The sequence below is a fragment of the Kitasatospora herbaricolor genome (assembly GCF_030813695.1).
In the GTDB taxonomy this organism is placed as follows: Bacteria; Actinomycetota; Actinomycetes; order Streptomycetales; family Streptomycetaceae; genus Kitasatospora; species Kitasatospora herbaricolor.
In genome coordinates this window covers 57,672-173,014 of sequence record NZ_JAUSVA010000003.1, presented here as the reverse complement: position 1 = coordinate 173,014, position 115,343 = coordinate 57,672, and the positions used below count along the sequence as shown (strand labels likewise).

Here is a 115,343-nt window from a genome sequence, read left to right as displayed (position 1 = left end):
TCCTGGACAAGCTGAACCCCAACGGACGGTTCGTGGCCGTCGGCGTGGTGGGCGGCCGGCCGCCGGCGGACTTCGGCATGCGCCTCATGGACGCCTTCCGCAAGTCGCTCTCGTTCGCCACCTTCAGCTCCGACACCGTGCCCGCCCCCGACCGGCAGGCCGTGCGGTCCTCCCAGTTCGCCGACGCCGCGCGGGGGGACCTGCGCACGGTCGTCCACGAGGTGCTGCCCCTGGACCAGGCTGCGCTTGCCCACCGACGGATGGACGCGGGGGAGGTGTTCGGCAGGGTCGTGCTGGCGCCCTGACCCGGCGTGGCGGCACCGGACCAGGGCGTGGACGCCTGGGTCGCCCAGGGCATTGCCGGCGCGTCGGACGGCAGGTCGGTCCGGGACTCCGTCCCGGTCACCCCCGGCGGCAGCGGGCCGGTGGCGGGTTCGGGACCAGCCTCCACCGGGTTGTCGATCGACCGGCAGAGGTGCGGACGAGAAGGTATGACCGGGTGGGTGGGTGTCACTCCAGCGCGGCCGCCTTCCGCAGGAGCACGGACCGTTCGCGGGTGTTGCGGCACAGCCGGGCGGCGAGTTCCAGCTCGGCGCGGGCCTGGGCGGTCCGGCCGAGCCGGATCAGCAGTTCGCCGCGCACGCTCGGGAGCAGGTGCGAGCCCGACAGGCGGCCGGAGGCGGCCAGTTCGTCGACCATGGACAGTGCCTGCTGCGGTCCGCCCGCCATGGCGACGGCCACGGCCCGGTTGAGCTCGACGACGGGGGAGGGGGCCACCCGGCCGAGCGCCTCGTAGAGGAGCACGACACGCTCCCAGTCGGTCTCCTGCACCGAGGGCGCGGTCGCGTGGCAGGCGGCGATCGCGGCCTGCAGACCGTACGGGCCGAGGCCGCGCCCGAGGGCCGTGGCCCGGCCGATCGCGGCCAGGCCACGGCGGATCGCCGACCGGTCCCACAGTCGCCGGTCCTGGTCCTCCAGGAGCACCGCCTCCCCGTCGGGCCCGGTACGTGCCGCAAAGCGCGCGGCGGTGAGTTCGAACAGGGCGAGCAGCCCGAACACCTCCGGCTCGGCGGGCAGCAGGGCGGCCAGCATCCGGGCCAACCGAACGGCCTCGTACGCGAGATCGGGGCGCAGCAGGTGGTCGCCGGTCGTCGCGGTCGAGCCCTCGGTGAAGATGACGTACAGGACGCTCAGGACCCCGCCGAGCCGCCCTGGCCGCTCCTCGGCCGGCGGCAGCTCGAAGGGCACGTGCGCTGCGGCGAGCGTCTTCTTCGCCCGGGTGATCCGGGCCTGGACGGTGGGTACGGGTACGAGGAACGCCCGGGCGATCTCCTCGCTGGACAGGCCGCCCACCACGCGCAGGGTGAGTGCCACCCGGGCCTCGGGCGCGAGTACCGGATGGCAGGCGGTGAACATGAGCGCGAGGACGTCGTCGTCGACCCGGTCGGGGTCCCACGGCAGGTCGTCGGGCCGGCCGGGTGCGTCCGCCGCGCCGGAGCTGAACTCGCCCTCGGTCAGCTGGCCGGCGAGCATGGCGTACCGCTCGTCGAGCGCCGACTTGCGACGGAAGCCGTCGATGGCCCGGCGCCGTGCGGTCGCCAGCAGCCAGCCCACCGGGCTGGCCGGCGCGCCGTCGCGCGACCAGGTGACCAGCGCCTCCGCCAGGGCCTCCTGCGCGACGTCCTCGGCGAGCGCGAAGTCTCCGGTGTAGCGGGTCAGCGCACCGACGATCCGTGCGGACTCGATCCGCCAGACGGCCTCGGCGGCCCGCCGCGCCGCCTCGGCGCTCGGCGGGCCGCCGGCGGCCCCGGACGTCAGATCTGGCCGGTCTGCTCGCGCCACGCCCGCTCCTTGACGATCCACTCGTTGTCCTGGGGGAACTCCTCGATGCCCGGCACGCGACGGACCTCGCACTTCGAGCCGGCGACGGCCGGCAGGCGCTTGGCCCACTCGACGGCTTCCTCCTTCGAGGCGACATCGATCAGGTAGAAGCCGCCGAACAGCTCCTTCGTCTCGCCGTAGGGGCCGTCGGTGACCACCGGGGTCTCCCCGCTGAAGTCCACCACCACGCCCTGGGACGCGTCGTCCAGGCCCTCGGCGGCGACGAGCACGCCCGCCCGGATCAGCTCCTCGTTGAACCGGCCCACCGTCTCGAGCATCTCCTCGAAGGGCGTCTCCATCATCTTCGCGACGGACTCGTCGGTGCCTCGCATGATCAACATGTACTTCGCCATCATCGTTCTCCTTGCTCGGGGGTCGCTTCCCGACCCTCTCTACACCAAGGTCGAACGGCGCAGCCGCGGATCGACACGACAGACGAAGCACTTTTTCGACGGCCGCCTTCGCCTCACGCCAGGGGTGAGGAGCCCCTCGATCACGGCCGGAAGCCGCGCGCCCTCGGGGCCGGCCGCACCGTCCGGACCCGGCGGCGCGGCAGGCGGGAGGAAGAGGCGCGCAGGGCGGGGGATCGAGGCGAGCAAGGCCTGTCCGTCCCCGAGAGCGCGTTTGAGGTCTGCCGCCTGGCACCTCCCGACGGGCTCGGGCAGCAGCGTCAGGTCGTAGCCAGCCATGCCGAGTACCAGTCGCGGAAGTCCGGCCCCGGGGTCAGGCCACCCCAGTCGGGGTCGTCGAGCCAGACCTGGCCGGCGTTACTCCCCGTGATGACCAGGCGGTGGAACATGCCGCAGCCCACCTCCGCAATGACCAGACTCCCTTCGACCGGGTAGTCGGCGTTGCCTTCCCTTCCCGGTCCGGGCCACTCGCTCGTGTGCGGGAACGGCGTGGACAGGAAACCCACACGTCGATCCTCTTCTCGTAGGTCGTGCAGAGCCTCCTCGTCGTCCACTTCCTCCATCAGGCCCACGAGCCCGTAGAGCGGGCCCGCTCCTCCGTCGGCGACCTCCCTGAGGAAGCCGCGATAGGAGGCAGGGAGCCGCACACCGTGTTGCCGCTCGAACAACCGGATCGCTTCCGCGGCCAGAGGGGGCCGGAGCCGGTATCCATGGTGGGCGGCCCCGAAGCGCTGACGCTCAGGATCTTCCCGGGCCATGGCTGCGACACGGGCACGGACCCACGCACCGTCCCAGGGCCCGCTTCGGTCGGCAATGTCACGGGTCACAGCGGCACAGTACTGGCATCCGGGCGCGTCACCGCGGGCGGACCAGCGGTTTGGCGCCAGGCCGACCGGCGGGTCGCCCCCGGGCACGGCCGCTTCGCGCCGTCGCGACGACGTGGACGGCCAGGAGCAGGCGGAGGGTGTCGGTGACGGTGAGCCTCTTGCGGCCCTTCACCTTCTTGCCCGCACGGAAGCCGCTGGAGGCGGTGGGGACCGTGAAGTACCGGTACACCGTCGGCCGAGGAGCGAGTCCTTCGCAGCTGCCGCCAAGCACACCCCGTTCGCGCCACGGAGAAGACCGCTTCCACGATCCGCCGCGGATGCTTCTCCCGCCGACCACCCTTCGGACCCACCCGCGCCGGCGCAAGCAACGGCTCCACCAGCGCCACTGCTCATCCGTCAGGGTGGCGTCGGCGCTGCCGGAGCCCGCGTAACGAGGGCTGACTACAGGTCCAACAGGCACTGAGCCTTCGATTAATAGGTAGTTGCAGGGAGGATGGGGTAATTAGAAGCCGCCTGGCGCGTTCTGGTGTAGAATTCGAAGAAGAGGGGGCCTCCGGGGTCGGCATCACCGGGATGTCGGCGGACTGTCCGTCACCACGGGGGAGAACACCATGACCTATCAGATCGAAGAGCTGCGAGCGACGATGGACGAGCGCCTGCGAGAGGCCAGGGAATACCGCCTCGCACGCGCGATCCGGCTCAAGAACCGCGCCGAGCGCGCCAGTCTGCGCGCCCGCCGGGCCCTGACCAGCCTCGCCGCATGACCACCCTGCTGCAACGGGCCGTCACCTGCACCCGGTGACGGCCCGTTCCGTTTCCCGGCCGCAGCTGCCACCGTCACCCTGATTGGCGCCGGACCCCGCCGCCCGCCGGGCACAGTGCCCTCGGGCGTCACCCGGGGGTGCTCGCGGAACACGGCGCGCCGGTGTTCTGCGCTGCGCTGCCTGGTGGGTACTGAGGCCGGCCCCGCCGTGCGGGTGGCCCGTCGGCAGAACGGTCACTGGACGCACGAGAACACGGGCGGCCTCTCCGCTGGGGACGATGTGCGGATCAGCCTGAGCTTCGACTCGGGCAACGTCCCGTACGTCGCCTACCGGGACGCCCGGAGCGGCAACGCGATGTTCGGCACCAGGGTCGACGGCAGTTGGATTCTCCAGGCGATCCCCACCCAGGCCGGGCTCATCGTGCACTCCGCGTCCGACATCTCCATGCAGATCGAGCCGGACCTGAACGACCCGCCCTTCGCCGACACCTTGACCGTCGGGTACCGCGACGGGTTCCAGGGCGACTCCGTGGCGGTTGCGCGGAGGAGGAAGACCGGCGAATCCTGGAAGATCAGCGTCGTCGACGCACCGGGTGACGCGAGGACGGGCCTGTCGCCGGCCTTCGACAGCAGCGCCGGGCTCAGGCTCGCCTACTTCCAGGGCTTCGACTTCGGGGCGCCCCAGGTCTCGCAACCGCTGAAGCCGGCGCAGGAACAGGTCGGCGGCGCCGAGGACCCCGAGCCGCCCGAGACCCGAGTGAGCACCCGCTACCGGCCAACCGGTGAACCCGACGCCGACAGCTTCGGCTACACCCGCGACGGCTTGTAGGACGACGACCAGGAACATGGCCTCCTCCGCAACATCCGTACCCGGGTCCGGCACCCGGGTCCGGCGCTGGTCGGACGCCATCGACCACGCCCCGGCCGGCCCGGAACAATGTCCCAGGCGGCGACCGGGCAGCCGCGCGACTCGTACTGCCCGTGGACCGCCTGAGGGTGGGACGTCCGCGGCGGAGACAGGGCCGCTACCGACAGGCGACGCGCCGGTCCAACTGCTCCCCGCCATTACCACGTGCGGTGCCAGCGTCGCAGGACGCTTCCACCACCGAGTGGCCTGTGGTAGGAAGTCCCTGAAGTGCTCGATGTGTTGGCCAGGGGGGCCTGATGGACGCACAGGTAGTGAACGAGCTGGTTCCGGTGTTCGCCTGGATCGCCGCCGGCGCCGCCAACGAGGTGGGCCGGGACGCCGCCCAGTCGTCCGCGTCCCGTTTGCGGCAGCTGATGCGCCGCCGCCGCGAGCGCGGGAACGTCGAGGGCGAGCAGCCGGCTCCGTCGCCGCAGGCGCAGCAGGAGGCGCGGGAGCTGATCCGGGCGGCGCTGGTCGAGGAACCGGCGGTGGCGGCGGAGCTCGACCACTTCCACGCCGAGGAGTCCAGGTCGCCGATCATCTTCCACGTCCACCAGGGCGCCGCGTTCGGCGACAACCACGGGACGGTCACCCTGAACTTCAACGGGGCCGTCGAGTGACCGAGGGTTCGTTGATACAACGGATCATCGGGGCGTTCGTCGACCGGAACTACGGCACGATCGTCATCAACTTCATCGTCAGGACGCCCGTCTGGCTGCAGATCCTGGTGGCGGTCAGCGTGCTGGCCGGCGGGACGGTCTGGTACCAGCAGTACCAGCAGGCCCACCACGGCGAGGTCCGGCTGACCGGCGGCGCGCGCTGGTCGGACCCCGGCCCCGTGACGCCCGGTCAGAGCCTCGACCTCGCCTTCGACACCACCAAGTCGCGCAGGTACCTGGCGCTGACCCTGAGTCTGGTGAGCACACGCTCCGACGACGCGGTCTGCCAGCTGCACGCGACCGCCGCCGTCGCCCTGACCTCCGGGGCGGAACCCTCGACGAGCCTCCACCACAACGAGTCGGCGTACCTCCGGCTCCCCGGCGGCACGCCCGGGCCGTTCAGGGTGACCCTGAGCGGCGACACCGGCTGCGAGATGAAGATGGCCGTCGTCGACGCGGTCCTCACCGACGAGCCCGTCGCCACACACTGACCGAAGGAGTCCCGGTGCGGGGCGCAAACCGAGCCTGCCTTGCCGGCATCCTGTCCGGGACGCTGCTGCTGTCCGGCTGCGGCGGTACGCCGTCGATTTTCGACCAGGACTCGGTCCGGATCGGCACCAAGAACAACCAGCCCGGGACCAGCATGGAGACCGCCAACCACGGGTGGTCCGGCTTCGACGTGAGCGTCGGGGAGGCGCTGGTCCGGAGCAAGGGCAACGCCGGTTCCGTCCCGCACTTCGGCGACGTGGCCTCCGACCAGCGCGAGGCGGTGCTGGTCAAGGGCGGCGAGGACCTGGTGATCGCCACCTACTCCATCACCCCCGAACGCACGGACCTGGTCTACTTCGCCGGCCCGTACGCGAGCACCTATCAGGGCTTCATGGTCCACACCGGCGACTCCTGGCTCAACAGCCTGGACGACCTCAGGGGGCGGTCGGTGTGCAGCTGGGGCGGTACCACCTCGGAGAAGGAACTGCTGAAGCAGGCCCCGATCAAGGGGTTCACGGTGGTGGACAAGATCGACGCGGAGGCCTGTCGGCTGGAGCTGGAGCACAGACGCGTCGACGCGGTCTCCACCGACCAGCTGCTGCTCCACGGCCTGACGCACGCCTTTCCCGAGCTGATGGTCGTCCCCGACGTGACGATCGGGGTCCCCAACGTCTACGGCGTGGGGATCAAGAAGGAACGGTACGAGGACTGCATCCGGATCCGCGACTTCCTCAAGGACTACGTGTTCAGCACCGCGTGGATCCAGGACTTCCGGACCTCGCTGCCCGACGCCGGCAACCCGGAGAGCTACCGCCCCCAGCGGGCCGACATCGACGCGCTGTCCTGCAAGGCACTGCCCCATCAGAACCAGTAGCCTGCCACCCTCGCCCCTGGTCGAAGCCCTCCTCGCGAAGCACGATCCCGAGCGAGGCCTGCACCTCCTGCCACGCAAGCTGCACGCAGGCAAGGCGTACGACAACGCTGAGCTGCGGAAATGGCTCCCCCGGCAGCAGATCCTGCCCCGGATCGCCCGACGTCACGAACGCGACCACCGCCACCACCTGGCCTTCTGCGACCTCGCCGCCGTCATCACATGCCACAAACGCCTGTCCAAGACCACCACGTAGGACACGGTCTCAGCGCCTCGGGTGTCCGCGGGCGTGTCGGTGCCGGCGGACATAATCCGAGTCGTGGACCTGAGACCGGAGCGCCTGGTGCCGCCTGCCCGAGGCGCAACCGTCGGCGCCTCGGTTCGTGTGACCAGTTCCGGTGGGCGACAACCGAGTTGTGCGCCGTCCACCGCGACGGGCGCCGCAGTTCCACGGATGCAAGGCTGTACCCGGACGGACAGCCTGGGGGCCGGCTGCGGCCGGCGAGGGGGCGAGGGGAGCGCGTGGTTCAGACGGGGTTTCACCGGCGGGATGAGCCGGAGGAGCAGGACAGGCTTGTCGCCTGGGCGGAGGACGTCGGCCTGCTGCGCATGCGGGAGCGGCGCCGCGGACCGGCGCCTGGCCGTCACACCGGCAGCGGCGTCGTGCGCGGCGGCTACGAGCCCTGTCTGCTGGCCCTGCTCCGAGTGGCCGTGTCCGAAGACCCCGGTCGCGGGTTCCCCGGTCGTGGATTCCCCACATGGCTCCTGGAGTCGCTGGCCCGGACCGGCCACCTTGCCCAGGCGGCGGAGCTGGCATACGCGACCGGTGGCAGAACCGGGCCGGGCGACACCCTCCTGGCGCTGGTGGAGGCCGCGGCCCACGCCGGCGACCTGCGGGGAGCCCAGGCGCTGGCCGAGTCGATCCCCGAGCGCGACGCACATGATCGGGCTCTCGTCGCCCTCGTGCCGGCGTGGGCGCGTAGCGGCGAGCGTGGCAGGGCCGTGGCCCTGGCGGAGAGGGTCCGTTATCCGCACCACTGGGGAAGGGCCTGGGCGACGCTGGCGAAGGCGGAGGCGGACCGTGGCGACATGGCGGCCGCGCTTGAATGTGCTGCTCGTGCGGACGAGTCGGCCTCGATGGCCGGTGGGGTGGCGTCACCGGACGTGCTTGCTCTGCTCGTGGAGGTGGCCGTCGTCGCCGGCGACGCGGCCTGGGCCGCCGAACTCGCCGACCGCATGCAGTCGCCGGCCGCGCCCATCGGCTACGACAGGCGCGGGGGCGGGCTTCACCCCTTGGCGAGGGTGCTCGCCTGCGAGGCCCTCCAGGGCGACCTGCGCCGGATCGACGCCCTCCTGACGTCGCCTGAAGAAAGCGCGGACGCGGACGTGGACCTGCCCCGGACCGACGGTCCGGATCCGGCCCGCGAGGATCCCGAACCGGATCCGGACCGATTCACCCACCTCCTGCCCGACCCGAGCAGCGGCCCTCTTGTTGACGCGCGGGTCATGGCGGACCTCGTCCATGCGGTCGCCGAGAGCGCCGACCACGATCTGGCTCTGGCCCTTGCGGACCGGGCGGAGGGACTGCTCGACACCGGCGCCGCCCGCCATTCCCACGATCTGCTGGAGGCCGTGATCCTCCTGCTGGCCGGGCGAGGGCATCATCTGCGGGCCATGGCGCTGGCGGACCGGTTCGACGAGCCCTCCCTCCGCTCCGCGCGCCAGGCGCGGATCGTCCGGGAGGTGGCCCGCCACGGCGACGTGGACCGGGCGGAGTACCTGGCCCGTGCGATCAGCGACCGGCCGGCCGCAGTGGTGGCCCTGCTCGGCGTGGTCCACGAGCTGGCTCGGCGCGGCCTGCTCGACCGGGCGCAGGAGCTGGCCGGGTCCTTCACCGACGCCTGGGACCGGGACGAGGCGCTGACCGCCGTCGTCCACGGATTGGCCCGGCAGGGCAGCATGAGCCGGGCCGAGAGCCTTGCCTCGTCGATCGTCCACCGTGCGGCGAGGGCACGGGCGCTGGCCTCACTCGTGGAACTGTCACCGCCGCCCAGGGCCCGCAGGCTTGCCGCGCAGGCCGTGGTCCTGGACGGCTGGGCCGCCGTCCTGGACGTCCTGGAGCCGATCGTGCCGCGCGCGGCGGCGACCGTGGCCGACCAACTGGGCCGCCGAGCACCCGAGCACGTTTCCTGCTGATCCTCATCGTCGATTGTGAGCTCACTGCGTGATGGCGAAACTGCCCTTGGACAGCCCCCGTTGGCGCGACCTCGACGGCGTGTCGGTCGAGGAGCTGAAGGAGGTTCTGGAGGCGATGGCAACCACGGGCGCCGCCGGCGCAGGGGAGGACTGGAAGGAGCCGTGGAGCCGCGTCCTCGACGGCCTGCTCCAGCAGGAGACCCTCTACAGCGGAGCCTTCGCGGTCCTGCCGCACCTCGTCGAGGTCGCTGCGGCGTCGCCCGGCCGGTACGTGGGCCTGTGGGTGGACCTGGGACTCATGGTGACCGCGGAGCCCGCGAAGCCGGTTCCCGCCGACCTCGAAGCAGGGTTCACGGCCGCTGTTCGACTGGCCGCGCAGGCAGCGGTGCGCGGGTACCTCACGGCCGGAGCGTCCGCCGCGCAGTGCGCGTACCTCGCGCTCTCCTGCGCGGCTCTCGCCGGCCACCGCATCGGAGAGGTGCTGTGGCAGTCACTAGAACTCGAAGAGGGCAGCATCGTGCTGTCCTGCCCCGGCTGCGAGTCCGAGACCGAGATCGCCGACTTCTTCGTGGACCCGGTACGTCCGCTCTTCGAGGCACCGGGGCTGCCGGATCCCGCGGCGGCGCCCCCGGACGGGCCCGTCTGGGGTGAGGTCGCCGCGGCGCTGGCGGACGGGGTGCTCGGGCAGGAGTGGGAGCCCTTCCTGCGGGTGGCCCGCGCGGTCGCGGCGGCCGGTGTGCCCGCCGGGACCCCGGGGCCGGCCGTCCTGTGCCTGGTCGCCGCCATGGTGGCGGTCAAGGGCACCCCGGACTGGGCCGGGAAGGAGTGGGCCCGCAAGCTCATGCTGCTGACGGGAGACTTCCGGTGCCCGGATTGCGAGCAGACCTGGGCGATCGCCGACTGCCTGGTGGAGGACCCCGACGGCGCCCGCCCCCACGACGCACGCGGGCGGGTGCGGACGGAGGACGGCTGGTCGGGCCCGTCGAGGGCATCGGCCCCGCAAGCGGGCCGCACCGGCGAGCCGGGGGCAGGGCTTCGGCCGGAGGGCGGCGTGCTGCTCGCGGCCGACCGCACGCCCCGGGGCCGGGTGAGGGTCCTCTCCGGCTCCGCGTCCGCGCCCGGTTCCGGCGAGGGCGTCAACGCGCTCGCGGTCGTGTCCTCGCCCGCCGGGCCGACGCTGGTGGCGGCGGCCGGGGACACCGGCACGGTGTTCCTGCGGGACGTGGCCGACGGTCGGCTCGTCCACGCGCCGCTTGCGGCACATCCCAACCCTGTCCGGTCGCTGACGGCCCTTCGGCTGCCCGACGGCCCCCTCGTCCTGGCGAGCGGGCACGCGGACGGCACGCTCGTCCTGTGGGACCCGGGCACCGGGCAGCCGTTGTGCGAGCCCCTCGCCAACTGGCTCGGCTCCGTGGAAGGCATGTGCGCCGTGGCCGTCCCGGACGGCCGGACCCTTCTCGTCACCGCTACTCCGCGCGGGGCGGTCCGGTTGCGGGACCCGCGGACCGGCGAGCCCCTCGCGCGTCTCAACCCCACCGGCCGGGCGATCGAATCGATCGCCGCCGTGCCGATCTCGCCCGGGCATACGCTGGTCGCGGCCTCGGACGCCCAGGGTGACGTCCACCTGTGGGATCCGGCCGTCGACGATGCCTGGGAGCCCGGGGCCGCGACACCGCCGAGCAAGCGGGTACGGGAGGACCACCGCCACCGGGTGGCTCTGGTGGCGACCGTAGCCGCTCACGACCGTCACCTGGTGGCCACCGGGGACCGCCGCGGCGTGGTCATGCTGTGGGACCCCACCACCGGCACCCCGGTCGGCGACGGGCTGCCCACGGACGCTCCGGGCAGTCTCCTGACGGCCATGACCGCCACCACGCTCCCCGGCGGGCGTACCGTCCTGGTCACCGGCAGCAACTCCGGCCGGAGCCTGCGGGTTTGGGAACCGGGGACCGGCACGGTGCAGCACCTGGCCCTGGACGTGGCGGTCACCTGCCTGGCCGCCGCCGGCCCCGACCTGGTCGTCGGACACGACGGCGGAGTGCTCACGCTCCGGCTCACCTGATGACACGTCCGGCGGCTCACCGTAGTTGGCGTCGCGGGTGTAGAGCTGGGTGTTCCCGTTGACGGCGTGGACGTGCGCGGTGTTGCCGGTGGCCGGTGCCGGCGATGGCCTTCAGGTTGGTGCTGTCCATCGTGCTCCAGGTCGTCCAGCCGTTGACGGCGTGGTCGGCGTGGTCGGCGTCCTGGTCCGTACATGCCGTCGGCGCCGGTGACCTGCACGTGGACCTTGGGCCTACCGGTCACACCGGCGGTGATCGCCCTGGCACCTGTCAGGCCCCCGGGGATCTCCGTCCAGGCGCCCCAGAAGCCGCCGGTGACGCCGTCACGGGAGTCGACGTGGAGTCGACGTGGCCGTCCGTGCCCACGCGGTGAGGCGCACAGCCGGTGCTCTGTCCCCATGGCTCAGAACCGCCCGTTCCAGTCCCCGGCGTGCTTCCACAGTGGAGCGTCCTTGATGCGGGTCAGGATGTCCCCCGCCAGGTCGTAGGCGCCCGTGATCACGTCGGCGAGGAAGTCCGTCGTCGTGGCGTCGACCACGTCCCACCGGAGGTCGTCCTGGATCCACACCACCACCGGCCAGGCGTCGGGGTCCATGCCGATCATGTGCCAGAAACAGTAGTCACCCTTGGTGTTGTTCGCCCAGGCGAGGAGGCCTTCCGGAACCGCGCGGACTTCGAAGGGAATCTCCTCCTCCCGGTCCTCGTAGGCGAGCAGGACGTCCTCCTCGGCGAACCTGGTCTCCCGCACGAACCTTGTGAAGCCCTGCGGGTCGAACTGCACCATCGGGGTCCACACCAGGAGGTCGTTGCAGATCCGGACGGACCCGTAGCGGTCCACGAAGGCCCGGTAGTCCCGTGGTAGGACGATGCCGGCCTCGGCGGCCGAACGGTTCCACGGAGGCGGCACGACCGCCCGTACGGGATCGCCGAAAATCTCCTCGATGCGCCGCAGAGACCGGCTCATGACCACTTCCTCACGGGTTTCCGTCCCACTGGTCGGCACACCTCTGCTTCTCGTCGAGCGCATGAGCACGCATGGGCGGGCTCGTTCATGGCCAGGGCCCCATTGTTGTATGTTCCGACGCCCTGGTGCAGGCCTCCGGCGCGGGGCCGAGGGCTCACACGCAGGCCGCACGGCGTTCGGCCCAGGTCAGTTCCACCGGGAGCGGTTCTGGTCGCCCCGCAGCGCGTGCGGTGGCGCGGGGGCGGTGGTCGTCGGGCGAGGTACGTCTTCGAGTGCCTGGGGTGCGGCGTCCACCACCGGCCGCCGGAGGGCATGGTCTACTCGGACGGTCCGGCGAGCCCGCTCTGGTGCACCGTCTGTCAGGGCCTGGTGCGCGGGCGCGGGATCCCGGAGCCGGCGGCCGCCACGGCGAAGGCGGGCCTTGCCGCCCGCACCCCGCAGGCCGAGGAAGCCACCCGCCCGGACGTCCGCCACCCGACCGGCACGCACCCGCCGAGCCCGGTCCGGCCCCGCCAGCGCGCGCAGCAAGCCGGGCTGACGCCCCCGGGGCGGGCCTGCGCGCCCGCAGCCCCCAGCCCGCAACTCCACCGACTCCACCGACTCCACCGACTCCACGGGCCTACGGAGGCCGAGCGGGCGCTGTTCGATCTGCTGCCATCATGCTGGGATGGCCCACGACATAGTGTTCTTCCTCGCGCCCGACGACGAGACTGCCGCTGCGACGCGACTGCGCGGGCCTGGTCCTGCCCTTGAGTCCGTGTCCTGCCGGTTCGTCGACCCGGGCTCGGCCATCGTCGAGTGGGACGCGTACTTCGAGCAGCCCTTCGCCCAGCCGCCCTCCCGCGAGCAACTCTACGGCTGGGCATGGCCGGAGCTGGTGACCACGCTGCTCAACGACGGCATCATGGTGCTCGCGCTACCTCGGCGGCTGACCCGGGCCCTGGCGGGTGCCAGCTCTGGCGAGCTGGAGGAGCTGGCGGACCGGTGGACCGCACGGCTCAGGGAGGACGACGGAGACGACATGACCGACGACGACCTACTGGCGGTCCTACGGGGCGTGGCCCGGCTCGCGGCGTCCGCGGTGACCACGGGCGGCGGTCTCTACAGCTGGAGCATCTGACCGCCCGACAGAGCGGTGGGCTGGTCCAGCGGCGCCCCGGCCCAGGCCGCCAGGAGCGGCCCCCGCCGTCCCCGCCCCGGCCGCCGCCGGGGGCCTGGAGGAGCAGGCCGGCTGGACCATGCCGGGCTTCCCGTTCCTGGGCGATCGACGCCCGCCCGGGGCCTGTCCGGGCTGGTCCGGCCGTATCCCCGATCAGTCGAAGCGGTGCGCGAACGGGCGGTCCGGGCAGCTCCGGCACTCGAAGAGGTACACGCCGCCCAGGTCGCCGAGGCTCAGGTCGGCACCCTCGAAGCCGCGGTCGCGGTCCTCGGCGGGGGTCCACGCCCACCGGGGGTCGCTCTCCTCGGTGCTCTCCACCGTCAGCAGGTGGTCCATCGGCCGCCGGCAGCCCGGGCAGCACGGCCACCGGGGATCCTGACCCCAGCCCGGCCAGCCGCCGAGCTTGGTTCCGGGCGCGGTGGACAGGTGGTCCTGGTAGTCCCAGCCCGTCTCCCGTTGCACCCGGTCGATGCGGTCCTCCAACTCGTCCCAGAGTTCCTGCGGGAGGTCCCAACTTGCGTACTCCGTCACCAGTTCGGGGTGCAGGACGCACGGCCGTGGCACGTTGCCGTACCCCGCCTGCGCGGGCGCCGGCGGGGCCTGCCGCACCGGCCCGACGGCCGCCGCCGACCGCCAGTGCACCGCGGGTACCACCCAGCGGTCCCCGTGGTACAGCGGGCACCAGAGCACCTGGAGCAGGTCGCACCCGGTGGGGAACGGCACAAGGTCCGGTACGTCGGCGCGGTGGATCTGGACGACCGCGACCATGGGCGACGGCGAGTGCTCGGGGCACGACGGCCATGGTTCCGCGGCGGGCCACAGCAGCGGCCCGCCGAGCGAACTGCCGCCGGGCGCCGGCTCGCCCCGTCGGGGGTGCAGTCGCACGGTCTCCCGGCGGAACGGGACCACTTCGGGGAAGAGCTCCTCGACGGGCAGCGGGCGCGGGGGCGTTCGACGGGTCACCGCTGGACCGTACCCGCCGCACCCGGCCGGGCGCACGGGGGATTTCGCCGCCGGCAGGCTCATCAGCAGGTCCCGGAGGTCGCGAAACGGGACAGCAGGTGGTGCCCGTGTCTGCTTGGTGGTGGCCGGTTCGGTCGAGCGGGCTTCGGGCGGACAGAGACCATGATCCGCCGGGCGACGACCGGCATCGTGCTCCGGCGACTCGCTCGCGGCGGGCCGGCGTCATGGCCCGGCCCACAGCCTCTGGCGCGGGCCGCGGAATGAGGTGCAGCAGTGCGGTGTCAGTCCGCGGCGGCGTCGTCGAAGAGCGCGGCTTCGATGTCGAGCAGGTCCTGGCGCCCGAGTCGCGGCACAGTCCAACCTCGGCTCCGCGCATGGGCGACGAACCGGGGGTCGAGAGCGACATGATGGTGCTCGACGTAGTGGGCAAGGTCGGAGTACCAAAGCCATCGCCCATCGGTCAGCAGGGAGAGCCCACCGATGACGGTCCTGCCGGGGCTGAGGACGTCATGCGTGAATCCAGCCGTTGCGGCCAGAACCACACCGTCGTGAAGGTACTGGATCAGCTCACGAGCATGGGCCGGCTCCCCGACGCCCGCGGCCGCCCGAAGCGACGGCCCGTCCGGCCTGCCGTGCCCGAGTTCTCTGAAGTCGCCGACCATCGGGATCATCGCTCATCCGCCGAGTGTGGAGGACCCTGCGGGGCCCCGCGATGGAGCCGCTCAGGGCCCCATCAGCGTAGACGTGCGGCAACACCGAGGACACCGAGCCAACAGCCCGTTGCCCACGGGGCCGGCACGGCAGGTCCGAACGGCCCGACAGGACTGCCCCTGCGCGGCGCGGGTTGTGTGCGAATCGCCCTTCATGTCGCGGCCACGCCACGGTAGGCAGGAGTGACCCGTCCCTCGACGAAGGATCAGCCTCTCGTGCACAACAACGTTCCCGGCACCGCTCCCGGCCGCGAGGCCCCCGCCCGCCCGGCGCGCCGCCCCACCGCGTCCGCAGGCCCCGACGAATCCTTCGGTCCGATGTCGCTCCTCTCGCTGCAGCGCAGCGTCGGGAACGCGGCGCTCGTGCAGATGCTCCGCCAGGCCGGACACATACCGCCGGCCGTGCAGCGGCACGAGCACGACGCCGGATGCGGACACCGGTCGGGTCAGCAGGTTTCGACCGGCGAGGCCCCGGTGCAACGCTCCGCCGTCCCCGAGGTCCTGCGCTCCACCGGCCACCCCCTGGACACCGCCACCCGCACGGACATGGAGGCCCGCCTGGGCGCGGACTTCACGAACGTCCGCATCCACGACGACACCGTCGCCCAGCGCTCCGCCAGCGAGATCGGCGCCCGCGCCTACACCTCCGGCCACCACGTCGTCATCGGCCCGGGCGGGAGTGACAAGCACACCCTGGCCCACGAACTCACCCACGTCGTCCAGCAACGCCAAGGGGCCGTCGCCGGCGCCGACAACGGAGCGGGCCTCAAGGTGTCCGACCCCTCCGACCGGTTCGAGCGCGAGGCCGAGGCCAACGCGACCCGCGTCATGCGCTCGCCCGCGCCCCGCGATACGAGCATCGACAGGGATCGAACAGCGTCTGCGGCGGGGGTCGGGTCGCTGCAACTGGCTCCCACCGTGCGCGAGACCAGGTTGATCGGTCAGGTCGGCCCGTCGTGCTGGTTGTACGTGCTGGAAGCCATGGCCAACGCCTACGGTCTGCCGACCACCGGACTCAACGCGGCGATGCGGGCGTTCCCCACCAGCACCGAACGCAACGCCCGGGCGGCGCAGACGGGCGGTGAGAGGCGCGCGACCGGCGTGCAGATGATGCGGGAGAATCTGGAGAGCATGAGGACGATGGTCCAGGGCCTGCCGGGTGACACGGTCTCGTTCCAACAACTGCAGAACACGATCGGCACGGTGGTCGCGGTGGAGGGCCAGCGGGATGCCTTCGCCCGCTCGATCTCCCCTCTCCAGCAGGACCTCCGGAAACCGGACGTGATCGCGCTGTTCGACCTGGCGATCGCCAAATCCGCCCTGCTCCTGACCCTGGTGTCGGCCGACGGTGACGAGGTGAACACGATCCTCAACTCCGGCCAGCAAGTGATCTCCCCGCCGAACGGGACATCGCAGGACCGGGCCTTGGACAGGCAGGACGCCAAGACGGCCATGGCCCAAGTGCAGCAACTTCCGCAGTACATGACCGTGCGCAAGCGGTTCACCAGCCAAACGGTCACCGCTCAGGACCGCCAGACGATCCGCGATTTCCGGGCCGTTCCCGCCAACGCGGGCAGGGCCGCGCTCCTGGACTGGACACAACGGGCGGGCCTGAGCGCAACGGCCCATGCCGTCCTGCTCACCAACTACGATGCCGTCGCAGAGTTGGTCTACTACAAGGACCCGAACGTCCCGGCCGCCGAAATCATGATCACTTTCGACCAGTTCCTGGAGATGGCCGGCGCGCCACCAACTCCGGCAGCTCCCAGTACCGACCGGTTGACGCTCCGCCCGTTCATCCCAGGTACGAACGGGCGCATGTCGAACCTGGAACGATTGGCTGACTGACCCACCCGGCAGAGTGGCTGCCACCGACGGAAGCGGCCGGCCTCCACCTCTGCCCGGACATCGCCGGCGCCCTCGACCAGGCCGCCCGACCCGACACCGCCGCCGGCCCGGCCCGGCCCGGCCCGGCCCGGCCCGACCCGACACCGTCGCCGGCGGCCCGCTGCTCCTTCCAGCGATGACCAGCACCTCCTACCAGTGGCGCTGACCGGACGCCGATTCCTTCAAGGCCGCCCTCAGGACGGCCTGGCCCACCTGGACGCCCTGGCCGCCGCCCGCGGCGGCCAGGGGGCATGGGACCTGTTTGGACGCCGTCGCCGCCCAGGTCCGCGCCCGGTCCGGGACAGCGAGCATCGGTCCCGCCTGTGCAGTGCGGCGTAGCGCTCGCACCGGCCCCGTCGAGCGCCGCGCTCATCGTCGCCGCGGCCCACTTCGCCCAATCCCAAGGGCGCGATCGACGGGCCCTGCTACCATGGTCGGCAACGGAGCACTCCACTCCCTCCCGCGAACTCGTCGCGGTCGAGAAAACGGCAGACGCACTTCCTGCCGACGGAGACCGCACCGCAGATCACGGCGACACCGGCTTTCGGCGTCGCACCATGCGCAGGCCCAGGTCGCGTGCCGCAACCGCGCCCACCATGCCGCAGCCGGCCCTGCCGGGACACCACCGCGTTCCGGCGCGCCTGGAACTGCACGGCCCACCTGGCACTGCCGCCCTTCGACACCACCTCCAGGGGGAGGACCCTCTCATGAGCACCGCAACCGAACCATCAACCACATCCCGAACCGCCCTGCGGGGACCGGTCGCCGGCCACCCCGCGCTGGACGGCCTGCTGCGCGCCGAACTCCACCGACTCGCCTCCACCCTCGGCGTCCCGGGCGCCGCGCGGCTTCGCAAGGGCGAGCTCGTCGAAGCGATCACCGCCAAACGCGCCACCGCCCGTACGGCCACGAACCCCCGACCCGCCGGCGCCCCCGGTCCCCGCACCTCACCGGACGTACCGTCACAGCGGACACCAGCCGGCCGCCGCCCGCACCAGGCCACATCCACCCCGAAGAGCGACCTCGTTGCGGCCGCCGGCATCCTGGACATCCGCAACGACCACGCCTTCCTGCGCACCTCCGGCTACCAGGCCGGGCCGGACGACCTGTACGTCTCCTTGGCCCAGGTGCGCACCTTCGCCCTGCGACCCGGCGACGTACTGACCGGAGCGACCCGCGCCCCGGGCAACGGTGACCGCCGCCCCGCCCTGGCCCACATCGACACCGTCAACGGCCGAGCCGCCGACCAGGCCCACGACCGCCCCGAGTTCACCAAGCTGACGCCGCTCCACCCGCAGCAGCGGCTGCGCCTGGAAACCGACCCGGGGCAGCTGAACGGCCGGATCATCGACCTGATCGCCCCGATCGGCAAGGGCCAACGCGCTCTGATCGTCGCCCCGCCGAAGACCGGCAAGACAATGATCATGCAGGCCGTCGCGGACGCGATCACCCGCAACCACCCCGAGGCCCACCTGATGGTCGTCCTCGTCGACGAGCGCCCGGAGGAGGTCACCGACATGCAGCGCTCGGTCAAGGGCGAGGTCATCGCCTCGACCTTCGACCGGCCCGCCCGCGACCACATCACCGTCGCCGAACTCGCCATCGAGCGCGCCAAACGCCTGGTGGAACTCGGCCACGACGTGGTCGTGCTGCTCGACTCGATCACCCGGCTCGCCCGCGCCTACAACACCGCAGCCCCCGCCTCCGGCCGCACCCTCACCGGCGGCCTCGACTCCGCGGCGATCTACCGGCCGAAGACGTTCTTCGGCGCCGCCCGCAACATCGAGAACGGCGGCTCCCTCACCATCGTGGCCACCGCCCTCGTCGACACCGGCTCCCGCATGGACGACCTGATCTTCGAAGAGTTCAAGAGCACCGGCAACATGGAGCTGCGCCTGGACCGCAGGCTCGCGGACAAGCGCATCTTCCCCGCCGTCGACGTCCAGGCCTCCGGCACCCGCCGCGAGGAACTCCTCCTCGGCCCCGTCCGCACCTCCGCAACCTGGACACTGCGCCGCGTGCTCAACGGCCTGGACACCCAGCAGGCGATGGAACTGCTCCAGGACCGGCTGAGGAAGACCATGAGCAACACCGAGTTCCTCCGCCAGGTCACCGCGACCCGGCCCAACACCGGCTGACCGCTTCAGGTCGCTCCACCCACGTGCTGGCGCCGCCGGATCCGCCGACGAGCGCGCCAGGACGGCGGGGAGGAAGACGGCATACCAGGCTCATCAGGGGAGGACGGTTCGCCCGGCACGCGGGAACGGCGAGCGCCTGGCCGCCGCCGACACCCCCGCCCAGGCCGTCCTGAGCGCCCTCGCCCGCGCCGGCCTCCACGACCTCCACGGCGAGGACCACCAGGCCGTCCAGCACCTCGCCCGCCTCGACGACGCCCCCTGCACCGGATCGCCGACTGGCTGGAGCGCACCCGCACCCGCACCACCGCGCCGCGTGCGGTCCCGCGGCGGCCGGCCCACCGTGTCGGCGTACACGGGTTGGGTAAGTGATCAGCGGCGTAGCGCTGAACGTGCTCGCCTGTCCGGTCCGGCGGGAGCCTTCTCCCACCGTGTGGTTGCCCGGCGGTGAGTGGCGCGGATCAGTACGGTGACCAGAGCCGCCAGGCCGAGGGCGCCGTCCGGGTCGTCCGCGTAGCGGGTGGTCCGCAGCGGCCCCACTTCGTCCAGGCGTACTCCTTCCACCTCCAGGACGTGGGCGAGAACCAGCAGCGCCAGGCGGGCGTTGCCGTCCGGGTAGGGGCGGAAGAAGGCGATGTCGAGGTACGTCCTGGCCCACCTTTCACCGGGATTGTGTCCGTCGTGGAGGGCGGCTGCGCGACCGAACAGGGCAACGCAGCCGCCGCCGGCTGGCGCGGGCCTTCCAAACTCGGCACCTCGCGGGGGACGAACCCGACCGTGGGTGACGCGGGCTCGGGTGTTAGATCCGGTGCGATGCAGACATAGACAGGGTGAGACAGCCTAGTTGAGGGGGGACGGTGGGGGAGCGGCAAGAGTTCCGGGAGGTCTACCGCGAGCACTACGGCGCGGTGTACCGCTACATGCTCCGACGGGTCGGGGCCGCCGACGCGGCGGACCTGGCCGCGGAGGTCTTCACGGTCGCGTGGCGCCGCTTCGACGCGCTTCCCGCCCAGGCGCCGCTGCCGTGGCTCTACACGGTGGCCCGCAATGCGGTGGCCAACCACCGGCGCAAGGAGGGCCGCGCCGAGGACGCGCACCGGGGCATGGCGGTCACGGCCGCCGCCAACGCCCGGGACATCGGCGAGACGGTCACGGAGCGGGCGGCGGTGCACCGGGCTTGGTCGACGCTCCGCCCGGCTGACCAGGAGGTGCTGGCCCTGATCGGCTGGGAGGGACTGACGGTCCGCGAGGCGGCCCGCGTCCTGGACTGCTCGGCGCCGACGTGCTCGGTGCGTCTGATGCGGGCCCGGACACGACTGGCCCGGGCCATGGCCCAGGTAGGCGGCGCGGACGGACGAGCGGACTTGATCGGAAGAGCGAGCAGGACGAGTGCGGAGGGAGCACGGTGAACACGGCAAAGAGCGTCAGGGACCTGATGGGGCCGGCCGACCCGGCAGCGGACATCGCAGGGGACACGGCACTGGCCGAAGCCGGCCTGGAGCGGATCCTCCGCGACGAAGCGGCGGCACAGAACCTCCGCCACCCACGGCCGCGCGCACGAATCCGGCTGCGCCTGGCAGTGGCCGGGGTGGCGGTGAGTGCCGTGATGGCGGGGACGGTGCTGGTGTGGCCGGGGGCAACGCCCGCGGCCTTCGCGGCGACGCCGCCCGCGCTGACCTACCACCTGACGGCCGGGGACGGTTCGGGGGCGGCGGCGCAGCTGGAGGAGATCGCGCGCCGCGTCGAAGGCCTGCCGGATGGCGCGGCCGGGGGGCAGTCGCATCTGCGGTGGCGCCAGTGGGCGCTGTGGACGAGGACGGACGCCGGCGGTACGTCCTCGAAGGTCATGCCGGAGGAGCTCGACCTGGTCCGGTCACCTGGGGGCGCGAAGCTGACGCGCTTCCTGGTGGACGAGGGCCCGGCCTCGGCGACGGAGCAGGTGCCGCAGGAGACCTTGCGGGGCGAGGTGCCGCAGAGCGCGGACGCCCTGCGAGCCTGGCTGCGCAGTCGCACACCGGGGATCGACGGTCCGGCGGGTGCTGCCGAGGCGGTTCACGACCTGGTCACCGAACGGGTTCTGTCGCCCGGGCAGCGGGCGGCGGTCCTGCGGCTGCTGGCCGCTCTGCCGGGCATGGCGGTCAGTGGTGAGGTTGTCGACCGGGCCGGCCGGCCGGGCGTCGCGTTCTCCGCGGACTCGGCGGCCGGCGGTCTGCCGACGCGCTACACGTTCATCGTGGACCCGGTGTCCGGGCAGCTGCTCGGACAGGAGAAGACCCTTACCGAGTCGGCCGGCAAGCTGAACGTGCCGGTGCCCTCGGTGATCGGGTACGACGCCTACCTGGTGGCGCAGCAGGCACCGTAGACGCGGGTGTGGCGGCGGCCGCCGGCCGCCGCCACACCATGTCGGGTCAGGCCGGGGTTCTGGGTGGTGTTGGACCAGCCGGAGGCCTTGTCGCGGAAGCCGTAGTCACCGAAGTAGCTCGGGCCGTTGTTGCAGTGGGGGTCGATCCACTGCAGTCGGCGCCCGCCCCAGTTGGAGTCCTCGTAGAAGCAGTACCAGCGGTTGTCCGCCTGGCCGGCCGGGCAGCCGTGCCAGTCGGCAGCCGAGACCGCCGACGGGCTCTGCGCCGCCTCGACCTGGGCCTCGGTCGCCCCCTGCTCCCGCAGGGCCGCCGCGCTGCTGACCGGCGCGGCGTTCTGCCCCGGCAGCGGCTCTGCTGAGAATGGTGAAACTTCGCTGAGACGGGTCACTGTGCCCGCCCGGCCGACGCGCATGCTGCTGCTGTCCCGGGGCGACGGCCGGCTGCTCGGCGGGCCGGTCGGCACGGGTGCTGCGCCGTTCGGGGTCCTTGTGCGTAGGGTGGGTTGACCTGTTCACGCTTCGATACGTCCCGTCATGGGGCATGATCGCAGCGTGAGTTCGTGGTGGATGGTACGCAGGGACGACTTACTGGCCGAGCTGGCAGCCGCGCTGGTCTTCTTCGGCGCGGATCCGGTCGAGGACCCCGGCGCCGGCGAGCTCGCCGACACCGCGCAAGCCCTCGCGGGGGAGTACCGGGCCAGTACCCGCGGCCACGCCATCCGAAAGGCCGGCGACCTCCTCGACCAGGCCGCCGCCGAGCTGCGGGCGGCCGACCGCTTCCGCGGCACCTTCCTCCCGCAGGTGACCCGTCACCTGCGCCGCGTCCGGGGCCTGTTGTTGAGGGCCGGTGCCTGCCTGGAAGCCGGCCCGGGTCCGGCTGCCGCCCGGCAGGGCTCGCGCACCGGCGTGGCCAGGTAGGGATCCCGGCCACCCGACCGCCCGGCCCGCTCCGCGGCAGCGGGATCCCGGCCAGGGGGCAGCACCAGGTGCTGGCAGCGCCATGAAGTCGGTTAACGGAGAATCACCCGCTTTGCCAGGTAGCCGGATGGCTGGCCTGGGGAAGAGGCTTCACCAGTGACCGGCGTGACGACTGACACCGTGGATGCTTCTGCCGTCGGGGCGGTGGACGACCAGCTGATCGGGATGCTCGCGGACCAGGCTCGCGTCGGCGGTCCGCAGATCTGCCCTCAAGTTGACACACCCGGTCAGGAAGGTGTGGGGGAGGGCGATGCCGGTGGTACCAGGCAGGGGGTGACGACGCTGAGGTACATACGGTCCTGGCCGCCGGAGGTGGAGGCGGTGAGGGAGTAGTCGCTTGGGTGTTCGGCATTGACGAAGGCCTCGGGTTTGCCGTCGGCGCTCTCCCGGTAGCCGGTGATGGTGAGGCCTTCCTTCTGAGCCATGTCGCGGATCTTGCGGACGGCCTCCGGATGCTGGTCGAGCGGCACGGTGCTCTTCACGCTGTACATGAGGGTGTACCGGTCGTCGGGGGCGCTCTCGCCGTTCCTGCCGACGCAGCCGGTGAAGAGCGGCCTGATGCTGGCCGGGTCGATCTGGAGGCCGGCGCTCTGGGCCATGTGCTCGGTCATCTGCTGGGCCCAGGCCTGGGCGTCCTTCTTGTCCTTGACGGGCAGGGGGTCGTCCTTGCCGGTGCCGGGGGCGGACATGCACGCTCCAAGAGTGATGGTCAGGATCACGGCGGCGAGGACGCGCCGCCCGGCCCTGGCGAACGGGGTCGTCGACCGGCTGCTGTGCGAAGCCATGGCTGGGGTTGTCCTCGGGTAGGCGGGCGGCGGCATCAGTACGCGAGCTTCGGGGAGATGATCGGCGGCCTTCCGACGATGATCTTCCCCTGGTTGCGGAGGCTCACGCTGTCGTCCTTCCAGTAGCCGCCGTGGCCGCTGGTGTCGACCTCGATCCGCTGTCCGCCGAAGTTCCCGTCCAGAGGCTGCTTCCCCAGGGCCGTGTCGACCTCCTGGATGGTGTCGTTGCGGGCCGTGCCGACCCAGACATGGCCGGGATCGATGTTGAGTTCGGAGGCGTTGTCGACGCCCATCCCGGGGCTGGCGAGGGAGACGATGTCGTCCACGTGCAGGCCGCCCTCCCCGCGGGCGGCCGACCCCACCGCGTAGGTGCCGTAACTGTGACCGATGACGGTCAGGTGGCCGCACAGGTTGTCGCTCTGCGCGACCCGGACACCGTTGGTGAAGCGACGCATGTCCTCGGCACCGGCATCCCCCCGCGCTGCGCTCGCGACGCTGCCGTCCGTCCAGTCGGGAGTCTCGTACCCGAGCCAGGACACCACCGCGACCTTCTCCCCGTCCGCGGCCTCGTCGTTCGCCATGTTCTGCAGTTTCCTGATGTGGTCCATCTGTCCGGGCACGCCGGCCAGGACAGTGCCGGTGCCGGGGACGAACACAGCGGTGTGCTGGGAATTGTCGGGGTTCCCGGTTGCGACGATCGCCCGGCCGTTGTGCTTGTCGGGTTCGATGCCCAGGAGGAACATCCTGTGCGGCTCGTCGTTGCCGTCACTCTCCTCAAGCTTGCGCCGGATCTCCTCCAACGCGGCCCGGCGGCTGCGGTACTCCTCGTCGCTCAGCCCGAGGGACGAGGGTGTGCCCGACTGCATCTCCGAGATCCGCTGGCCCAGGACAAGGCGGTTGGCCTCGTCACGCACCGTCGTCGGCAGCCCGTCCAGGCGACCTATCTCCCCCGGGTGAAGCGCGAGGTAGGTGTCCCGCTGCTCGGGCGTCAGCGACTTCCACCAGTCGGCCGACCGCTGGGGATCCTTCCCGTCAGGGAGCGAGGCATCCGTCAGCCCGAGGTCCTTGAACACCGCCCGGACGTCCTTGCCGGCCTCACTCGTCGCCCCGGCCGTCCGGGCCTGGCCGAAGATGCCGGAATCCAGGCGGCCCAGTGCCGCGTTCCCCTGGTCACTGGCCTCCTGCGCGGCCCTCAGCGCGGCATCGATCCGAAGCTGCAGCTCGCCCTTGAGGCCCGCCAGCACACGCCGGGCATTCTGCGCGTCAGGATCGTGCCGATCGGCGGCGTCCTCCGCAGGCATGTCGACGGTGCCGTCGGCGCCCACCCGCATGCCCTGCTCCTGCGCCCTGCGCACCGCATTCGCCAGATTGGTCTGCGCCTGGAACATCCGGTCGGCAACGGTGTCCAACGTGAGGGCGGCAGCCTCCGCCTCCACCCGCACGAGGTCCAGCAACTGCTCGGTACGCGCCATCGTCCTGAAACCCGCCTGGGCCGCGTCACCCTTCCAGGACCCGTGCAGGGGAACGTTCACCTTCCCCCGGTGCCTGGAGCCCGCGTCCTCCACCGCATGGGACAGACCCCGCCAACCCTTCGCGGTGTCATGCAGGACGTGCGGATCGAACTTCAGCAGCAGAGCGTAGACGTTGCTCACCGGGCCCCCTGCGCCTTCCAGGTGTCGGCGATCGACTGGTCGTTCCACTGGTGGTTCTGAGCGGTGGCTTCCAGGTTCGCCGCCGTGTCCGCCAACCGCTGGCGCAGCGCCGCAAGCGGCCCGCCCCAGCCCGACGCCAACTGCTCCAAACCGCCCGCCAGAGACCAGCCGGCCAACAGCCCGGCAGCCGAAGAAGCCCCCTTGACGGCGGTGTCCACCGGACCCGCGAGATCGTCCCCGATGGTGCGCACGAGCCCCGCGGACGCTCGCATCTCATCCACATTCACTTCGAATCCGCTCACCGCAGATCCCTCCCCCGAAGAATCGTCCGATCCTGACTGCAACGCATCACGTTTGGTAACCGTACAACTACCCCTGACGTCGGGTGGGGTGCCTGCAGTTCCCGCGTGATCATCCTCCCGATCCTCCTGCGGCTGTCGGCCCGCTCCGGCCCTGCTGTTCTTCGGTCGCAGGTTTTGCGGCGGGCAGTGCCAGCGGAGGAGAGCAAAGCAGCACCGGACGCGCTGGGCGGCTCCGCAAGTCGCCGGTGGAGTGGCTGCGGATCGACGCCCGCAGCACGCCGCGCAGATCCTCCGGACGGTGAAGCTGCGCGTGTTCAACCCGCGCGCCACCGAGTGGCAGCGGATGTTCGCCCTGGCCGCCGCGTTCCAGATCGGGCACCACCACCTCGACCCGACGGACAAGACCCAGTTCCTGATCCCACCGGACTTCGTCGAGTTCCGACCCGCCCACGACCTGGAGGAGGCGTACGAGGCACTCGCCCCAGGTCGTTCGGAGCATCCGCCTTCCCGAGCCCGCGGCAACCACCCCGCCCGCCGAACCGCGCACCCAACCCCCGATCACCGCTCCTGCGGGCACCGGTGATCCGTTCGCCACAGTGCTTCACCCTGACGGACGACGTTCAGCGAGTCGCCCGCCAGCGGGGGCCTCGCACGGGCCGACCTTCTCGGTCTCGTCCCTGACACCGTCGACAGCTCCGAACATGCCACGCCTGGAATGACGCTACCCGCCGGCCGGCGGCCTGCTCGGCCGAGCTTGCGTACTCCGTGGACGGATCCCTTTGCTCGACGTCATCGACCGGCCGAACCTGCCACCCGCAGCAGACACGGCCCGAGCCATGACCGCTGGGATTCTCCGGGCGGGGCAGTGTCCCGCAGTTGAGGTGGAGTGAATTCGGGCGACAGGCCGGCGGGTTTCCTGGACGATGACGGCCGGTGACGAGCAGGACGGCGTGGTGGTGGGCGAGATGACGGTGACGGGGATGTCGTTGGAAGCACTGGACGCGGTGGCGTGGGAGCGGCTTGAGACGGCGGATCCGGACTACCCGGTGGAGGACGTTCCGCGGATGCTGCGCCGGCTCGCCCTGGCAGGAGCGGGGGCGACGGAGGAGGACAGCACCCCGCTGTTCGAGTGCCTGACCGCGTGGAACGGTGAGACGTCGTCCGCGGCGGCAGCCGCCCTGCCGTTCGTCGTGGCGCTCGCCGCCGACCCGGCGATGGGCTCGCGGGTCACCCTCGTCGAGCTGCTGGTGGCCATGAACGGGTCGGATGCGGCGGACGAGGACTGGGCCGGGGCGCGCTCCCTGCTCGCGGACGCGGATCCGGTGGTACGACAGTCGGCGATCCCGCTCGCGGGCGGCATCGCCCGGCTGCTGGAGCGGTGGCGGGTGGAGACGGCAGCGGCTGTTCGGCTGCCGGTGCTGCTCGCCCTCGGCGAGGCCGCAGCCGCACCGGAGACGGACGAGGGCGCCGTTGAGGCGGTTCGGGCCGTGCTGGCGCAGGTGCTGGCTGGGGAGGATCCGGTGCTGTGGGTCGCGGCCGTCTACGCCTCGGCCGGCCTGGACCGGGAGCTGGCGGTCCGGCACCTGGACCGGCTGGTGGAGGTGTTCGCCGACCTTGCGGTACGGCCACGGTTCGAGGAGACGTGGTACCAAACGGAATCCGGACTTTCCTGCAACCGCGAGCACGTGCTCTGGTGGATCTCCCGACGCCTGGAACACGACCTCGAGGCGAACCTGTCCTTCGTCGTCCGGCTGACCGAGGCAGCGGGCAGAAGCCGGGACACTCTGCTGCGCCGCGCGGCCCTGGACCTTGCCTGGCACCTCTTCACCCGACGGCGTGCGGCAGCACCCGTGGTCCTTCCGCTGGCGGGCGCCCTGCTGGACGATCCGGACGGTGCCGTCCGGCTGCGGGCGGCGAACCTCCTCGCCGCGCTCGGCCCGGTGTCGGCCCCGTACGCCGACCGTCTCGCCGAACTGCTCGACGACGACGGGGCCGACGAGTACCTCGGCGGAACGGTCGGCGAGATCGCCCGCTGGGCACTGACCCGGATAGGCGACCCGCGCGCCCTGCCGGGACTCATCCGGCAACTACGCGCGCAGGAGGAGGAGAGCCGCAGCTACTGCCTCGATGATCCGAGACGGCCGGACACCAAGGACGTGCTGATCCCGCTGCGCGCGCACGCGGACGTCCTGCTGCCCGCGCTGCGGGAGGCGATCCGCGAAGGCGGGGCCCGTGGCGGCGCGCCCCACGCGTTCCTTGCGGTGCTGGAGGCCTGGGGCGAGGACGCGTTGCCGGCCCTGCCGGAGCTCTTGCCGCTGCTTGCCGTCACCGGGGCTTCGGTTTCTGTACTCGGGGTGCTGCGGGCGATGGGGCCGGCCGCCGCTTCTGCTGAGCCGGCCGTGCGCGCCTGGGAGGTGCTGGACTCCCCGGGCGGCTTGCCGTGGGTGGCCATGACCGCCGCGTGCATCGGTGAGGACCGCGAGGCGGCCCTGCGGCTGGTCGGCGACGCGGTCATGACGTCCGAGGCGCCCGGATACTGGCCGATCGGTGCCCTGGCCGGCTTCGGCCTCGGCGCCGCCCCCTATGCCGACCGGGTCCGGTTCATCCTGGAGAACAGCACCCAGGGGCGGCGTCTCACCGCCGCGACGACCCTGTGGTCGATCACCGGCCGGACGCAGCCGACCGTTCAGGTCCTGGAGGAGTTCGTCCTGCCGATCGCCGACGGCGACGACAGCTTCGGATCCTTCCGCGACGCGCTCCAGGGCCTGATCCGGATCGGCGAGATCAGCCCGGCGATCCGGGACGCACTACTGGCGGTCCGGGAGTCGCAGCATCGCCTGTCCCAACTCGACGGCTACGAGGCGATCCTCCAGGACGAGGAACTGCGCCAGCTGACCGAGCAGGCCCTCGCGTGTGCTCAGGTCACACCCGGCGCGACCTGCTGAACCGTCGTCCGAGGCCGTCCCCACCCATGGACGGGCCGGCGCGCCGGCCGTCCCGCCGGCCGCCGGCGGGGGCGTTGTGGGCGGCGGCGGGTTCTTCGAGCAGGCCCCACTGGTCGGGATGCAGGGTCACGGTTGTTCCTCCATGGGCGGATTGGGTTTCATCCTGCCGTGGGCCGCCGCTGCCCGAGGGCGCTCTGGTGGAAGGGCCGCCCGATCGAGTTGCCGCCTGCGCGGCTTTCGCCAGGGGTCGGTGGGGGCCCGGGTTGTGGGAGGGCCCCGCTTGCTGGGGGTGGTCTCACGGGGCGGGTCCGTCCCGTGTTCGGCGGAAGAGGCCGGCATGGCGCGGGCGTCAGTCGCTCCAGCGGTCGAGGAGCCAGGTGGTGACGGCTCGGCTGATGCCGGCGGCCGTGCCGCGTGCCGTGGCGGTGGCCAGGTCGCTGCTGTGCCGGGCGGCCGGTACGGAGGCCTTGGCGGCCGGTGTGATGGTCGTCGGGGCGGTTGTCGGGGTGGTGGTGCGGCGAAGTCGGCGAAGGAGCTGCGTGATCTTGTGGTGGGTGGGCATTCTGGTCTTCCCCTGATCGTCCGGGCTTCTGGGATCGGTACCGGGGCGGCGGCCGGTTCGCCGTCCCGGAATCCACAGAACGGCGTCGCGAGGTGTTGCAGGAAGCCGCCTGGCAAGGCTTCGGGCCGTCAGGAGGGCTGCGGGGGAGAGGTGACGGGCGAAGGGGGAGCATGACCGACCAATCGCAGGACGGTGCCGGGGAGCGGCTGCCGGACCTGTTCGCCCCGGCGGAGCTGCCGGCGCTCCCGCAGGGCTGGCAGACCCGGCCGCTGCGCGCGGAGGCGACCGCGCAGGAGCGCGCGTTCGTGGTGTGGCTGCGGCGGGTGCTGGGGCGCATTCCGGCGCCGAGCCAGGGCGGTGCCGCGCGGCGGATGGGGTTCGACGGGGCGCTGCTGTCGCGGCTGCTCCAGGGCGAGCGGGTGTCCGAGGAGCAGGTGTCGCGGCTGTGCGAGGGGGTGAACAGGGTCTGGGGCCGGGAGGGCCGGCCGGTCGTGACGGCGGACGAGCAGTTGGAGGGCCTGGCGCTGGTGGTCGCGGTGCTGGAGGCCAAGCCGGTGAGGCCGAGCGTCCAGCAGGTGGCGCGCCGGAAGGCGGAGGAGGCCCAGCGGGACCTGGCGCTGGCGGCCACGGTGCGCGCCCGGCTGGAGGCGCGCCTGGCGGCCGCCGAGGAACAGGTGGAGCGCCTGCAGCGGATCCTGGTCGACCTGGAGGGCGCGGTCACGATCACGACGGTCGAGGAGGTGGAGGTGCTGGCGCAGACGCGGGCGGACCTGGCCGGCACCCGGGCCGAGCTCGCCGACGCCAAGCACCGCGTCCTTCAGCTGGAGCTCGACCTGGAGGAGGCGCGGCAGACGTACGAGCGGGCGGAGAGCGACTACAAGATCCGCCAGGCCGACCTGAAGGCCGCGGTCCAGATCGAGGTTCAGGAGGCCCTGCGGATTCGGGAGCAGCTCTCGGGGACCCAGGTGAGGTTGTTCCGGGAGCAGGCCGAGCGGGCCCAGGAAGAGATCCGGCGGCTGGAGCGTGACCTTCGGGCCCTGCAGGAGTCCGGCACGGCGGGGCCCGAGGCCGTCCCGGCGCCTGGACAGGCCGCCGGGGGACGCGTCGGCGAGGTCGTCGGCCAGCTGCCGGGGGCGGGGGCTTCCTCGTCGTCCCCCGCCGAGTGGTCGCCCCGCCCGTACGGACCGCAGATTCTTGCGCCGGGGGACACTGACCTGCATCCGTTGGCGGTCCGCGTGCACAACGCCAGCGTCCTGCTGCGGCCCCTCATGAAGGCCGCCAAGGTGGTGACGGCGCTCGGTCAGATCGTCGTCCGGGACTGGATCCGCCAGGGCGGCGAGAACTGGTTCGTGGTACCGGCGGTGCCGGTGGCCCTTGCCGGGGCCCTCATGGAGCGCCGGCTCGGTGACCTGGTCTCCAGTAGCCTCACCACCCTCCAATGGAGCAGAGGACATCTGCAGGACAGCATCGGGTCCCTGCTGGTCATCGGCATGTTCGGGCCCATGGTCCTGGCGCTCGTCTCGTTCGTGCTGACGAACTCCATTCACATGGCCTTCCGGCCGTCGAACTGGAGCTGGTTCGACAACACCATCCATTGGCGACCGTGGCGCATCGTCAGCCACGGCATCATCGCCATCGGCGCGCTCTGGGGCATCTTCCTGCCGAACCCGCGGTGGGCCACCGACCGGATCACCCTCCAAGCCACCGTGGGCGCCGCGGTCTTCGTCGCCCTGGCCTTCACCTACCGGGTCCTGAGCCGCCTGTGGCACCGGCTCGGCCCGGGCACACACCCGAGAGGCAGCGCCTCCAGGCGATGAAGGCGAGTCGCCGAGCGCCGAGACCAGGACGCTCGCCATCGTCCTGCTGACGGCCCGCCTCGTGGCCGCGGTGTCGCCGGCGGCGACCCGGCCCGTTCCCCCGGCCGGCCGGACAGCTTCACAGCCCCGCGCACGGGCCCGGTCCCTGACCAACGCACCGTTCCCGGCAGACCGGACGCGCTGCGCCGCCGGTGACGACCTGAGGCGCGGAGGGGAACCACCGGATCGCCGGGCGGAGTTCCGCGAAGGGAGCAACACATGTCCCTTTTGAGGGGGTTGCATCCATTGCGGCAAACGGCGGTCCGCCGGCTCTCGGGGCGTGACGGCGGTTTCTTCAACCTGCTCCGACGTCGTGATCAACAGCTCGGCGACCAGGCCCCGCGAGCGATCCGGCCGGTCTGCGGACCGGGTGCAACCCCAGGCGAAGCCGGGCCGCACCCGCACAGGGGCGGCCTGGCGGGGAGGATCCGGCCGACGTGCGCGACAACAACATGCCGACAGGCGCGTCGGCAACATCCGATAAGATGCCGACATCTGCGTCGTCAAGTTTAGGTAAAGAGGCGGCGTGGCCAGCCTGTCGTGTCCTCATTTCCTTCCTCGCTCGGAGAGCTCCGTGTTCCTTGCCCTACGCGATCTGCGCTTCGCCCGCGGTCGCTTCGCCCTGATGGGCGCGGTGGTCGCGCTCGTCGCCGTACTCGGTGTCCTCCTGTCCGGACTCGCCTCCGGTCTGGCGGACGCCGGTATATCCGGGCTGCGCGCGCTGCCCGTGACCCACCTGGCCTTCGACGAGAAGGCGACCAGTGAGCAGTTCTCCCGCTCGACCGTGGACCAGGAGGACTGGCAGACCTGGTCCAAGACCCCAGGAGTGGAGCGCGCGGAGCCGTTCGGGAACACCCTGGCCAATGCCCAGGTGACCCAGGGCGCCATGAAGGGCGAGCAGGTCAACCTCGCCGTCTTCGGCATGGCACCGGACTCACCCCTGGCACCCAGCCCCGGCAAGGGTGAGGGCCTGAACAAGGGTGAGGGCCTGAAGGAGGGCAGTGCGGGCATCGTGATCACCCGGGAGATCGCCGACCTGGGCGTGGAGATCGGCGATGAGCTGACCGCGGACAAGAGCGAGGTGCGGCTGAAGGTCGTGGGACTGGTCGACGAGACCGTCTCCTACGGCCACATCGGCGTCGTCTACGCAGACCTCGACACGTGGCGGCATCTGCACTACGGCCTGCCCGGCGACCTGCCCGAGGCCGCGAGCCGACAGGCCACCGCCGTCGCCCTGACCCTGAAGCCGGGCACCGACGTCGCCGCGGCGGAAAAGGCAACCGGGACCCTCGCCGAGACCAAGGAGGCCACGTTCGACGCGTCCCCCGGTTATGAGGCCGAGTCGAGCACCATGGCCCTGATCAAGGGATTCCTGTACGTCATCTCCGCCTTGGTCGTCGGCGCGTTCTTCACCGTCTGGACCGTCCAGCGCAAGCCCGAGATCGCCCTGCTGAAGGCACTGGGCGCCCGCACCGGGTACATCCTGCGCGACGCGCTCGCCCAGGTCGTCGCCGTGCTCGTCGGAGCCACGGCCCTCGGCACCGCCGTCGGCCTGGCCCTGGGCAGCGCGATGATCGGCAAGGCCCCCTTCTCCCTCTCCGCCCCGGCCGTCGCCACCTCCTCCGGCCTCCTCATCGTCCTCGGGACCGTGGGCGCCGTCGTCGCCGTCCGCCGCATCACCGCCGTCGACCCCCTGACCGCTCTGGGAGCCACCCGATGACCACACCCGCCACCGACCACCAGGCCGCCGCGGACACCGACCGCTCCGGCGGGCTGCGCCTGGACGACGTCACCCTCACCCTCGGTGACGGCGATACCGCCGTCACCGCCCTCGACCACGTCGGCCTGACCGTCGCCCCCGGCGAGTTCGTCGCCGTCGTCGGCCCCTCCGGATCCGGCAAGTCCAGCCTCCTCGCCGTCGCCGGCGGCCTCCAGCGGCCCACCTCGGGCACCGTGCACATCGCCGGCACCGAGCTGACCGCCCTGTCGGACAAGGAACGCACCGCCGCCCGCCTTCGCCACATCGGCTTCGTCTTCCAGCAGTCGAACCTGCTGGCCTCCCTCACCGTCAGGGAACAGCTCCTCTTGCCCCTGCACATCGACGGACGCCTCGACACCACTGCCCGGGCCCGCGCAGACGAACTCATCGAAGCCGTCGGGCTGACCCACCGCGCCGGCTCCCGTCCGCACCAGCTGTCGGGCGGCGAGCGCCAGCGCGCCGGCCTGGCCCGCGCCCTGATGACCTTCCCCGCCGTCCTGCTGGTGGACGAACCCACCTCGGCACTGGACCGGGTACGGTCCGCCGAGGCGGTGCGGCTGATCGCCGAACAGACCCATGAGCGCGGAACGGCCACGGTCATGGTCACCCACGACACGGCGATAATGGACGCTGCCGACCGGGTGTACGAAATGGTCGACGGACGCCTGTCCTGACGGGCGGCCGCCAACCGACACCGCATTCCCGGCCCTCTCCACCCCTCCAGGAGCCCGCCCCGCATGCCGAAGATCAACGCCTCCACCGTCGCCGAGCACCGTGCCCAGCAACGCGAGGCGCTGATCGGAGCGGCGATCGACATCCTGGTCAACGAGGGCGCCGCCGCCGTCACACCGGCGGCGGTCGGCGCCCGCGCGGGCCTGGCCCGCTCCAGCGTCTACCAGTACTTCGACTCCTCGGCAGCCCTCCTCGCCACCATCACAGAGGAAGCCTTCCGGCGCTCCAACGACGCACTCACCCGCGCCATCGCCACCGCGAACGGCCCACTGGAACGCGTCGAGGCGTTCTTCGGGGAAAGCCTCCGCCTGGGCGCCGAAGGCGCACACCGGCCCGCCGTCGCCCTCATGAACGCCGGCCTTCCTCCGGCCTGCCAGCAACGGCTGATGGAACTCCACCTGGATCAGGTCGAACCGTTCCGCGCCGCCGTCCGGGAGCTCGGCGCTCCCGAGCCCGCGCTCACGGCCGACCTGATCGCCGGAATGCTGCACACCGCCTTGGCCGCCGTCGAGAACGGCACCCCCCTCGATACGGTCACACAGCGCACCCTCGCCCTCGTGCGCCGCTGCCTCACCCCGGCCGACAGCACCGCCCGCGCACCGGAAGAAGGGGCCTGAAGCCCTCGTAACCGCGGCGATCGGCCTGGTCCTGGTGGGCGTCGCCCGCGGGTTGCTCCTCCTGGTCGCCCTCGGCGTCGTTCTCCTGGTCACCGCCACGGCCTCCCTCGCCGCATCAGCGTGCCGGGGACGGCACCCTCGCCGCTGACCCGCAGCTGCCCCGACCCGCGCGCGGTCCTGTGCCGTCGGTTCGCGCGGCCGCGCGGTGGCGGCGTCCAACGGCCGCGTGGTGACGGGTCCGGTGGTGACGGGCCCGGTGGTGGGGGTGGTCCGGTGTCGGGGCGGGGTAGGTGTGCAGGCATGAAACAGCCCGTACAAGACCAACCGGACACGAGTTCGGGCACGGCCACCGCGACGGAGTTGACGGCCGAACTGCTGCGCCGGCAGACCGCCGAGGCCTGCGCCCACCTGCGTGAGCAGGCCGCCCGCATGCGCGCCGGCCTGCCGCCCGATCCTGTGTCCCAGCCTCCGCCCAGCCACGGCGGGGAGGAGGTGGGCGGCTGACCGGCCGCGCCACACCGTCGGCGCCAGGCTCTCGCGCACCCGCAGGCCGAACGGGATCTTCGTGCCGTCCACGCGGCCGCTGCCGGCCAGGACGAGCAGCGTGATGCGCCCGATGTTCGCCGACGCCTGCGCGGGCCACAGTGCCTCTTCCTCCCGCAGCGTCTTCCAGGTCGGGCCGTGGCCGTGCCGGTCGCGGTAGGCGCTGATCCAGTGCAGTGCCCGCCCGAGCCACTGGGGATCGCCGACCAGCTCGTGCGCCCGGGCCCGGGCCCGGGCCCGCGCCGTCGCGGCCCCGGGCCCGGCCGCCGTCCGGCACCCGACCCGGAGCGTCGGGCACCGTGGTCCACCTGGCCCTCCCGGTCCCCGACGTTGCCCGGCGGCTGAGGCACCGGAGTCGATCCGGTGTTCGCCGTCGAACAGAACGCCCCCGCTGTTCCGGCTTCCGCCCGGGACGATCTCGCGGCCCAGCAGCTGCCGCACCGCCTCGGCGAGCCTCTCCGACACCCGCTGGTGCGCCTGATCGCTCTGCAACGCCGCGGCCGGTCGGCGCGTTCGGCGGTCGGCGCCGAGTGGTGCCCGCACGCGCACGCCCTTGCGGCTGAGGTTCGCGTGGCGCGGGGGTCCTGGGGTGGGTGTCGGGCCGCGGCCGTTGTGTCCTAGTCTGTGGGTCATGTCGAACCCTGACGGGCTGCTCGTCGACATCGCCGCGATGGTGGAGTCCGAGCACAGCAACCAGATGTCGTTGACGGTGGTGGTCCCCGGTGCGGTGATCACGGGCAGGCTCGCGCCGGTGGCCCTGTGGTGGGAGCGGGTGGCGGAGGTCCTGGAGGCGTCGGAGCACCTGAAGCCGTTCGCCGCCCTCTTCGCCCTGCCCCCTGCCGGCCTACCGGAGCGGCCCACGCACCTGCATCTTCATCGGGCGAGGATCCTGCAGGGCGACTTCGCGCTGCCCCATGGCGGAGGTATGTACCGGATCGCCATCGAGGACGTCAGCAGCTGGACGGTCGGGGACCTGCGCTACTCCGACGTCTGACGGCGGTCCCGGCGGGGGCGGTGACCGCCCGGATGTGTCGTGCCGGTTCGTGTCGTTGCCGGCCATGGACGCGAACGACGGCCGCGCACAACCGGCGGCTCCGCGCCGGCGCAGGACCTGTGGGTGCGTCGGCTCGTCGGCGGACCACGACGGCAGGCGGACGAGTTCGGCGCTGTTCGCCGCCGACCGGGGTGCCAGTTGCGATGCGTTCTCCACGAGAGGTGGCGAGCCGCTCTCGGCCGGGTCGAGCGTGCTCCCGGAGTTCTGGTGCGTCGGGACCTGCGGGCGTTGGCTCTGGCCTCGGGCCTGCTTCCTGACGGGGCGCGGACGGTGCCGGGGTGGGGCAGAGGTGCGGCATGGCACAGGACATGTGGGACAAGCCGGACGAGTGGCTCGACGACGGGCCCGACGGCGCCGAGTCGCCGGCGTTGGCGCTCGGAGTGCTGCGGCGTCGGACGGCCGAGGTCTGCGCCCACGTGCGCGAGCAGGGCGCCCGTGCACGCCGGCCTGCCGCCCGATCCTCTGCCACCGCTCCTTCGCGGCGGGTGAGCGGCTGACCGGCGGCCCCGCCCGGAGCACCCGGTGCTGCTGCCTCACCCCAACTCCTGGTCCCGGGCCGCGCCTTCACTTTCGCCTGCTCGCGGGTGCGGAGGAACCGGGGCGGACGCGGGCCGCGGTAGGACCGGCGGGTCCGAACTGGTCCTCGAAGCGGCCTGCCCCAGCCGCACCGCCCGCGCCGGCCGCCGCCCGGGCGCGCGTCGCGCCGTGCTTGCGTGGGGCGGGAGACGGCTCCTGACCTGTGCTTCCCCACCGGGGTCGCGGCGCGGCTATCGGGGCGCCGGTGGCCGGTCGTGCTGGTGGTGTTGGGGATCGAGGGCGTGCCGTAGGGCGGGCAGGTCGGTGAGGGTGGCTTGTTCGGCGAAGCGGGCGAGGAGCCGGCGTAGGACGTGTTCGTCGCGGTCGTGGACGGCTTCGGTGAGGGCGGCCAGCAGGGACGCCCGGGTGCGCGGGGGATGCGGGGCGGGTGCGCGCGCTCCTGGTGGCGACTGTTGCCCTTCCACCTGTCGGTCCTCCCGTTCGTCGGTGTTGCGGTGCCGGCCGGTCGCTGTTCGGGCCGAAGACTACCTGCCCTTCGAACAGCTAAAAATCTGTGTTGGCTGGAGTAGACATTGCCACGTGTCGTGGTTAGTGTTTCTCTCGTAGCAAGCAGTCAAGCGGTACCCGCCAGACATGAACTGGCGGGCAGCAGGACAGAGTTCGCAGGTCAGCACGGTTGCGGGGTTCCGAAGCCAGGGTTGGTGCAGTTCGGCGACGGGACCGGCGGCCGGGCCGGGTGGCCCGCAGGTATCAGGGGCCGCCACCGAGCGGTACCGCAGCAAGGTTGCAGTTCGCGGGTGAGCAGTACGCAGGACAGACGCCGGGCAGGTGGGCGTAAAGCAGTGACAGACGGTGCGGCGGCAGAGTTCCGGAGCCAGAGCGGTTGCAGGACGGCGACGGGACTGGCGGCCGGGCCGGGTGGCCCGCAGGTATCAGGGGCCACCACCAGCGGTACCGCGGCACAAGGAGCAGTACCCCGCAGGTCGAAGTTGAGGTTGGCAGTCGCAGTACGCGGTATCCCGGTGAAGGCGCCCAGGCTGCGGGCGCGCGTGCCGGGAGGTCCAGGCAGTGGGGTTCCAAGCCAGGGAAAGTGCAGGACGGGCGACGGGGCTGGCTGCCGGACACGGTGACCCTTCGAGGCCGCCACAGCGGTACCAGGCAGTTCGCAGTTCAGCAGTACTGAGCAGTACCCGTGTTGAGAAGAACCAGCAGGACCGAGCAGTACCAGGCAGTACGCAGTACGCAGGCAAGTACCCACAGAGGATGAACGGAGGGGACAGAGCACCATCAGGATCGCCCGGCCCGTGAGGCAAGTTCGTCCGGGCGGACACCGCAGACCCCCCAGCTACGAAGGACGGTGGTTTCCGGTCACGCATACGCGATCCCCGCACGCCCCTTCCCCCGGGGCAGTGCGGAACTGAAAAAAGCCGGCCCGAGGCCGGCAGATGGTGATGTATCCCTTCGGGGCCCCGGAGCCGCCACGGCACCGGGGCCCCTCCACGCGTCCCCGACCCCACACAGAAGAGGTGCAGTGACCACGGCAATCATCCTGCCCCACACCCCCACCCCCGGCTCCGACTCCTTCGACGACGACGACTACCCCGCCTACACCATGGGCCGCGCCGCCGAGATGACCGGCACCACCGCCGGCTTCCTGCGCGCCCTCGGCGAACAGGGCCTCATCACCCCGCTCCGCTCGGAGGGCGGCCACCGCCGCTTCTCCCGCTACCAACTACGGATCGCGATGCGCGCCCGCGACCTCGTCGACCAGGGCACCCCCGTCGAGGCCGCCTGCCGCATCGTCATCCTCGAAGACCAACTCGAAGAAGCCCTGCGCATCAACGAACAACTACGCCACGACGCCGGCGACCCCGAGCCGACCGCCGACACCTAGACACATCAGCCTGGCTTCCAGAACCGGCCCGCGGTGAGCGGCAGACGCTCACCGCAGACCCCGCAATTCCCGCCGCAGGCACGTGTACGCCCCCGCTCCGGCCCGGCGACCCACCTGCCGCGAACGCGTGGGGCGACCTGGCCGCCTCGACCGCACCGGGTCGGCCCGACCTGACCGAAGGGACCACGACGTGCTTCACGCCGACGCCGAGCACCTGGACAACTCCTCCACCTGGGTGCGTCTGCGTGGCGACCTCGACCAGGACAGCGTCCCCGTACTGGAACGGACCCTGCGCCGCTGCCTGGCGGCAGGCCGCCCACGCCTCTTCGTCGACTGCGCCGAACTGCGATTCTGCGATTCCTCGGGGCTCAACGCCCTGCTGCACGCCCATCGTGCGGCTGGTGACCTGGGCGGGGCCGTGCTGTTGGTCCGTCCGTCCGACGGGCTGCTGACCCGACTTGACCTGGCGGGCCTGGACCAGGTGCTGACCGTCCGGCACGACCTGCCCGCCCCACTGTCTTCCCCGCAATCCGCCGACCGCCGGGCGGCGGCCACCCTGGAGCACCCCTCCCTGCCCTCCCTGCCCGCCCTCTCCGGCGGTGTCACCGGTGCGCCCGGTGGCCCGGACGCCACCTCCGCCTTCTCCTACGACGGCGTGGAGAGCGCATTCGCTGCCGCGAGCGCGCTGGGCCCCTTGGACCGGCTGAACCGCCTGCGGGCGCTGCATGAGGCCCGCCGCCAGGAACGCAGACTGGTGATCGAGAACGCCCGCTCCCACGCCGCGCTGTCCTGGCACGGCGGCCCCGACGAGTCCGGACGGAGCGCAACCACCACCTGAGCGCCGAGCGTGGCCTCCACCGCAACGCGACCCTGTCGGGCTCGGAAAGTCATCGCCGCAGGTGAAATGAGTGTGACGATCCCGGTTGGCATCATCTTCGCGTGATCGTTTCGATGCTGTACAAGGTGGCGCGCAAGCTGCTGTCCTTCCCCAAGCTGCTGCTTCGCCGCGACACCGCCAAGGACGCAGAGTTGCTCGTGCTCAGGCATGAGAACGGGCCGCCCGCAACCAGCTACCACCCGACGCCCACGAGCAGACCACTGCCGTGGACGACCTCGAGGGCCGCAGACTCCTGCGCACCCGCGTTCTCGGCGGTGTCATCAACGAGTACCGATACGTAGCTTGACCAGCGGCGATGACTTTCCGAGCCCCACAAGATGCACACGCCCTCGCCCAGGGGCAAGCTCGCCCCCCGACAGCGGTACCTACGCCTCCAGGCGGGGGTCGTCGATGTCGACGGTGACGATCCCGGGCGGATAAAGCTCGGGACGGGCCGTCAGAATCAGGTGCTGCTGCGGACGCACGGGGGTGGGCAGGCTCGTGGTGATCGCGTGCGCCACGTCCTGGCCCCCGAACCCGTCGCGGACCATCGTCGCCACCATCACGGCGGTACTCGCGTCCAGCGGCTCGAACTCCAAGGAGGGCAGCGCCAGGACCGCGTGCGCGGCACCCTCGTCCTTGATCTCGGCCTCGACCAGGCACAGCACCGGCACCAGCAGATGCTGGAACGGGCTGTGCAGAGCAGCATCCACGATCCGGTGCAGACGCGGGTGACCGGCGGCCAGCGCAGACAGGGCACTGGAATCCAGAATGATCACGCGCTGCGCCTCGGGGCGACCTTGGCGCGCGCGTCCTCCGCGGCGATGCCGTAGACCCGCTTCAGCAGGTCAGGGCCCTGGTCCAGCTCCGTGTCGGTGAGGGTCATCCCGAAGTGCTCCCGCAGCAGCCGGCGGCCCTCGGCAACGCGCTCGGCGATCTGCTCCGCGGTGGGCTGCTGCTCCACCAGCAGAGCCACCTGGGCGCCGATCGTGGTGCCGCTGGCCGCCGCAAGGGCCGCCAGCCGGTCACGCGTATCCGGGGAGACCTTGATCGTCGCATCAGCCATACCACGATCGTACACCGCTGGTGTACCAACGGTGTACCGGCCTGTCCGGTCGCGGCGGTAGGGGCCCGGGCGGGGGGAGCAGGGGAGGTAGGAGGAGAGCCCTCAGACGACGGGAACCCTGATCTCACGAGCACTACCCACACAACCAACAGGGTCACGATCTACGGGTGGCATGCTGACACGCGCCACCCGTTCGCTTTGGCGTCACGGTGACGCTCGGCCGAACGCCACTCCAGTCCTGTCCGGCCCGCAGGGCGCTGACCTGCGGGAACGGTTTGAACACAGCGTCTCAACGAGGGCTACCTGGCGACCGGCCCCGACGCCGACCCCGTACGGCACTGCCTCACCCGAGGCGATCCGGCTCACCCGCCTGGTTCGCGCCCTCGTGCCGCAGGACGGCGAGGCGACCGGGCGGCGGGCCTCGATGCTCCTCACCGAGGCCCGCCGCACCGCCCGGCGCTCACCGAACGGCGAACTGGTCGCCCTCGGTGAACAGGACCGCGGGGCCTGGGACACGGCGATGATCGCCGAGGGTCACCGGCTGGTCCGCGAGCGACTGGCCACCGGCGCGCCTCCCGGCCGCTACCGGATCCTCGCGGCGGTCAACGCCGTGCACACCTCCGCCCGCCACGCGGACGACACCCACTGGTCCCAGGTCGTCGCTCTACGACCAGCTCGTCCGCCTCGACCCCTCGCCGGTCGTCGCCCTCAACTGGGCCGTCGCGATCGCAGAACTCGACGGCCCCGAGGTGGCCCTGACAGCCGTCGACCGCCTCGGCACCACGCCGGCCGACTACCACGCCTGCCACGCCTGCCACGCGACCCGCGCCGACCTGCTGCGCCGACTGGGCCGCGGTCAGCAGTCGCGCGAGGCCTACAACAGGGCCATCGAGCTGGCCGGCAACACCGCCGAGACCGCCTCGCTCACCCGGCGCCGCGACCGACTGCGGGCAGGCCTCCCGCCGGTCGGTGACCGGGCCGGCCCCTGCATACCGACGGTCACGACCCGGGCACCCCGCCGCCACCGGCCGGATGAACACAGCGTCACCGACGCCGGTCGTCGACTGGCGGTCCGTCAGGAACCCGGCGGCCGAAGGCCCAGGCGGCCGGATGCGCCGTCCGGGTGAATGTGCTGTGCTGGAAACAGGGCTTGAGTGCCACGGGGACGGCGCCCGATGACACCGCGTCGTGTGCTCCGGCTGTCCTCCTCATGCGCTACCGGCCCGTCGTGGCCCGCCCAGTGGCAGTACGACCCGGAGGAGCGGCAATGATCACGCACGGTGCCTCGCTGGACGAGGCGGTCGCGGCGGCGGAGGACGTCGACCGTGGCCTGGTCTGGATCGTGGAGGCCGGACAGCACCCCGGCCTCTCGTCCTGGGACCGGCCCTCGGGCCGGCTCACCCGACACCTCGACCTCGCCGGACCGCCCGGCGGCGTGGCGCTGAGCGGCGACCGCACCGAGGTCCTGGTCGCGCTCCGCGACGGGCCCGTCCTCGCCGTCGCCGCCGCCGACCCCGGCGCGGGCCCGCACACTGTCGGGCTCCCCGGCCACCCGCTCGGCCAGCTGGCCGCCTCCCGACCGACGACCGGCCGCGGCCACGCGCTCGTGGTCGACGACGCGCCGTCCCAGGTCGTCGCCGTGCGCCTCGCCGACGGCCAGGTTCGCGACCTGGTCACGCTGACCGGCCTGACCGGCGTCACCGCCCGCGCCCAGGACGTCTGGGTGGCGGCGACGACGGCGGGCGAGGGGCGCCTGCTCAAGGTGACCACCGGCAGCACCCAGGGCGTGGCCGCTGGCCTGCTCCCCACCGGACACCTGACGGTCAGCCAGGACCGCGAGCTGCTGCTGACGGCGCATCCGTCCGCCGACCGGCTGTCCGTCCTCCGCTTCGCCGACGGCAGCCTGACCACCCGCGCCACCGACCTCGCCGAACTCGACGGCCCCATCGTGGAGGCGCACGCCCTCGACGACGGCACCTTCCTCATCCTCACCACCCGCGGGCTCGCCCTCACCGACGACCTCGACGACCTGCCAATGCGCCCCCGGCTGGTGCCGCCCGCCGAACCGCTCTTCGTCGGCTCCTGGGTGCCGCTGCAGTACGACCTGACGGGCACGGCACTCACCGACGACGACGTGTCCTTCACCGTGATCGGCGACCCGGACGCCGCCCTGGTCTCGCACACCTCCGCCGTCCCCGGTCCGGGCGGCCACCGGGTCGCGCTGCTGGTCGCGGGCGGACTGCTCGGCAGCTTCGAGGTCGCGATGACCGAGGCCGCCACCGGCCAGGAGCTCGACCGGGCCCGCTTCGAGGTCACGGACCACTGGCACGACCCCGATCACGGACCGTCGCAGATGCTGCAGGGCGACAGCAGCCCGGCACCTGCCGGGGACTGGGGCGGCGGCCCCAGCGCACCGCAGAACCTGGGCACCCAGGCGCACAACGGGCGGTGGCGCACGCTCGTCCTGCTCGTGGACACGGCCGACGGAGCGTATCCGACCCCCGCCGCCGACCTCGCCGCAGCACGGAAGGCCGTCCTCGACGAGGTCCAGGACGGGGTCCCGTTCAACGGAAGCACCCGTTCGGCCCGCCTCTACTACGAGGAGCTGTCCGGCTGGAACGCGGCCACCGGCCAGGGTCTCACCCTCCAGGTGTACAACAACCGGGTCTACGGCCCGGTGCGGCTGCCCAACGGCTGGACGACGTACTTCGGGCAGGGGAAGGACGCGGCCGGCACGGTGGTCGACACCCGCTGGTCCTCGCTCGGTGCGACCGTGCAGACGATCGTCACCCGCACCATCACCGACGGGCTGCTCACCACCGCCGACTACCGGAACATCGACGTGCTGCTGATGGTGCCGTTCTCCCCCGACGCGCCCGGCGTCGGCGACAGGCGCTTCGTCTGGCCGCACGCCCAGTCGGCACTGCCCTACCTGGCCGGCACCAACGCGGCCACCGACCAGGCGCAGTTCGGCTTCGTCTTCGCCCCGCCCGACTTCGCCACCCAGGACGGCCGCCAACTGCACACCACGCTCTCCCACGAGATCGGGCACACCCTCGGCCTGCCCGACCTGTACAACTTCCCGTCCTACACCCCGGACGTCACCGGCCGGCTCACCATGGGCTGGGACATGATGGCCGGCAGCCGGGACACGCTGCCGCACTACTCGCTCTCCAACCGGATGCGGCAGGGCTGGGTCGGGGCGGCCGACCTCAAGCTCTACAACTTCAGCGGGACGGGCAGCGTCAACGAGTCCGTCACCCTGCACGCCGCCGAGCTGGGCAGCCCGCCGCCGGGCCGCAAGCGCGGCATCGAGATCCGCCTCGCCGACGGCTGGAACACCTACGTCGAGTACCGCGCCCGCCAGGGCACCCAGATCGGCGACACCCTGCCGACCGACCGCAGGGTGGTCATCACCGACGTCACCTCGGACGCCTTCGTCACCCCGAACGCGCGCCCGCCGGTGATGTTCGTCCACAACGACGACGACGGCGACGGCCCGATCCTCGACACCCCCGCCGACTACGAGGACAAGGACCCGGCGACGCAGAAGTCCCTGCGCGTCAAGGTCGCCTCGACGGCGGCCGACAACGCGGTCGTCACCGTCGAGTACGGCTCCGACGGCCGGCCCGACCCGGGCATCCGGCCGTGGACCGGCGGCCCGGCCTGGCAGAGCCCCGACATCGAGGTACGCAACGCCAGGTCCAAGGCCGACCCCGCACGGTGGTTCAACGTGCCGTGGATCGGCAACCCGAACACCGTCGTGGCGAAGATCCGCAACGGCGGCGACCTGCTCTGCAAGGGCGTCGTCGTCGACTTCTTCGCCGTCGAGTTCACCACCGGCGACGGGCCCATGGTGCCGCTCGGCAGCGACACCCACGACATCAAGCCCGGCGAGGTGCGGGAATTCACCGCCGGATGGACCCCGACCGACACCGGAGGCCACTACTGCATCGTCGTGCGCATCCGGCTCTACCAGGACCCGACCGTCGCCGGCGTCGTCGAGACCAACATCTACAACAACGAGGCGCGGTCCAACTACACCCGCTTCGTCTCCGCCACCGCCTCGCCGTCCACCCGGGTGGCCGCCGAGGTCCGACTCGCCAACCCCTACGAGGCGTCCACCCTCGTCCAGGCGGCCGTGCACCAGACTCACCGCCTCCACCGGGTCTACCTCGACCACCGGTGGCTGCGCGTCCCCGGCGGCAGCAGCCTACCGGTCCGGATCCTCGACGAGGCACTGGCCGGCTTCCCGGGGCAGAGCGACCAGGAGCTCGAATCCCTGTGGGCACGGGACAACCAGGTCAGCGTCGAGGGCTGGGCCGCGCGGCCCTTCCCCACCGACTGCGGCTCCCGCACCCTCACCGGCGGCGCCGCCGTGAGCGTCGGCGCGGGCCGGGCAACGCTCACCCGCCTCACCGAGGCGGGCCTGAGCTGGGCCGCCGGGACGGTCGAGCACCTCGACGACGGCAGCGGCGCCCAGGACGGCGCGATCGTCGTGGTCGCCCAGGAGTCCGACCCCGACGGCGCCGTCGATCCGATCGGAGACCGGGTGACGGCCCAGGGGACCGTGCAGGGCGGACGGTTCACGGTGGAGTTCCCGCGTCCCCTGCAGTCCGAGTACGGCGTGCTGCAGGCCCACTTCCTCGGCGCCTTCGGCGCAGCGCCCTCCGACAGCGAACCGAGGGCGGCCCACGGGTGACCCGGACGGGCCGCCCGCACGGACGGCCCAGCGGACCCGCCGGACCGGCGAGCCGATGACGCTGAGGTCCTTGGACGACGGGGACGTCAGAGACGTCGGTGGCGACCGCAGTGCCCTGGCCGGCGCGAGCCGGCACCCTCCTGATGTCGAGCGGCCGCTCGAGCGGCTGCCGGGAACATCTACGTCGAGGTCGCGGACCGGCCAGCGGACGACTTCCCTGTGGGCCCGGTGAGGGAAGCCGACCGGCAGGTTGAGCTGCTGCGCCCGGGTCAGGCCTACGAGTGCTCCCGCTCCACGGTGGCCTGCACGGCCTGACGAGCCGAGCCTGCGCGAGGTTGGACAGGCACGTGTGCGGATCGGCACCGGTGACAACACACCGGGCCAGCACCGTAGCCGGCGAGCCCGCGACCGAATCGCCCAGGGCCGTCCTCCAATCCAGCCGATGCAGCCCGACGGCCTTCAACTAGAGCACGTCTTCAAAGGTTGATGGCCCTCGCCAAGGACCCCGTCCCGGACGACGGCAGCGGCGACTGGGTCGCCATGTTGAAGAAGGCCGGGTTCGATCCGTGGACCAGCTCGCGTACGCAGGTGGGCGGACGGTGGACCGGAGCCGAGCTTCCTCTCGAGATGACGGTGTATCACCGCAATGTGACGGTACCCCGCTTCGCGATCGACCTGTATGGCAACCAAGACGGCACCACCCTCGCCGCTTACGCCGCTGAGCTCCCCGACGTGATGGACCTGATCGCCCGCTGGGCGCCGGCCGTCCAGGCCTTGGCCGCAGCCGCCCTCGGCCCCAGCTCCAGGACGCCCGCCGGTGAACGCCCGCCGCTTCACCGGCGGCAGGGCGGTGCTGGCGGTCGTCGCGGTGATCTGGTGGGTCGTCAACGTGCCGTACGCGGCGGCCGGCCTGACCGGGATCGGCACAGCCTGGCCCGATCGGTTGGCTGGCCGCGATCGTCCTGCCGACGGCAGGGATCTCCTGCGCGCAGCTGTTGCACCGGATCGAGGCATCGGGTGGCAGCACCGTCGGCAGCCGCCTGTTCACGACCCAGCCCGACGCGGTGCTGCGCGCCACCTCCGACCCGGTGCGCCGTTTTCGGCGCTCCGGACCGCACCGACGACCTCGCGCTCACCTTCGGCCCAGCTGGACGACATCCTCGTGGTCCACGCCGCAGGCCGCCGGCGTCCACCAACTGCACCACCGCGGCGTGCGGGTCGGCTGGGCCGCGCCGCTCGGTGACGGGCCGTGGGGCCGGGGCGGCTGGATCGCGGTGTTGCACCTGGCCGACGGCCGGGCCGAGCCGCTGCTCGCAGGCCTCGATCGGCCCCGCATCCACCGCGACCGCAGCGAAGCCCTGGACGCCCTTCGGATCGCTCGCGCCGTGCCGCCGGCCACCGCCGCGCGAACGCCCGATGCCGCGCGCTCGGCGCCGCGGACCTCCGGCTGGATCGGCCCACGCGCGACCGAGCCCGGCCTGGTGACGGTCCCCCGCGACCCGATCCTGCGCGGCATGCTCGACAACGACGCCCACCGCCCGCTCGACCCGGCCATCTTCGGCGACTACTGGCAACCGCTCGGCTGGACCGTGCAGCCCGCTGTGTGGCTGGTGACGGCGGAAGGCCACACGGTGGGCTGGGTCGAGCGCGGCGTCGTCGGTTCCGCCCTGTGGGTGGCGGTGTACGAGGGCTACTTCCTCGGCGACCCCGCCACCCACGAGCCGATCCTGCACGACACCCCCGAACAGGCCGCCCACACCGTCATGAAGGCCTACCTGCAGCAGGTGTGACCGGGCCCCGGCCCCGTCCGCGCAGGCGCGGGCAGAGCGAGCCGGCGGCCCGGTGCGCCCGCTGCCGGGGGCGTCAAGGTACCGCTGCCGAAGTCTGACATCCGGCGCAAGCTGCGCCGTGTCCCGGTCTGCTGACGGGAGGCCTGGCAGCCCGCCGACGGTGGGCATCGATGACGTGGCGGGAGGGTCGGCCTGTACCGGAATCACCATGACCGGAGCAAGGCGCTGGACGCCTTCACCGTGACGGGCGACGAGGGTCCGCGGCGGAGCGTGCGGTCGCAGGCGCGGCATCCGGTGGGCCTGTGGCGGCTGCGGGACCGTCCCCCCGTTGCGGAGGAGCGTCGTGGCTGACGCTTATGCTCGCGGCTTCAGAGGGCCGGCGCGCGTCGGTCCGATCGTGAGGAGCGGGCATGGATCGTCGTCGGGTGTGGTGGGTGGCCGGTACGGGTGTGGGCTTGCTGGCCGTGGCGGTGGTGCTGGCGGTGTTGGTGCCTGGGCGCGAGCCGGAGCGGTTGCCGGTGCGGGCGCGGGAGTACACCGACGTGCGGGTGTGTCTGTTGACGGACGAGCAGGGCGTGGCCGGCGCTCAGGCGGCCAGGGTGTGGGGCGGGATGCAGGACGCATCGGCCGCGACGAGGGCCCAGGTGTCGTTCCTGCCGGTGATGGGGCCGGGCACGGTGGCCAACGCGCAGTCCTACGCGAACACGTTGGTGCAGCGCAAGTGCTCCATGGTGCTGGCGGCCGGTGACCTGCCGGGGCAGGCCTTGCGGGCGATCGCGGAAGCCAACCCGAAGGTGCGGTTCGTCGTCGTCGGCGAGGGGGCGTCGGCGTCCAACGTGACAGCAGTCGCGCCGTCGGCGGACGTGCGGGGTTCTGTGGCGAAGATCGTGCTGGATGAGGGCAAGGCCTAGCCAAGCAGGGCAAGTCGCATTTAGGTGCACCTTATCCGTGCAGGTCACGGCCATTTCAGCAAACTTTTGATCATTTTAGGCAAAGACTTCCCCCGGGCTCTAGGTGACTCTTCGGTAACCCGGTGTGATTCGCGAGTTGCACTTGCTGATCTTGACTGGGGTCCCCCATGCCTGCGCGTCCTGCCCGCTCACCCCGCCGTCGGCGCGCCCTGCGCCGTCGTGTGCTGCGAGCGCTCGCACTGCTCACCGTCACGACGATGGGGCTGGTCCTGACGACGAGTGAGGCGATGGCGGACGGTTCCACGCTGCCCGCCTTCTCACTCGGTTCCTTCCACGACCTCCTGACCTGGTTCGGAGACGACACCCCGTCCTGGGGCGAGGTTCCCCAGCAGTCGTCGGGTTCGGCGGCCGGCCGTGGGCACGCCGTGTCGGCGGACCGCACCAGGGCGGGCGGGGGAGCGGGCGGCAAGGCGGGCAAGGGCAAGGGCGAGCTTGACGAGGCCAAGCCCTTCGCCCGTACCGTCAAGCCGGGGGTGAGCCGCACCACCAAGGGCTTCGACCCGGCGACCAGCAAGCGCAACGCCGCCAAGTCGAACGCGACCACCGACTACTTCGACAACGCCGACGGCTCGTTCAGCCGCAAGGTCGCCCAAGGGAAGATCAACTTCCAGGACGCCGCGGGGACCTGGCAGAAGGTCGACACGAAGGTCGGCAAGGGTGGTGACGGGCGCTGGCACGAGAGCGCCAACAGCCTCACCGTCGACTTCGCCCCCCAGGCCGCGGACGCCGCCCTGGCCTCGTTCGGCGTCGACCCCGCCCACAAGCTCGCCTACACCCTCAAGGGCGCGGCACCGGTTCAGGGCACCGCGGCGGGCTCGACGGTGACCTACAGCTCGATCCTGCCCGACACGGACCTGACGGTGGCCCCGATCACCTCGGGGGTGAAGGAGTCCGTCGTCCTGCACTCGGCCCAGGCCGCGAACTCCTGGGTGTTCCCCCTCGATCTCACCGGCCTGACCCCCAAGCTCAACGCCGCGGGCGGGGTGGACCTGCAGGACGCGACGGGCAAGACGCTGGAGGAGATACCGGCGGCCTACGCGTTCGACTCGAAGATCGCACCGGTCTCGGGGGAGCGGGGCACCACCCACGCGGTGACGTACGAGCTGGTCACCGACGCCGGGAAGCCGGCGCTGAAGATGACGCTGGACGCCGGCTGGCTGCACGACAGCGCCCGCGTCTTCCCGGTGACGGTCGACCCGTCCATGTGGGACCGGGTCAACACCACCTACGCGGAGACCGGCGCCGACATCCCGCAGGTCGACCACTCGATGGAGCAGACCATCAAGGTCGGCTCCTGGGACTCCGGCACACACTCGGCGAACTCCTTCGCGCAGGACTGGTACCACACCTTCGACGGCTCGGGCGTAGGCCTGGTCTCCGCGCACCTGTGGCTGTACGACATCTGGGCCTCCACCTGCACCCCGCAGTCGTTCTCCGTCGCCCAGGTCACCGAGCCGTGGGCGCCCAGCAGCGTCACCACCTACCCCGGGCCGTCGCACGGCGCGCAGATCGGCACCCTCACCCCGAACGTCCCCCATGCCTGCGCGAACACCTCGGGCAGCTCCACCGGCGGCGACTGGGTGGTCGTCTCGCTCGACAACAACGCCGTGCAGAACTGGGCCAACGGCACGACGCCGGACTACGGCCTGGCCATCTACGCCCCGACCAACGACAGCTCGCACTGGAAGCAGTTCGGCTCGATGGCCGACCCGGGTGCCGAGCCCTACGTCGTCTACGACTACAGCGGGAACGTCCCCCCGCAGGTGGAGGCGACCTTCCCGGCCAACGGCGGAGTCGCCAGCACCCTCACCCCGGAGCTGCAGGCGTTCGCCGACGACGCGCAGGTGTCCAGCAGCTCACTGAAGTACGAGTTCCAGGTCTACGACACCACCAACACCCAGGTCGTCGACTCCGGCCTGGTCACCGGCGGCAGCTGGAGCGTGCCGGCGGGCAAACTCAAGTGGGGGCAGACCTACTACTGGACGGTGCAGGCCCACAACGGCACCCAGTACTCCCCGCCGGCCCCGTGGTCCTCGCTGAGCGTCCAGGTGCCGCAGCCCGTCCTCACCTCCTCGCTCTCGCAGAACGGCGACGCGCGCGGTTTCAACCCCGCGATCGGCAACTTCACGAAGTCCGTCACCGATGCCCAGGTGACCGGCGCCGGACCGGCCCTGGAGGTGGTGCGCGACTACAACTCGCGTGACTCGCGCACCACCGGTGCGTTCGGCACCGGCTGGTCGAGCGTCCTGGACGCCCGCGCCACCGAGCAGCGCGACGCCGCGGGCACGCTCGTGGGTGTCGTGGTGACCTACCCGGACGGCTCGCAGGTCGGCTTCGGCAAGAACGACGACGGCAGCTTCTCCCCGCCCTCGGGCAGATTCGCCTCCCTGCGCGCCGTCACCGGCGGATACACGCTGACCGACAAGAACGCCACCGTCCACACCTTCACCCAGAGCCTGGGCACCGGCGCGTACGGCATCTACTCCATCGCCGACTCCAACGCGCGGACGATCTACTTCTACTGGACGGCCGGCCAGGTCACCGGCATCGCCTCGGCAGTCTCGGGCCGCTCCCTGCACTTCGACTGGTCCACCCCTGCCGGCGCCACCAATCCCCACCTCGTCCACGCCTACACCGACCCCGTCCAGGGCAGCAACTGGGCCACCGCACTGAACTGGAACTACACCTACACCGGCGACCAGCTGACCAAGCTCTGCTCACCGACCGACACCACCACCTGCAGCCAGTACAGCTACACCCCAGGCTCGCAGTTCCAGACCCAGGCACTCGACGAGGGCGCCTCCTCCCTCTGGCCGTTCTCCGAGGCCACGGGTGCCACCACCGCGGCAAGCGCGGTGAACACCAACGAGGGCGCCGACAAGGCCACCTACACCAACGTGACCCTCGGCCAGCCCGGGCCGCTCTCGGCAAGCACCGCCACCGGCGCCGGCTTCAACGGCACGTCCTCCTACGTGGAGATACCCAAGAGCCTGGCCAGCAGCGCCTCCCAGTACACGATGTCGATGTGGTTCCAGACCACCGCCACCACCCCCGGCGTCCTGTTCTCCTACTCCACCCTGCCGCTCAGCGCCGGAACCAGCGCCAGCCAGTACACGCCCTCGATCTATCTCGACGCGCACGGCCGCCTGAACGCCGAGTTCTGGAACTCCAGCGGCGTCGCCCCCATCATCTCGGCCCCCGTCAACAACGGCGCCTGGCACCAGGTGGTCCTGGCCGGCGCCGGATCCACCCAGACCCTCTACCTGGACGGCAACGCCGTCGGCTCCCGCAACGGCATGATCTCCCGCAGCGGCGGCTACACCAGCGCCCTGCAGGGCCACACCTACATCGGCGCCGGCTTCCTGGGCGGCACCTGGCCGGACCAGGCGCACTACTCCACCACCGGCAACACCGGCTACGCCACCTACTTCAACGGCACCATCGCGCAGGCGGCGGCCTTCCCGACAGGGCTCACGGCCGCCCAGGTCACAGCCCTGTACGCGGCCGGAAAGCAGAGCGGAAGCCTGCTCAACGGCATCACCCGGCCCTCGGGCAAGCAGTTCGCCGCAGTCACCTACGACACCAACACCGCCCAGGTCTCCCAGGTGACCGACGAGAACGGCGGCCTCTGGCAGATCGGCAAGCCGGCCGTCACCGGCTCCAGCCAGGTCTACCGCTCGGCGGTGATGGGCGCGGCCCCGGCCGGCTACTGGCGCCTGGGCGACACCGCTGGCGCCGGCACCGCCTACGACGAGGTCAAGTACGGTACCGGCACCTACAACGCCGTGACCCTCGCAACCACCGGGCCCTTCGCCGACAGCACGGCCGCGAAGTTCGACGGCGCCTCCTCCTACGTCCGGCTGCCCGCCACCGACACGGTCGGCACCGGAGCGAACTCCGTCGAGATGTGGTTCAGCATGCCGGCCGGCAGCACGGCCGGCGGCGTGCTCTTCGACTACGCGGGTGCCTCCCTCACCGGCGGCGCCCCCCGCAGCAACAGCTGGGTGCCCGCCCTCTACGTCGGAACCGACGGCAAACTGCACGGCAAGTTCTGGGACCAGTGGACGACGGCCTGGCAGATCGTCAGCCCCGGCGCCGTCAACGACGGCAAGTGGCACCACGCCGTCCTGTCCGCCTCGGCGACCTCCCAGTCCCTCTACCTGGACGGTGCACTGACCGGCACGACGCTGGGCACCCGCACCGCCTCACCCTCCGACTACGTCTACATCGGGGCGGGCGAGAGCTTCAGCTGGCCCAACGCCCCCACCAACGAACTCGGCTACTTCCCCGGCTCGATCGCCGACGTGTCCTTCTACCGCTCCGAGCTCTCCGCCGCCGACGCCGAGTCGCACTTCCAGAGCGCCCGCAACTCCACCGGCCTCACCCCGACGGAGACGGTGACGGTCACCGAACCCAGCGGCAAGACCCTCACCCACCAGTACGACCCCAACGCCGGCTACCGGCAGATCGCCGAGGTCGACGGCGCAGGTAACAAGACGACCTACGGCTACGACACCGGCGGCTTCCTGCACACCGTCACCGACCCCAACGGGGACGTCACGACCACCGGTCACGACGTGCGCGGCAACACCGTCTCCACCACCGCCTGCCAGAACCAGGCCGCCGGAACCTGCGCCACCAAGTACTTCACCTACTACCCGGACGCCACCACCGCGCCCCTCACCACAGCCGACCCGCGCAACGACGTGCTGCTGACCGTCCGCGACGGCCGCTCGGCTTCCGCCACCGACAACACCTACCTCACCAGCTACACCTACGACGCCGCCGGCAACAGGACCACCACCACCGGTCCGCCCGTGGCAGGCTTCCCGACCGGCCGGATCTCCGCCACCACCTTCAGCGACGGCAGCGCCACCTACCCCGCCGCCGACAGCGGCAACACCCCCGCGGGCCTGCCCGTGAAGGTCACCTCGCCCGGCGGCGCGGTCAGCACCATCGCCTACCTCCACAACGGCGACGTCGCCTCCACCACCATGGCCTCCGGCCTGAAGACCACCTACACCTACGACGGCCAAGGGCGCCCGCTCACCAAGACCGTCATCTCCGACAGCTACCCCACAGGGCTGACGACCTCCTACGTCTACGACGCCATGGGCCAGGTCGTCCAGGAGAGCAACCCGCCGATCACCGACCGGGTCACCGGCGCCATCCACACCTCCGTCGCCTCCACCGTCTTCGACAACGACGGCAACATCACCTCCCAGACCGTCGCCGACACCACCGGTGGCGACGCCCCGCGCACCCGCACCACCACCTACAACCAGTACGACCAGGTCGCCAGCCGCACCGACGCCAACGGCAACGCCGGCGCAGCCAACGGCGCCACCACCTCCATGACGTACGACAGCAGCGGCAACCTGACCCGGGAGACCAACCCCGCCGGCGCCGTCCTCGCCTACGGCTACGACTCCAACGGCCAGCTGCTCACCCAGAGCCTGCTCAACTACACCGGGGACCCGACCAACCCCACACCCGCCACCACCCTGGTCGAGTCCTCCCGGGCCTACGACCCGGCCGGGCGCCTCGCGTCGATCACCGACGCCATGGGCAACACCACCGCCTACACGTACACCGACGACGGCCTGACCGCGACCATCACCAGGACTGATGCCGCCGGCACCCACAGCTACGTGGAGCAGGCCAACGTCTACGACGCGGCGGCCAACCTCGTCCAGCGGACCACCGGCAACGGCGCGACCGTCACGCAGTACCAGGTCGACGCCGCCTCACGCACCACCACGACCACCCTGGACCCCGCCGGCGTCAACCGGGTCACCAGCGTCTCCTTCACCCCCGACGACCTGGTCGCCACCTCCAACCAGCACGACTCCTCGGGCTTCGACCGCACCACCTCCGCCACCTACGACACCGCCGGCCGCGCCCTCACCCAGACCCTGCACGGCGACTCCTCCGGACACCCCGTCGGCTGGTGGAAGCTGGACCAGACTTCCGGCTCCACGGTCACCGACAGCTCCGGCACCGGCACCACCGCCGCCGTGACCAACCCGGTGACGTGGGCGAACGGCGCCGCCAACCTGGCCGGCGCGAACGGCTGGATCGCCACCAACGGCCCGGTGCTGAACACCGCCTCCTCCTACACGGTCTCGGCCTGGGCCAACCTCGCCGACACCTCCGCCGACCACACGATCGTGGCCCAGGGCGGCACCAACACCGAGGCGTTCTTCCTCCAGTACTCCAAGGCCTTCAACAGCTGGGCCTTCGTCTCACCCAGCGCGGACGCCACCACGGGCGTGACCTTCGCGGCGGCGGCCGCCTCCGGTCCGGCAACCACCGGTACCTGGACCCACCTGGTCGGCGTCTTCGACGCCTCCGCCGGCACCATGACGCTCTACGTCAACGGCACGCAGGCCGCCACCGCCACCAACACCACGCCGTGGAACGCCACCGGGCCGCTGGCCATCGGCAACGCGGTCCTCACCGCCGGCAACCGCCTGTGGGGCACCACCCACAACGGAGCCATCTCCAACGTCCAGGCCTACCCCCGCGCCGTCAGCGCCGCCGAGGCCGCCACGCTCTTCAGCAACGGCCGCACCGGCGGAACAGCCGGCTCCTCCGGCGAGCAGACGACCAGCTACACCTACGACCAGCGCGGCCTCGCGAACTCCGCCACCGACGCCAACGGCAGCACCAGCACCTACGCCTACGACGAGGCCGGCAACCGCACCGTCACCTCCGGGCCGGCAGTGTCCGTCGAGATCGGCGGCGGCGCCCCCGTCATGGCCCACCCGACCACCACCTCGGGCTTCAACACCTTCGGCGAGGAGGTGGAAGAGCTCGACCCCAACGGCAACCAGGTCACCCACACCTACGACGCCAACGGTGAGGAAACCTCCACCACCGACCCCTCCTACCTCCCGCCGGGTGCCAGCACCCCGATCACCGCCACCACCACGACCACCTACGACGCCCTCGGCGACGTCGTCACCGCGACCCGCCCCGACGGCAGGTCCAGCAACTACCTCTTCGACCAGCTCGGCCAGCTCGCCCAGGAGACGACCCCCGACGGCAGGAAGACCCACTACACCTACGACGTCAACGGCGACCGGCTCTCCGTCACCGACGCCTCCGGTGCCGTCCGCCAGGCCACCTACGACTGGCTCGGCCGGCAGCTCACCTCCACCACCCTGGAGCGCTACCCCACCGCCCAGACCATCACCAGCACATCCTCCTACGACGTGAGCACGGGCAACCCCTACGGCACCTTCCTCACCTCCACCACCTCCGCCGAGGGCCGCACCACCTCCTACGCCTACAACCGCGCCGGCGACGTCACCTCGACCACCGACCCTGCCGGCAACACCACCAGCTACGCCTACGACTTCGCCGGGCGGGTGCAGAAGACCACCAACGCGGACGGCACCTCGTCCAGGGTGGCCTACAACGCACAGGGCCTGCCGCTGTCCACCAAGCAGTACACCAAGGGCCCCTTCCCCTTCCTGCTCACCACCACGTCCAAGACCTACGACGGCGTCGGTAACACCCTCTCGACTACCGACAACCGCGGCAGCACCTCCACCTTCACCTACGACGCCACCGGGGTGATGACCAACGAGGTCCAGCCGGTGTCCGCCACCGCCTCCATCACCACCTCCTTCGGCTACGACGCCGGCGGACACCGCACCCGCTTCACCGACGGACGCGGCAACTCCTGGAAGTACAGCTACAACAGCTGGGGCAAACAGGAGAGCGTCCTCGCACCGGCCGCCGGCACCTACACCTCCGCCGCCGACCGCACCACCAGCTACGTCTACGACCAGCTCGGCCAGCTCACCCAGGTGACCCAGCCCGGCGGCGTCGTGAACTCGATGTCCTACGACCTCTCCGGAAACCTCGCCTCGCAGTCCGGCAGCGGCGCCGAAGCCGCCACCGCCACCCGGAACTTCACCTACGACACCCTCGGCCAGGTCCTCACCGCCGCCACCGCCACCGCCGGCACCGTCGGCCAGAGCGGGTACCAGAGCGCCACCAGTGAGGCCTTCGGCTACGACGACCGCGGACACGTCCTGACGGCCACCGGCTCGGCAGGGTCCAGCTCCTTCGGTTACGGCAAGGACGGGCTGCTCTCCTCCCGCACCGACGCCGCCGGCACCACCTCCTACACCTACGACAACGCCGGCCGCCTCGCCACCCTCGCCGACCCCGCCACCGGCAACACCCTCACCTACACCTACAACGCGCTCTCCCAGCCCGCCACCGTCAACTACGGCGCGAGCGGCCAGAGCCGGACCTTCACCTACGACGTCCGCCACCGCCTCGCCACCGACACCCTGACCTCCGGCTCGACGACGCTGGCGTCGATGGCCTACGGCTACGACGCCAACAGCAACCTCACCTCCAAGACCACCACCGGCGTCGTCGGAGCAGCTGCCCACACCTATAGCTACGACCTCGCGAACCGCCTCACCTCGTGGAACAACGGCACCGCCACCACCGCCTACTCCTACGACGCCTCCGGCAACCGCACCCAGGTCGGCTCCAACGTCTTCACCTACGACGAACGCGACCAGCTGACCTCCGACGGCCAGCACACCTACCGCTACTCCGCGCGCGGCACCATGACCGAGGACCGAGTCGGCGGCACACCCGCTGTCTACGCCTCCGACGCCTACGGCCAGCAGATCGTGGCCGGCCAGCAGACCTACAACCTCGACGCCTCCGGCCGCGTCATCACCGCGGCTAACCAGGTCAGCGGCACCCGGACCTTCCAGTACACCGGCGGCTCCAACCAGGTCGCCTCCGACGGCTCCAACACCTACACCTGGGACCCGGGCTCCGGCCTGATCGGGACCAACACCCCTGGCGGCGCCGCATCCACCGGCCGCCTCGCACTCACCGACCAGCACGACGACCTCGTCGGCCAGTTCGCCACCGGCTCCACCACACTGACCGGCTCCCGCAGCTACGACCCGCTCGGAGGGGTCACCGCGACCTCCGGCCTGATCGGCCAGCTCGGCTTCCAGTCCGGCTGGACCGATGCGACGACCGACAAGGTCAACATGGGCTCGCGCTGGTACAACCCGGCGAACGGGCAGTTCCTCAACAAGGACACCGTCTCGCTCAACCCGGCACCCACCTCGGTCTCCGCCAACCCGTTCGCCTACGTCAACGACAACCCGCTCGCCGGCACCGACCCCTCCGGCCACTGCTCCTGGTACGACGTGGTCTGCGGAGTCAAGAGTGCGGCCAGCTCCGTCGCCTCCACCGTCTCCTCCGCCTGGGATGCCGGCAGCGCCTACGTGAGCGCCGCCGCCGAGTGGGCGGAGCAGAAGGCGGCCCAGGCCTACCACTACGTCGAGCAGATCGCCACCGAGGTCGTGCTCACCGTCCAGCGGACAGTCAGCACCGTCGTCACCAAGATCGTCGACTCCGGCCGCCGCGTCTACCGAGCGGCAAGACGCACCTATCGCAACACCGTGCGGACCGTCAGAAAGGTCATCAAAAGGTCGGTCGCCATCGTCCGCACCGCCTACCACGCAGCCGCAACCAAGGCGAAGCACGTCGCGCACACCGTCGGCAAGGCGGTTGCCGTGACGAAGGCAGTCGGCCACGCAGTGGCCAAGACCGCTGCGAAGGCCGCCTCCGTCGTCAAGCAGCACGCGGCGGCGATCACCTCCTTCGTCGCCTCGGCCGCGGTCTTCATCGGCTGCGAGGCCGCAGTCGGTATTCCGACCGCCGGAGCTGGCGCGGTGGCTGGCGCCGCAGCCTGCGGCGCCCTCGCTGGCGCAGCTGGCGCAGCCGTGGACCAGGCCTTCAAGTGCCACGAGGGCAAGCAGGGTGCCTGCTCAGCCGGAGCGTTCGGAACGGCTATCGCGGTCGGCACCGTCGGCGGAGCGGTCGGAGGAGCCCTGGGCGGCGCCTTCGGCGGCAAGCTCGCCAGTACCGCGCTCGGCGACCTCCTGCCCGCCTTCGCCACCAACGCCATCGAGGGCGCGGCGATCGGCGGTGCAAGCAGTGCGGCGAGCAGCGCTGCCGGCTACGGCCTGACCTGCGGCAACAACTGCTCCTGGTCCGGTGCGGCGAGCGCCGGCGTCAACGGCGCGGTCGACGGAGCCATCAGCGGCGGTATCGGCGGCGGCCTCTTCGGCGGCAGCGGCAAGGGCAAGAGCAAGGGATGCGGCGGTGCCCCGCACAGCTTCACCGGCTCCACCCCCGTCCTGATGGCCGACGGCACCACCAAGCACATCGACCAGATCAAAACCGGCGACCAGATCACCAACGCCGTCCCCGACAAGAAGAACACCGAGATCCACACGGTCACCGATGTCATCGTCACCACCACCGACCACGACTTCGTCGACCTCGCCATCGCCCCTGCCGCACAGTCAAAGACGCCTGGGCGCGGGGCGAAGACCCTACTCGGCCTTGCCGCAGGCGTCGCAGCGCTCACCCTCTGGGCGGCCGCGCCGCTCCAGCAGGCACAGGCCGCCGAACTTCCCGCCGCCGCAACCATGACTGAAGGGGCGGATTCCGGACCGGACGTCCAGAACTCCACGCTCACCACTACCTATCACCACCCTTTCTACGATCAGACTCAGCACGCCTTCGTTGATGCTCAGGACCTCAAGCCTGGCGACATCCTCCAGACCCCCGACGGCGCCGCCACCGTCAAGGAAATCCGGCTCCACCATGCCGATTCCACCACCTACGACCTCACCATTGGTGACCTCCACACGTACTATGTGGAGGCTGGCAGTACGCCCGTACTGGTCCATAACTGCGAGTTCACTGATCGGGCGGAACAGATTCGCGGGGTAATCCACGACGGAACGAAGGATGGAGGGCGCCCTTATAAGAATCAGACGGTCGCTGTCGTTCGGGCAGATGCGGGTGAAGGGAAGCCGGTCGACGTTGTTGCGGCAAGTGGAGATGGTCTGACCGATACACAGGCGGCTTCCCTGCAACCTGGTGAGGTGGCAGCTAAGAATGACCCCGAGTTGCATGCTGAAACTAACGCCATGCAACACATCAACGACAATGGCTGGACCCTTTGGGATGGCGGCGCAAGCCGAAATGTATGCCCGTACTGCGAAAACTCCATCCGCAGTGCAGGCGGGGCGCTTACAGGGCCATCCAGTTGGAAGGGTAGGATAAATTACTACCTGAAGGGGATCCCCAAATTCCAGTTTAGGTTTGGGCAGCGATCGTTCACATTCAGAGGGGGCGGTAACTAGTGGATAAGGCGAGCATTGAGAGGCGAGTGCAGCGTGCCCGTGTGGTGGTTGCGCGGTTCGGGCCAATCCTTGAGGCTGGATTGTCGCAGGAGTGGTCTGGAGTTGTCACCGGCGAGCCCGACTGGCCGGAATTGTGCCACTCGGTGTCTTTCATTTGTGACGAATCGTCGAATGTCGGCGTGGAGACCTTCTCCAGTCTCTTGGAAAGCATCGGAGGTCTACTCGATCTCTGGGATGAGGATCCTCCAGGGGGCGCATACTATCCCTATAAGGCTGCGGAACTTATTGAACTGCATTGCCGTCAGGTCACAGGAGATCTTCCCGACAATGCCCCAGTTGGCCTGGGGGAGTGGATCCAACGTTTTGCTCGTCATGTTGACTGGCAGTTGGAACGCAGCGGAAGTAACCTTGAAGCCCCCCATTTTTTCGCTGCTCTAGAGGAGTCCCTCGAGGTGAAAGCTAATCAATTGAGCGGCGCCGACGAAACCGCCTTTCACATGGCGATGGAAGCCTCGCGGGAAGCAGCAGCCCGTTACCTGGGAGCGCTGCGTTCGGCGCTTGCGGCCCCTGGTGCTCAGTCGTAGATGGCGATCTTCATGGTTGAAGAGAGCCTTACCGGCGGCAGCGGCAGCGGCAGCGGCTGTGGCGGGGGTGGGGGCGCGGGCTCCGGCACCTGGGGTGACGACGGGCTGTGCGCAGGCCGCCGTCAGGTCGACGCTGACCGGCGGGCGCGCCACGAGGCCGAGCGCGAGCAGGCCGAAGTCGCGGCTGCCGATGGGAAGCCTGCTGGCTCCTGGTGGCGCCGCACCTGACCGGCCAGGTCGGTCCGGCGGTGTCCGCTCGGGCCGACCATGCTCATGGGCGGGGCGGGGCGGGGCCGGACGCCTTGGTGCCCGGCCCCGCCCGCGCGCCCGACGGGGCCGCAGACACGTGCGTGTGACCTTCCCAGCGCGGGCCGGGCGAGGCGCCGACGGCGTCGGTACGGTCCCGGGATGGACAGGATGTTGCGGTTGGCGGTGGCGCAGAGCACGGTCCCCGAGGACCCCCGGGACCAGGCGGCGATCCGGGGGGCGGGGGAGGAGATTCGGGCCCTGATGGTCGAGGCCGCAGGGGCGGGGGCGCGGTTGGTGCAGTTCCCGGAGGGCGCTCTCGTCTACCCGGACAAGCACGTGGTGGCGGCCGGCCCCGACGGCACGCTGACGCCCGTGGACGGGTCCGGCGCGGCGTGGGACGTGCTGCGCGAGGAGGCACAGCGGATCGCGGCGCTGGCCGGGGAGCTGAGCCTGTGGACGGTCTTCGGATCCCTCCACCCGCTCACCCCACCGGCGCGGCCGCACAACAGTCTGTATGTCGTCTCCGACGAGGGCCAGCTGGTCACCCGGTACGACAAGCGGTACCTGTCGAACACCGAACTGTCCTACCTCTACACGCCCGGCCGGCCGGAGCCGACGGTGTTCGAGGTGGACGGGTTCCGCTTCGGCCTGGCCATCTGCATCGAGGCGTACTTCCCCGAATTGTTCGCCGAGTACGAACGCCTGGACGTCGACTGCGTCCTGGTCTCCGTGATGGTCGACGACCCGGCCCGCGCCACCGTCGCCCAGGCCTACGGCACCCTCTACAACTACTGGCTCGGCTACGCCGTCCCTGCCCAGTACGCCGCGAACGCCCCCTCCGGCATCGTCGCCCCCGGCGGCCGCTGGCTCCACCGCGCCCCCGCCGACAACCGGCCCGCCCTCGCCATCGCCGGTGTTGGGGACGAAGACGTCGGGCAGCGCCCCCATGAGGTCGGGATCGAAGAAGTTCTTGACCTCGTCCCAGAGAAGATCCGACATGCGGCCATGTTGCCTGGTCAGCGCCGAGAGCGCAGGTCGATTACGCAGTCGGCCTCTGGTTCACTGCGACGATCGGCAGCAGTGTCGCCCCGGCGGGCCTGTCGATCTGCCGGGGTGTCGGCCCGGCCGGGGTGGGGACGTCGGCGAGTTGTTCAAGGAGGCGGTCGATGGCCGCTTGGCCGTCATCGACGGCAGCCTGCTCGTCCTCGGTGAGCGGGATCGCTGCGTGCATCTTCTGCAAGTTGGCTTTGGCTTCGAGGAGTTGGGCCTTGGTCGAGTCCTTGGGGGTGTAGAAGTCGCAGCGCGCGCAGGCCATTGCGGTGGGAGTACTGCTCGAAGAAGGAGTAGGTGCAGTAACCGTGTCCCAGGTCGTAGTGCTGCCAGGGCTGAGCCTTCCCCCGGGAGGTGGACACGGGGTTTCATGCGGCGAGGGTGATCCTACGGGACGCCGCTGTCTGCTGTTCGAACTGGACCGGGCTGAGGTAGCCGAGCGTGGAGTGGCGACGGCGGAGGTTGTAGAAGGAGACCCAGCGGAACACCTCGAGCCTCGCCTGATGCTGGCTGGTCCAGCGGGCCCCGTGCATCAACTCCCGCTTCAGCGAGGCGAAGAAGCTCTCCGCCGCGGCGTTGTCGTAGCTGGAGCCGACCTTCCCCATGCTCCGCCGGATCCCGTGGCGTCGGCAGAGTCCCGCGAACTCGGCCGAAACGTATTGGGTGAGTTCAACCGGTCGTTGCAACACCGGGCTGTTGTAGTGAGCGTAGCTGCTCCTCGAAGACCTCGGCCGGGGTCTTCCAGCCAAGGATCTTGCGGGGTCGGTTATTGATCGCCAGGGCGACGGCTTCGAGGTCCCCGGCGGACCACCGGGACAGGTCCGTGCCCTTCGGGAAGTACTGACGCAGCAGCCCGTTCGTGTTCTCGTTTGTGGGTCGCTGCCAGGGCGAGTGCGGATCGGCGAAGAACACCTTCGTCCCTGTCTCGAGCGCGAACTGGGCATGCCCGGAAAGTTCCTTCCCGCGGTCCCAGGTCAGGGTTTTGCGGAGCTGCTCGGGTAGCTTCGTCATCGACTCGGTCAGAGCAGTGTTCATCGCGACGGCGCCGTAACCGCCCAACGGCGGCCCGTTCTTCACAGGTGGCACCTCGCCCCAGCCCTCCATCCTCGGTAGATGCACCAGGAGTGCAGATCGGCTGCTGCGCTCGACGAGCGTGCCGATCGCGGACCGGCCCGTCCCAATGATCAGATCGCCTTCCCAATGCCCCGGGACCGCGCGGTCCGCGGCCTCTGCAGGACGTTCACTGAGGACGACATCCGCAGTGACATGCCCTTGCGGCTTGTTCCGTGACCTCGACCGAGGCTCTCGAAGTGCCCGCCCGGTGCGGGCAGGCGACCAGCTCCCGCTTGAGCGCACCACGGCCCTCGATGAACAGCGACTGGTAGATCGCCTCGTGGCTGATGCGCATGGACTCATCCTCGGGGAAGTCGGCCTTCAACCGGTGCGAGATCTGTTCCGGGCTCCATGCTGTCGCCCACCGCCTGTCCTGCCGGTGCGGCTTGTTCAGCCCCTTCCACGGAGGCGTCTGCGGCCCCGCGACGACCGTCCCGTCAGGCCGGTGAACGTTCCCCGAAAGCCTCTCCTGCACGTACTCACGCAACCGGTCGTTGCCCAGGAGCTTCGCGCTCTTCGGACGCTTGGCCGCCTGCTGAGCCTTCCACTGGGCGACCGTCGCGCGGTACTCCTGCTTGCCGCCGCGCGTGGCGGCGTTGCGGCGCAGTTCGCGAGAGATTGTCCCGGGGTCACGCCCCAGGGCGCGGGCGATCTCGCGCACGCCCTTGCTCATCGCCCTGAGGATCGCGATCTCCTCGCGCTCCTCGAACGTGAGGTACCGGCCCGAGGGCTCGGCCAACGAGATCGGAGGCATGCCGCCAGCGTGACGAAACCACCTCGCACCCACCGGCCACGACACGCCGACCGCCAGTGACGCCTCCACCGTCGTGACCCCTGTGGCGATCAGGCGCCAGAACTGGCGCTGCACGACCCGAGACGGATCAGGCCGTCCCGGCGAACGCATCGCCGGCCGCAACGTACGGTCAGCGCGCCACTGCCGACGCCGCTCCTCCGGAACATCGCTGGTCTTCAAACGCCAGTCCGCTGTGGCCACGCCGCACCCCTCCGAGATCAGGGTGTTGCGACGACCAGTTGAATTCACCTTGAGAGCCCCTGTCCGAGTGGAAGATCACGCCGTCGACCAGGCCGCCGCGGGTCGCCACCGCGGCCTCCAGGGCGTCAGCGACCAGGCGAGTGCGCATGTGGTCGGCCATCGACCAGCCCACGAGCCGGCGCGAGTGCAGGTCGATGACGGTGGCCAGGTACATCCACGAGCCGCCGACCGGTAGATACGTGATGTCGCCGACCCACCGGACATCGGGCCCGCCCGCGGTGAAGTCCCGTCCGACCAGGTCCGGCGCCGGCGGCACGCTCCTGTCCCGGACGGTGGTTCGGCAGCGTTTGCGCAGGTGACGGCCGATGATTCCGTGCTCACGCATCAGGCGGGCTATCCGCTTGCGGTTGACCACCCGACCTTGGGCCCGCAGTTCCGCGTGCACCCTCGGCACCCCGTAGGCGCCCCGCGTCTCCCGGTGGACCTCGCGGATCTCGCCCACCAGCGCGGCCTCCGCCGCCGCCCGGTCGGCACGCGCCCGAGCACCGGCCTGCCAGGCGTAGTAGCCGGATCGGGCGACGCCCAGGACCTCGCACAACCGCTGGACGCCGAACTCGGCGGCGTGGGTGGAGATGAAGTCCCAGCGGCGGGCCCTCACTTCATCTCCCGTGCGAAATACGCGGCTGCCCGGCGCAGGATCTCCTTCTCGACCTGCCACTCGCGTTCGGCCTTGCGAAGCCGCGCGAGCTCGGCCCGCTCCTCGGCGTTCAGCGTCTGCCCGGTCGACGCCGGCTCGGCATCGGCAGCGCGTACCCAGTTCCGCAGGGTCTCATGGTTGACCCCGATCTCCTTCGCCACCGCCGCGAACGTGCGCCGGCCCTCCGAGGCCCCGTACAGCGCGACGGCGTCACGACGGAACTCGTCCGAGTACTTCGACGGACGTCCCATCTGGACTTCCCTTCCTGGATCTACAAGATCCAAGTGTCAGGGTGTCCCCGTCGCGGGGCAAAGCTCAGGCTCACCGGTTGCGGCGGCGCTTTGAGCTCCTGCGGAAACGGGTCCTTCTCGCGTCATGACCTCGCTGTCGGTCGCCTGTGCGAGGATCCCTGGACTGCGGCGCAAGGAGATCAGCATGGGCACCTGGGACATCGGCCCCTTCGACAACGACACCGCTGCCGACTTCGCCGGTGACCTTGATGACGCTCCCGTAGGAGAACGGGAGAAACTGGTTCGCCGCATGCTGAAGCGCGCTGCCGACTCAACGGACTATCTCAATCAGTCTGATGGTGAGCGGGCTGTGGCCGCCGCGGCCCTGATCGCCGCACAGTACGGCGGCGAACCGACCTGCCCAATCTACGGCCCGTCCGAGCCATTGCCGACATTCCCTGCAGACCTCGCGATGCTCGCTGTCGACGCGCTGGATCAGGTAGCGGCGGAACAGTCAGAACTTGTCGACGGCTGGTTCGACGCCTCGGCTGGCCTGCGCTGGCGTCAGGGGGTCAAGAGACTCCGTGACCTCCTCGAACCTCCGATCAAGCCACAAGAAGACGCGCTCTTCGAGATCTAGGCAGTCACGCTCTGCTATCGGCCACGGAAGTTGAGCCAGAACCCGTTCTCGTGGACAAAGTCAGAGCTGCGAGTGTGTGGCGCCACCCTCGGTTCTGGGAACGGAAACGGTGGCGGGTCGCTGGCGGCTGAGCCCGGGCGGCGCCGGCTGCTTGTCCGGCCCGGGGGTCGGGGCGGGTCGTACGCTGGTCAGACAGGGATGGAGCGCGTCCGCCGGGCGAGGCGGACGCGAGGCGAACCGTAGGGAGAGGGTCCCGAAGGTTCGCGCGCCGGGCCCGGCGAGTGCCGACGGTGTTCGCCGGCCCGGTCTGCCCGTGTGCCGCCGCCCCACCCGCTCAGCGCGCCGACCAGATCGGGCACCCCGGGGCGTGCCTCCCTCTGGCATCCTCTCGCCCATGCCGAATGACGCCGCCCTCCACCTTGTCGATATGACCAACCCGCACGACGTCGCCGCCGAACTCCGGCAAGAGCTGATCGACTGCTGGATCGCGGTCACCAACGCCGGCGGCGCCGCGGGATTCCCGTTCCCTCCGGTCACACTCGACGACGTCACGCCCGTCGCGGACAAACTCCTCAGCCGTCTCGACCCGCAGCAGAGTCGGCTCCTCATCGCCCAGGTCGACGGCGTCCTTGCCGGATGGGTCATCCTCAACCGCGATCCCTACCGACTCGTCGGGCACTGGGGCACCGTCCACCATCTCCAGACCCACCCCACCTTCCGTGGCCGCGGAATCGGATCCGCCCTCGTCCACGAGCTCCGGAAGATCGCCCGCAACGAGCTCGGCCTGGAACAACTGCATCTGGCAGCCCGGGGCGGCGAGGGCCTGGAGGACTTCTACGGGCGGCTCGGATGGCGTGAGATTGGTCGCTGGCCCGACACCCTCCGGCTCGCACTCCACGACACCCGCGACGAGGTTCTCATGATCCTCGCGCCGCTCTGATCACAGAGGCATTCAGACAGTTCCAACACCCGACGTCACCATTAAATGTGACCGAGGACGTAGAGCTCCGGGCATGCGCCGACTGGCTCAACGAGTTTGCTCCAGAAGCGCCTTGATGGCATCCCGGTTTGCGGGAAGGCCGATGCCCTGAAACCAGGACGCGATGAGGTGGGTATATCGCCAGCACACATCGCGGTCCGCGAGCGCTCTGAGAAAGCGGTGCTGGGCGGGTGTGAGCTCAGCCCCCGGGCTGTAGCCGGACGGGAAGGCCGCAGCCAGCAGGGGGCCCCAGTCGTTGCCGATGGTGAGGTTGCTGCAGAAGGGCACGCAGGCTACGGCGACCGCGAGCAGTTCCTCGAAGTCGTCGGTGCGTTCGATGGCCGCAGACAGCAGGGCGTGCCGTAGACGGCCTTCGATCTGCGGTAACGGGTCCACGATCCAGGGGTCGGCGGCGGTGGGCTCCGGGAGCCAGGAGTCGACGGTGGCCGGTTCGAGCAGGGCGTTGAGGATCACCTGCGTTGCCTGGGTGTTGCCGATACAGCCGGGTGCCAGCGCCGCGCAGGCCCGGACGGCGGGGTCGGGATCGGTGAGCAGTTCGCTGGTGTCCTCGCCCCAGGCCCCGATCGTCAGAACCGTGGCTGCGCGTTCACGCCGGTCGGTGCTCTCGGCGAGTAGACGTCGGAGAAACTCGGTGGTGGTGACGATCCGTCCGGCCAGGTCTGGAGCCTGCAGGAGTGCAGTGGCAGCGCCGAGGGCAGTCTCCCGGACGGCTGGGTCCGGGGCGAGCAGGTGCGCGGTGACGGCGTTGCAGATCGGTCCGCGAACGGCTCTGACGGCGTGGGTGGCTCCCGGGTCGTTGCCGTCTTCCGCGCCGGTCCTCTCGCCGTAGGCGGCCGAGTCCGCTACCCGGCCCAGCCATTCGAGCAGGGCGGCGCGCAGCGGCCGGGAGCGGTCGTCCCAGGGAAAGTAGCTCTCGTGCCGGGCCAGCGTGCGGTGGTCGTCCAGGATCGTGGCGATGAACAGCGCGGCCGGCGCCGTGGCGCTGTACAAGGAATCCTGGTGCAGGACCGACATGTCGAGCGGCCCCAATGCCTCGGCCTGGACCTCCGGCTCCTCGGCCAGGAGTTGGATCAGGCGCAGCGGCGTGTCCTGCGCCGGCCCGTAAGCGTGCTCCAGCGAAGACCAGTCGGTGTCCTCGATCAGAGAACGCGGATCAGGCAGGCAATCGCCGGCCGCTTGACCGTCGATCGGGTTCTCGTCCTGGAGCGTCACAGGAGAAGCATCACCCACCCCACTGACAGTCCCCGCAATCGGGACGCCAGAGAGCTGTCGTCGGCATGCCGTTGACCCAGTGACCAGCATCTTCATCCACGGTGATCCGTCGCAGGTGCGGATAACATGTGGTCGACGTCCAAGCCGGCGGCGTCGGAGACGGTCACCGCGTCGTAGGGGGAGTACCACTGACCGCCCGTCAGGGTGCAGCGTGCGCCGACCTCGGGTGCCTGGACGGCTTCGTCGATGATGACCTCGCGCCTGGTGTCACAGTCGTCCTTGTCGGCGTCGATCCAGTGCCGGAAGGCGGTGCGGACGTAGCGGGTGCGGTCCTCGTCCGTGACGGGCAGCGCGTCGAGGGCGTCCAGCAGGGTGGTGCTGACCACCTCGCCGGGGGCCCGGTGGGCGGGCGCGGCCGGCTGCGCGGCGCCGGCGGGGGAGGCGAGGGCCGCGCCGAGCAGCAGGGTGGCCGCGGTGGTGGCGAGGGCGCGCGTGGTGGTCCTGGGTCCGCATCGGGGAGAGTCCGCTCTGTGATGATCCGTCACTTGTGGATTGTCCTAGCGGGCCCGGGTCGGTGCGGGGAAGCTGATCGGGGCGCGGTTCACCCGGGCGGGGAACAAGTCGTACAGGAAGGAGCCCGGTGCACAGCAGCCACCGGTCCGTGCCCGCGCGCCCGGCGGCCGAGCACGGCCTGGGCGGCTTTGACCGACGGCCGACGTGTCGCCTCCCCGGGCCTGGGCGGCCGGACGCAGTCCGTCGTGCAGGCCCCGGCGGGGGAGGCCGGGTCGACGCTGTACGCCGCCCGGCCGTTCCCGAGGTGCGTCGGGGCGTGGTGAAGCTGAGGCGGTGGCCCTCACCGGGAGATCCCGGGGGCGCTGGACAGGCAAGGGGTGCCTCGTGGCCGGTCCGGGAGCCACCTGGGGCGGGGTGGCGTGGCCGCTGGCTGCACATTGCTGCCTCTTGGGGCGGCGAACGATTTGGGAGTTGCGAGTTTCAGTAAGCAGGGCAGGCGCATTCCGCCGGAGCCTGGCGGAACGGCTCGGGTTCACGCCGGGTCAGATCGCCCGGGAGGTCCGCTGGGACGAGGACGCCTACGAGGATCCGCGCTCGTCGTTCAATTGGGTCACCGGGTGGGAGGCCGCCCGTCGCGCCGTCGGAGGAGGGAGCTGCAGGATGCGGACGCCGCCGATGGTGGTGAGTCGTCGGGCCGTCAGACGTGCCTGGGTGTCGTCCGGGGAGAAGACCCACAGTCCGGGAATGAGCAGCAGGTGGTGGGAGCCACGTCGGGCGCCCCGGGCGAACTGGTGGAGGTAGGGCCGGGGATCGTGGGAGGCGGAGCCGTGGTCGAGATAGAAGACGGGGTCGGGCAGGCCCAGCCGTGCGGCGAAGGCGCGCAGGGCGTCCAGGCGGCCTGCCAGGCCCGCGAGGTCGTTCGGGTCGTAACGCAGGTAGGCGGCGGGGGGTAGCGTCACGCGGCTGTCTGGTGTGGGCATTGAAGGCCCTTCTTTCCTCTGTGCTGACATGAAGCGGCCGGTGGCTCGGCGCTTTGATGCCGGATTTTTCCCTTCTGTTGGGTGTCCGCACGAAGCCTGAAGGGCCTTTGCCACGGGTCACCAGAAGGGGTGGAGAACCGTGTGATCGACAGGGGATCGATCGATATGTGGGTCACCTGTGCCGGGGGCGCGTGGAGGGTGACTCGGATGGTCGGGTGTCGGAGCGGCCGACGGACGCCAGTCGCGGGGTCTCGTGCGGAAGTTTCGGCATCCGGCGCGGAGCCGGGAGGCGTGGCGCCGGAGCCGGTCAGGATTCGGAGGGCCGAGATCAGGAGGTTGGGCATTTGTAGCGGACCGATGGGGGTACGGGCCACTCGGCCGGCGACGTGCTCTGGTCGGAGCTCGGACTCGGCGGGGAGCCGGGTCACCGGAGTCCGGCCTTGAGGCACAGGCTCTCGTACTGTTCGGCGCAGATCTCGGCTGCGGAGTAGAGTCCTCCGGCCATCACGGTGGAAGCGACGTTCGCTTTGGTCACCAGGACCGGGGTGAGCAGCAGGGAGGGGATCCGGTCGCCGTCGCGCTTGGTGACCGACTGGGCCACAGCACTGACGTTCAGGCCGTTCAGCAGGTAGGCAGTGACGTCGCCGGCGGCCTCGGCCTCCTGCCGGTAGGGCTTGTAGATGGTGTAGGCCTGTTCGTCGGCCAGGACCCGGCGTACGGCGTCGATCGAGGCGTCTTGGCCGCCGACCGGCAGGCCGCTCATGCCGGATGACCGGAGGGTCTCGATGATCGCCCCGGCCATGGCGTCGTTGGCGGAGTAGACGGCCTGGAAGCCGCCTTTGCCGAGTGTGCGGACGGCCTCGGCCGTCCGACGGGCCGCTGTCTCGGGCTTCCAGTCGCCGGACTGCTCGTAGGGGATGCTTTTGACCTTGCCGTCGAGTGCCTGGTGGGCTCCGGCCTTGAGGGCCAGGGTGTTGGGGTCGCCGTCCGCACCGTTGATCATCACGACGTTGGCGGTGGCGGCTTTGGGGCCGAGCGCGTCGATCAGGGCCTTGCCCTGCAACTCGCCGGTCCGTTCACTGTCGAAGGAGACGTAAGCCGTCACCCTTCCTGCGGCGAGGCGGTCGTAGGAGACCACCTTGGTTCCCTGCCTGGCGGCGGCGTCCACCCAGGATGCGGTCCCCGCGGCGTTGACCGGGTCCAAGAGGATCACCCGCGCGCCCTTGGCCAACAGGTCGTCGAACTGCTTTCGTTGGATGTTCTCCTGGCCCTCCGCATTGGCGTACGCGACAGTGCAGCGGCTGCAGAGGCCGGTGACGGCGGCCTCGATCAGCGGCCGGTCGAAGGACTCGTAGCGCGTGGAGGACGTGTTCGGCAGCAGCAGTCCGACGGTGACGGGCGTGGGGGGCCCGCCCTCCGGCGGCCTCTCCTGGCCGCAGGCCGTCAGCGGGAGGATCGTCGAGACGAGGACTGCGCTGAGGAGGAGGCGTGTCGCTGTGTCCATGTGCTACCTGCCTGCTGAGGCCGCGTGCGCCGCGGCGGGGGCGAGCCAGCACCGGAGGTGTTGGCGGGCGGTGTTCCGTGCAGCCCGACGGGACCGTGTGACGGTCGCCGACCATGCCGGCAGTGACGGTCCCCATGCATGGCGCATTGTCTTCATATGTGAATTCAGTACCTATTTGCGAAGGCTGCGGGGAGGCTAGTCCTTCGGGTCCATCTCGTCAAGGTCGTATCAAGGTGACTGAAGTGCCCGATTTGCAGGTTCTTGACTCCCGCCTCCGGGACATTTAGGTTCAAGGCCCGATTCGCAAGTGAGTACGTAATTCATATATGTGGAAACGAGGCTTCTGATGCCACAGCTGGACGGAGTGCTGTTCTTCCCGGTGACGCCCTTTGGCGCCTCGGGAGCCATCGACCTGCCGGCGTTTCGCGCACACCTCGCACGGGGACTGGCCGCGGGCCCCGGAGGCGTGTTCGTGGCTTGCGGAACGGGTGAGTTCCACGCCCTGGACGTGGCCGAGTGCGAGGCGCTGATCCGCGCCGCCGTGGAGGAGGTGGCGGGCGCGGTACCCGTCTACTGCGGCACCGGCGGCCCGCTCCCCGTCGCCACCCGGCTGGCCCGCGTCGCCGAGAGCTCGGGCGCGGACGGCCTGCTGCTACTGCCCCCCTACCTGGTTTCCGGGCCGCCCCAGGGGCTGGTGGCGTACACCAGTGCGGTTGCGGCGGCCTCGGAACTGCCAGTGATCGTCTACAACCGGGCCACCACCCGCTTCGACGAGTCCACAGCGGTCGAGGTCGCACGTATCCCCAACGTCACCGGATTCAAGGACGGTATCGGCGACCTGGACAGCCTCGCCCGCATCGTGAAGGCGATCCGAGCCGCGACGCACGGCTCTGGCAAGGACTTCCAGTTCTTCAACGGCATGCCCACCGCCGAGGTCACCGTCTCGGCCTACCGCGCTGTCGGCGTCGAGCTGTACTCCTCCGCGGTCTTCTGCTTCGCCCCGGAGATCTCCCTGGCCTTCTACGAAGCGGTCACCACGGGCAACGCCGAGCTTGCGGACCGCCTGCTCGGCGAGTTCTTCAACCCTCTGGTGGAACTGCGTGACCTGGTCCCCGGCTACGCGGTCTCCCTCGTCAAGGCCGCCGTGACCATGCGCGGACCGGACGTCGGCGGGGTGAGGCCACCGCTGGCCGACCCCATGCCCGAGCACCTCGAACGCCTGCGGGAGATCCTGGCCGCCGGCCTGGCCGTCGTCGACATGCCGTGGAGCGCGACATGAGCGACACCGTCCGGATCGCCGGGATCACCGTCACTCCTGTGGCCTTCCGTGATCCGGCCCTGCTGAACGCGGTCGGAGTGCACGAGCCGTACGCCCTTCGAGCGATCGTCGAGGTCACCACCGACGCGGGTCCGACCGGGGTGGGCGAGACCTACGCCGACGAGGAACACCTGGCCCGGCTGACCACCGTCTCGCACGCCCTCATCGGCCAGGACGTCTTCGCGCTCAACGCCATACTGGCCCGCACCCGTGCGGCGCTGGGGGGCAGCACCGGCGACGACAGCCACGGCCTCACCGGAAAGATCACCACCGGTGGCACCGTCGACCGCGTCTACTCCCCGTTCGAGGTCGCCTGCCTGGACATCCAGGGCAAAATCCTCGGACGCCCGGTGTCGGACCTCCTCGGCGGCGCAGTGCGTGACGAAGTCCCTTTCAGCGCCTACCTCTTCTACAAGTGGGCCGCCCATCCCGGACACCAGCCCGACAGCTGGGGCGAGGCGTTGTGCCCGGAGCAGATCGTTGCCCAGGCACGCACCATGGTCGACCGCTACGGATTCACCGCCCTCAAGCTCAAGGGCGGCGTCTTCCCGCCCGATCAGGAGGCGGACGCGATCCGCGCCCTGCGCACCGCCTTCCCCCACCTGCCGCTGCGCCTCGACCCGAACGCCGCCTGGACTCCCGAGACGGCCGTCCGGATCGGCGCCGAACTCGACGGCGTCCTGGAGTACCTGGAGGATCCGACCCCGGGCATCGCCGGCATGGCAGTTGTCGCGGGTGAGGTACCGATGCCGCTGGCGACGAACATGTGCGTGGTCGGGTTCGACGATGTCGAGGACGCCCTGCGTGCCGAAGCTGTGGGCATCATCCTCTCGGACCACCACTATTGGGGCGGACTGCACCGCTCCAAGATCCTCTCAGGTATCTGCGACACCTTCGGCCTCGGCCTCTCCATGCACTCCAACTCGCACCTGGGCGTCAGTCTGGCCGCCATGGTCCACCTCGCCGCCGCCACCCCCAACCTCACCTACGCCTGCGACACGCACTGGCCGTGGAAGGACGAGAGCGAGGATGTCGTCCGGCCCGGCGTGCTCGCCTTCAGGAACGGGTCGGTCGCCGTCCCCTCCACCCCCGGCCTCGGCGTGGAACTCGACCATGACGCGCTGGCCCGGCTGCACGAGCAGTACCTCGCCTGCGGTCTTCGCAACCGAGACGACACCGGGTACATGCGCAGCATCGACCCCGCCTACCAGGCGCTCAAGCCCAGATGGTGACAGCTGTCGGTTACGCCTATCCCTGGGACTTCACCGGCGATCCCGCCGCGGCGGACCGCGCCCGGGACGTCGGCGTCGACGTCGTGGCCCTGGCGGCTGCCTACCACAGCACCCGCGCCGCCACTCCGCACCACCCGCACCACCGGATCGTCGACGCGCAGCACGCGGCCTGCTACCTGCCGGTGCGCCGCTCGGCCTGGTCCGGCCGCCGGCTCGTCCCGGCCACGGCCGGGTGGACGGGTACGCCGGACTCGTTCCGCCGGGCCAGGGGCGCCCTCGCGGCGGCCGGAATTCCGGTCTGGGGCTGGACGGTGCTCACCCACAACAGCCTGCTCGGCCGGGCCAACCGCGATCTGACGGTCCACAACGCATTCGGTGAGAGTTACGCGTACGCGCTCTGCCCGCAGGCACCGGAGGTGATCGAGTACTGCGCCATGTTGATCCGCGAGGTGGTCGTCCTGGGTGAGGTCGACGGCTTGGTGCTGGAGGCATGCGGACCCATGGGTGTCGAGCACGGAGGGCACCACGACAAGATCGAGTTCGCCGGGTGGACAACTGCGCAGCGGCAGTTGCTCTCGCTCTGCTTCTGCCGCGCCTGTCGGCGCAGTCATCTCGGCGCCGGTGTCGACGGTGACCGGCTCGCCGCCCGGGTCCGGGCGGCCGTCGGCGCTGGGCCGGCCCCCGCAAGCGTTGAGGAGGCTCTCGGCACGGACACTGCCCGAGAGGTCCAGCGGCTGCTCCGGGCGGCGGGCGCGGACTTCCGCCGGCGGATGACGGCTGCGGCGCGGGACGCGGCACCGGACATCCGGATCACCGTTCACGGATCCGCAGACTCCTGGGCAACCGGTTCCTTCCCAAGCCTGTACCCCGCCGCCGGCGAAGGGGTCGACGCCGTCGTCGCCAACTGCTGGCCGGGCGTGCAGACCGGGGAGTCCGCGATCCGGCAGCTCGCCGCGATCGCCGGGACCGGGACGGCCGTCGGCGGCTACGTCCGACCCGAGACCGTCCGCCCGGTGGACGGCGGCTCGCTCCGGGAACTGGCGAAGCGGTACGTCGACGCCGGACTCACGGAACTGCACCTCTACCACCTCGGCCTGGTCCCGCAGGAGGGGCTGGACGTCCTGCGGGACCTGGTGGCGGAGGTGCGGGCCTGCGCGGGGGACCAGCCCGCGCAGCGGACCCGGCCCCCCGGACACCTGCCCTTCGCCGGGTGACCACCCGAGTGGTGGTTCACCCGGCGAAGGCGCAGCGCGGCAACGGTATCGAGATGGGAAGGACGATTCATGGTGGGAGAGGCAGGACGGCACGGCGTCGCGCTGCCCGGCCCGGCCGCCGAGCCGGCCAGGTGCGCGCCTGGCCGGGCGGACCGGAACCCGGATGCCTGTGGAAGTCCCGCCGGACCGGCGGGACCGTCGGCTCTCGTGTTCACGCTGGACCCGGAACTCACGCCCCGGCTCCGCGCGGACATCGTCGCGGTATGGACCGAGGTGACCAACGCGGGTGGGGCCGTGGGCTTCGTTCCCCCGGTGAGCGCCGAGCAGGTCCGGGTCGTGGCGGACCAGCAGTTTGCCGGACTCGGGCCGGACCGGCTGCTGATTGCCAACGAGGCGGTCACTGGGCGGCTGGCCGGAGTCCTGTTCTTCGAGCACCCACGGGTCGGCCACATGTGCCACTGGCGTCTCCTCAAGCGCGTCATGATCCATCCGAGCCTCCACGGCCGCGGGTACGGGATGCGGCTGATGGCCGAGGCCGAACAGGTGGCACGCGACTGGGGGCTGGCCGCGATCAGGCTGACGCTGCGTGCCGGGATGGGCCTGGAGACGTTCTACGGCCGGTGCGGGTACACCGAGGTCGGCCGCGTGCCCGGGGCGATCCGGGTGGCACCTGGCGATGACCGGGACGACGTCACGATGTGGCTCGACCTGAGTGCGCGCCGAACCGGCGGGTGATCAGGCACACCCGCCCTCGCACACGGCTTTGTCCCAGCCCACGGCCGCGGGCTGGGACGAAGCCGTGTGTTCTGCCTTTCGATGCGAGAAGGGGCACGCCGGCGGCGGGCGGCCTTGAGCGGCAGGCCCCACGCTCGGGATCCGGTCGACTGCACGGGATCGCCCTCGCGATGTCCGCCCGGCCGGTCCGGCAGCCCGGCACCGCGATCCTTCGCCTCTCGTACTCGTCGCTCTGTCCGCGACGGGCTGGTGGAAGCGGGTCGTCCTCCGTCCTGCCGCCACTGGTGGTCCACCCAGGAGCGAGGAGGCCGAACCCCACACCGGGACCTCCACCGGGCGGTTCGCGAGCCGGCACCTGTGCCGGTCGGCGACCCGTCATAACGGGCAGGCCGTCGCAAAGTCCGGTGACCCTGTGAGTGTGCCGGCCGGGCGGCGCCGAGGGGCCCAGCGGGCGGGCGCAGGCTTGTGGGAGGCGAGCCGGAGGCCGGCGGCGATCTTGCACCCGGCGGCACATTGAAGCTCCGGTCGTTCAGGGCGACCCGGGAAGGCCACCCCGTTCGACCGGAGCTTCGTTGCGTTCGTGACGGGCCGGGCCGGGCCCGGGACCCCTGCATCGCCCAGCAGAGTCACAGACTCACCGGACTCTGAACGGCCCTGCCCGAGCATGTGAGCCGAACTGTCGCCGCGCCGTTGAGATGCGAGGTTGGCCGGGTCAGTCGGAGGAGCGGGCCACGAGTTGAGTGGGATTGACGAAGCGCAGGGCGACCAGCAGCAGCACGGTCATGGAGGCGGTGTAGATGACCGCCATCGCGTCGATGGACTGGGTGGCGCGGATGCCGGCCGAGTTGACGGCCGAGAAGAGGTCGACCGTCAGGGTCTGGCTGCTGGGGCCCGAGGTGAGGAAGGTCAGCTCGAACATGCCGAAGGTGCGCACCATCACGAGGATTCCGGCAGCCAGCATCCCCGGCAGCAGCAGTGGTGACAGGATGCGGCTGAGCACCGTCCAGGTACCGGCACCGCACATGCGCGCCGCTGCCTCGATCTTCGGGTCGATCTGCTCGATGAACGGCGTCATCGTGAAGATGACGAAGGGAACGGACGGTACGAGATTGGCCAGCACCACACCCGTGACGGTGCCGGCCAGGTGGAACTTGTAGAGCACGGTGGCCAGCGGGATGCCGTACGCGATCGGCGGCACCAGGATGGGCAGGACGAACAGCATTGTGAGGATCTTCTTGCCGGGGAAGTTCCTCCGCGCCAGGGCGTAGGAGGCCGGTACGGCCAGGGCCAGTGAGAGTGCCACGACCAGGAACGTCACCTCGACGGTCGTCCACAGCACCGGGCCGAGGTTGAACTCCTTCCAGGCCGCCTTGTACCAGCTGCTCGTCCAGCCGTCGGGCAGCCAGCTGTCGAACCAACGGCGACCGAAGGAGTTGAGCAGCACGGTGGCGATGACGCCCACCAGGTTGACGAAGAAGAACGCCAGTACCGCCCAGGTGAGCCAGGCCCCGGGCCGCAGGGTGATCCTGCGGCGGGCGGGCGGGCCGGTCCTTGCAGCGGGCCGCTTGAGGGTGTCGTGACTCATCCCTTGCCTCCGGTCGATCCTCGGTAGAGCCGGGAGCGCAGGGCGGTGACGGATCCGATGACGGCGAGCATCAGCCCCGTCATGATCATCGCGTCGGCACAGCCCTGCGAGTAGTCGAAGCGTTCCAGCGCGGCCTGGTAGGCCTCGATGGAGACGACGTGGGTGCTGCCGTTCGGGTCCCCGACCATCATCGCCGAGGGGAAGACGGCGAAGGCCATGACGAACGTCAGGCAGAAGGTGGTCATCAGCCCGGGAAGCAGCAGCGGGAAGGTGACGTACCGGAACCGCTGCCACCAGCCGGCGCCCAGCGTGGACGCCGCCTTCTCCAGGCTGGGGTGGATGCCGGAGAGGTAGGAGTGCGTCAGCAGGTACGCGAAGGGGAACCCGCTGATGATCAGCGACAGCAGCACACCGGTGTAGTTCATCGTCAGCTTCACCGGTGAGGAAGCCGGCCCGAGCAGGTGCAGGGTGCGGTTGAACCAGCCGGCCGGGCCGTAGAACTCCAGGATGCCCTCTGCCGTCAGCACGGTACCCAGCGTGATGGGAACCACCAGCAGGGCCAGCAGAAGTCGCTTGCCACGGAACTCACGCCGCATCCGGTAGGCGATCGGCACCGAGGCACCGACGTTGATCACCGCTGCGGGGATGGCAAGCGAGAAGGTGGCCCAGACGGACTTGCGGGAGAAGGGCTCGGCGAAGAACTGGACGTAGGAGCTGAGGAAGCCCCCCTTGGCAGGTTGGAAGGACAGCTGCAGGCCGTACAGGAACGGGTAGCAGAACAGCAGGATCACCGCGAGCGCGCCCGGCAGGACCAGCAGCAGTGTCCGGTCCAGGCCGCGTTCGGCAAGGCGGTGGCGCAGCGCCGTCTTCGCAGTGCCGCCGGTGAGCGGGGTGGCGGTGGTGGACACGGGGCTCGTCATGATGCCCCCCTGACCGGCATGGGGAAGAACAGCGCACGCTCGGGATCCACGGCGATGACGATCCTGTCCCCGGGGCGGACCCCGGCGCGGGTCTTGAGGTGGATCCGGTCACCGCCGCCGGTCACCGCCTCCACCTGCAGGACCCGCCCGTGGTACTCCACGATCTCGGCGACCGCCGTGGCCGCCGGCCGCTCGTCCGGCCCGGCGATCCGCAGGTCCTCGGGGCGGATCGCGACGGTGACCCCCTGTCCGGCGCTCAGTTGCTCGGGCCCGACGGTGGTGCCCCGCAGTCGTATGCCCCGGCCCTCGGCGACGCTGCTGTCCTTGTCCGCCCGGGCGACATGCAGGGGGAACAGGTTCCGGTACCCCATGAACGCGGCGACATGAGGGTCGGCCGGGTGCTCGTAGAGCTCCGCCGGTGTGCCGATCTGGCTGACCCGTCCGTCCCGCAGTACCACCAGGCGGTCGGCCAGCGACAGGGCCTCCTCCTGGTCGTGTGTCACGTAGACGGTGGTGAGGCCGAACTCCTGGTGGATGCGGCGGATCTCGCTGCGCATCTCCAGTCGCAGCGCCGCGTCGAGGTTGGACAGCGGCTCGTCCATCAGCACCAGCGGCGGCTCCATGACGATCGCGCGGGCGATGGCGACGCGTTGCTGCTGGCCGCCGGAGAGCTGGCCGGGGTGCTTGTGAGCCTGCTCGGTGAGCCGGACCAGCTCCAGCACCTTGTCCACCCGCCGGTTCACCTCGGGCTTGGCGACACGGTGCATCTTCAACCCGAACGCGATGTTGGCGCGTACGGTCAGGTGCGGGAACAGGGCGTAGCTCTGGAACACCATTCCGAAGCCGCGCTTCTCGGGGGGCAGGGTGTCCACCCGCCTGCCGTCCAGGACGATCTCGCCCGCGGTCAGCGGCAAAAGGCCGGCCAGGCAGTTCAGGGCGGTGGTCTTTCCGCAGCCGGAGGGGCCGAGCAGGGCGACGAACTCGCCGCCCTTGATGGTCAGGTCCAACGGATACAGGGCGGTGTGCGTACCGTAGTCACGGCTGATCCCGCGCAGCTGCAACGCCTCCAGCTGCGAGTCGGTACGCTCTCCCGCCGTAGCCGCGGCGGGGGAGCGTCCGGTGGTGGTCACCTCGGTCATCGAGTTCACTTGGTCGAGCCGATCTTCTTGTCCCACAGGTCGAAGGCGGTGACCTGGGCGGTGGCGGGCAGGGAGTTCTTGATCGGGTTGTTGGCGATCCAGTCGTCGAGGGCGGGCTCGCCGAACTTCTGGATGGCCTGCCGGGAGGAGTCCGGGGCCTTGCTCAGCGGCACGTCCTTGACCGCCGGCCCAGGGTAGAAGTACCCCTGGTCGTAGGTCACGGCCTGCTGCTCCGGAGTGAGGATGAACTCCAGGAGCTTCATGGTGGCGATGAGTTGGTCGTCCGAGACGCCCTTGGGGATGACGCCGAACTGTGCGTCGCTGACCCAGGTGAAGTTGTCGAACTTGGCGACCTTCATGGACTGGGGGACGGTGCCCATCGCGCGCGGGTTGATGTACCAGCCGGTCGTGGTTGGGATCAGGTTCGCGGTCCCCTGGGCCAGATTGGTCATGATCGCGGACGTCTTGCTGGGGTAGCCGTCGACGTACTTGTTCAGCTCGGCCAGGTACGCCCAGGTCTTGGACCAGCCGTTGACCGGGTCCGCCGGGTCGGAGTCGCCCAGGAGGTAGGGCAGGCCCATCAGGAAGGTCCGGCCGGGCCCGGAGTTGCGAGGCTGGGGGTACTGGAACTTGCCGGGGTGGGCCTTGGCCCACTCCAGCAGGGCGCCGGGGGTGGTGGGGACGTTGGTGACCTTGACGGGGTCGTACTCCAGCAGCGGCCCGGAGGGGTACCAGACCAGTTCGATGCCCTTGTCCTGGGCGAGGGCGGCCATCGAGGCCGCCGGGGCCTGGTAGTTGGACATCAGACCCGGGAAGAAGGAGTGGTAGTACGGCTTGAGGTCGTACCAGAGATCGTTCTCGATTCCGGCGGACAGGCCGTCCGTGCCGGTCAGCACCAGCTGGATCTGGACGTTGCCGGCCTGCTGCTGGGCCTTCACCTTGGGGGCGACCTCGGGTGCCGTGCCGGTGGTGGTGGTGATGTTGGAGACGTACTCCGGGTACTTGGCCTTGAAGGCGTCGATGATCGGCTGTGTGAGCTTGAGGTTGCCGGCGACGTCGAGAACGTTCAGGGTGACCGGCTTGGACGGTTTGGCCGCCAGGGTGTCGGCGGCGACCTTGGCGGGGGCGTTGCTCCCGGGCGCGCCGCATGCGGTCAGTAGGAGGGCGGCCGTGCCGGAGACGGCGACGGCGCAGAGCAGGCGACGTCGGGTGGAGGCTCTGGAGACACTGGTGACTGCGTTGTCAGGCATGGCTGGGGGAGCCTTTCGGTGGGGGCCTTCGCGCCGGGTGGGACCTGGGTGCCGGAAGCAGGCGTCGGGTCGGCGTTGTGTGCGAGAGCAGGAGCCATGGCCGGTGGCGTGCGGCTGGGTATGGGACCCGCGTACCGGGTTCGCATCTGTTGGTCGGGGTGCGATGCATGCCCCGTCGTTCTCAGTGGCGGCTCGGGTACCCTGGCCGGCCTGCCGCGGATGGGGATGGTCCGGGGCGGGGAGGCGACCGAGCAGGCCGCTAATTCACATATGCATATTCACTGCACATCTGCGAACTGTGCTGGGAACTGTAAAGTGCGCATCGGCAGAGGTCAAGCAAAGACGCTGATCCGGGGCGCCGAACGGCGAAAGCCCGGCGACGGGCCGCGAAGGGCAAGGGACTTGGCTTCGCCCTCCCCTTTCCCCAGGTTCTCTCAGGCCGAAAGCGGCTCCGCAGGCCCCGGAATCTCCTGTTCCGTCCAGATGACCTTCCCGTCGGCCGTGTAGCGCGTACCCCAGCGGTGCGACAACTGGGCGACGAGCAGCAGGCCGCGACCGCCCTCGTCGGTGGTGCGGGCGTGCCGCAGCCGAGGGGAGGTGCTGCTGGCGTCGAAGACCTCGCAGATCAGCGTCGAATGCCGAATCAGCCGCAGGCGGATCGGACGATCGCCGTAACGGATGGCATTGGTGACCAATTCGCTGACGACCAGCTCCGTAACCATCGTGAGGTCCTCCAGACCCCACTCCGCAAGCTGGTGGGTGGCCAGCCGGCGAGCGTTGGCGACACCCGCCGGGTCGGACGGCAGGTTCCAGGACACGACCTGACGAGCACGCAGGACACGGGTGCGGGCCAGCAGCAGGGCGATGTCGTCCGACGGCGACAGTCCCGCCACCGCCGCTGCTCCCAGTTCGTCGAGCGTAAGGCCCGGTCGGGCCAGGGCGGCGCCCAAGCGGGACATCCCCTCGTCGATGTCCTGGCCGATGAGCCCGTCGGTGTAGATGGCTATCAGGCTGCCTTCGGGGAGTTCGACCTCGGCGGATTCGAAGGGCAGTCCCCCCAGACCGAGCGGCGGCCCGGCCGGCAGGTCGAGGAAGGTGACGGCGCCGTCCAGGGCCACCACCACGGGCGGCGGATGCCCGGCCCTGGCCATGGTGCACCGGGCCGTGACCGGGTCGTAGACGGCGTACAGGCAGGTGGCGCCCGTGACGGCAGTGGCGACGGCCTCGTCGCCGGAATCCTCCTCCGCCAGGCGGATCACCAGGTCGTCCAGGTGCGCCAGTAGCTCGTCCGGAGGCAGGTCCATGTCGGCGAGCGTCTGTACTGCCGTGCGTAGCCGGCCCATGGTCGCCGCGGCATTGATGCCGTGCCCGACCACGTCGCCGACCACCAGTGCGACGCGGGCACCGGACAGTGGGATCACGTCGAACCAGTCCCCGCCCACGCCGGACCGCACGTCCGCCGGCAGATAGCGCGACGCCACCTGCAGGGCCGTGCCGCCCGTGACGCCGTGCGGGAGCAGGCTGCGCTGCAGTGCGAGGGACGCGACGTGCTCACGTGTGTAGCGGCGTGCGTTGTCCACGCACACGGCGGCCCGGGCGACGAGTTCCTCGGCCAGCAACAGGTCGTCCGGTTCGAAGGAGGCCTGGTTGCGTGACCGGACGAAAGTGGCCAGCCCGAGGACCACCCCGCGCGCCCGCATCGGTACGACCATCAGGGAGTGGAGTCCGAATTCGCGGATTTTGGCGGCCCTGGCGGGATGCTCGACCATCCACACCCGGTCGGACGGATCGAGGACGGGCGTCAGAATCGGCTCGCCCTCGATCAGGTAGCGTCCTTCGCCCGACGGGATCAGCCCCATGACCTGCGTGCCGACCTCGGCCACCGACTCGGGGCAGCCCTCGCGGACCGACCGCTGCCCCGCGCGCCGCATCATCGGCCTGCCCGTGATCGGGCCCGAGGCCGGCTCCTCGCCCTGGAGCACCCCCTCCAGCAGGTCGACGAGTACCAGGTCGGCGAGTCGCGGCACGGCGACATCGGCCAGTTCCTGAGCCGTACGCATGATGTCCAGCGTGGTGCCGATCCGGGCGCCGGCTTCGTTGAGCAGACCCAGCCGCTCGCGGGCCCGCCAGCGGTCGGTCACGTCCGTGCCCATGTAGCAGACGCCGATCACGCTGCCGTCCGCGTCGACGAGCTGGTAGAAGGAGGTCGAGAACGAGCGCTGTCGCCTGGGATCCGCCAGGGTCCAGCCCTGGTACTCCCAGTCGATCACCGGTTCGCCGGTGTCCAGCACGGTGCGCATCCGGGCCTCGATGGCCTCGGTGTCCAGGCCGGGCAGCGAAGCCCCCATACGGCGCCCGAGGCGCTGCTCGCGCGGGACCCCGCCGTAGCGTACGAGGGTCTCGTTCATCCAGAGGTAGCGCAGATCGGGGCTGAGTACCGCCATCCCTATCGGTGCCCGCGTCAGGAACCCTTCGAGCACCGGCGCGGTCACCGCGCCGGACGGTGTCCGGGCCAGATCCACTGCGGACAGAATGATGCAGGCACGTCCGTCCAGGTCGAAGGAAGATGCCTGCAGGCCGACATCGATCCGATGGCCGTCACGGTGGCGGACCGCGACAAAGCCGCTCCAGCGCCCGTCCGCACGGCACCGGTGCGCGGCGGCGGCCACCTTCGTGACGTCCTCCGGCGACGCCAGCAGCGGGGCGGCCGACCGGCGGACGACAGCGGATGCCGGATAGCCGAGCAGGTCCTCCGCAGCGGCGGTCCAACCGACCACAACGCCCGCCGTGTCGATCACGGCCGTCGCGGCGGCACGCGTCAGCTTGACGGGACCGTCCGTTCCGCTCGGCGTGACGCTCCCGGAGGGGTGTCCGGCGCCAGGCCGGTCCGCGGACGACATGAGTCACATCACCATCCAATCCCCACCCCATGGTCCCGCCCTGTTCGGGCGGGCGCCACGTGGCCGCACCCGAGGATCGCCGGTCGGTGCGGGCAGCCCCGGGGCCGTGCCGGTGCGGTGGTCCGGTATGGCGTTTGCCCGTCCCCGGCGGGCCCGCCGGGGACGTCAAGGGGCGCTCCGGCGGCCCCGGGCGGCTCCGGTGAGGCGGCTGAACAGGTCCAGTCCGGCCTGCGGGACGAGCCCGAGATGGTAGAGGTGCAGTTGGCTCGCGCCGGACTCGACGAGCAGGTCGACCAGTTGCTCGGGGCTGATCCCGCCGAGAGTGCGGGGCTGCAGGAAGGCGGCAAGCCGGGCGCGTCCACCGGCCGGTGGTGCGAGCGCGCCGAGCGCCCCCTGCGAGTGCTCGGGGTCCTCCCAGCCGCCTGCGACCAGGGTGTCGGCGCCGTGCCCGGGGTCGTCGGCCACCGTGGCGAACGGGCCGGTGGCCCACGGTTCGGCGTCGGCGTGGAGCGCGACGTGGACGCCGGGCCGGGCGTCCCTGGCGGCCGTCACCATCCGGCGGCGGAAGGCGGCGGTCAGCGAGGTCCGTACGGTTCGCAGGGCGTCCGCAGTACTGGTGCCGAGTGCTTCTTCGACGGTCCGCGGTGCTGTGGTGCAGGTGGCCCTCACTTCGGTGGCGAGCCGGTCGCTGTCGATGCCGGCCCGGTGGTAACGGTGTCGGCAGGCGGTGCAGAAGCAGAGGGAGAGGAGTTGTCGTTGGGCGGGGGTCCAGCGGGCGTGTTCGGTTTTGTCGTGGTGTCCGGTGTGGTCGATACCGAGCGGTCCGCAGGCTTCGAGGACGATGCCGGTGGGTTGTCCGAGCCGGATGATTTCGGTGAGGAGGGTCTCCGCGTAGTCGGCGACTTCCTCGGCGGCGGGGCAGAGCGCGTAGGGGTAGGTGTCACCGTAGGCGTTGTGAACGGTGAGGTCGGGGTTGGCGGTGCCGAGGGCGGTGTTGTGGGTGAGGACGGTCCAGGCGTGGACGGGTAGGCCGGCTCCGGTGAGGGCGGTGCTGGCGGCGCCGAAGGGATCGGGGCCGGTGATCCAGGCGGGGGCGAGCGGGGTGAGGCGTCGTCCGTGCCAGACAGCGGGGCGTACGGGGACATAACAGGCGGCGTGGGTGGCGTTGACGACTCGGTGCCGGGGGTGGAGCGGGGTGGGAGCGCGGGTGGCGTGGTAGGCGGCAGCGAGCGCGACGGTGTCCACACCGGTGGCCAGGATGCGGTCGACGGCGGCGGGGTCGCCGACGAGGTCCCACGGGTAGACGTAACCCGTGGTCGCCCCGGCGGCCGACACGGATGTCGTCATCGGGGCCCGACACACCGGTGGCGGGGGTCTGTTCCGGGCCGATCATGCGGATCCCCCCTCACCGCATGCCGCACAACCGCCGTGACCGGCGGCAGCGGATCGCGGAACGCGACCCGGTTGATTCTGATGGGGACGCGAGGTTCGCTGATGGCCACAGCAGGCTCCTGGGGATCTCGGGACCGGGCCTGTCTCCAGGATGGCCCCGGCCGCGGATCCGTGAACACGCGAGGGACGCTTGCAGCATGCCGTGAGCCGTTTTCCTGCGACCGCCCCCCAGGGGTGCGGAGCCGGGCTGTCGGGTCAGGGACCGCGCCCGCTGCTCGCGAGCCGCACCGGGCTACGGACCAGACCCCGGCGGTGCCGTCGTGCAGTCCGCTCTTGGGGAGCCGCCGTCGTGGCGTTCATTCGGTCAGGCGGGGGACGCCGAGGGGATTGGCCTCCTGCAACTCGGGCGGCAGGAGATCGTCCGGCCAGTCCTGAAAGGCGATCGGTACGAGCCAGCGGTCGATGGCCTGCGCACCGACCGAGGTGTGCAGGGCGGAGGTGGCGGCTGGCCAGGGGCCGCCGTGGTGCATGGCCCAGCACACGGCGACGCCTGTCGGCCAGCCGTTGTGGACGAGGCGTCCCGCCTTGCGCCGGAGGGCCGCGGCGACCCGGGCCGCGGCGTCGCGGTCACCGTTTGCGGCGTGGACCGAACCGGTGAGACTCCCCGGCAGCCTGGCCAGGGTCTCGCACAGGGCTTCGGTGGCAGGGTAGGTGACGATCAGCCCGGCCGGTCCGAAACACTCCTCGTCGAGGGTTCCGGCCTGGGCGGCGAAGGACTTCAGGGGTAGCTGCCAGACCCTGGGGGGCACGGACCACGCGCCGTCGGAGGCGGTTCCCGCCGCGAGCGGTGTGAGCTCCTCCATCGAGTCCAACTCATGGGTTCGGGCGAGGTAGGAGCGGTGGATCCGCACCGTGAGCACCGGGCCGCCCCGGGTCTGTCCGACCGCAGCGGCGAGGGCGGCCAGCAGCGCCTCGTCCTCGGGCACGAACAGCAGGCCGGGGTTGGTGCAGAACTGGCCGCTGCCCTGGGTGAGCGAGGCGGCGTAGCCGGCGGCGATGGCGTCGGCCCGTTCGCGGGCAGCTTCGGGCAGGACGACGACCGGGTTGAGGCTGCCGAGTTCTCCGTAGAAGGGGATCGGGTCCTCGCGTCCGGCGGCCAGGTCGAACAGTGCCCGTCCGCCGGCGAGCGAACCGGTGAATCCGACTGCGCGGATGCCCGGGTGGCGGACCACCGCAGCTCCGGTCTCGAAGCCCTGGACCAGGGACAGTGTGCCTTCCGGGGCGCCGGCTGCGAGGAGAGCGTTGGTCAGCACCCGGGCGACGGCGGCCGAGGTGTTCGGGTGGCCTTCGTGCGCCTTGACCACGACCGGGCATCCGGCCGCGAGGGCGGAGGCGGTGTCGCCTCCCGCGACGGAGAAGGCGAAGGGGAAGTTGCTCGCGCTGAAGACGGCCACCGGACCGACCGGTTGCATCATGCGTCGCAGGTCCGGTCGTCCGATCGCTGGGTCGGCCGGGGTGACGACCGCCTTGATGAAGCCTCCGTGGCGCAGTACGCGGCCGAAGAGCCGCAGTTGGTCGCTGGTGCGGGTGACCTCGCCGCGTAGTCGCGGGAGGCCCAGGGCGGTCTCGGTGTCGGCGACCGCGACCAGGGCATCGGTCTCGTCGTCGAGGGCGTCGGCTGCCGCGTCGAGAGCGTCGGCCCGCTCGTTGCTGCCGAGTCCGGACCAAAGAGGGAATGCGCGTTCCGCGGCGGCGACCGCGTGGTCAAGTTCCGGCAGGGTGGTTGCGGGGTGTGGCTCACCCGTCGGGAGACCGGTGCGGGGCGAGAATCCCTGGATGTGCGTGCTCACGTGTCAGCCTTCCGCGTCGAGGTCGGGCGAGCAGAACTCGCCGCCGAGATACCTCGCATCGAGTGGGTGAGCGGGGTCGTGCTCAACAGCCGCCCGGTGCTCCTCGGCGTCGTCGAGCGGCTCGTAGCCGAGCGATCGGGCCTCCGCGAGGGAGAATCGGCTCCGGGTGTTGGCGGAGACGCCCCACACCAGGCGAAACCCGGGCGACGGCGCTGTGAGGGACGCCTCCAGGAGCCTGGCGCAGTCGTCCGGCGAAATCCAGGTGGCCAACTGCCTGCTGTTGCGGGGCTTTTCGAAGCACGACCCGATCCGGATGCACACCACGTCGAGCCCGTAGCGGTCGTGGTAGAGGCTGCCGATCGCCTCGCCGGCGACCTTGCTCACGCCGTAGAAGGTGTCCGGCCTCGGAAAGAGGTGGTCGGAGATCTCCGAGCCGTCCAGCGGGTGGAACCCCACGGCGTGATTGCTGCTCGCGTAGACCACGCGGGGAACTCCGGCCCTGCGGGCCGCCTCGAAGACCGTGTAGGTGCCCTGGATGTTGACCTCCAGGATCCGCTCCCAGGGCGCCTCCCCGCTGAGGCCGCCGAGATGGATCACGGCGTCCATGTCCTCGCAGGCTTCCCGCAGGGCCGCGAGGTCGGTGACCGAGGCCTGCCGCAACTCGATGTCCTCGCCCGGTCCGGGCGGGGGCAGCGGTGCGATGTCGAGCAGCCGCAGGGTGCGGCCCGGCCGGGCGAGCCGGGAGCGCATGAGGGTGCCGACGACGCCCGCGGCACCCGTGATCAGAACTCGCATGGACACGTTGCTCCGTCTCGCCGTTCGTCCGGCCGTGCATTGAGGCGAGTTTTACAGAAGTGAGGATAGTTCGCAATAATGAACTAAATCTGCATATGTGAACAACTGTCGGCCGTCCGGCGCTTCGGCCGTGCCTTGTGCTATCGGATGCCCTCACGGCGCAGTGTCTTGGCGAGCTCGTCGCAGTGGCGCCGCACGGCGTTGCCGACCCGAGCGATTTCCTGGTCCGACACGTGGGTCAACGGCATCGCGCAGCTGATGGCGTCGTTGGCGGGGATGCGGTAAGGGACCGGGGCGGCCACGCACCAGACCCCCAGGGCGCTCTGTTCGCGTTCCAGCGCCCAACCGTTCCTGCGGGTTGCGTCCAGCTCCGTGCTCAGGTCGGAAAGCCCGCCAACCGTGTGCTCGGTCAGTCGTTGGAGATCGCCGTCAGGCAGTACCCGGGCGACCTCACTCGGGGTGAGCTCGGACAGGAGCGCCTTGCCCAAAGCCGTCGCATGGGCCGGAAGCTGCCGCCCGACCCTCGAAATGAGCCGGTGGGAGTCGGTCGCCTCGCGGGTGGCCAGATAGATGACGTTGGGGCCGTACAGGCGCGCATAGTGCGTGGTGTAGCCGACATCGGTGCGCAGCAGCTCGAGCTGGCGGACGGCGAACCGCAGTACCGGGTCGCGGTCCAGGTAGGCCGTGCCGCACAGCAACGCGTGGGGGCCGACGCCGAAGACGGTATCCCCCTCGACGCTGGACTCGAGCCACCCCAAGGAGACCATCGTTCGCAGAAGGGCGTGCAGACTGGAACGGGGGTAGCCGGTGCGTTCATGCAGTTGCCCGAGCGTGAGGCGACAGGGGGATGCGGCAAGCGCCTCAAGGATCAGCATGACCCGCTCGGCCGACTTGACCGGGCCCCGCCCGGACTGCTCTTCGGTCGACATGTTGTCCACGTGGACATCTCCTCCCGCAACGTAGGTCAATATCGTACTCAAATGAGGATGATCTCCGCAGACAGGAACTGGGTTCGCATACCAGAATGCTGGGAGGCAGCGGTGAAGGCCCCTGCGGACGTCGCCGTCATGAGGACCGGGGGTCGTTGAACGCGGTGTACGCCCCTGCGGCGCACACTCATCCCGTCCTACGGACGCCGTGCACAGCCCCCCAGGCGGCGTCCGCAGGACGGTGCCGCATCCCCGCCTGGCAACCCTGCGGACGCCCGCGCACGCTGGGCGGCGGCCGGGGCCGCCCCGCAGGTACATGGCATGTTCACCGGAACCAACCTCGTGCCGGGCCCCGGAGCCGGCTGAAGCAGGTCGGCCCAGCGTGGCCGGCCCCGAGCCACCGGCGCCGTTTCCCCAACCGGGACGTGGACAGACGCGCCCCAGGCCGCCGGCCTGGGACCACCCCGACCTGCCGAACCCCATCGGCAACCGGGACGAGCCGGGCCCGCTGTGGCTCACCAGCTCCACGATGCGGATGCTCCAGCGCCTGGCCGGCCCGAAGCTCGGCCTGTGCGAGGCGCCGGTCATCCACGAGGCCTGGACGGCCTACTCGACCGAGAACATCCTGGAGAGCTTCCGTCAGGCCCTCGGCTCCGCCCGCGACACCGCCATCGCGGAGAACGACTTCGTCACGCTGGAGTACGTGAAGGCGATGTATTCGAAGTTCGTGTCCACGATCGGCCCTTCCACCGCGAATCACAAAATGCGCCTGCGCACTGTGGCCCACCGTGCTGCGTCGCTTCGGGCTCGCTCTGCCGCTGCTCGCGTTGGTCTCGCTCGGCTTCATTCCGCTCACCACGGACGCCGGCGAGTGGTTGGCGGAGCACGTGCCGGAGAACACTCTGGTGGAGCGGCACACCGAATTGGGTGACGGGCTTCTGCCGTGGGCCGTCGGGCTGTTTGTCCTTGCGGTGGTGCTGGGTTGGGTGGCGTGGCGTCCGGACCGGGCGCTGGTCTGGCTGTCGGCTGTGGCGCGCCAGAGCGCCGGCCGGCCGTGCGGGTCAAGGCCGCAGTGGTGGCGCTCGCGATTCTCCTGGGCGCCGGGGCGGTCGTCCAGGTGTACCGAATCGGTGACTCGGGCGCGCAGGCCACCTGGCAGGGCGTCACCACCGTAACCACGAACGGGACCGGACGCCCGAACGGCTGATCCGCAGTTGACCGGCAAGCAGTGTCGTGCCTCCTGTCGCGGCCGGACCGCCGGGTGTTGGCTGTTGCCGGGGCTGACCTCCCCACGGTGGTGGTTGGGGGCGTGGAGCGGGGCTGTCCCACCGCTGCCCGGCTGTGTCCCAGCGGCGACACCACCGAGTGGCTGGGCTGACCCGAGCCGTTCAGCGCGCCGACCACACCGGACACCCTGGGGCGTGCCGGGTCCACACGAGCACGCCACCGCCCTCGCGCACCTCACGGCTGCGCACGACCGCACAGCGGCCCCCAAGAGCCACCGAGACACCCTCCCCGCCCTCCCCAGCCCCAACGGCGCCGCCCACCAACGGCAGCGACGTACGAGGCAGATCAGGACCCGGCACCGGCCACGCCGGACGACCCTCCTGCACAGCCCCCCGCCCCGCCAGCTCGACGGGCAGACCCAGGACCCGGGCACGACTACGACTACGACGCTCAGACACACCGAACACCCTGCCCGCCCCGCCCACCCCACCACCCCGCTGCGCCCGCGACACGCCGCCTGGCCCCCATCGAGCGCCCAGGGCGGTGAACGGCCCCAGCCTCCTGTGGTGGCCCCCGCCCCGCCGGCCCGTGTCGCCCGCACCTGCGTCGGTCCGCGGGTGGGAACTGTCGCCGGCCGGGGGATGCGGGCGGTACGGTGCGGCGTGGCGCCGCCGATGGCCCCGCGGGTGCGCTTTCACTGGCGTTGCAGGTCCCTCGCGGAGACCTCAGGGTGCGGGGCCGGAGAGCATCACCCGGCCCCGCGACCGCTCGCCCGCCCCTGAGGTCCCCCAGGACCGGTGCCGCGGGGCGCGGCCGCGATCCGTCCGCCAGCCGCCCCGCGACACGGTGCCCGGCCCCTCACGGGAACAGCCGGCTCCGGTCCCGACCCGCCCGCGCCTGCACGCCCAGAAGTGCTCCCGGCTCCGCACGGCGCGCCCACCGTCCGTCCGCTACGCCGCGCCCGGGGGACGCCGGTGGTGCAGTCTCAGCAGGTGGCGGAGTCGGAGATGCGGATGCCGGTGATGGTGCCGATCGCGCCGATGCTGTTGTTAGGGGTCAGGCAGTCGTAGTTGGTGATCGGGCCGTTGGTCCAGCGGACCCAGACGGTGTCGTCGTTGCGGGTGTTGACGACGCTGAACCCGGTCTCGTGGGTGGTGTTCTGGTAGTAGCTGGTCACGTCCCGGAACATGGCGATGATGGAGCCGTCGGCGCCGGTCCCGGTGTAGATGCAGGCGTAGGGGTAGCTGCAGCCGGAGCGGGAGTCGGCGTGTGCGGCGCTCGCGCCGGTCAGGGACGTGGCGAGGACGCCGGCGGTCACGGCGGCGGAGGCGGCGATCTTGTGCAGGGGGCGCATGGGGTGCTCCTGGTGCTTGGTGCAGGGTGCGCCGGCTGGCGCATTCGATCCTGAGGTGCGAGCAGCGTGCCGCGGGGCTCTAATCGATCACCAACAACTCGCCAACAGCCCGGACGCTCCTGGTAGGTCCGTGTCGTCGCACTCCCCCGGCTCGTTGCGCACACGCGCAACTGCGCAGAGCCGGCCACCGGGCGGGTCGTGCTGCGCAGCGCGGTCCCGGGCTAGTGCCCGGTGCAGTCGGCGGCGGGCGAGGTGGAGCCGCCGCCGTGCAGCGCGCCTCCGCCCGCTACCTCCAACAACTCGACCAGGCCCAGCGCGGCGACGGCGACGACCCACGCTGCAACCAGGCCCTGGCACGATTGGAAGCCGCCGTCACCAGCACCGCGCAACGCCTGCTGCGCCAGGCCCACCTGCTGCGCCACGAGATGACCTCCGCCCGCCTCCGGGCCGAGCGCGCGGGAGCCGCACCGGCCGCTCCCGCCACGCCTGCCGGCGCCGCTCCAGGCGCACCGCCGGCCGGCCCGGCCGTCGACCTTGTTCCCACCCGCGTCCAATCAGCCGAGCCGGGCGCGGAGCCTGTTCCGACGCGCGTCGATTCATCGGGACCGACCGCCACGGTTGGTCCGACGCCCGTCGAAACCGAGCGCCCCGACGCCGACGCCGTCCCACCGCTCCTCCCGGCCCCAGGCCGGGACGTCGCCGACCGCGCCGCGTTCGCCCCCGCTCCCCGGCTCAGCGTTTCCCGCGCGTCGAAACCGCCGGCCCCGTGCTCCGCAACGCGCAGCGGCTGCTCACCGCCGACCGCCCCTCGCGCGCCACGGCCCAGCCCTCCGGTACGGCGCCCACCGACCCGCTGCTCAGCGCAGCACCCGCCGTACCGGCGGGGCAGCGGGCCCCGGCCGGTCCTGCCCTCGTCCTGCAGGGTACGGCCCCAGTGGCAGCGGTGGCCGAGGTTCCCGAGCAGCTGCGCCTGGCGCTCGTCGGGGAGCGCACCTCCATCTCGCCGCTCGCCCGGGGCCTGGGTGCCCCGACCGGCACCTGGAATGTGCCAGACAGCGACCTGGCGCTGGAGGGCTGGGATGTCGATCCAGGCCTGTTCGTGGTGCGGCGCCCGGGCCGCCGCCTGGTGGGCTGGATCGCCACCGCCACCGCCACCGCCACCGCTGGCGACGGCAGCAGCTGGGGCCCTCGTCGACGGGCGCCAAGTCGTCGACGCCGCCGACGGCGAGCCCTGGCTCTCCCAGGACCTGCAGCACGCCGTCTCCCTGCTCCAGGCCGCCCTGGATCTGCGGACCACCTGACCCTGGCAGTCGTGGTGGTCGTCCTCCCCGTCGGTTTGGTTGTCCTGTCCTCGCCTGCTGACGAGACCGGACGTCACGCCGCGCCGGGGCGTGCCGACCGCGAGCTGGTGGTGGAGAAGGACCGGGACTTTGAACCGTACGTCCGGATCTACGTCGAGCAGGGCAGTGGCCTCACCGCCCGCCGCTGGAAGGCCGGTGCCGTCAGCGGTGACGACCTGGTCGGTGTGGAGTGGGACGGCCCGGACCGGATCAAGGTGACCACTGCCCCTGGCAGGGAGCGCGAGGTCCAGCTGATCGAGCTGGCGCCGGACGGTGCCCCTCGGACCGTAGCGAAGTAGCGCGACCGCCGGGTATCGCTGGCCGCTCGGCATCGAACCAGTTGAGCGCGCCGGCATGAGCCGGGGTGGGAACCGTTTACCGCGCCAGGGTGGCCGGCGCCCATCTCTGTGGGGCGCGGCCGTGCGATCTACGTAGTCGCCGCCCCGCACATCCGTAGCGTGACGCCAGGGGTGTCCTTCGACCGGGAAAAATGCCGAGAGAAGGAGGGGGTCGGCACGCCGCGCCTCTGTGGCCTGAGAGTCTTTCGGGGGCGTCCGCGCAGGCAAGTAGGGAGGACATCATATGCGTGGCGCCCGGTTCATCTGCTTGGTCGTCGATATCGTTCCATGAGTCAAGCATTTCATCCGATAGCGTGAGGTCGTCGCTTCCGGATCGAACGGCGCCCCGATCGAGGGAGCTACCCTCGCCCGCCACTTCACTGCACTGCTCCGCCGGGCCAGGCTCCGCCGCATCCGCTTCCACGACCTCCGTCACTCGGCGGCCACCCTCCTCCTGGAACAGGGCGTCGAACTCGTCGTCATCAAGGAACTCCTCGGCCACGCCCACATCGGTGTAACCGCTACCGTGTACGCACACGTCCGACTCCGCCTCCAGCGTGACGCCATAGACCTCCTCGGCAACGCCCTTCGCAACCCCGACGAGACCGCCACCCGACCCGACGACGGCGACGAACCGCCACTTCGTGCAGCACCCGTCCGCTGACTTTGCCGTCAACTACTGCCGTCAAGACGCCACGAAGCCCTTCCGGAACCAACTCCGGAAGGGCTTCTGTGTTAAGCGGGTGCGTACTCCAGAAGAGCAGGCATTGAACGGTGATCAGTGCCTTCCATTGTCATAATAACTCGCCTCTCGCAAGTATCGCCGAGCCACTTCATGAATCTCTCTACCGACCGGAAAGAGGTCTCGTCCGACACGTCCCCGGGATCGAAAGTGAACTCGACCTCCTCCATGTCAAAGAAGTAGCACGTGAACCATATGCCATCAACAAGGACCGCCAATGTAGCTGAAGCTTCCCCATCAACAGCAAGTGATTCAAACAGCTCCCTCGCGTTGTTTAGAACTCCCGGGGGCTCCTCTGAAAGGGTCGTGGTGAACGACACCTCCCATTCAGAAGATGAGAGCGAAGAGATCATCCGCTGCCAGTCCTCAACGTTGGCGTCAAGGATGCAGAGATCACGCAGCGCCCCGTCTACCAGGAAGTCCTCACGTTGGTAGCGCATCCTTGCTGCTCCACTTCTCGGCTCGATTAGAGGAACCCTTCAAAGGTGAGATTCCCGCCACGCATGCTCCACCGCGCGCCCCAGCCGCCAGGCATCTTGATATCTCGGGTGACGCCGCCATAATGGGCGGATGCTGATGTATCGAGCGTATCGGTGGCGTTCGGGTGAGAGAGGATCTCCTGAATCATCTCATCCGCAACCTCGGACCTCTGACTATTATTTACCTTGCCGAAGTCGTATCGATCGACATGCGCCTGCCCGCGCTTAGCGATATTTCCAGGGCTGGGATCTCCATGCTTCTGAAGGGCTCGGCCAGCGGGCGTCAACTGACCCTTGGCATTTCCCGTGGCTGCCGCATAAAGGTCGTCGGCACTTGCATTTCCACAGTTATGAACCAGGACCGGCGTGGTGCCTGCGAGGACATAGTACGTGTGCTACGCGACCCCTCTCTACCTGCTTTGTCGCAGGTCAACGGTGGTTTGACGGTCCGTCGGCGTCCGTAGATGTGCACCGAAGTCCGTGGTTGTTGCCGTCTCTACTACCGTCAGAGGTGTAGACCAATTGCCCTCGCTGACGGTTGCGCGCGTGATCCTACTGCCATGCTCCAGGCTCGGCGCGGACGACGGTGCGGGTCGTCTGCTCGTAGGACTGGTGACCGGTCTGCGCACAGTGGCCGGCGATCCAGCGCGTCAGCTCCTTGGGGGTGTGCATCTCGCCGGACGCGGCGGCGCAGTTCCGTTCTTCGCCGGTGACACAGAGCGCCTCGAAGGTCGGCAGCGCCATGGGGTCGGTCACGGTGGTCACGTGGTACTCGCGGAAGCGGTAGCGGGTGGCCTTGCCCATCAGCCTTCCCCCTGCCCACCAAGGGGGCTGACGCTCGCAGGTTCACCCTCCTCGGCCGCCTCCTCCTGCGGCAGCGGGATGCGCTCTCCGCGCGACTCGGCGACCCTGAGCGCGTCCGACAGGGCCTCGGCCAGCCGGCAGGCGAGCCAGCGGTACTCGATCGCCGACTGCGCCTTGGCACCGGGGGCCAGGATGCCCCGGGCGTACTCCAGCAGCTCGTGACCCATGCCGAGTTGCACGGTTTCGATGCCGTCGGCGAGCGTCGAGATGTAGCCCTTGCCGTCGGTGCTCAGGTAGCAGGGGCGCCCGTCCTCGGTGGTCCATGGCAGCAGGCGGGGTCCCGCCATGCCCGACGCCGCTTCGTGCAACTCCCTGCGACGCAGACGGTCCGCGTCGCTCCTCGGCATGCCCATAGTGGATCTCCGGCCTCGGTCGCTGGAACAGGACACGGCGACCGTAACGACCTGACTAGACGTCAATCCACGGACACGGCAGGGCAGATCGCAAAGCAAGGTCCGCGAACTGCCACGCTGCGTAACACCTATCCGACGACGCCCAGATAGCCGGCCATCTCGCGCATGTCGCTGGTCAGCGTGCGCTTGCGCTTGCTCAGGATCTCCTGCATGGTCTCGGCCGCCGAGTTCTGGTGCCTCAGCCACTCGGGGGCGGCTTCACGAGCGCGGATCAGCTCGTCCATGGCCGCCGAAAGGTCTCCGGTTCGCGTGTGGGCGCGCGCCATGTCCAGCGTGAAGCGGTTCCCGTCGTTCGTGCTGGGCCTGCCCAGCCGTTTCCACGCCTTCGGTGACAGCTCGACCTCTTCACCCGCCTTGCGCACCACCGCGCGGGCGTCGCCGATGACCATGGAGTCTTCGAGTGCCTTGATGGCGGCGGTCACCGGTCCGAAGACGGACCAGTGCCGGGAGACGTTGCGGTGCGCCGTGCCGACGGCGGTTGCCGCCACCCGCGCTGCCCTGCGGTACTCCTTGGCCTCGTCCGGGCGGTTGTTGCGTGCAGCCGCGGCTGCGGCCTCCATGGCCAGACCACCCCACACCGCGTAGTGGTCGGGCTCTGCGCCGGTGATCTTCGGCTCCACCACGTCCATGCTCTGGGCGGCGATCCGCTCCGCCTCCTCCAGCCGGCCTTGCCGCACCAGCAGCCAGCACATGCAGCCGACTCCGGACCCGGCGGCGAGCAGGTCTCCGCCCTCCCGCGCGTCCGTGATGGCTCCTCGCAGGGCCGTGTAGGCGATGTCGTACTGCCTCACCTGCGTGAGGTAGGTGCCGGCCAGGCGCAACGCCTCGGCTCGGGCGAGCAGGGCTTGCCGGTGCTCTTCGTCGCTGTCGTAGTGGGCGACGGCCCGCGCGGCGTCCCGCAACAGGCCGGGCAGTTGGGCGGCGACGCTCTTGTAGCTGTCGGAGAAGTACAGCACCCGCGCGTCTCGAACCGTTCGGGCGTAGGCCCGCAGGTTCGGTTCCTCACCCACGGCCTGGGCATCCTGGTCCACGAGCCCCACCGCCGGCGTGAGCGCGGCGCGAAGCTGGATGAGGTTGAGCCGGTTCGGCTCCTCCGCCCGCCCTACAGGCTCCGGTGCGCCGGACGCGACGAGTGCCGCCGTGGGGATGCCCAGAGCGCGGGCCAGAGCGTGAAGTGTCTCCATGCGGACCGTTCCGCCTTGCTCGACCTTCCGGACCGTCGCCGGGGACAGGCCCGCCGCGTGGGCAAGTTCCTCCTGGCTCATCCCGGCCCGTCGCCGGTACTTCCTCACGTTGTCCGCGAGTTCCATCGTCATCTCACCACCTCCAGCGCCACGGTACGCCTGGTGGGCGAACTGACCGGGCTCTCTGGGAAGATACCCACCCGGGGCAGTGACCCACCGCCACGCGCGGCCGCGAGGGAGTTGGCGCTGTACCTGTCGTGGCTCGCCGTGGCCTACCCCGATGCGAACGAGCCTGAGGCGGCGGCGGGGACGGCTGGCCGGATGTTCGCCCTGGGGCAGAGCGGCAGCGAGCGCACCACGGAGCGCACGCGGATCGTGCTGGACCGGCTGCGGGCGTTCCGCGACGTCCCCGAAGTCGCCGAGCTGCTGGCGTCCTGACCATCGCGACCGCACGGGGGTCCACCCGAACTGCTGCAGTCGGCGTCTCGGCGCACAGCGCGGCTCGTGCGTGGACGGGTCGGCGGGTTGGCGGGTCGGCGGGTCGGCGGGTCGGCGGGTCGGCGGGAACCTACGCTCCGTGCCGAAGGCGACATCGGCCACCCCCCTCGGCGAGCCCGACGATAGAAGCGAGTCGGACCCCTGGCCGACCCTGTTGCCCGCGATCCGGCCGTAGGACGGTCGCAGGCGACAACTTGCTCCGCGAACGCGGAAGGAGTCCTTACTCCACAACTTGCTCCGGCCCTGGGCGGTGCTGGGGTAAGCAGCGCTTACCCCACAACTTGCTCCCATCGGGCACCAGTCGAGCCCCGCTCACGACCCAGCGGACCGCTGACCGCCGACACCCGTGCAGACCTCGGGGCTGATCCGACTCTGGGTCGGTCGGCGACGTCGGGCCACCTCCAGCGGGCGGGGCCCGCCTTGAACCTCGTAGAGAAAATCTGGACGCACACCCCCGGCCCTGGCCCCGAGCAGTCCAGGGGCCCGGGGGTCAGCGGCCAGGCCCGCCGCCGCCCGCCTCCAGGGCTTCGACGCGGGCACGCAGAGCGGTGAGCTGATCAAGCGTCTCGGCCAGTGCCAGCTCCAGTGCCTCGACGCGCGCCGCCGTCCCGCCGACGGGCGTGTTCTCCGCCTCCCCGTCACCTGGGTCGGTGTCGGGGTGGGCGACGAAGGCTCCCTTGCCGGGGCGGGAGATCGCGTAGCCGTCCTGCTTCAGCAGGGCCATGGCCTTCTGCGCGGACAGGCTGGAGGCCCCGTACTCCGCCATCAACACGGCCTGCGTCGGCAGCGCGTCCCCGGGCTTCAGCTCCCCGGAGCAGATCCGCCCCCGCAGGGCCTCGGCGATGACCTCGAACGTCAGCAACACCGTGCCACCCGCCGGTCTACGTCCCCGCCGCCCCACCGTCACCGCAGGTCACCCCGCTTTCTCTGCGCCTCTACCACCGAAAACCGGCCCGTCCAAAACGGAAGACCGGGGCCACAGTACTCGCGTCCCCACCGGCCACCGAAATAGATGAGGAGGGATGCACTTGAATGCGCGCTTGAAGCGATGCTACCTTCACGCACCGCTGGTGAACACCACCGCTGACCAGGCCAGACGTCCCCGGCCCACCATCCGCGCCCGCCGTCACGCGCACCGTGCCCACGTGCGCCGATCACCCGGGTCGCCCCTCAATCGCCTCTCCTCATTCTCCCGACTCCTGCCGGAGGTCTGTCCCCATGCCCGCGCAGCTCCAACTCCCCACCCCCGCAACCACCTCCACTCCCGCCAGCACGGCGTTCGCCGCACCGGCGCTCACCACCAGCGCCGACACGTCCGCGAACAGGAACTCGGCGCTGGAACGCCGGGCGCGGCTGACCGCCAGGCTGGCCAAGCTCGCCGCCGCCGGACACCTCGCACCCCTGGCCCGCCAGATCAGCTCACTGGGCGGCTGCGCCCGCCCGATCCGCCTGACCGGCCACCGCACCCGCCTGGACACCGCCACCGGCCAGATCCTCGACCACCTCGACACCCGCCACCTGCCCGCCGGCGAACTCCTGGTGCGCTGCGGCAACCGCCGCACCACCCGCTGCCCCGCCTGCTCCACCCTCTACCGCTACGACACCTACCAGCTCATCGCCGCCGGACTACGCGGCGGCAAGACCGTCCCCACCAGCGTCTCCACCCACCCCCGCGTCTTCGCCACCCTCACCGCCCCCGGCTTCGGCCCCGTCCACAACCAGCCCGGTGCCGCCCCCTGCACCTGCGGCACCCGGCACGCCGACGGCGACCCGCTCCTCGGCACCCCGCTGAACCCGCAGCGGTACGACTACACCGGCGCGGTGCTGTGGAACGCCCACGCCCCCGCTCTGTGGGCCCGCTTCACCACCCACCTGCGGCGTGAAATCGCCCACGCCGCCGGACTGACCCAGCGCACCCTGCGCCACCACGCCACGCTCTCGTACGCCAAAGTCGCCGAGTACCAGAAGCGCGGCCAGATCCACTTCCACACCGTCATCCGCATCGACGGACCCACCGGCCCCGCAAGCGCCCCGCCTGCCTGGGCCACCACCGCGCTCCTCGACCACGCCGTCCGCGCCGCCGCGAAGCGGGCCCGCGTCCGGCGCCAGCACCGCTCCGCGTCCGGGGAGACCGACGGGGTGCAGCCGTCGGAGTCCACGGTGTTCCGGTTCGGGCGGCAGATCGACGTCCGCGCGATCCGCAGTACCGACTTCACCGGCGACGCCCCCGTCACCGACCGCCACGTCGCCGCCTACATCGCCAAGTACGCCACCAAGGGCGCCGAGACCACCACCGGCACCCTCGACCGCCGACTGCGCTTCCTGGCCGAACTCGCCCAGCACGACCTCACCGACCACGCCCGCCGCATGATCCACACCGCCTGGCACCTCGGAGCTCAGCCCCAGCACACCCACCTCCGCCTTCGCCAGTGGGCCCACATGCTCGGCTTCCGAGGCCACTTCTCCACCCGCACCCGCCACTACTCCACCACCCTCACCCACCTCCGAGCCGAACGCACCACCTGGCGCACCCGCCAAGACGACGCCCAGGAGCGGGCTGGCGAGGGGCGGTCGGTCACTGACCAGCAGAGTGACCACAGTGACCGCGCTGACCTGACCGCCGGTCACACCGACCCCGACTCCGGTCACCGCGCCGGTCAGCGCACAAAGAGCGGGCGGCGCGTCGGCACGGACACGACCATGGTGATTTCGCACTGGCAGTACACCGGAAGCGGCCTCCTGCCCGAACTCGCCCACCTCGCCGACCTCCTGGCCGCTGCACCGAAGCCCCGCCCCGAGCAAGCAGCCCGCCCCCGGCAGGCGCAACGCCCCGGTGACCGGACCGGACACTCTGCCGACCCGCTGACCGCCGCCCCGGCGGAGGCGACCGAGTGACCGCCGACGCCGAGCTCCTGACCGTCCCCGAGGTCATGGCGCGTCTGAAGATCAGCCGCTCCACCGTCTACGACCTCATCCGCACCCGACAGCTCGCCTCCATCACCATCGGCCGCGCCCGCCGCATCCCCACCCACGCCCTGCACACCCTCGTCCACCACCAACTCGAACAGGCAGCCTGATGACCACCCCCGACACCAACCCCTCCCCCAGCACCAGTTCTCGCAGGGCCCGCGCCAACGGCGACGGCACCGTCTATCAGCGCAAGGACGGCCGCTGGGAAGCCGCCGGCTACGTGCTGGCCGTCGGCGACACCCGCAAGCGCGTCCGCGTCTACGGCACCACCCGCAAAGAGGCCCTGGCCAAGCTCACCGAGAAGATCGCCGCCAGCAACCGCGGAGTCCCTGCCCCGTCCGCACAGGGCAGCGTCGCAGCGTTCCTCACCTACTGGCTGGAGACCGTCGCCGTCCACCGGCTCCGCGAGAACACCCACACCCGCTACACCGCCGTCGTCCGCCTCTACCTCATCCCCGGGCTCGGCCGGAAGAAGCTCTCCAAGCTCACTGCCAAGGACGTCCGCACCTGGCTCGACCAACTCCGCACCACCTGCCAGTGCTGCGCACGCGGCCTCGACACCGCCCGCGACCAGCCCCAGTGCTGCGCCGTGGGGAAGTGCTGCTCCAAGCGCCTTTCCCCGCTGACCATCGCCTACGTCCACTCCGTGCTCAAGTCCGCACTGGAGCACGCCGTCCGCGAAGAGGAGATCCCCCGCAACGTCGCCCGCAACGTCCGCATGGGCACACCCCGCCCCCGCCGCTTCGAACCCCTCACCGCCAAGGAAGCCCGCGCGTTCCTCGCCGCCACGGAGGGGCACCGGCTGCACGCGCTGTTCGAACTCGCCCTGCGCACCGGACTTCGCAAGGGCGAACTCCTCGGCCTGCGCTGGGAAGACCTCGACCTGGCCGGCGGAACCGCCAGCATCCGCCGCACCCTCCAGCGCACCCACTCCGGTGGCCTGACCGCCCTGCCGACCAAGACCCAGAGCTCGGAGCGGCGTATCGCTCTGCCTACGCCGTGCCTGCACTCCCTCGAACAGCACCGAGACCGGCAGCGTCAGGAACGCGAAGCGGCGGGCGTTGACTGGCAGGACAGCTGCTACGTCTTCACGAGCCTGGACGGCGCCCCGATCGACCCCGCCAACCTCTCCCGGCACTTCACCGCCCTGCTCCGCCGGGCCAGGCTCCGCCGCATCCGCTTCCACGACCTCCGCCACTCGGCGGCCACCCTCCTCCTGGAACAGGGCGTCGAACTCGTCGTCATCAAGGAACTCCTCGGCCACGCCCACATTGGCGTCACCGCCACCGTCTACGCCCACGTCCGGCTCCGCCTCCAGCACGACGCCATAGACCTCCTCGGCAACGCCCTCCGCCACCCCGCAGACGCCACCGCCAAACCCGACGACAGCGACGACCTGCCATTTTGTGCAGCACCTGTCCACTGACGTTGCCGTCAACTACTGCCGTCAGACGCCTGCGAGGCCCCACCGGAATCCCCGGTGGGGCCTCGCATCAATTAATGCCTGGATGGGAAATTTGGAAGATCCAGATAATCCCAAACAAGGCATTCATTTTTACCGCTCACTGATTATCGTTTCCGAATGAGAACCAACCCTCGACCGGCTCTCCGAGAACTCCTATCATGACCATCCTGCGGCACTCCCGAGTCAATTCATCTTGACCGGCCGGGAATTCTATGCCGCGACTTAGCGAGAACCTTCTGATCCGCCACGAATCGAATACCTCGGTGCCGTCCCCTAGGAAATCGACATCAATTTCATAGCCACTAGGGTCGGTGAACAAACAGCCGCTCCCATGAACGCTGTACTCGATCCCTCCCGAAAGTTCCCCCGACTTCGCCAACTCGCGTGCGCGTGCACGCTTCGCAACCAGGGCCAACGAAGATCCCAGGTCGGGGCAACCCTCCGCGAAGGCAGCTCGAAGCCGAGCCAGGGCTTCGAGATACCCCTTAACCTCGCCAGAAGCATCGCTTGTCATCTGAATCCCGGCTTCTTGTAGCGGTTCACCAGCTTGTCTGGAGCAACCTCGGCCCAAGCACTAATCACGTCATCGATGCCACCCGAGTACCTGGCCAGGAGATCCTCGTTCGACACAATCTGATACGGAACGTTGATACCTGCCCGCTTGGCTGCCGCGACCCTGTGGTGACCGTCCAGGATATAGAGGTCGTCACCATTCTTCGCAACCTTGATCGGGTCCCCCTGCCAGCCGCCCTGCTTCATGGACTCCGTCAGACTATCGACATTCCGCTTGGATGCGTTTCCCGATAGGGATTCAGTGCGCTTAAGGCTATAGGGGTCAGCCTCGCCGCAGTTATGAACCAAGATCGGCGTGGTCCCCGCCAGCACATAGTACGTGTGGATGTTCTTGATGGTGAGGTCGTAGGCGACGGTCGGGGCGGTGTGGCCGTTGCTGACGCTCTTGATGGCCGCGGTGCGGCCGTCGGGGAGGCGCAGCTGGTGTCCTGCTTGGAGGTTGGCTGCTTCAGTCCACTTCTGGCTTGTTGTGTCCCAGAAGGGGTGGTGCTGGGTGGTGGTGAGGTTCTGCTCCCCGGCCTCCTGATCGGGCGCCTGTGTCGGTGTGGCCAGGGTGAGGTTGGTGAAGTCCTGGTCATCGGGCGTGGTGATAGTGGCCGTGACAGGGTTGGCGCTGGTTTCCCCGGTTGTGGGGTTGGTGGCCTCGACGAGATCGCCGGCCTTGAGGTCTTCGATCGGAAGTGAGGATCCGTCGGCCAGGAGAACTTCAGTGCCTGCGGGGAAGCTGTGCGTTGCGCAGCCAGGGTCTGCCGTTGCCGGGGCTGCGTCTGGTGTGGGTATTACATCGGTGGGGTCGCCTGCCGACATCAAGAGGTCGAGGATGGTGCTGGCTTTTTTGGCGTTCTTGAGAGGCTTTACGCCGGGGATGATGTTGGTGGCGTCGCCCAGGGCGTTGAGGAATTCGCCGTCCTGGATGTCCATGACGGTGGCTGCGATGGCGGCCGGGACATTGAGGCCGGGGATGAATTGGAGGACGCTAAGAGAATTCTTGATGTTTCCTCGAAGGGTTCCTCCCCGCTCGATGGTGAAGATGTGGTTGCCGACGAGGCTGGGGTGTTCCTTGGTGGTACCGGCGGATTTGCTCCAGTACGACTCGGTCCAGGCTCCGTCGCGCTCCAGTTTGAAGGTCTCGTGGATTATTTCGCCGGTGTCGCGGCCGCCTGAAGTTTCGGTGCAGGTTCCGAATCCCCCGCAGACGCCTTCCGGTCGTAGCCCGCTGGGGTCGCTGAGGTTGACGGGGTCGTTGTTGCTGTAGGTGTAGGCGTTCCATTGTTGGGGGTCGCCTGCGTCGATGATTGGGTCTGGGGTGATGAAGCGGCCGGTGGTGGGGTCGTACTGTCGGGCGCCGAGGTTGGTGAGGCCGGTGGTGTCGTCCTTGGTGCCGCCGACGAAGCCCTTGTTGCCGGCCCAGGTGCCTGGGGCGGGTTGGGTGCCGCGGGGGTTGCCGAACGGGTCGGTGGGCCGGCGGGTGGTGGTCAGGGTGTTGCGGTCGATGCTGGTGGTGCCGGTGCCGTGGTGATCGGCCGTCTGGACAACGAGGGCGCCGGGGGCCGTGCCAGCTCCGGTGCGGACGGTGGTGAGTCCGCCGGGGGTGGGGTAGTAGCGGGTGCCGGTGAGGGTCTTGGGGTTGGTGGAGGTGTCGACGGTGAGTTCGTCGGCGCCGAGGGTGATGGTGGTCTTGCCGGGGTTGCGGCGGATGAGCTGGTTGCCGTTGGCGTCGTAGACGTAGGTCGTGGTTCCGGCGGTGCCGGTGGAGGCGAGGGTTTCGAGTTTCTCCTCGCTGTTCCAGGTGAGCGTGGTGGTGCCGGCGGTGTTGGTGATGGCCGTGGTCTTGCCGGTGGCGTCGTACTGGTAGGTGGCTGCGCTGGTGCCGCCGGGGCCGGTGGTGGTGGTGCCGAGGAGGGCGTGGGGCCCGCCGGTTCCGCCGCCGGTGTTGGGGGCGCTGGTGGGGGTGTTGCGGGTGCCGGGGGTCGGGTAGCGGGAGGAGGTGCTGGTGTCGTTGGTGGCCGGCTGGGTCAGGGGCGACCACGGCGACCAGTTCTTGGTGACGCCGTCGCGCTTGGTGTAGTTGAGCTTGCCCGATCCGGTGAGGAGGAGTTTGAGGTCGGCGCCGGAGCCGGCTGCGCCGACGGCGGTGGGGGTGGTGACGGGGCCTGCCGCGGAGCTGAGGTCTCCCCAGGGCGACCATTGGCCGGCGGAGTCGCGTGCGGCGTGCCAGGGCTTGCCGGCGGCGAGGGCGACGGTCTGCAGGCCGGCGGTGGTGCTGGCGAGGGTGAGTTGGCCTTGGCCGGTGAGTGCTCCGGTGAGTGTGCCGGTGACGCTGTAGACGTCGCCCCAGCCCTGGGTCTGCCACTGGCCGTCGGGCTTGCGGACGGTGTGCCAGAGCTTGCCGCTGGCGGACACCATGATCTCAAGGCCGGAGGCGGTGGCGGCTGCGGCCATTTGGCTCGGGTTGGTGAGGGGTCCGACGACGCTGTAGACGTCGCCCCAGCCCTGGGTCTGCCAATTGCCGTCGGGCTTGCGCAGGGTGTGCCAGATCTTGCCGCCGGAGAAGGCGAGGACCTCCAGGCCGGAGGTGGTGGCGGTGAGGGCGACCTGGCTCGGGTTGGCGAGTGAGCCGACGACGCTGGAGATGTCGCGCCAGTCCTGCCAGCTGCCGTTGGTGTTGCGCAGGGTGTGCCAGATCTTGCCGCCGGAGACGGCCATGACCTGCAGTTGGCCGTTGCTGATGGCGGCGGAGAGGGATCCGACGTTGGCGAGCGCTCCGCCCTGGGCCGCGAGCTCCGTGAAGGGTGCCCAGGTGCCGTCCTGGTTCTGCTGGGCGGTCCAGACTTTGCCGCCGGCCAGGCCCACGGCCCAGGTCTGGGTGGAGTCGGTGGCGGTGGTGATCTGGGTGAGCTGGGAGGTGTCGAGGACGGCTGCGGATCCGGTGTTGTGTGCGGTCAGGCCGGTGCGGTTGCCGGTGGGGTCGTAGGTGTAGTCCTGCCAGTAGGGGTTGGCACCGCCGACGGTGTTCTTGGCGGGGGCGACCGCTCCGCTGGTGGGGGAGGCGTTGGTGCAGGAACCCTGGTCGAGGGTCTTGTGCAGGTTGGGGTCGGGGGTGGTGATGCCGCCGGTGTCGGTCCAGGCGGTGGCGAGCCGGCCGAGGGTGTCGTAGGTGAAGCACTGACGGTCGGTCGCGGACGGCTTGTTGTCGGGAATGTCGGTGATGGAGGTGATCGCACCAACGGGGTTGTAGGTGTAGTTGGTCAGCTGCACCTCGCCCGTGCCCTGGGCCTGGTTGTCCAGGGCTTGCGAGCGGACGCGGCCGGTGCCCTCGTCGTAGTTGATGGTGCTGACCGCTTCGGTGCCCCACGCGTTCACCGTGGAACGGATCGGGCGACCGTACGCGTCGTAGTCGTTGTCGTTGTTGTAGATCTCTGCACTGCTGCTGTAGGCGAGCAGTTCGCCGTACTGGTTGTACCCGTACCTGAGCGTCTCCTCCGGCATACCGCCGAGAGCAGGGAGAGTGGCGTTGTCCAGGTTGCCGGTGATCTGGTTGTACGCGGCACTCGTGCTGTAGGTGAACGTCGTTCCCGCAGCCTGGCCGACCTCTGGGCCGGGGATGGTGACGGTGCTGCCGGTGGGCCGGTAGCCGGTGTCGTAGCCGGTGACGGCGGTGGTGTAGGCCTTCCCCGTGGCGATGTTGCCGCCGACGTAGCGTGTCGAGGAGGTGGGTTGTCCCTTCAGGATCGTGTCGAACGTCCATCCGGCGAGCTGGTTGGCGCTGCTGACCGTGCCCTTGTAGAGGCCGGTCTTTCGACCGTTCAGGTCGTAGGTGTAGCTGAGCACCTCGCCCTTGGCGTTGGTGCTGGTGGCCAGGCGCGAGGCCGCGTCGTAGGTGAGGGCGGCGGTTCCGGTGTCCGGGTCGGAGGCGCTGATCTGACGGCCGCGCTGGTCGTAGCTGTAGCTCCAGGTGTTGCCGGCGGTGTCCACCCGGGTGGCTGGCTGGCCGGCCGGGGTGTATGTGTACCGGGTCACGGCGGCGTTGGCGCCCTGGCCGGTCGCGGTCGGCGTGTTGTACTGCCACAGTTCACTGGCACGCCCGCGGGCGTCGGTGAGGGTGGTGGTGGGCCACGCGCCCGGCGGGGGGACGACGTCGGTGCGGTCGATGCCCGGGTAGGCGGTGGTGGTCCGGGTTTGAGAGACGCCCTTGAACAGCGTCTCTGCGACGACCGGGCGGCCGAGGCCGTCGAAGGTCGTGTGGATCTCCGAGGGGACCACCTCGCCGTTGGCGGGCTGAAGCAGTGTGCTCGAGGGGGTGCTGGCGTCGTTGTACCAGGCGTTGTTCGTGCGCCAGGCCCGTCCCTGGGAGTCGTAGAAGGTGTCGGTGATCATCCGCCCGAGGTTGTGGACCTGGCTGGGCGGGGTGGACTGGGTCTGGCGGGTGCGCCCGAAGCCGTCCAGCAGGGTGACCTGACGCATGTACACCGGCGCCTGGCCGTCGGACATCAGCGTCGAGGTGGTGACGGTGGACGGCGTGCCGACTGCTGCGGAGACCTTGTACTCGAACTTCTGGTTCGGGTTGGGACTGCTCGCGGGGGTACGCCCCGGTGACCAGACGCCGGTGAGGCGCCCCAGGGTGTCGTACTGCTGGGTGGTGGTCCTGCCGTTGGCGTCCGTCGAGGTGAGCGGGAGCGAGCGGCCCGGGTCGAGGGTGACGACCGTGTCCCAGCTGCCGCTCGTCGCACCGGGGACGGGCGCCGAGACCTTGACGGTCGTCGGGAGTTCGCCTGCGGCGGGCGCGGTGTAGGTGGTTGTGGTGGTGGCGCCGTTGGGGTGCTGGTCGTCCTTGCTGTTGGGGTCGGTGACCGAGACGGCGTGGCCGTAGCTGTCGTAGGTGCGGCTGGAGACCGGAACGAACTGGGGCTTGCCGGTGGCGTCGTACCGGTCGAGGGTCCACGTGGTGGTCGGGTCGCCGGTCGCACCCGCCTCGTCCTGGGGCTGGCCGTCGTACCGCACCTGGCCTCGGGAGACGGTGTTGGCGGCGGTTGCGGATGTGGCGACGTCAGCGGCCTTGGCGCAGGGGTTGGCGCCCGAGACGGTGACGGTCTCGGAGGCCAGGTCGGTGCGCTTGAACGCGTTCGGTGCGGTGACCGTGGCGTAGCGGGTGGCGGTGCACAGGTCGGGAAGGCCGTCGGCCTGGCTGAGTGAGGTGTTCGGCCGGTTGCCGTTGGCCGGGTCGGTGGTGGATGTCGTGGTGCTGGTGCGCCAGGTGCCGTCGGCCTTCAGCGCACGGCTCGTCTGGACGCTGCTGGTGGCGGGGTAGCGGGCGACCAGCGGGGGCAGGCCGCTCCCGCGGTCGTGGGAGGCGGTTGTCAATTCCTGGCTGAACGTGGAGACGTTCTGCGCCGTGACCGTTCCGCCAGCCTGGGTGAAGGCCTCGGTCATCAGCACCTGGCCGCCGAGCCACTCGGCGTCGGTGTCCTGGCCGAGGCGGTTGTTGAGCCAGGTGCGGTTGGCGCCGGTGATGTCGGCGCTGAGCAGGTCGGTGAGATGGACGCTGCGCGTGCCGCCGGCCTTGCGGGCGTCGCCGTCCATGCCCTGGCGGTAGGTGGTGCGGGTCTGCCCCTTGGGGCCGTCGTTGCCGTCGCCGCTCGTGACGGTGACGGTGGCGAAGCCGCGGAAGTCACCCCAGGTGCGGGCCTTGGGGTCGGTGAACTCGCTGTCGTCGCGGTGCCAGCCGGCCTTCCCGTACTGGTAGGTGGTGAACATCGACGTCAAGTGGGTTGCGAAGTCGTTCTCGCTGACGGAGGAGACGACGTAGTGGTTGAACCAGTCCAGTACCGGGTCGGCACCGACCATGGAGCCCGTGGGGGACCATCGGACCGGGTAGCAGGACATGGTGTTGTCGTCCTCGGCCGTCGGCATCACGTGGTTGATGCGTGAGCAGCCGGGGAGCTGGTAGTCGACGTCGACGACGCCGCCGGTCTCGTTGTGGATCTGCTCCAGGCGGGGGCGGTACATCAGCGGCGGCGCTGGGATCACGTCGGTGCCGTCGACGCGGTTCTGGAGCATCCGGTACCCGAGGGTGACGGTGGGCGCTGAGGCGTCGTTCTCGGGGTCGGCGGGGCTCTTGAGGTGTTTGATCGAGTTCAGCCAAAGAGTCTTGGCGTCGTTCGGGTCGGGGACGCCGTCCTTCGGGTCAGGGGTGGGGTCGGGGAAGGTGTGCGCGAGGACGTACTTGTCGACGTCCTTCCAGGCGTTGTTGACGCGTACGGAGGTGACGATTCTGGCCAGGCGCTTGGTGGTGAAGTAGGTGGGACCGTACTTGGCGCAGGTGGGGGTGTTGGTGCATTCCTGGTCGACGGGGACGTCCGGCCAGTTGTTCTTGTTGGCCACCGTCCGGTTGGCGACCGTGCACAGCGCTCCCGTGTCGAGGCAGCGCTCCTCGGTGCCGAAGGTGATGCGGGCGGCGGGCTGCAGGGTGCCCTTGGCGGCCTGCTGGTCGGTGAGGCGCTGGCCGTAGTCGATGCGGGCGAGGGTGGTGGCGCGGGTGTAGGAGCTGGTGGTTCCGTTGCCGTTGTTCTGGCCGGCGCCCCGCTTGTACCAGTTCGCTTCCGGCGCCCAGGTGTAGGTGATCAGGTTGCCGTGCGGGTCCACGACGTAGTCCAGGGACAGGCGCTGCCACATCTGGCACCAGGAGTCCTTGCCCTGGGCCGGCTTGTAGCACTCGTCGCCCGCGTTGGGGGAGTACACCGGCACGGTGGACGCCGAGAGTGTCGGCTGGTCGCTGTTGTCGCCGCCGGGGAGGTGGTTGCGGCCGAAGTAGTAGACGGTGCCGGAGGGGTCGGTGACCTTGGCGTAGGTGCCGTTGTAGGTGCCGTTGCCGGTGGCCGTGTCGGAGACGAACTCGACCTTGGTGCCGTCGTCGTTCTTCAGGTGCCAGGCGCCGGTGGCTGCGTCGGACGTCGCGCCCATGCTGGACGCGCTGACGAGTTCCCCGGAGTGGGAGCCGAGGGAGAGGGTGGCGTTGTAGCCGCCCCAGCACAGGTCGCCGGAGCCGGTGATGCCGTCCTTGTCGCAGGGCTTGTAGGTGCGCTCGATGAAGCCGGGGCTGAAGTCCCAGCCGTCACCCACCCAGGAGGCCTGCGAGTTGGTCGTAGAGGTCTTGCCGTCCACCGAGGAGGAGTTGTAGCTCAGTGAGACGTCGGGGGTGCCGCCGCCCAGCGCGGGAGGCGCCTGGACGCTGTAGCCGTAGGTGAAGGCGCCGGAGGAACTGCCGGCCGACCAGTTCGAGGAGGAGCTGAGGCTGGTAGCGCTGTAGGTGCCACCGCCGCCTGAAGGGCCGATTTCCCCGCCCAGCAGCAACGGCGCGAGCGGCGCGGCGGCCGGCGCTGCCAACGCGCCCGCGAAGGAGGACTTCACCGCACCCGTGGCCGGCGGGGAAGAGCTTTCGCCGCCCAGCGGCAGTTGGACATCCACGACCAGCCGTTTGGTGGCCGCGTCGTAGGTGCTGGCGACCGGCGTGCGGACCAGGCAGGACGGGACCTGCGGAGTGGTGAGCGCACAGGCCGGGAGGGTCACCAGGCGCCCTCGGGAGGCGAACTCACCGCCGGTCTGGGCGTTCAACGCAGCGAGGTCGACGGCGACCTTCACCGGCTCAGGCGAGCCGGCGCCCGCATCGGCGGGGGCCGGGGTGGCGGTGAGGGAGAAGAGGAGGCCGTTGACGCCGGCCGCGTCGGCGGCTTTGGTGTCGGACTGGACCACGGTCACCGACTGCGCCCGTAGGGGGGAGGGCGCTGCGGCTTCGGCCTTCGGGGCCGGGGCGCTGATCCACACGGGGAGTGCGCCGGCCTGCGCTGCGGTCCCTGCTCCCGAGGCGGTGAGGTGTGCGGTCGCACTTTCCTTTTTCGCCTGCGGCCGTGCCGGCGCGGTCCGTGCCGGCGCAGGATTGGCGGGTCGTTTCGCGTCGGTTTGGGCCGGCTTGGAGACCTCCACAGCCTTCACCGAACGAGTGGTGGGCAACGGGGTGTTCGGTGGGGACCAGATTCGGGAGGGGTCCGGGCTTGCCGCTGCGGCCTGCGCGGCGAAGGGGCCCAGCAATGACGCGATGACAGCCAGCCCCAAGGGACCTGCTATTCGCCGTCGGAAGTCATTGGGAGGTGGAGGATTCTTGCTTACTGACACATTGTCACCAGGCCTCAAATGTGACCGATCGGAGCCTGTTGCCCGATCACATCATTTTGTGCGAACTCTAAGCCCCTGGCGGCTCTGGCCTGCAGTGATGTCCATCGGATCGCCCCTGTGATGCATCTCACGTGCAGTCGTAGATCATCTTCTTCCGTGCGCAATCGGGACAATTAGCAAACATTGGAAGTCAAATCATCATTGACTCTCCCTTATGGCCTTGAAAGTGTGCGGATGACCTCTGCGCACCGGCGCAGGGGCCTTCGTTTGAGGATCTCGTGCGCCGTATGCCTATAAATTCGATGGCCCGTCAAAAACCACCCACGTGCACTCCACGAACAGGGGCCGTGCGGCTTCGGGCCACCGCGACGGCATCCATCCTGTCCCTGACCGCAGCGCTGCTCTCCCTCGCCCCGGTCTCCGCCAGGGCCGAAACCGGGGACGTCCAGGCGGCCATCCGCGCGGGCGACGCCAAACACGCCGGGGAGGTGCAGCAGTCGGACCCTGCCGAGCAGGCGCTCGCCGAGGCGGCCAGGACCGGCAAAGACGTACCCGTACCCTCCCTGACCGACGAGTTCAGCACCACGACCGCCACCCCCGAGGGCAAGCTCCGTCAGGAACGGCACCTGGACGCGCAGCGCACCAAGCGCGCGGACGGCTCCTGGGTCGGCCTGGACGACACCCTGGTGCGGCAGGCGGACGGCTCGCTGGCCCCTGCCGCGGCGAGCGAGAAGCTGGTGATCTCGGGCGGCGGCAGCGGGCCGCTGGCGACCATGACTACCAGGGACGGCAAGCAGCTGGCCGTCGGCTCGCCCTTCCCCAGTGCGTTGCCGACACCGATGGTCAGCGGCAACAGTGCCCTGTTCACCTCCGTGGCACCGGACACTGACCTGGAGGTCAACGTCACCCGCTTCGGCGGCTACACCACGGTGCTGATCCTGCACACGCCGGCCGCGGCCGCGAACCCGGCCGTCAGGGCACTGAAGTTCCCCACGACCTCGAAGGGCCTGGACATCTCCTCGGGTGCCGACGGCAGCCTGCAGGCGGCCAGCGGGGGCGAGAGCGTCTTCACGGCCCCGCCCCCGCAGATGTGGTCCGCCGGCGCACCCCTGACCGCCGCAGAAGGCGCGGCGGCGAACGCGCCGGCCAAGCCGGCCGTCGTGCAGAGCGCGTTCACGGAGCAGGACGCCTCGGCGCAACCGCAGCCTCAGGCGGACGGCACGCCGAGCACCACCGACGGCCCGGGCCCGAGCGCCACGACCGCCGGCATCCCCGTCACCACCAGCACGGACGGCCCGGGCAAGGCAACGATCCACCTCGCCCCCAGCCCGGAACTGCTGGACGGCGCGAACACCAGCTACCCGATCTACGTGGACCCGTCCTGGTCCAACGACGCCCGCGGCAAGAGCCACCACTCCTGGGTGCAGTCCGGCTATCCGAACGTCAGCTCGAACTTCGACAGGACCGGCTCCACGGGCCGGGATCGCCCCGGCGTCGGCTACCAGGGCTGGGAACCTGTGACCGGCATCGAGCGGGCGCTGTACGAGTTCAACCTCAACGGTTACTTCAACACCACCGCGATCAGCTACGCCAACCTGCACGTCACCCAGTCGCTGTCCGCCGACTGGTCCTGCACCGCCACCTACCCCGTCACCCTCTACCGGGCAGGCGCCTTCGACAACAACACCAACTGGAACAACCACAGCAAGCTGGAGTGGGTCGACAGCAAGAACGTCCCCGGCAACGGCAACAACGCCAACTGCATGGGCGGCATCGGCGTCGACTACAACATCACAACCCCCATGCGCAGCGCCCTCGCCGACACCAGCAAGCCGCTCGCCTTCCTCCTCGCCGGCAACGAGGGAACCGGCGACAAGAACGGCTTCAAGCGCTTCGACTACGACGCCGTCCTGTCGACCCTGTATGACCACCCCCCGCTGACGCCGACCGACCCGAAGGCCCTGCCGACGCCCAACCGCGTCACGGCCCCCGACACCGACGCCTGCTACGACGCTCCGCTGTCCGACTACGGCTGGGTCACCAGCACCGGCACCGCACTGACCTCCGTCGTCAGCAGCTACAACCAGACCCAGCTCACCCAGTTCGCCAGCATCTGGGACAACTCCGTCGCCGGCGCCCCCGGCGTCGCCAGCGGCTGGTCGACCTTCGTCCCCAAGGACAGCCGCGCCTCCTACAACGTCCCCCTGGGCACCCTGAAGGACGGCCACTACTACGGCTGGCAGACCCAGGGCGACGACGGCCTGCTCCGCGGCCCCGCCACCCCCGTCTGCCACTTCGCCGTCGACACCACCCCACCCATCGCTGCCTTCGGCACCGTCACCGACCTCACGACCCAGTACCCGCCCTCCGGCAGCGGCCAGGTCACCAAACTGCACCTGGGTGACACCGGCAAGATTCCCTTCGCCGCGTACGACCCCAACCCCTCCGGGCTGCTCGCCTCGGGCCTGTCCTGTGTCCGCTGGGGCTACGACCCTCAGCTGGTCGGTGCCGACCAGGTCTGCGGGACTCCGCTGACCGTCACCGAGCTCACGACGACGCCCAAGCACTGGGGCACCAACATCCTCTTCGCGGAGGTGTTCGACGAGGCCGGGAACGCTTCCCCCACCGTCTCCTACTCCTTCTACGTCCCCTGGACGGACGGCCCCGTCGCGTTCGGCGACACCACCGGGGACGCCCGCCCCGACATCCTCGTCCCCGACGCCGCCGGCAACCTCATCACCCACGGCCGCGCCACCGACCCCGGCAACACCAACGTCCCCCCGACCGGCACCACCGTGGCCCGAGGCCAGGCACCCGAGGCCACCGCAAACGGGTGGAAGGACTTCCACGTCACCCACCGCGGCTCCCTGAACCCCGGGCGCAACGTCGACGACCTCTTCGTGCACCGTGACGGCGGCGACAAGCTCTACTACTACGCCAACCCGGAACGCGACAACGGCTCCTTCAAACAAGGCAAGGCGACCGAACTGACCCGGCCCGACTGCGTGGGCACCGCCGCCGCATGCCCGGGCTACCAGCAGAACGGAGGGTGGCAGAACACCAGTCAGATCACACCGATCGGCTCCCCCGACAACATCCGCCTCCCCAGCCGGAACTTCGAAAACGCCACCGGGATCCTCGCCGTCCACGCCGGAAACCTCTGGTACTATCCGGCCGAAACCGTCACTTCGCTGCGCGCTCCCAATCTCGTGGCGGCCGGCGGTTGGGACAACCTGGACCTGATGGTGCCCGGCAACACCCTTGCGATCGATGTCACCGGCACCGTGCCCATCGCTCCGGCGCTGTGGACCAGGGCCCGGACCGACAACAGTGCGACCAGCACGACGGCAGGTGACATCCGCCAGTACGCCCTGACCACCGAGACCCGTACCGACGGAGCGGGCAGCTACACCGTGGTCACCGCAGTCGCCCCGACCTCGGCCTCCGTCATCTCGAAGGGCACGTTCGACGTCGGAAACTACCCCATCGTCGGATCCGACGGCGACCAGACCGGCGACGGCATTCCCGACCTGTGGGCGCTGAACAGGGACGGAAACCTGCGGGTCTGGCCCGCGACCGCGACCAACGGCCGCGTCACCGCTCTCGGCGACTTCCACTACCGCGGCACCACCCAAGCTCCCAGCGCCCAGTGGCAGCTCGACGAGAACACCGACGCCACCCCGAACACCTACACCGGTACGAACAGCAACATCAGCTTCACCAGCGACACCGTCGACGGCCGTGCCACCAAGGTCGCCACCTTCAACGGCAGCACCTCGGCCCTGACCACCGCCACCCCCGCCATCGCGAACCCCAACCAGAGCTTCACCCTCAGTACCTGGGCCAAGTCCACCGGCGCCGGTGGCATCGTCGCCAGCCAGAGCACCGCGCACGCCGCCAGCTTCCTGCTGTACAGCGAAGGCACCGGCGGCTCCTGGCGCTTCGCCCTCGCCACCGCCGACAACGACGCCTGGCCCTACGTCTACACCAGCACCAGCAACAACGCCGCCCTCGTCACCAACGGAGCCTGGACCCGACTGACCGCCAGCTTCAATGCCACCACCGGCGAGATGAGCCTGTACGTCAACGGCGCGCTCGCCGGGAGCGCCAACCGCTCCACCGCCCCAAGTCTCCCCACCAACGGTTCCTTCGTCCTCGGCCGCTACCAGTACCAGAGCAGCCTGGCACCCACCGCCCAGAACCCCAGCTTCAACGGCAGCATCAGCAACTTCGCCGTCTACAACACCGCGGTCGTCCCCGAACCCACTACCACCGCCGTCCGGCACGCCTCCACCGCCGACTGCCTGGACGTCCCCAACAACGACCCGAGCCAGGGCATCTCCATCACCGGCTGCAACAACAGCCCCGCCCAGAACTTCGTCGTCAACCCCGCCGACGCCACCGTCAACCTGCGAACCACCATGTGCCTGGAACTCACCGGCGGCAACACCGCCAACGGCGCCGCCGTCGGCCTGGGCACCTGCGCCCCCGGCACGGACCGGCAGAAGTGGCTCGCCCGTGCCAACGGCAGCCTCTACAACCCCGTCTCCGGCCGCTGCCTGGAACTGCCCAACAACGACACCACCCCGGGCACCCGCCTGCGCATCCTCGACTGCAACGGCACGCCCGCCCAGACCTGGAGCATCCCCACCCTCAACGCCCCCGCGCTTCCCGTGAACCCCTGACACCCTGGGGACACGGGGCCAGTGCCTCGCCGAGGCACCTCGTCCGGCCTCTCGGAAGGCCTCGTGCCGAAGGCGCTGGCAGGGGTGTGGACTCCACCGCATCGCAGGAATCACTAACGGCCGTCGCCCGCCCCCGGAACCCCGGGGGTGGGCGACGGCAGCCCACTCCGCAACTCCATCAAAGGGACAACTTTCGTGCACGCTCGCCGCATCGTAGGGCTGGCCACCGCCGGCCTCATCACCGCTCTCGGGCTCCCCGCGCCCCTCGCGGCCGCCGACGTGATCCCCAACGCCGGCACCGACAGCATCAGCCAGCTGGACCTCGGGGCCGTCGGCTCCCAGAGCGCACTGCCCGCCGTCACGCTGTCCCTCGACGAGACCTGGGCTCCCGTCGGCACCACGATCACCGCCCTCGCGAGCGCCAGGGCCACCTTGCCCGCCGGGCTCACCTATCACTTCGACTTCGGTGACGGCACAATCCTCCAGGCCGGCACGGCGAGCGCCGAGCACATCTACACGGTCCCCGGTGACTACGACGCCAAGGTGACGGTGGCCGACCAGGCCGGCGCTCAGGTGAGCAGCGCCACTGTCGCGGTCAAGGCCACGGTGGCCGACCGGTTGACGCCGTCCCTCACCGCCACCGACGTCATTCCGGACTCGATGAATCCGCTCGGCCACATCGCGCCCCTCACCGTCAACGTGGACAGCTCCGCCACGGAATCGTCCTGGCCGCTCACCGGCTCCACCGTCGACTTCGGTGACGGCAGTGCCCCCGTGCACGTCGACTTCCCGCAGTACACCAGGCACACCTACAGCACCCCGGGCGACTACACGATCCGGCTGACGGTCACGGACAAGCGCGGCCGCACGGCGCAGAGCAGCATTACCCACCACGCCGCGTACGCGCCGGCCGGCTACCTGCCGGTGAATCCGTACCGGCTGCTGGACACCCGCGAAGTGGGCGTCGGCCTCAAGGGCGGCGATGTACGGACCGTCAAGATCCCGCTCGGTACCAGCCGCTATCCCGAAATCACCTCCGGCTCCATATCCGCGGTGGTCCTGAACCTCACCGCGACCGAATCGCGCGAGGACACCCACCTCACGGTCTGGCCGGCCGGCCAACCGCGTCCGGCCACCTCGAACGTCAACGTCGCCGCCGGCAGCACGGCGTCCAACCTGGTCACCGTCCCGCTCGGGTCGAACGAGTCCGTCAGCATCGTGGTCAACTCCGGCCGGGCGCAGGCCGTGGTCGACGTCGTCGGCTACTACCAGCCGAACGTCGGCAGCCGCTTCGCCGCCGTCGCTCCCCGGCGGCTGATGGACACTCGGGCCGGCACGGCGCTCACCGGCGACGAGACCCGGCGGGTCAAGGTCGCCGGGATCAACGGCATCCCCCTCGACGCCTCCGCCGTCACGCTGAATCTGACCTCCACCCAGGCCTCCGCCGACACCTACTTCACGCTCTGGTCGGGCGACAGCGACCGCCCGGTCACCACCAGCCTCAACCCCTCGCCGGGCCGCGACCGCGCCAACCAGGTGATCGTCCCGGTCGGCGCGGACGGCACCATCAGCTTGTACAACCACGTCGGTTCGGTGCACGCCGTGCTCGACGTCTTCGGGTACTACGGCCCCGGCGCCGACAGCCTGTACACCCCCGTCCGGCCCGTGCGTCTCGGCGACACCAGGACCGACGCCGCGGCCCGGCCCGGCCCGGACAGTGTCACCACCGTCGGCGGCATCCCCGCCGGCGCGACCGGGGCCGCCCTGAACGTCACCGCCACCGCGGCGAGCAGCACCAGCTTTCTCACCGTGTGGGCCCACGGGGAACCGCGGCCCGGCACCAGCAACCTCAACACACAACCCGGTACCACCGTGCCGAACCACGTGACCGCCCCGGTCGGTCAGGACGGGAAGGTCGACATCTACAACCACGAGGGAAGCACGCACATCGTTACCGACCTGTTCGGCTACTTCAGCAAGCCCTGACCCGGGGTGCCGCCGGGTTGCTCGGCGGTCGATGCCCTGGAGCGGTGCGTGACGGTGGAGCCCCAACCAAGGTCTGGTTGGGGCCCCACCGCCACGTCGGGGTGCTTCAAGCGGCTCAGCGCTCGAAGGCGTCCTTGACGTGCTCGCCCACCTGCTTCACGTCGCCCTTGGCCCGGTCAGCCGTGCCCTCGGCCTGCAGACGCTCGTTGCCGGTCACCTTGCCGGCGCCTTCCCAGCGCCGCATCAGGCAACGCTCGCCCCGTTCTTGGCGGTCGAGTGCGGACCGCGCGGGGCACGTAGTCTCGCGGGATGCATTCTCATCTGAGCTTCGAGAACCCTCCCGTGCTGCCTCATGAGGTCGTGGCTGAGACGTTGGAGCGGTCTCTGCGTGACCGCTCGCACGAGGGTGAAGCGGCGGACGCCCTGGTCGGCGTCGCCTTGAGCGACAACGACCGGGAGTTCGCCGAGCACTGGTGCATGGAAGTCGGGACGCGCGCCGTGTCGGGCAGTCCGCTTCTCGGGCTGGCCGGCCTGTGCCTGGGCCATACCGCTCGACGCTTCGGCCATCTCGGCGACGACGCCCTCGCACTGGCGAAGTCGCTTGCGGAGCGGGCTGAGACGGACCCGGCAGACGTGGATGGTCGGGCTCTCGACGGCTATGACGACGTCCGGAGCTTCCTGCGCCTTTGGTGACGCCGGCTGGCGCCGTCGCCGGTTAGTACTGCAACGGTGCTTACCGTGACGGTTGTCGGGTTCGCTCGTTGGGCTGTTCATGGGTGGGGAGATATCCGAGGTCGATGCTCGGCGCTGGTCGGACGGGCTTGCCGGGTTGCACGAGCGGTTTGCCTACCGGTTCGCGCGGAGCGAGTCGCGGGAGTCGGCGCTGGCGTACATGCGGGGCCTGCTGGCTCCGTTGGAGCGCAAGAACGGCTGGACGGTGGCCGAGGAGGCCG

Annotated in this window: 88 protein-coding genes and 9 pseudogenes (2 of these 97 cut by a window edge); 54 read left to right on the top strand and 43 right to left on the bottom strand. The window is 70.5% G+C overall.

From position 1 onward, the window contains the following. A protein-coding gene (locus J2S46_RS40140) for a zinc-dependent alcohol dehydrogenase family protein (RefSeq protein ID WP_191293312.1) crosses the window boundary here: on the top strand, positions 1 to 305 show its 3' portion. It extends 658 nt beyond the left edge of the window; the window shows 305 of its 963 coding nt (coding positions 659-963); the start codon falls outside the window, past its left edge; its stop codon occupies positions 303 to 305. 205 nt (positions 306 to 510) lie between these two features. Here the strand turns inward: J2S46_RS40140 and J2S46_RS40135 are convergent, their stop codons facing one another. The 4 genes from J2S46_RS40135 to J2S46_RS40985 form a co-directional block, all read right to left on the bottom strand. Continuing rightward, positions 511 to 1,842: an RNA polymerase sigma factor gene (locus tag J2S46_RS40135; RefSeq protein ID WP_191293313.1), complete on the bottom strand. Its 1,332-nt coding sequence runs from the start codon at positions 1,840 to 1,842 to the stop codon at positions 511 to 513. Then, positions 1,815 to 2,234, bottom strand: a complete 420-nt coding sequence (locus J2S46_RS40130) for a YciI family protein (protein WP_191293314.1) — start codon at positions 2,232 to 2,234, stop codon at positions 1,815 to 1,817. Before J2S46_RS40130 ends, J2S46_RS40135 begins: the two co-directional genes overlap by 28 nt. Positions 2,235 to 2,551: 317 nt before the next feature. Further along, positions 2,552 to 3,118, bottom strand: coding sequence for an SMI1/KNR4 family protein (locus J2S46_RS40125; RefSeq protein WP_191293315.1), 567 nt, complete (start codon positions 3,116 to 3,118; stop codon positions 2,552 to 2,554). Then, on the bottom strand, positions 3,115 to 3,495 hold the full coding sequence (locus J2S46_RS40985; protein ID WP_370882349.1) for a transposase: 381 nt from the start codon (positions 3,493 to 3,495) through the stop codon (positions 3,115 to 3,117). The genes J2S46_RS40125 and J2S46_RS40985 overlap by 4 nt, the downstream gene beginning before the upstream one ends. A gap of 258 nt (positions 3,496 to 3,753) precedes the next feature. Between J2S46_RS40985 and J2S46_RS40115 the strand changes: the two are divergent. The 7 genes and pseudogenes from J2S46_RS40115 to J2S46_RS40085 all read left to right on the top strand — a co-directional run. Beyond that, positions 3,754 to 3,882, top strand: a pseudogene (locus tag J2S46_RS40115) (putative WhiB-interacting protein); the annotation flags it as partial. Positions 3,883 to 4,065: 183 nt separating this feature from the next. After that, complete coding sequence (locus J2S46_RS40110) at positions 4,066 to 4,710, top strand: hypothetical protein (protein ID WP_191293317.1); 645 nt, start codon at positions 4,066 to 4,068, stop codon at positions 4,708 to 4,710. Between the two features lie 335 nt (positions 4,711 to 5,045). Beyond that, a complete protein-coding gene (locus J2S46_RS40105) occupies positions 5,046 to 5,408 on the top strand; it encodes a hypothetical protein (RefSeq protein WP_191293318.1) in 363 nt (120 codons plus the stop codon). An 11-nt stretch (positions 5,409 to 5,419) separates the two neighbouring features. After that, a complete protein-coding gene (locus tag J2S46_RS40100; RefSeq protein ID WP_307353103.1) occupies positions 5,420 to 5,938 on the top strand; it encodes a hypothetical protein in 519 nt (172 codons plus the stop codon). Between the two features lie 14 nt (positions 5,939 to 5,952). Next, the gene (locus J2S46_RS40095) at positions 5,953 to 6,810 is read left to right on the top strand and encodes a transporter substrate-binding domain-containing protein (RefSeq protein ID WP_191293320.1); all 858 of its coding nucleotides are present in this window, start codon (positions 5,953 to 5,955) and stop codon (positions 6,808 to 6,810) included. 519 nt (positions 6,811 to 7,329) lie between these two features. After that, positions 7,330 to 9,003 (top strand): hypothetical protein, encoded by a 1,674-nt coding sequence (locus J2S46_RS40090; RefSeq protein WP_191293321.1) that lies wholly within the window; start codon positions 7,330 to 7,332, stop codon positions 9,001 to 9,003. Between the two features lie 46 nt (positions 9,004 to 9,049). Further along, positions 9,050 to 11,065, top strand: a complete 2,016-nt coding sequence (locus J2S46_RS40085; protein WP_229913234.1) for a WD40 repeat domain-containing protein — start codon at positions 9,050 to 9,052, stop codon at positions 11,063 to 11,065. Positions 11,066 to 11,466: 401 nt separating this feature from the next. On the opposite strand, the gene J2S46_RS40080 is transcribed toward J2S46_RS40085, so the two are convergent. Further along, complete coding sequence (locus J2S46_RS40080; RefSeq protein WP_191293322.1) at positions 11,467 to 12,027, bottom strand: SMI1/KNR4 family protein; 561 nt, start codon at positions 12,025 to 12,027, stop codon at positions 11,467 to 11,469. Positions 12,028 to 12,694: 667 nt separating this feature from the next. On the opposite strand from J2S46_RS40080, the gene J2S46_RS40075 reads away from it, so the two are divergent. Continuing rightward, positions 12,695 to 13,147 carry a hypothetical protein gene (locus tag J2S46_RS40075; RefSeq protein ID WP_191293323.1) on the top strand — a complete coding sequence of 151 codons (453 nt, stop codon included), beginning with the start codon at positions 12,695 to 12,697 and terminating at the stop codon, positions 13,145 to 13,147. Between the two features lie 192 nt (positions 13,148 to 13,339). Here the strand turns inward: J2S46_RS40075 and J2S46_RS40070 are convergent, their stop codons facing one another. Together J2S46_RS40070 and J2S46_RS40065 are read right to left on the bottom strand one after the other, a co-directional pair. Beyond that, positions 13,340 to 14,149, bottom strand: a complete 810-nt coding sequence (locus J2S46_RS40070) for a YwqG family protein (RefSeq protein ID WP_229913235.1) — start codon at positions 14,147 to 14,149, stop codon at positions 13,340 to 13,342. A 281-nt stretch (positions 14,150 to 14,430) separates the two neighbouring features. Further along, positions 14,431 to 14,820, bottom strand: a complete 390-nt coding sequence (locus J2S46_RS40065) for a hypothetical protein (protein ID WP_191293324.1) — start codon at positions 14,818 to 14,820, stop codon at positions 14,431 to 14,433. A 255-nt stretch (positions 14,821 to 15,075) separates the two neighbouring features. On the opposite strand from J2S46_RS40065, the gene J2S46_RS40060 reads away from it, so the two are divergent. The 5 genes and pseudogenes from J2S46_RS40060 to J2S46_RS40045 all read left to right on the top strand — a co-directional run bounded on the left by J2S46_RS40060 (position 15,076) and on the right by J2S46_RS40045 (position 21,243). After that, a complete protein-coding gene (locus tag J2S46_RS40060; protein WP_229913236.1) occupies positions 15,076 to 16,707 on the top strand; it encodes an eCIS core domain-containing protein in 1,632 nt (543 codons plus the stop codon). A gap of 290 nt (positions 16,708 to 16,997) precedes the next feature. After that, positions 16,998 to 17,594: pseudogene (locus tag J2S46_RS40980) on the top strand (hypothetical protein); the annotation flags it as partial. 6 nt (positions 17,595 to 17,600) lie between these two features. Further along, positions 17,601 to 18,884, top strand: a pseudogene (gene rho / locus J2S46_RS40055) (transcription termination factor Rho); the annotation flags it as partial. 854 nt (positions 18,885 to 19,738) lie between these two features. Further along, positions 19,739 to 20,290: an RNA polymerase sigma factor gene (locus J2S46_RS40050; protein WP_191293326.1), complete on the top strand. Its 552-nt coding sequence runs from the start codon at positions 19,739 to 19,741 to the stop codon at positions 20,288 to 20,290. Beyond that, positions 20,287 to 21,243, top strand: coding sequence for a CU044_5270 family protein (locus J2S46_RS40045; RefSeq protein WP_191293327.1), 957 nt, complete (start codon positions 20,287 to 20,289; stop codon positions 21,241 to 21,243). The genes J2S46_RS40050 and J2S46_RS40045 overlap by 4 nt, the downstream gene beginning before the upstream one ends. On the opposite strand, the gene J2S46_RS40040 is transcribed toward J2S46_RS40045, so the two are convergent. Continuing rightward, entirely contained in the window at positions 21,216 to 21,632 is a 417-nt protein-coding gene (locus J2S46_RS40040; RefSeq protein WP_191293328.1) for a hypothetical protein, read from the bottom strand. The genes J2S46_RS40045 and J2S46_RS40040 overlap by 28 nt on opposite strands. A 163-nt stretch (positions 21,633 to 21,795) precedes the next feature. Between J2S46_RS40040 and J2S46_RS40035 the strand changes: the two genes are divergently transcribed. After that, positions 21,796 to 22,161: a hypothetical protein gene (locus tag J2S46_RS40035; protein ID WP_191293329.1), complete on the top strand. Its 366-nt coding sequence runs from the start codon at positions 21,796 to 21,798 to the stop codon at positions 22,159 to 22,161. Between the two features lie 287 nt (positions 22,162 to 22,448). Here J2S46_RS40035 and J2S46_RS40030 read toward each other — a convergent pair whose 3' ends face one another. Genes J2S46_RS40030 through J2S46_RS40020 form a run of 3 tightly spaced genes read right to left on the bottom strand, consistent with a single transcriptional unit; the run spans position 22,449 to position 24,960 of the window. After that, positions 22,449 to 23,006: a hypothetical protein gene (locus tag J2S46_RS40030; protein WP_191293330.1), complete on the bottom strand. Its 558-nt coding sequence runs from the start codon at positions 23,004 to 23,006 to the stop codon at positions 22,449 to 22,451. Positions 23,007 to 23,041: 35 nt separating this feature from the next. Further along, positions 23,042 to 24,658, bottom strand: a complete 1,617-nt coding sequence (locus J2S46_RS40025; protein ID WP_191293331.1) for an alpha/beta hydrolase — start codon at positions 24,656 to 24,658, stop codon at positions 23,042 to 23,044. Next, on the bottom strand, positions 24,655 to 24,960 hold the full coding sequence (locus J2S46_RS40020; protein ID WP_191293332.1) for a hypothetical protein: 306 nt from the start codon (positions 24,958 to 24,960) through the stop codon (positions 24,655 to 24,657). Before J2S46_RS40020 ends, J2S46_RS40025 begins: the two co-directional genes overlap by 4 nt. Before the next feature lie 298 nt (positions 24,961 to 25,258). Here J2S46_RS40020 and J2S46_RS40015 point away from each other — a divergent pair, with 298 nt between their 5' ends. After that, positions 25,259 to 25,543 carry a hypothetical protein gene (locus J2S46_RS40015; RefSeq protein WP_191293333.1) on the top strand — a complete coding sequence of 95 codons (285 nt, stop codon included), beginning with the start codon at positions 25,259 to 25,261 and terminating at the stop codon, positions 25,541 to 25,543. Between the two features lie 340 nt (positions 25,544 to 25,883). Further along, a complete protein-coding gene (locus tag J2S46_RS40010; RefSeq protein ID WP_191293334.1) occupies positions 25,884 to 27,905 on the top strand; it encodes a hypothetical protein in 2,022 nt (673 codons plus the stop codon). Here the strand turns inward: J2S46_RS40010 and J2S46_RS40005 are convergent. Further along, positions 27,883 to 28,035 (bottom strand): hypothetical protein, encoded by a 153-nt coding sequence (locus tag J2S46_RS40005; RefSeq protein WP_191293335.1) that lies wholly within the window; start codon positions 28,033 to 28,035, stop codon positions 27,883 to 27,885. The two genes, J2S46_RS40010 and J2S46_RS40005, sit on opposite strands and share 23 nt — an antisense overlap. A gap of 219 nt (positions 28,036 to 28,254) precedes the next feature. Further along, complete coding sequence (locus J2S46_RS40000) at positions 28,255 to 28,467, bottom strand: hypothetical protein (RefSeq protein ID WP_191293336.1); 213 nt, start codon at positions 28,465 to 28,467, stop codon at positions 28,255 to 28,257. 170 nt (positions 28,468 to 28,637) lie between these two features. Between J2S46_RS40000 and J2S46_RS39995 the strand changes: the two genes are divergently transcribed. From J2S46_RS39995 to J2S46_RS39965, 7 genes are all read left to right on the top strand, one after another. Beyond that, on the top strand, positions 28,638 to 30,284 hold the full coding sequence (locus J2S46_RS39995) for a hypothetical protein (protein ID WP_191293337.1): 1,647 nt from the start codon (positions 28,638 to 28,640) through the stop codon (positions 30,282 to 30,284). A gap of 613 nt (positions 30,285 to 30,897) precedes the next feature. Beyond that, entirely contained in the window at positions 30,898 to 32,043 is a 1,146-nt protein-coding gene (locus tag J2S46_RS39990) for an ABC transporter permease (protein ID WP_191293338.1), read from the top strand. Next, positions 32,040 to 32,756 carry an ABC transporter ATP-binding protein gene (locus tag J2S46_RS39985; RefSeq protein WP_191293339.1) on the top strand — a complete coding sequence of 239 codons (717 nt, stop codon included), beginning with the start codon at positions 32,040 to 32,042 and terminating at the stop codon, positions 32,754 to 32,756. The genes J2S46_RS39990 and J2S46_RS39985 overlap by 4 nt, the downstream gene beginning before the upstream one ends. A gap of 63 nt (positions 32,757 to 32,819) precedes the next feature. Next, positions 32,820 to 33,431, top strand: a complete 612-nt coding sequence (locus tag J2S46_RS39980; RefSeq protein ID WP_191293340.1) for a TetR/AcrR family transcriptional regulator — start codon at positions 32,820 to 32,822, stop codon at positions 33,429 to 33,431. A gap of 300 nt (positions 33,432 to 33,731) precedes the next feature. Continuing rightward, positions 33,732 to 33,935: a hypothetical protein gene (locus J2S46_RS39975; RefSeq protein ID WP_191293341.1), complete on the top strand. Its 204-nt coding sequence runs from the start codon at positions 33,732 to 33,734 to the stop codon at positions 33,933 to 33,935. Positions 33,936 to 34,605: 670 nt separating this feature from the next. Then, entirely contained in the window at positions 34,606 to 34,968 is a 363-nt protein-coding gene (locus tag J2S46_RS39970) for a GvpU-like protein (RefSeq protein ID WP_191293342.1), read from the top strand. 356 nt (positions 34,969 to 35,324) lie between these two features. Further along, a complete protein-coding gene (locus J2S46_RS39965) occupies positions 35,325 to 35,525 on the top strand; it encodes a hypothetical protein (protein ID WP_191293343.1) in 201 nt (66 codons plus the stop codon). Positions 35,526 to 35,795: 270 nt separating this feature from the next. On the opposite strand, the gene J2S46_RS39960 is transcribed toward J2S46_RS39965, so the two are convergent. Continuing rightward, the gene (locus J2S46_RS39960) at positions 35,796 to 36,029 is read right to left on the bottom strand and encodes a hypothetical protein (RefSeq protein WP_191293344.1); all 234 of its coding nucleotides are present in this window, start codon (positions 36,027 to 36,029) and stop codon (positions 35,796 to 35,798) included. A 1,067-nt stretch (positions 36,030 to 37,096) separates the two neighbouring features. Between J2S46_RS39960 and J2S46_RS39955 the strand changes: the two genes are divergently transcribed. The 3 genes from J2S46_RS39955 to J2S46_RS39945 all read left to right on the top strand — a co-directional run bounded on the left by J2S46_RS39955 (position 37,097) and on the right by J2S46_RS39945 (position 38,638). Next, positions 37,097 to 37,459: a helix-turn-helix domain-containing protein gene (locus J2S46_RS39955; RefSeq protein ID WP_370882348.1), complete on the top strand. Its 363-nt coding sequence runs from the start codon at positions 37,097 to 37,099 to the stop codon at positions 37,457 to 37,459. A 190-nt stretch (positions 37,460 to 37,649) separates the two neighbouring features. Continuing rightward, positions 37,650 to 38,297: an STAS domain-containing protein gene (locus tag J2S46_RS39950; protein ID WP_191293345.1), complete on the top strand. Its 648-nt coding sequence runs from the start codon at positions 37,650 to 37,652 to the stop codon at positions 38,295 to 38,297. A 101-nt stretch (positions 38,298 to 38,398) separates the two neighbouring features. Further along, on the top strand, positions 38,399 to 38,638 hold the full coding sequence (locus tag J2S46_RS39945; RefSeq protein ID WP_229913237.1) for a hypothetical protein: 240 nt from the start codon (positions 38,399 to 38,401) through the stop codon (positions 38,636 to 38,638). An 84-nt stretch (positions 38,639 to 38,722) separates the two neighbouring features. Here J2S46_RS39945 and J2S46_RS39940 read toward each other — a convergent pair whose 3' ends face one another. Both J2S46_RS39940 and J2S46_RS39935 read right to left on the bottom strand, forming a co-directional pair. Beyond that, the gene (locus J2S46_RS39940) at positions 38,723 to 39,115 is read right to left on the bottom strand and encodes a PIN domain-containing protein (RefSeq protein WP_191293346.1); all 393 of its coding nucleotides are present in this window, start codon (positions 39,113 to 39,115) and stop codon (positions 38,723 to 38,725) included. Continuing rightward, complete coding sequence (locus tag J2S46_RS39935; RefSeq protein ID WP_191293347.1) at positions 39,112 to 39,402, bottom strand: hypothetical protein; 291 nt, start codon at positions 39,400 to 39,402, stop codon at positions 39,112 to 39,114. The genes J2S46_RS39940 and J2S46_RS39935 overlap by 4 nt, the downstream gene beginning before the upstream one ends. 172 nt (positions 39,403 to 39,574) lie before the next feature. Here J2S46_RS39935 and J2S46_RS39930 point away from each other — a divergent pair. The 9 genes and pseudogenes from J2S46_RS39930 to J2S46_RS40975 form a co-directional block, all read left to right on the top strand. Beyond that, positions 39,575 to 39,895 (top strand): annotated as a pseudogene (locus J2S46_RS39930) (DUF6596 domain-containing protein); the annotation flags it as partial. Positions 39,896 to 40,151: 256 nt separating this feature from the next. Next, on the top strand, positions 40,152 to 40,529 hold the full coding sequence (locus J2S46_RS39925) for a hypothetical protein (RefSeq protein ID WP_229913238.1): 378 nt from the start codon (positions 40,152 to 40,154) through the stop codon (positions 40,527 to 40,529). A 140-nt stretch (positions 40,530 to 40,669) separates the two neighbouring features. Continuing rightward, the gene (locus tag J2S46_RS39920; protein WP_191293348.1) at positions 40,670 to 44,104 is read left to right on the top strand and encodes a hypothetical protein; all 3,435 of its coding nucleotides are present in this window, start codon (positions 40,670 to 40,672) and stop codon (positions 44,102 to 44,104) included. 1,211 nt (positions 44,105 to 45,315) lie between these two features. Next, a complete protein-coding gene (locus J2S46_RS39915) occupies positions 45,316 to 45,894 on the top strand; it encodes a hypothetical protein (RefSeq protein WP_307353087.1) in 579 nt (192 codons plus the stop codon). A 410-nt stretch (positions 45,895 to 46,304) separates the two neighbouring features. Next, complete coding sequence (locus tag J2S46_RS39910; RefSeq protein WP_191293350.1) at positions 46,305 to 46,805, top strand: type 1 periplasmic-binding domain-containing protein; 501 nt, start codon at positions 46,305 to 46,307, stop codon at positions 46,803 to 46,805. Between the two features lie 167 nt (positions 46,806 to 46,972). Next, on the top strand, positions 46,973 to 58,078 hold the full coding sequence (locus J2S46_RS39905; RefSeq protein ID WP_191293351.1) for a LamG-like jellyroll fold domain-containing protein: 11,106 nt from the start codon (positions 46,973 to 46,975) through the stop codon (positions 58,076 to 58,078). Between the two features lie 179 nt (positions 58,079 to 58,257). Then, positions 58,258 to 58,662 (top strand): hypothetical protein, encoded by a 405-nt coding sequence (locus J2S46_RS39900; protein ID WP_191293352.1) that lies wholly within the window; start codon positions 58,258 to 58,260, stop codon positions 58,660 to 58,662. Further along, entirely contained in the window at positions 58,663 to 58,890 is a 228-nt protein-coding gene (locus tag J2S46_RS39895; RefSeq protein ID WP_191293353.1) for a hypothetical protein, read from the top strand. 180 nt (positions 58,891 to 59,070) lie between these two features. Continuing rightward, positions 59,071 to 60,123, top strand: a complete 1,053-nt coding sequence (locus tag J2S46_RS40975) for a carbon-nitrogen hydrolase family protein (protein WP_370882347.1) — start codon at positions 59,071 to 59,073, stop codon at positions 60,121 to 60,123. A 206-nt stretch (positions 60,124 to 60,329) separates the two neighbouring features. Here the strand turns inward: J2S46_RS40975 and J2S46_RS39885 are convergent. From J2S46_RS39885 to J2S46_RS39875, 3 pseudogenes are all read right to left on the bottom strand, one after another. Then, positions 60,330 to 60,626 (bottom strand): annotated as a pseudogene (locus tag J2S46_RS39885) (transposase); the annotation flags it as partial. 4 nt (positions 60,627 to 60,630) lie between these two features. Beyond that, positions 60,631 to 62,047 (bottom strand): annotated as a pseudogene (locus J2S46_RS39880) (IS30 family transposase). A 70-nt stretch (positions 62,048 to 62,117) separates the two neighbouring features. After that, positions 62,118 to 63,016: pseudogene (locus J2S46_RS39875) on the bottom strand (IS3 family transposase); the annotation flags it as partial. A gap of 184 nt (positions 63,017 to 63,200) precedes the next feature. On the opposite strand from J2S46_RS39875, the gene J2S46_RS39870 reads away from it, so the two are divergent. Next, positions 63,201 to 63,635, top strand: coding sequence for a DUF4259 domain-containing protein (locus tag J2S46_RS39870; RefSeq protein ID WP_191293357.1), 435 nt, complete (start codon positions 63,201 to 63,203; stop codon positions 63,633 to 63,635). A 394-nt stretch (positions 63,636 to 64,029) separates the two neighbouring features. Next, entirely contained in the window at positions 64,030 to 64,575 is a 546-nt protein-coding gene (locus J2S46_RS39865; protein WP_191293358.1) for a GNAT family N-acetyltransferase, read from the top strand. Between the two features lie 87 nt (positions 64,576 to 64,662). On the opposite strand, the gene J2S46_RS39860 is transcribed toward J2S46_RS39865, so the two are convergent. From J2S46_RS39860 to J2S46_RS39845, 4 genes are all read right to left on the bottom strand, one after another. Continuing rightward, the gene (locus J2S46_RS39860; protein ID WP_307353082.1) at positions 64,663 to 65,847 is read right to left on the bottom strand and encodes a HEAT repeat domain-containing protein; all 1,185 of its coding nucleotides are present in this window, start codon (positions 65,845 to 65,847) and stop codon (positions 64,663 to 64,665) included. 92 nt (positions 65,848 to 65,939) lie between these two features. Next, on the bottom strand, positions 65,940 to 66,392 hold the full coding sequence (locus tag J2S46_RS39855) for a hypothetical protein (protein WP_307353079.1): 453 nt from the start codon (positions 66,390 to 66,392) through the stop codon (positions 65,940 to 65,942). A gap of 546 nt (positions 66,393 to 66,938) precedes the next feature. Next, the gene (locus tag J2S46_RS39850) at positions 66,939 to 67,340 is read right to left on the bottom strand and encodes a hypothetical protein (RefSeq protein ID WP_191294422.1); all 402 of its coding nucleotides are present in this window, start codon (positions 67,338 to 67,340) and stop codon (positions 66,939 to 66,941) included. 424 nt (positions 67,341 to 67,764) lie between these two features. Then, positions 67,765 to 68,844 carry a sugar ABC transporter substrate-binding protein gene (locus J2S46_RS39845; RefSeq protein WP_191294423.1) on the bottom strand — a complete coding sequence of 360 codons (1,080 nt, stop codon included), beginning with the start codon at positions 68,842 to 68,844 and terminating at the stop codon, positions 67,765 to 67,767. 346 nt (positions 68,845 to 69,190) lie between these two features. Between J2S46_RS39845 and J2S46_RS39840 the strand changes: the two genes are divergently transcribed. The 4 genes from J2S46_RS39840 to J2S46_RS39825 all read left to right on the top strand — a co-directional run bounded on the left by J2S46_RS39840 (position 69,191) and on the right by J2S46_RS39825 (position 73,343). Continuing rightward, a complete protein-coding gene (locus J2S46_RS39840; RefSeq protein WP_191294424.1) occupies positions 69,191 to 70,123 on the top strand; it encodes a 5-dehydro-4-deoxyglucarate dehydratase in 933 nt (310 codons plus the stop codon). Beyond that, the gene (locus J2S46_RS39835; RefSeq protein WP_191294425.1) at positions 70,120 to 71,394 is read left to right on the top strand and encodes a glucarate dehydratase family protein; all 1,275 of its coding nucleotides are present in this window, start codon (positions 70,120 to 70,122) and stop codon (positions 71,392 to 71,394) included. Before J2S46_RS39840 ends, J2S46_RS39835 begins: the two co-directional genes overlap by 4 nt. Next, on the top strand, positions 71,388 to 72,608 hold the full coding sequence (locus tag J2S46_RS39830; protein ID WP_191294426.1) for a hypothetical protein: 1,221 nt from the start codon (positions 71,388 to 71,390) through the stop codon (positions 72,606 to 72,608). Before J2S46_RS39835 ends, J2S46_RS39830 begins: the two co-directional genes overlap by 7 nt. A 207-nt stretch (positions 72,609 to 72,815) precedes the next feature. Beyond that, positions 72,816 to 73,343, top strand: a complete 528-nt coding sequence (locus J2S46_RS39825) for a GNAT family N-acetyltransferase (RefSeq protein WP_229913381.1) — start codon at positions 72,816 to 72,818, stop codon at positions 73,341 to 73,343. A gap of 712 nt (positions 73,344 to 74,055) precedes the next feature. On the opposite strand, the gene J2S46_RS39820 is transcribed toward J2S46_RS39825, so the two are convergent. The 9 genes from J2S46_RS39820 to J2S46_RS39780 all read right to left on the bottom strand — a co-directional run bounded on the left by J2S46_RS39820 (position 74,056) and on the right by J2S46_RS39780 (position 86,103). Next, a complete protein-coding gene (locus J2S46_RS39820; RefSeq protein ID WP_191294428.1) occupies positions 74,056 to 74,928 on the bottom strand; it encodes an ABC transporter permease in 873 nt (290 codons plus the stop codon). Then, complete coding sequence (locus J2S46_RS39815; RefSeq protein WP_191294429.1) at positions 74,925 to 75,848, bottom strand: ABC transporter permease; 924 nt, start codon at positions 75,846 to 75,848, stop codon at positions 74,925 to 74,927. The genes J2S46_RS39820 and J2S46_RS39815 overlap by 4 nt, the downstream gene beginning before the upstream one ends. Beyond that, positions 75,845 to 76,987, bottom strand: coding sequence for an ABC transporter ATP-binding protein (locus J2S46_RS39810; RefSeq protein WP_191294445.1), 1,143 nt, complete (start codon positions 76,985 to 76,987; stop codon positions 75,845 to 75,847). The genes J2S46_RS39815 and J2S46_RS39810 overlap by 4 nt, the downstream gene beginning before the upstream one ends. A 5-nt stretch (positions 76,988 to 76,992) precedes the next feature. Continuing rightward, positions 76,993 to 78,237 carry an extracellular solute-binding protein gene (locus J2S46_RS39805; protein ID WP_191294430.1) on the bottom strand — a complete coding sequence of 415 codons (1,245 nt, stop codon included), beginning with the start codon at positions 78,235 to 78,237 and terminating at the stop codon, positions 76,993 to 76,995. Positions 78,238 to 78,671: 434 nt separating this feature from the next. Beyond that, on the bottom strand, positions 78,672 to 81,137 hold the full coding sequence (locus J2S46_RS39800) for a SpoIIE family protein phosphatase (RefSeq protein WP_191294431.1): 2,466 nt from the start codon (positions 81,135 to 81,137) through the stop codon (positions 78,672 to 78,674). 165 nt (positions 81,138 to 81,302) lie between these two features. Next, positions 81,303 to 82,484 carry a hypothetical protein gene (locus tag J2S46_RS39795; protein ID WP_191294432.1) on the bottom strand — a complete coding sequence of 394 codons (1,182 nt, stop codon included), beginning with the start codon at positions 82,482 to 82,484 and terminating at the stop codon, positions 81,303 to 81,305. 401 nt (positions 82,485 to 82,885) lie between these two features. Further along, positions 82,886 to 84,379, bottom strand: a complete 1,494-nt coding sequence (locus J2S46_RS39790) for an aldehyde dehydrogenase (NADP(+)) (protein ID WP_191294433.1) — start codon at positions 84,377 to 84,379, stop codon at positions 82,886 to 82,888. 3 nt (positions 84,380 to 84,382) lie between these two features. Continuing rightward, on the bottom strand, positions 84,383 to 85,174 hold the full coding sequence (locus J2S46_RS39785; protein WP_191294434.1) for an NAD-dependent epimerase/dehydratase family protein: 792 nt from the start codon (positions 85,172 to 85,174) through the stop codon (positions 84,383 to 84,385). Positions 85,175 to 85,314: 140 nt separating this feature from the next. Next, positions 85,315 to 86,103 carry an IclR family transcriptional regulator gene (locus tag J2S46_RS39780; RefSeq protein WP_191294446.1) on the bottom strand — a complete coding sequence of 263 codons (789 nt, stop codon included), beginning with the start codon at positions 86,101 to 86,103 and terminating at the stop codon, positions 85,315 to 85,317. Between the two features lie 445 nt (positions 86,104 to 86,548). Between J2S46_RS39780 and J2S46_RS39775 the strand changes: the two are divergent. After that, a pseudogene (locus J2S46_RS39775) lies at positions 86,549 to 86,869 on the top strand (transcriptional regulator); the annotation flags it as partial. Positions 86,870 to 88,315: 1,446 nt separating this feature from the next. Here J2S46_RS39775 and J2S46_RS39770 read toward each other — a convergent pair. Both J2S46_RS39770 and J2S46_RS39765 read right to left on the bottom strand, forming a co-directional pair. Next, positions 88,316 to 88,684, bottom strand: a complete 369-nt coding sequence (locus J2S46_RS39770) for a hypothetical protein (RefSeq protein WP_191294435.1) — start codon at positions 88,682 to 88,684, stop codon at positions 88,316 to 88,318. Between the two features lie 221 nt (positions 88,685 to 88,905). Then, positions 88,906 to 89,106: a hypothetical protein gene (locus J2S46_RS39765; RefSeq protein WP_191294436.1), complete on the bottom strand. Its 201-nt coding sequence runs from the start codon at positions 89,104 to 89,106 to the stop codon at positions 88,906 to 88,908. A gap of 657 nt (positions 89,107 to 89,763) precedes the next feature. Here J2S46_RS39765 and J2S46_RS39760 point away from each other — a divergent pair. The 3 genes and pseudogenes from J2S46_RS39760 to J2S46_RS39750 all read left to right on the top strand — a co-directional run. Further along, positions 89,764 to 89,985 carry a hypothetical protein gene (locus J2S46_RS39760; protein WP_307353070.1) on the top strand — a complete coding sequence of 74 codons (222 nt, stop codon included), beginning with the start codon at positions 89,764 to 89,766 and terminating at the stop codon, positions 89,983 to 89,985. 11 nt (positions 89,986 to 89,996) lie between these two features. Continuing rightward, positions 89,997 to 90,323, top strand: a complete 327-nt coding sequence (locus J2S46_RS39755) for a hypothetical protein (protein ID WP_307353068.1) — start codon at positions 89,997 to 89,999, stop codon at positions 90,321 to 90,323. A gap of 373 nt (positions 90,324 to 90,696) precedes the next feature. After that, positions 90,697 to 91,026, top strand: a pseudogene (locus tag J2S46_RS39750) (tyrosine-type recombinase/integrase); the annotation flags it as partial. Positions 91,027 to 91,097: 71 nt separating this feature from the next. Here the strand turns inward: J2S46_RS39750 and J2S46_RS39745 are convergent. The 5 genes from J2S46_RS39745 to J2S46_RS39725 all read right to left on the bottom strand — a co-directional run bounded on the left by J2S46_RS39745 (position 91,098) and on the right by J2S46_RS39725 (position 94,176). After that, positions 91,098 to 91,544 carry a hypothetical protein gene (locus J2S46_RS39745; RefSeq protein WP_191294438.1) on the bottom strand — a complete coding sequence of 149 codons (447 nt, stop codon included), beginning with the start codon at positions 91,542 to 91,544 and terminating at the stop codon, positions 91,098 to 91,100. A 26-nt stretch (positions 91,545 to 91,570) separates the two neighbouring features. After that, positions 91,571 to 91,942, bottom strand: a complete 372-nt coding sequence (locus J2S46_RS41115) for a tRNase toxin domain-containing protein (protein WP_503129183.1) — start codon at positions 91,940 to 91,942, stop codon at positions 91,571 to 91,573. A 193-nt stretch (positions 91,943 to 92,135) separates the two neighbouring features. Next, positions 92,136 to 92,387 (bottom strand): DUF7848 domain-containing protein, encoded by a 252-nt coding sequence (locus J2S46_RS39735; RefSeq protein ID WP_191294440.1) that lies wholly within the window; start codon positions 92,385 to 92,387, stop codon positions 92,136 to 92,138. Further along, on the bottom strand, positions 92,387 to 92,800 hold the full coding sequence (locus J2S46_RS39730; protein WP_191294441.1) for a hypothetical protein: 414 nt from the start codon (positions 92,798 to 92,800) through the stop codon (positions 92,387 to 92,389). Before J2S46_RS39730 ends, J2S46_RS39735 begins: the two co-directional genes overlap by 1 nt. Before the next feature lie 128 nt (positions 92,801 to 92,928). Further along, a complete protein-coding gene (locus J2S46_RS39725) occupies positions 92,929 to 94,176 on the bottom strand; it encodes a helix-turn-helix domain-containing protein (RefSeq protein WP_191294442.1) in 1,248 nt (415 codons plus the stop codon). Between the two features lie 135 nt (positions 94,177 to 94,311). Between J2S46_RS39725 and J2S46_RS39720 the strand changes: the two genes are divergently transcribed. Further along, complete coding sequence (locus J2S46_RS39720; RefSeq protein ID WP_191294443.1) at positions 94,312 to 94,482, top strand: hypothetical protein; 171 nt, start codon at positions 94,312 to 94,314, stop codon at positions 94,480 to 94,482. 550 nt (positions 94,483 to 95,032) lie between these two features. Here the strand turns inward: J2S46_RS39720 and J2S46_RS39715 are convergent. Beyond that, positions 95,033 to 95,407 carry a winged helix-turn-helix domain-containing protein gene (locus tag J2S46_RS39715; RefSeq protein ID WP_229913383.1) on the bottom strand — a complete coding sequence of 125 codons (375 nt, stop codon included), beginning with the start codon at positions 95,405 to 95,407 and terminating at the stop codon, positions 95,033 to 95,035. Positions 95,408 to 95,760: 353 nt separating this feature from the next. On the opposite strand from J2S46_RS39715, the gene J2S46_RS39710 reads away from it, so the two are divergent. The 3 genes from J2S46_RS39710 to J2S46_RS39700 are packed head-to-tail and all read left to right on the top strand — an operon-like array spanning position 95,761 to position 98,938. Next, positions 95,761 to 97,437: a replication initiator gene (locus J2S46_RS39710; protein ID WP_307353063.1), complete on the top strand. Its 1,677-nt coding sequence runs from the start codon at positions 95,761 to 95,763 to the stop codon at positions 97,435 to 97,437. Next, the gene (locus J2S46_RS39705; RefSeq protein WP_191294688.1) at positions 97,434 to 97,619 is read left to right on the top strand and encodes a helix-turn-helix domain-containing protein; all 186 of its coding nucleotides are present in this window, start codon (positions 97,434 to 97,436) and stop codon (positions 97,617 to 97,619) included. Before J2S46_RS39710 ends, J2S46_RS39705 begins: the two co-directional genes overlap by 4 nt. Then, the gene (locus tag J2S46_RS39700; RefSeq protein ID WP_191294689.1) at positions 97,619 to 98,938 is read left to right on the top strand and encodes a tyrosine-type recombinase/integrase; all 1,320 of its coding nucleotides are present in this window, start codon (positions 97,619 to 97,621) and stop codon (positions 98,936 to 98,938) included. The genes J2S46_RS39705 and J2S46_RS39700 overlap by 1 nt, the downstream gene beginning before the upstream one ends. Before the next feature lie 136 nt (positions 98,939 to 99,074). On the opposite strand, the gene J2S46_RS40970 is transcribed toward J2S46_RS39700, so the two are convergent. Both J2S46_RS40970 and J2S46_RS39695 read right to left on the bottom strand, forming a co-directional pair. Next, positions 99,075 to 99,491: a DUF6896 domain-containing protein gene (locus J2S46_RS40970; protein ID WP_370882346.1), complete on the bottom strand. Its 417-nt coding sequence runs from the start codon at positions 99,489 to 99,491 to the stop codon at positions 99,075 to 99,077. Next, positions 99,488 to 107,305 (bottom strand): RHS repeat-associated core domain-containing protein, encoded by a 7,818-nt coding sequence (locus J2S46_RS39695; RefSeq protein ID WP_191294690.1) that lies wholly within the window; start codon positions 107,303 to 107,305, stop codon positions 99,488 to 99,490. The genes J2S46_RS40970 and J2S46_RS39695 overlap by 4 nt, the downstream gene beginning before the upstream one ends. Positions 107,306 to 108,066: 761 nt before the next feature. On the opposite strand from J2S46_RS39695, the gene J2S46_RS39690 reads away from it, so the two are divergent. Further along, positions 108,067 to 112,404, top strand: a complete 4,338-nt coding sequence (locus J2S46_RS39690; protein ID WP_307353060.1) for a ricin-type beta-trefoil lectin domain protein — start codon at positions 108,067 to 108,069, stop codon at positions 112,402 to 112,404. A gap of 195 nt (positions 112,405 to 112,599) precedes the next feature. Further along, positions 112,600 to 114,390 carry a PKD domain-containing protein gene (locus tag J2S46_RS39685; protein ID WP_229913287.1) on the top strand — a complete coding sequence of 597 codons (1,791 nt, stop codon included), beginning with the start codon at positions 112,600 to 112,602 and terminating at the stop codon, positions 114,388 to 114,390. 115 nt (positions 114,391 to 114,505) lie between these two features. Here J2S46_RS39685 and J2S46_RS39680 read toward each other — a convergent pair whose 3' ends face one another. Further along, positions 114,506 to 114,634: a CsbD family protein gene (locus J2S46_RS39680; protein WP_191293773.1), complete on the bottom strand. Its 129-nt coding sequence runs from the start codon at positions 114,632 to 114,634 to the stop codon at positions 114,506 to 114,508. A 65-nt stretch (positions 114,635 to 114,699) separates the two neighbouring features. On the opposite strand from J2S46_RS39680, the gene J2S46_RS39675 reads away from it, so the two are divergent. Beyond that, positions 114,700 to 115,083: a hypothetical protein gene (locus tag J2S46_RS39675; protein ID WP_191293774.1), complete on the top strand. Its 384-nt coding sequence runs from the start codon at positions 114,700 to 114,702 to the stop codon at positions 115,081 to 115,083. Positions 115,084 to 115,162: 79 nt separating this feature from the next. After that, positions 115,163 to 115,343, top strand: partial view of an IS701 family transposase gene (locus J2S46_RS39670; RefSeq protein ID WP_191293775.1) — the beginning only. It continues 977 nt past the right edge of the window; only the first 181 of its 1,158 coding nucleotides appear in the window; it begins with the start codon at positions 115,163 to 115,165; its stop codon lies beyond the right edge, outside the window.

Bases quoted from the DNA above. Each gene is read 5' to 3' on its own strand.
- J2S46_RS40130 (WP_191293314.1), bottom strand. From the start codon at position 2,234: ATGGCGAAGTACATGTTGATCATGCGAGGCACCGACGAGTCCGTCGCG.
- J2S46_RS40105 (WP_191293318.1), top strand. From the start codon at position 5,046: ATGGACGCACAGGTAGTGAACGAGCTGGTTCCGGTGTTCGCCTGGATC.
- J2S46_RS40080 (WP_191293322.1), bottom strand. From the start codon at position 12,027: ATGAGCCGGTCTCTGCGGCGCATCGAGGAGATTTTCGGCGATCCCGTA.
- J2S46_RS40075 (WP_191293323.1), top strand. From the start codon at position 12,695: ATGGCCCACGACATAGTGTTCTTCCTCGCGCCCGACGACGAGACTGCC.
- J2S46_RS40065 (WP_191293324.1), bottom strand. From the start codon at position 14,820: ATGATCCCGATGGTCGGCGACTTCAGAGAACTCGGGCACGGCAGGCCG.
- J2S46_RS40030 (WP_191293330.1), bottom strand. From the start codon at position 23,006: ATGGCTTCGCACAGCAGCCGGTCGACGACCCCGTTCGCCAGGGCCGGG.
- J2S46_RS40010 (WP_191293334.1), top strand. From the start codon at position 25,884: ATGACGGCCGGTGACGAGCAGGACGGCGTGGTGGTGGGCGAGATGACG.
- J2S46_RS40000 (WP_191293336.1), bottom strand. From the start codon at position 28,467: ATGCCCACCCACCACAAGATCACGCAGCTCCTTCGCCGACTTCGCCGC.
- J2S46_RS39995 (WP_191293337.1), top strand. From the start codon at position 28,638: ATGACCGACCAATCGCAGGACGGTGCCGGGGAGCGGCTGCCGGACCTG.
- J2S46_RS39985 (WP_191293339.1), top strand. From the start codon at position 32,040: ATGACCACACCCGCCACCGACCACCAGGCCGCCGCGGACACCGACCGC.
- J2S46_RS39980 (WP_191293340.1), top strand. From the start codon at position 32,820: ATGCCGAAGATCAACGCCTCCACCGTCGCCGAGCACCGTGCCCAGCAA.
- J2S46_RS39975 (WP_191293341.1), top strand. From the start codon at position 33,732: ATGAAACAGCCCGTACAAGACCAACCGGACACGAGTTCGGGCACGGCC.
- J2S46_RS39970 (WP_191293342.1), top strand. From the start codon at position 34,606: ATGTCGAACCCTGACGGGCTGCTCGTCGACATCGCCGCGATGGTGGAG.
- J2S46_RS39965 (WP_191293343.1), top strand. From the start codon at position 35,325: ATGGCACAGGACATGTGGGACAAGCCGGACGAGTGGCTCGACGACGGG.
- J2S46_RS39935 (WP_191293347.1), bottom strand. From the start codon at position 39,402: ATGGCTGATGCGACGATCAAGGTCTCCCCGGATACGCGTGACCGGCTG.
- J2S46_RS39920 (WP_191293348.1), top strand. From the start codon at position 40,670: ATGATCACGCACGGTGCCTCGCTGGACGAGGCGGTCGCGGCGGCGGAG.
- J2S46_RS39910 (WP_191293350.1), top strand. From the start codon at position 46,305: ATGGATCGTCGTCGGGTGTGGTGGGTGGCCGGTACGGGTGTGGGCTTG.
- J2S46_RS39905 (WP_191293351.1), top strand. From the start codon at position 46,973: ATGCCTGCGCGTCCTGCCCGCTCACCCCGCCGTCGGCGCGCCCTGCGC.
- J2S46_RS39895 (WP_191293353.1), top strand. From the start codon at position 58,663: ATGGCGATCTTCATGGTTGAAGAGAGCCTTACCGGCGGCAGCGGCAGC.
- J2S46_RS40975 (WP_370882347.1), top strand. From the start codon at position 59,071: ATGGACAGGATGTTGCGGTTGGCGGTGGCGCAGAGCACGGTCCCCGAG.
- J2S46_RS39870 (WP_191293357.1), top strand. From the start codon at position 63,201: ATGGGCACCTGGGACATCGGCCCCTTCGACAACGACACCGCTGCCGAC.
- J2S46_RS39865 (WP_191293358.1), top strand. From the start codon at position 64,030: ATGCCGAATGACGCCGCCCTCCACCTTGTCGATATGACCAACCCGCAC.
- J2S46_RS39850 (WP_191294422.1), bottom strand. From the start codon at position 67,340: ATGCCCACACCAGACAGCCGCGTGACGCTACCCCCCGCCGCCTACCTG.
- J2S46_RS39845 (WP_191294423.1), bottom strand. From the start codon at position 68,844: ATGGACACAGCGACACGCCTCCTCCTCAGCGCAGTCCTCGTCTCGACG.
- J2S46_RS39840 (WP_191294424.1), top strand. From the start codon at position 69,191: ATGCCACAGCTGGACGGAGTGCTGTTCTTCCCGGTGACGCCCTTTGGC.
- J2S46_RS39835 (WP_191294425.1), top strand. From the start codon at position 70,120: ATGAGCGACACCGTCCGGATCGCCGGGATCACCGTCACTCCTGTGGCC.
- J2S46_RS39830 (WP_191294426.1), top strand. From the start codon at position 71,388: ATGGTGACAGCTGTCGGTTACGCCTATCCCTGGGACTTCACCGGCGAT.
- J2S46_RS39820 (WP_191294428.1), bottom strand. From the start codon at position 74,928: ATGAGTCACGACACCCTCAAGCGGCCCGCTGCAAGGACCGGCCCGCCC.
- J2S46_RS39815 (WP_191294429.1), bottom strand. From the start codon at position 75,848: ATGACGAGCCCCGTGTCCACCACCGCCACCCCGCTCACCGGCGGCACT.
- J2S46_RS39810 (WP_191294445.1), bottom strand. From the start codon at position 76,987: ATGACCGAGGTGACCACCACCGGACGCTCCCCCGCCGCGGCTACGGCG.
- J2S46_RS39805 (WP_191294430.1), bottom strand. From the start codon at position 78,237: ATGCCTGACAACGCAGTCACCAGTGTCTCCAGAGCCTCCACCCGACGT.
- J2S46_RS39800 (WP_191294431.1), bottom strand. From the start codon at position 81,137: ATGTCGTCCGCGGACCGGCCTGGCGCCGGACACCCCTCCGGGAGCGTC.
- J2S46_RS39795 (WP_191294432.1), bottom strand. From the start codon at position 82,484: ATGACGACATCCGTGTCGGCCGCCGGGGCGACCACGGGTTACGTCTAC.
- J2S46_RS39785 (WP_191294434.1), bottom strand. From the start codon at position 85,174: ATGCGAGTTCTGATCACGGGTGCCGCGGGCGTCGTCGGCACCCTCATG.
- J2S46_RS39780 (WP_191294446.1), bottom strand. From the start codon at position 86,103: ATGTCGACCGAAGAGCAGTCCGGGCGGGGCCCGGTCAAGTCGGCCGAG.
- J2S46_RS39770 (WP_191294435.1), bottom strand. From the start codon at position 88,684: ATGCGCCCCCTGCACAAGATCGCCGCCTCCGCCGCCGTGACCGCCGGC.
- J2S46_RS39760 (WP_307353070.1), top strand. From the start codon at position 89,764: ATGTCGATCCAGGCCTGTTCGTGGTGCGGCGCCCGGGCCGCCGCCTGG.
- J2S46_RS39745 (WP_191294438.1), bottom strand. From the start codon at position 91,544: ATGCGCTACCAACGTGAGGACTTCCTGGTAGACGGGGCGCTGCGTGAT.
- J2S46_RS39735 (WP_191294440.1), bottom strand. From the start codon at position 92,387: ATGGGCAAGGCCACCCGCTACCGCTTCCGCGAGTACCACGTGACCACC.
- J2S46_RS39730 (WP_191294441.1), bottom strand. From the start codon at position 92,800: ATGGGCATGCCGAGGAGCGACGCGGACCGTCTGCGTCGCAGGGAGTTG.
- J2S46_RS39725 (WP_191294442.1), bottom strand. From the start codon at position 94,176: ATGACGATGGAACTCGCGGACAACGTGAGGAAGTACCGGCGACGGGCC.
- J2S46_RS39710 (WP_307353063.1), top strand. From the start codon at position 95,761: ATGCCCGCGCAGCTCCAACTCCCCACCCCCGCAACCACCTCCACTCCC.
- J2S46_RS39700 (WP_191294689.1), top strand. From the start codon at position 97,619: ATGACCACCCCCGACACCAACCCCTCCCCCAGCACCAGTTCTCGCAGG.
- J2S46_RS40970 (WP_370882346.1), bottom strand. From the start codon at position 99,491: ATGACAAGCGATGCTTCTGGCGAGGTTAAGGGGTATCTCGAAGCCCTG.
- J2S46_RS39680 (WP_191293773.1), bottom strand. From the start codon at position 114,634: ATGCGGCGCTGGGAAGGCGCCGGCAAGGTGACCGGCAACGAGCGTCTG.
- J2S46_RS39675 (WP_191293774.1), top strand. From the start codon at position 114,700: ATGCATTCTCATCTGAGCTTCGAGAACCCTCCCGTGCTGCCTCATGAG.